101 protein-coding genes (1 of these 101 running past the window's edge) are annotated in these 115,343 nt (G+C 61.7%); 51 read left to right on the top strand and 50 right to left on the bottom strand.

What is annotated here, in order from left to right:
• Window positions 1–632, top strand: partial view of a PAS domain S-box protein gene (locus tag VH599_16655; protein ID HEY7349951.1) — the end only. It extends 2,734 nt beyond the left edge of the window; the window shows 632 of its 3,366 coding nt (coding positions 2,735–3,366); its start codon lies beyond the left edge, outside the window; its stop codon occupies window positions 630–632.
• A 14-nt stretch (window positions 633–646) separates the two neighbouring features.
• Here the strand turns inward: VH599_16655 and der are convergent, their stop codons facing one another.
• A complete protein-coding gene (gene der, locus VH599_16650) occupies window positions 647–2,029 on the bottom strand; it encodes a ribosome biogenesis GTPase Der (protein HEY7349950.1) in 1,383 nt (460 codons plus the stop codon).
• A 130-nt stretch (window positions 2,030–2,159) separates the two neighbouring features.
• Here der and VH599_16645 point away from each other — a divergent pair, with 130 nt between their 5' ends.
• Both VH599_16645 and VH599_16640 read left to right on the top strand, forming a co-directional pair.
• Window positions 2,160–2,345 carry a sigma-70 region 4 domain-containing protein gene (locus tag VH599_16645; protein HEY7349949.1) on the top strand — a complete coding sequence of 62 codons (186 nt, stop codon included), beginning with the start codon at window positions 2,160–2,162 and terminating at the stop codon, window positions 2,343–2,345.
• The gene (locus VH599_16640; GenBank protein HEY7349948.1) at window positions 2,342–3,856 is read left to right on the top strand and encodes a hypothetical protein; all 1,515 of its coding nucleotides are present in this window, start codon (window positions 2,342–2,344) and stop codon (window positions 3,854–3,856) included. Before VH599_16645 ends, VH599_16640 begins: the two co-directional genes overlap by 4 nt.
• Window positions 3,857–3,896: 40 nt before the next feature.
• On the opposite strand, the gene VH599_16635 is transcribed toward VH599_16640, so the two are convergent.
• Complete coding sequence (locus VH599_16635) at window positions 3,897–5,105, bottom strand: hypothetical protein (GenBank protein ID HEY7349947.1); 1,209 nt, start codon at window positions 5,103–5,105, stop codon at window positions 3,897–3,899.
• A gap of 184 nt (window positions 5,106–5,289) precedes the next feature.
• Here VH599_16635 and VH599_16630 point away from each other — a divergent pair, with 184 nt between their 5' ends.
• Window positions 5,290–6,429, top strand: a complete 1,140-nt coding sequence (locus VH599_16630) for a transposase (GenBank protein HEY7349946.1) — start codon at window positions 5,290–5,292, stop codon at window positions 6,427–6,429.
• Between the two features lie 40 nt (window positions 6,430–6,469).
• Here VH599_16630 and VH599_16625 read toward each other — a convergent pair whose 3' ends face one another.
• From VH599_16625 to VH599_16590, 8 genes are all read right to left on the bottom strand, one after another.
• Complete coding sequence (locus VH599_16625; protein ID HEY7349945.1) at window positions 6,470–7,525, bottom strand: FHA domain-containing protein; 1,056 nt, start codon at window positions 7,523–7,525, stop codon at window positions 6,470–6,472.
• 222 nt (window positions 7,526–7,747) lie between these two features.
• Window positions 7,748–8,776, bottom strand: coding sequence for an FHA domain-containing protein (locus VH599_16620; protein ID HEY7349944.1), 1,029 nt, complete (start codon window positions 8,774–8,776; stop codon window positions 7,748–7,750).
• Between the two features lie 44 nt (window positions 8,777–8,820).
• Complete coding sequence (locus tag VH599_16615) at window positions 8,821–9,792, bottom strand: tetratricopeptide repeat protein (protein HEY7349943.1); 972 nt, start codon at window positions 9,790–9,792, stop codon at window positions 8,821–8,823.
• A 333-nt stretch (window positions 9,793–10,125) separates the two neighbouring features.
• Entirely contained in the window at window positions 10,126–11,457 is a 1,332-nt protein-coding gene (locus VH599_16610; GenBank protein HEY7349942.1) for a S53 family peptidase, read from the bottom strand.
• A gap of 272 nt (window positions 11,458–11,729) precedes the next feature.
• Window positions 11,730–12,944: a transposase gene (locus VH599_16605; protein ID HEY7349941.1), complete on the bottom strand. Its 1,215-nt coding sequence runs from the start codon at window positions 12,942–12,944 to the stop codon at window positions 11,730–11,732.
• Between the two features lie 346 nt (window positions 12,945–13,290).
• Window positions 13,291–15,186, bottom strand: a complete 1,896-nt coding sequence (locus tag VH599_16600; GenBank protein ID HEY7349940.1) for a hypothetical protein — start codon at window positions 15,184–15,186, stop codon at window positions 13,291–13,293.
• 843 nt (window positions 15,187–16,029) lie between these two features.
• Window positions 16,030–17,157 carry a histidinol-phosphate transaminase gene (hisC, locus tag VH599_16595; GenBank protein HEY7349939.1) on the bottom strand — a complete coding sequence of 376 codons (1,128 nt, stop codon included), beginning with the start codon at window positions 17,155–17,157 and terminating at the stop codon, window positions 16,030–16,032.
• A 129-nt stretch (window positions 17,158–17,286) separates the two neighbouring features.
• Window positions 17,287–18,273, bottom strand: a complete 987-nt coding sequence (locus VH599_16590; GenBank protein ID HEY7349938.1) for a hypothetical protein — start codon at window positions 18,271–18,273, stop codon at window positions 17,287–17,289.
• A gap of 613 nt (window positions 18,274–18,886) precedes the next feature.
• On the opposite strand from VH599_16590, the gene VH599_16585 reads away from it, so the two are divergent.
• Entirely contained in the window at window positions 18,887–20,407 is a 1,521-nt protein-coding gene (locus VH599_16585; protein ID HEY7349937.1) for a hypothetical protein, read from the top strand.
• Between the two features lie 209 nt (window positions 20,408–20,616).
• Here VH599_16585 and VH599_16580 read toward each other — a convergent pair whose 3' ends face one another.
• Both VH599_16580 and VH599_16575 read right to left on the bottom strand, forming a co-directional pair.
• On the bottom strand, window positions 20,617–21,135 hold the full coding sequence (locus VH599_16580; GenBank protein HEY7349936.1) for a GtrA family protein: 519 nt from the start codon (window positions 21,133–21,135) through the stop codon (window positions 20,617–20,619).
• Between the two features lie 390 nt (window positions 21,136–21,525).
• Entirely contained in the window at window positions 21,526–21,723 is a 198-nt protein-coding gene (locus VH599_16575; protein ID HEY7349935.1) for a hypothetical protein, read from the bottom strand.
• Between VH599_16575 and VH599_16570 the strand changes: the two genes are divergently transcribed.
• The gene (locus VH599_16570) at window positions 21,722–23,197 is read left to right on the top strand and encodes a hypothetical protein (GenBank protein ID HEY7349934.1); all 1,476 of its coding nucleotides are present in this window, start codon (window positions 21,722–21,724) and stop codon (window positions 23,195–23,197) included. The genes VH599_16575 and VH599_16570 overlap by 2 nt on opposite strands.
• A gap of 37 nt (window positions 23,198–23,234) precedes the next feature.
• Here the strand turns inward: VH599_16570 and ppk1 are convergent, their stop codons facing one another.
• The 3 genes from ppk1 to VH599_16555 all read right to left on the bottom strand — a co-directional run bounded on the left by ppk1 (window position 23,235) and on the right by VH599_16555 (window position 27,871).
• Window positions 23,235–25,493: a polyphosphate kinase 1 gene (ppk1, locus tag VH599_16565; GenBank protein ID HEY7349933.1), complete on the bottom strand. Its 2,259-nt coding sequence runs from the start codon at window positions 25,491–25,493 to the stop codon at window positions 23,235–23,237.
• A 390-nt stretch (window positions 25,494–25,883) separates the two neighbouring features.
• The gene (locus VH599_16560) at window positions 25,884–27,515 is read right to left on the bottom strand and encodes a DUF5671 domain-containing protein (GenBank protein HEY7349932.1); all 1,632 of its coding nucleotides are present in this window, start codon (window positions 27,513–27,515) and stop codon (window positions 25,884–25,886) included.
• Window positions 27,516–27,658: 143 nt separating this feature from the next.
• Window positions 27,659–27,871, bottom strand: coding sequence for a hypothetical protein (locus VH599_16555; GenBank protein HEY7349931.1), 213 nt, complete (start codon window positions 27,869–27,871; stop codon window positions 27,659–27,661).
• A 72-nt stretch (window positions 27,872–27,943) separates the two neighbouring features.
• On the opposite strand from VH599_16555, the gene VH599_16550 reads away from it, so the two are divergent.
• From VH599_16550 to VH599_16540, 3 genes are all read left to right on the top strand, one after another.
• Window positions 27,944–29,311 (top strand): MFS transporter, encoded by a 1,368-nt coding sequence (locus VH599_16550; protein ID HEY7349930.1) that lies wholly within the window; start codon window positions 27,944–27,946, stop codon window positions 29,309–29,311.
• 180 nt (window positions 29,312–29,491) lie between these two features.
• Window positions 29,492–30,469: a WD40 repeat domain-containing protein gene (locus VH599_16545; protein HEY7349929.1), complete on the top strand. Its 978-nt coding sequence runs from the start codon at window positions 29,492–29,494 to the stop codon at window positions 30,467–30,469.
• Window positions 30,470–30,511: 42 nt separating this feature from the next.
• The gene (locus VH599_16540) at window positions 30,512–31,429 is read left to right on the top strand and encodes a class I SAM-dependent methyltransferase (GenBank protein HEY7349928.1); all 918 of its coding nucleotides are present in this window, start codon (window positions 30,512–30,514) and stop codon (window positions 31,427–31,429) included.
• A 66-nt stretch (window positions 31,430–31,495) separates the two neighbouring features.
• Here the strand turns inward: VH599_16540 and VH599_16535 are convergent, their stop codons facing one another.
• Window positions 31,496–32,731, bottom strand: a complete 1,236-nt coding sequence (locus tag VH599_16535) for a hypothetical protein (GenBank protein HEY7349927.1) — start codon at window positions 32,729–32,731, stop codon at window positions 31,496–31,498.
• 497 nt (window positions 32,732–33,228) lie between these two features.
• Between VH599_16535 and gap the strand changes: the two genes are divergently transcribed.
• From gap to VH599_16520, 3 genes are all read left to right on the top strand, one after another.
• Window positions 33,229–34,239, top strand: coding sequence for a type I glyceraldehyde-3-phosphate dehydrogenase (gap, locus tag VH599_16530; GenBank protein ID HEY7349926.1), 1,011 nt, complete (start codon window positions 33,229–33,231; stop codon window positions 34,237–34,239).
• Entirely contained in the window at window positions 34,239–35,435 is a 1,197-nt protein-coding gene (locus tag VH599_16525) for a phosphoglycerate kinase (GenBank protein HEY7349925.1), read from the top strand. The genes gap and VH599_16525 overlap by 1 nt, the downstream gene beginning before the upstream one ends.
• Before the next feature lie 250 nt (window positions 35,436–35,685).
• Window positions 35,686–36,837 (top strand): hypothetical protein, encoded by a 1,152-nt coding sequence (locus VH599_16520; protein ID HEY7349924.1) that lies wholly within the window; start codon window positions 35,686–35,688, stop codon window positions 36,835–36,837.
• A 117-nt stretch (window positions 36,838–36,954) separates the two neighbouring features.
• On the opposite strand, the gene VH599_16515 is transcribed toward VH599_16520, so the two are convergent.
• Together VH599_16515 and VH599_16510 are read right to left on the bottom strand one after the other, a co-directional pair.
• Window positions 36,955–38,559 (bottom strand): LCP family protein, encoded by a 1,605-nt coding sequence (locus VH599_16515; GenBank protein HEY7349923.1) that lies wholly within the window; start codon window positions 38,557–38,559, stop codon window positions 36,955–36,957.
• A 368-nt stretch (window positions 38,560–38,927) separates the two neighbouring features.
• Window positions 38,928–39,686, bottom strand: coding sequence for an alpha/beta fold hydrolase (locus tag VH599_16510; GenBank protein ID HEY7349922.1), 759 nt, complete (start codon window positions 39,684–39,686; stop codon window positions 38,928–38,930).
• Between the two features lie 684 nt (window positions 39,687–40,370).
• Here VH599_16510 and pdxT point away from each other — a divergent pair.
• The 3 genes from pdxT (at window position 40,371) to VH599_16495 (ending at window position 43,993) form a co-directional block, all read left to right on the top strand.
• Window positions 40,371–41,015 carry a pyridoxal 5'-phosphate synthase glutaminase subunit PdxT gene (pdxT, locus tag VH599_16505; protein ID HEY7349921.1) on the top strand — a complete coding sequence of 215 codons (645 nt, stop codon included), beginning with the start codon at window positions 40,371–40,373 and terminating at the stop codon, window positions 41,013–41,015.
• Window positions 41,016–41,090: 75 nt separating this feature from the next.
• Window positions 41,091–42,161 carry a hypothetical protein gene (locus VH599_16500; protein HEY7349920.1) on the top strand — a complete coding sequence of 357 codons (1,071 nt, stop codon included), beginning with the start codon at window positions 41,091–41,093 and terminating at the stop codon, window positions 42,159–42,161.
• A 32-nt stretch (window positions 42,162–42,193) separates the two neighbouring features.
• Complete coding sequence (locus VH599_16495) at window positions 42,194–43,993, top strand: R3H domain-containing nucleic acid-binding protein (protein HEY7349919.1); 1,800 nt, start codon at window positions 42,194–42,196, stop codon at window positions 43,991–43,993.
• An 86-nt stretch (window positions 43,994–44,079) separates the two neighbouring features.
• On the opposite strand, the gene VH599_16490 is transcribed toward VH599_16495, so the two are convergent.
• Window positions 44,080–44,610: a hypothetical protein gene (locus tag VH599_16490; GenBank protein ID HEY7349918.1), complete on the bottom strand. Its 531-nt coding sequence runs from the start codon at window positions 44,608–44,610 to the stop codon at window positions 44,080–44,082.
• A 134-nt stretch (window positions 44,611–44,744) separates the two neighbouring features.
• On the opposite strand from VH599_16490, the gene VH599_16485 reads away from it, so the two are divergent.
• The 5 genes from VH599_16485 (at window position 44,745) to VH599_16465 (ending at window position 47,539) form a co-directional block, all read left to right on the top strand.
• A complete protein-coding gene (locus VH599_16485; protein ID HEY7349917.1) occupies window positions 44,745–44,975 on the top strand; it encodes a hypothetical protein in 231 nt (76 codons plus the stop codon).
• A 291-nt stretch (window positions 44,976–45,266) separates the two neighbouring features.
• Window positions 45,267–45,593, top strand: a complete 327-nt coding sequence (locus VH599_16480; GenBank protein ID HEY7349916.1) for a hypothetical protein — start codon at window positions 45,267–45,269, stop codon at window positions 45,591–45,593.
• Window positions 45,594–45,622: 29 nt separating this feature from the next.
• On the top strand, window positions 45,623–46,285 hold the full coding sequence (gene tmk / locus VH599_16475) for a dTMP kinase (protein ID HEY7349915.1): 663 nt from the start codon (window positions 45,623–45,625) through the stop codon (window positions 46,283–46,285).
• 329 nt (window positions 46,286–46,614) lie between these two features.
• Window positions 46,615–47,124, top strand: a complete 510-nt coding sequence (locus tag VH599_16470; GenBank protein ID HEY7349914.1) for a pyridoxamine 5'-phosphate oxidase family protein — start codon at window positions 46,615–46,617, stop codon at window positions 47,122–47,124.
• Window positions 47,114–47,539, top strand: a complete 426-nt coding sequence (locus VH599_16465) for a hypothetical protein (GenBank protein ID HEY7349913.1) — start codon at window positions 47,114–47,116, stop codon at window positions 47,537–47,539. Before VH599_16470 ends, VH599_16465 begins: the two co-directional genes overlap by 11 nt.
• Here VH599_16465 and VH599_16460 read toward each other — a convergent pair.
• Entirely contained in the window at window positions 47,536–48,471 is a 936-nt protein-coding gene (locus VH599_16460) for a methyltransferase domain-containing protein (protein ID HEY7349912.1), read from the bottom strand. The two genes, VH599_16465 and VH599_16460, sit on opposite strands and share 4 nt — an antisense overlap.
• A gap of 754 nt (window positions 48,472–49,225) precedes the next feature.
• Here VH599_16460 and VH599_16455 point away from each other — a divergent pair.
• Complete coding sequence (locus tag VH599_16455) at window positions 49,226–50,290, top strand: alpha/beta hydrolase (GenBank protein ID HEY7349911.1); 1,065 nt, start codon at window positions 49,226–49,228, stop codon at window positions 50,288–50,290.
• Between the two features lie 163 nt (window positions 50,291–50,453).
• On the opposite strand, the gene VH599_16450 is transcribed toward VH599_16455, so the two are convergent.
• Window positions 50,454–51,776, bottom strand: coding sequence for a glycoside hydrolase family 3 N-terminal domain-containing protein (locus tag VH599_16450; protein HEY7349910.1), 1,323 nt, complete (start codon window positions 51,774–51,776; stop codon window positions 50,454–50,456).
• A 312-nt stretch (window positions 51,777–52,088) separates the two neighbouring features.
• Between VH599_16450 and VH599_16445 the strand changes: the two genes are divergently transcribed.
• The 3 genes from VH599_16445 (at window position 52,089) to VH599_16435 (ending at window position 55,545) form a co-directional block, all read left to right on the top strand.
• Complete coding sequence (locus VH599_16445; protein HEY7349909.1) at window positions 52,089–52,832, top strand: DUF4386 family protein; 744 nt, start codon at window positions 52,089–52,091, stop codon at window positions 52,830–52,832.
• A gap of 120 nt (window positions 52,833–52,952) precedes the next feature.
• On the top strand, window positions 52,953–53,681 hold the full coding sequence (locus VH599_16440; protein ID HEY7349908.1) for a response regulator transcription factor: 729 nt from the start codon (window positions 52,953–52,955) through the stop codon (window positions 53,679–53,681).
• A gap of 55 nt (window positions 53,682–53,736) precedes the next feature.
• Window positions 53,737–55,545, top strand: a complete 1,809-nt coding sequence (locus VH599_16435; protein HEY7349907.1) for an ATP-binding protein — start codon at window positions 53,737–53,739, stop codon at window positions 55,543–55,545.
• 107 nt (window positions 55,546–55,652) lie between these two features.
• Here the strand turns inward: VH599_16435 and VH599_16430 are convergent, their stop codons facing one another.
• On the bottom strand, window positions 55,653–55,892 hold the full coding sequence (locus VH599_16430) for a hypothetical protein (GenBank protein HEY7349906.1): 240 nt from the start codon (window positions 55,890–55,892) through the stop codon (window positions 55,653–55,655).
• Window positions 55,893–56,313: 421 nt separating this feature from the next.
• Between VH599_16430 and VH599_16425 the strand changes: the two genes are divergently transcribed.
• A complete protein-coding gene (locus VH599_16425) occupies window positions 56,314–56,631 on the top strand; it encodes a DUF503 domain-containing protein (GenBank protein ID HEY7349905.1) in 318 nt (105 codons plus the stop codon).
• 118 nt (window positions 56,632–56,749) lie between these two features.
• Window positions 56,750–58,246, top strand: coding sequence for a sigma-54 dependent transcriptional regulator (locus VH599_16420; protein HEY7349904.1), 1,497 nt, complete (start codon window positions 56,750–56,752; stop codon window positions 58,244–58,246).
• Window positions 58,247–58,308: 62 nt separating this feature from the next.
• Here VH599_16420 and VH599_16415 read toward each other — a convergent pair whose 3' ends face one another.
• The 4 genes from VH599_16415 to VH599_16400 all read right to left on the bottom strand — a co-directional run bounded on the left by VH599_16415 (window position 58,309) and on the right by VH599_16400 (window position 60,305).
• The gene (locus VH599_16415) at window positions 58,309–58,659 is read right to left on the bottom strand and encodes a rhodanese-like domain-containing protein (protein ID HEY7349903.1); all 351 of its coding nucleotides are present in this window, start codon (window positions 58,657–58,659) and stop codon (window positions 58,309–58,311) included.
• Between the two features lie 14 nt (window positions 58,660–58,673).
• Window positions 58,674–58,952 carry a hypothetical protein gene (locus tag VH599_16410; protein ID HEY7349902.1) on the bottom strand — a complete coding sequence of 93 codons (279 nt, stop codon included), beginning with the start codon at window positions 58,950–58,952 and terminating at the stop codon, window positions 58,674–58,676.
• A 205-nt stretch (window positions 58,953–59,157) separates the two neighbouring features.
• Entirely contained in the window at window positions 59,158–59,505 is a 348-nt protein-coding gene (locus VH599_16405) for a hypothetical protein (protein ID HEY7349901.1), read from the bottom strand.
• 92 nt (window positions 59,506–59,597) lie between these two features.
• Window positions 59,598–60,305 (bottom strand): hypothetical protein, encoded by a 708-nt coding sequence (locus VH599_16400; GenBank protein HEY7349900.1) that lies wholly within the window; start codon window positions 60,303–60,305, stop codon window positions 59,598–59,600.
• A gap of 406 nt (window positions 60,306–60,711) precedes the next feature.
• Between VH599_16400 and VH599_16395 the strand changes: the two genes are divergently transcribed.
• Window positions 60,712–62,061 carry an AAA family ATPase gene (locus VH599_16395; protein ID HEY7349899.1) on the top strand — a complete coding sequence of 450 codons (1,350 nt, stop codon included), beginning with the start codon at window positions 60,712–60,714 and terminating at the stop codon, window positions 62,059–62,061.
• Between the two features lie 19 nt (window positions 62,062–62,080).
• Here the strand turns inward: VH599_16395 and VH599_16390 are convergent, their stop codons facing one another.
• The gene (locus VH599_16390) at window positions 62,081–62,752 is read right to left on the bottom strand and encodes a Uma2 family endonuclease (GenBank protein ID HEY7349898.1); all 672 of its coding nucleotides are present in this window, start codon (window positions 62,750–62,752) and stop codon (window positions 62,081–62,083) included.
• 99 nt (window positions 62,753–62,851) lie between these two features.
• The gene (locus VH599_16385; GenBank protein HEY7349897.1) at window positions 62,852–63,790 is read right to left on the bottom strand and encodes an acetamidase/formamidase family protein; all 939 of its coding nucleotides are present in this window, start codon (window positions 63,788–63,790) and stop codon (window positions 62,852–62,854) included.
• 388 nt (window positions 63,791–64,178) lie between these two features.
• On the opposite strand from VH599_16385, the gene VH599_16380 reads away from it, so the two are divergent.
• The 3 genes from VH599_16380 to VH599_16370 are packed head-to-tail and all read left to right on the top strand — an operon-like array spanning window position 64,179 to window position 65,805.
• Window positions 64,179–65,054, top strand: a complete 876-nt coding sequence (locus VH599_16380) for a hypothetical protein (GenBank protein HEY7349896.1) — start codon at window positions 64,179–64,181, stop codon at window positions 65,052–65,054.
• A 53-nt stretch (window positions 65,055–65,107) separates the two neighbouring features.
• Window positions 65,108–65,449 carry a DUF433 domain-containing protein gene (locus VH599_16375; protein ID HEY7349895.1) on the top strand — a complete coding sequence of 114 codons (342 nt, stop codon included), beginning with the start codon at window positions 65,108–65,110 and terminating at the stop codon, window positions 65,447–65,449.
• Window positions 65,446–65,805, top strand: a complete 360-nt coding sequence (locus tag VH599_16370; protein HEY7349894.1) for a DUF5615 family PIN-like protein — start codon at window positions 65,446–65,448, stop codon at window positions 65,803–65,805. The genes VH599_16375 and VH599_16370 overlap by 4 nt, the downstream gene beginning before the upstream one ends.
• A gap of 270 nt (window positions 65,806–66,075) precedes the next feature.
• Here VH599_16370 and VH599_16365 read toward each other — a convergent pair whose 3' ends face one another.
• Both VH599_16365 and VH599_16360 read right to left on the bottom strand, forming a co-directional pair.
• Window positions 66,076–66,642, bottom strand: a complete 567-nt coding sequence (locus VH599_16365; protein HEY7349893.1) for a hypothetical protein — start codon at window positions 66,640–66,642, stop codon at window positions 66,076–66,078.
• A gap of 88 nt (window positions 66,643–66,730) precedes the next feature.
• The gene (locus tag VH599_16360; protein HEY7349892.1) at window positions 66,731–67,798 is read right to left on the bottom strand and encodes a hypothetical protein; all 1,068 of its coding nucleotides are present in this window, start codon (window positions 67,796–67,798) and stop codon (window positions 66,731–66,733) included.
• 224 nt (window positions 67,799–68,022) lie between these two features.
• On the opposite strand from VH599_16360, the gene VH599_16355 reads away from it, so the two are divergent.
• The 3 genes from VH599_16355 to VH599_16345 are packed head-to-tail and all read left to right on the top strand — an operon-like array spanning window position 68,023 to window position 69,500.
• Window positions 68,023–68,316, top strand: a complete 294-nt coding sequence (locus VH599_16355) for a hypothetical protein (protein HEY7349891.1) — start codon at window positions 68,023–68,025, stop codon at window positions 68,314–68,316.
• A gap of 12 nt (window positions 68,317–68,328) precedes the next feature.
• Window positions 68,329–68,598 carry a hypothetical protein gene (locus VH599_16350; protein HEY7349890.1) on the top strand — a complete coding sequence of 90 codons (270 nt, stop codon included), beginning with the start codon at window positions 68,329–68,331 and terminating at the stop codon, window positions 68,596–68,598.
• A gap of 20 nt (window positions 68,599–68,618) precedes the next feature.
• Entirely contained in the window at window positions 68,619–69,500 is an 882-nt protein-coding gene (locus VH599_16345) for a methionyl-tRNA formyltransferase (GenBank protein ID HEY7349889.1), read from the top strand.
• 3 nt (window positions 69,501–69,503) lie between these two features.
• Here the strand turns inward: VH599_16345 and VH599_16340 are convergent, their stop codons facing one another.
• The 5 genes from VH599_16340 to VH599_16320 all read right to left on the bottom strand — a co-directional run bounded on the left by VH599_16340 (window position 69,504) and on the right by VH599_16320 (window position 72,142).
• Window positions 69,504–70,097, bottom strand: a complete 594-nt coding sequence (locus tag VH599_16340) for a hypothetical protein (GenBank protein ID HEY7349888.1) — start codon at window positions 70,095–70,097, stop codon at window positions 69,504–69,506.
• A gap of 27 nt (window positions 70,098–70,124) precedes the next feature.
• Window positions 70,125–70,316 carry a hypothetical protein gene (locus VH599_16335; GenBank protein ID HEY7349887.1) on the bottom strand — a complete coding sequence of 64 codons (192 nt, stop codon included), beginning with the start codon at window positions 70,314–70,316 and terminating at the stop codon, window positions 70,125–70,127.
• A 105-nt stretch (window positions 70,317–70,421) separates the two neighbouring features.
• Window positions 70,422–70,946: a hypothetical protein gene (locus VH599_16330; protein ID HEY7349886.1), complete on the bottom strand. Its 525-nt coding sequence runs from the start codon at window positions 70,944–70,946 to the stop codon at window positions 70,422–70,424.
• A 45-nt stretch (window positions 70,947–70,991) separates the two neighbouring features.
• Window positions 70,992–71,771: an HAD family hydrolase gene (locus tag VH599_16325; GenBank protein HEY7349885.1), complete on the bottom strand. Its 780-nt coding sequence runs from the start codon at window positions 71,769–71,771 to the stop codon at window positions 70,992–70,994.
• A gap of 101 nt (window positions 71,772–71,872) precedes the next feature.
• Window positions 71,873–72,142, bottom strand: coding sequence for a hypothetical protein (locus tag VH599_16320; protein HEY7349884.1), 270 nt, complete (start codon window positions 72,140–72,142; stop codon window positions 71,873–71,875).
• Between the two features lie 86 nt (window positions 72,143–72,228).
• Here VH599_16320 and VH599_16315 point away from each other — a divergent pair, with 86 nt between their 5' ends.
• A complete protein-coding gene (locus VH599_16315; protein ID HEY7349883.1) occupies window positions 72,229–72,759 on the top strand; it encodes a hypothetical protein in 531 nt (176 codons plus the stop codon).
• Window positions 72,760–73,378: 619 nt separating this feature from the next.
• Here the strand turns inward: VH599_16315 and VH599_16310 are convergent.
• From VH599_16310 to VH599_16300, 3 genes are all read right to left on the bottom strand, one after another.
• Window positions 73,379–74,770 carry a Mur ligase family protein gene (locus VH599_16310; protein ID HEY7349882.1) on the bottom strand — a complete coding sequence of 464 codons (1,392 nt, stop codon included), beginning with the start codon at window positions 74,768–74,770 and terminating at the stop codon, window positions 73,379–73,381.
• A gap of 126 nt (window positions 74,771–74,896) precedes the next feature.
• Window positions 74,897–76,228: a hemolysin family protein gene (locus VH599_16305; GenBank protein HEY7349881.1), complete on the bottom strand. Its 1,332-nt coding sequence runs from the start codon at window positions 76,226–76,228 to the stop codon at window positions 74,897–74,899.
• 220 nt (window positions 76,229–76,448) lie between these two features.
• Window positions 76,449–77,096, bottom strand: coding sequence for a hypothetical protein (locus VH599_16300; GenBank protein ID HEY7349880.1), 648 nt, complete (start codon window positions 77,094–77,096; stop codon window positions 76,449–76,451).
• 235 nt (window positions 77,097–77,331) lie between these two features.
• On the opposite strand from VH599_16300, the gene VH599_16295 reads away from it, so the two are divergent.
• The gene (locus VH599_16295) at window positions 77,332–79,257 is read left to right on the top strand and encodes a DUF2795 domain-containing protein (protein HEY7349879.1); all 1,926 of its coding nucleotides are present in this window, start codon (window positions 77,332–77,334) and stop codon (window positions 79,255–79,257) included.
• Between the two features lie 155 nt (window positions 79,258–79,412).
• Entirely contained in the window at window positions 79,413–79,580 is a 168-nt protein-coding gene (locus tag VH599_16290) for a hypothetical protein (GenBank protein HEY7349878.1), read from the top strand.
• A 144-nt stretch (window positions 79,581–79,724) separates the two neighbouring features.
• Here the strand turns inward: VH599_16290 and VH599_16285 are convergent, their stop codons facing one another.
• The 5 genes from VH599_16285 to VH599_16265 all read right to left on the bottom strand — a co-directional run bounded on the left by VH599_16285 (window position 79,725) and on the right by VH599_16265 (window position 88,299).
• Entirely contained in the window at window positions 79,725–80,354 is a 630-nt protein-coding gene (locus tag VH599_16285; protein ID HEY7349877.1) for a hypothetical protein, read from the bottom strand.
• A gap of 97 nt (window positions 80,355–80,451) precedes the next feature.
• Window positions 80,452–81,702 (bottom strand): hypothetical protein, encoded by a 1,251-nt coding sequence (locus VH599_16280; protein HEY7349876.1) that lies wholly within the window; start codon window positions 81,700–81,702, stop codon window positions 80,452–80,454.
• Between the two features lie 395 nt (window positions 81,703–82,097).
• A complete protein-coding gene (locus VH599_16275; protein HEY7349875.1) occupies window positions 82,098–84,404 on the bottom strand; it encodes an ATP-binding protein in 2,307 nt (768 codons plus the stop codon).
• A gap of 829 nt (window positions 84,405–85,233) precedes the next feature.
• Window positions 85,234–86,346: an SAM-dependent methyltransferase gene (locus tag VH599_16270; GenBank protein ID HEY7349874.1), complete on the bottom strand. Its 1,113-nt coding sequence runs from the start codon at window positions 86,344–86,346 to the stop codon at window positions 85,234–85,236.
• A 318-nt stretch (window positions 86,347–86,664) separates the two neighbouring features.
• Entirely contained in the window at window positions 86,665–88,299 is a 1,635-nt protein-coding gene (locus VH599_16265) for a hypothetical protein (GenBank protein HEY7349873.1), read from the bottom strand.
• An 803-nt stretch (window positions 88,300–89,102) separates the two neighbouring features.
• Here VH599_16265 and VH599_16260 point away from each other — a divergent pair.
• A complete protein-coding gene (locus VH599_16260) occupies window positions 89,103–89,642 on the top strand; it encodes a hypothetical protein (GenBank protein HEY7349872.1) in 540 nt (179 codons plus the stop codon).
• Window positions 89,643–89,674: 32 nt separating this feature from the next.
• Here VH599_16260 and VH599_16255 read toward each other — a convergent pair whose 3' ends face one another.
• A complete protein-coding gene (locus tag VH599_16255; protein HEY7349871.1) occupies window positions 89,675–90,589 on the bottom strand; it encodes a hypothetical protein in 915 nt (304 codons plus the stop codon).
• 376 nt (window positions 90,590–90,965) lie between these two features.
• Between VH599_16255 and VH599_16250 the strand changes: the two genes are divergently transcribed.
• From VH599_16250 to murJ, 6 genes are all read left to right on the top strand, one after another.
• Entirely contained in the window at window positions 90,966–91,781 is an 816-nt protein-coding gene (locus tag VH599_16250; GenBank protein HEY7349870.1) for a WecB/TagA/CpsF family glycosyltransferase, read from the top strand.
• A gap of 68 nt (window positions 91,782–91,849) precedes the next feature.
• Window positions 91,850–92,152 (top strand): AbrB/MazE/SpoVT family DNA-binding domain-containing protein, encoded by a 303-nt coding sequence (locus tag VH599_16245; protein ID HEY7349869.1) that lies wholly within the window; start codon window positions 91,850–91,852, stop codon window positions 92,150–92,152.
• 200 nt (window positions 92,153–92,352) lie between these two features.
• Window positions 92,353–93,591: an endolytic transglycosylase MltG gene (locus VH599_16240; protein HEY7349868.1), complete on the top strand. Its 1,239-nt coding sequence runs from the start codon at window positions 92,353–92,355 to the stop codon at window positions 93,589–93,591.
• Between the two features lie 411 nt (window positions 93,592–94,002).
• Window positions 94,003–95,013, top strand: a complete 1,011-nt coding sequence (locus tag VH599_16235; GenBank protein HEY7349867.1) for a PfkB family carbohydrate kinase — start codon at window positions 94,003–94,005, stop codon at window positions 95,011–95,013.
• A gap of 4 nt (window positions 95,014–95,017) precedes the next feature.
• The gene (locus VH599_16230) at window positions 95,018–95,566 is read left to right on the top strand and encodes an adenylyltransferase/cytidyltransferase family protein (GenBank protein ID HEY7349866.1); all 549 of its coding nucleotides are present in this window, start codon (window positions 95,018–95,020) and stop codon (window positions 95,564–95,566) included.
• Between the two features lie 6 nt (window positions 95,567–95,572).
• A complete protein-coding gene (murJ, locus tag VH599_16225; GenBank protein ID HEY7349865.1) occupies window positions 95,573–97,249 on the top strand; it encodes a murein biosynthesis integral membrane protein MurJ in 1,677 nt (558 codons plus the stop codon).
• On the opposite strand, the gene VH599_16220 is transcribed toward murJ, so the two are convergent.
• The 4 genes from VH599_16220 to VH599_16205 all read right to left on the bottom strand — a co-directional run bounded on the left by VH599_16220 (window position 97,236) and on the right by VH599_16205 (window position 103,307).
• Window positions 97,236–100,253 (bottom strand): FtsX-like permease family protein, encoded by a 3,018-nt coding sequence (locus VH599_16220; GenBank protein HEY7349864.1) that lies wholly within the window; start codon window positions 100,251–100,253, stop codon window positions 97,236–97,238. The two genes, murJ and VH599_16220, sit on opposite strands and share 14 nt — an antisense overlap.
• A gap of 169 nt (window positions 100,254–100,422) precedes the next feature.
• Window positions 100,423–101,031: a TetR/AcrR family transcriptional regulator gene (locus tag VH599_16215; GenBank protein HEY7349863.1), complete on the bottom strand. Its 609-nt coding sequence runs from the start codon at window positions 101,029–101,031 to the stop codon at window positions 100,423–100,425.
• Between the two features lie 33 nt (window positions 101,032–101,064).
• Window positions 101,065–101,550: a hypothetical protein gene (locus VH599_16210; GenBank protein ID HEY7349862.1), complete on the bottom strand. Its 486-nt coding sequence runs from the start codon at window positions 101,548–101,550 to the stop codon at window positions 101,065–101,067.
• Between the two features lie 113 nt (window positions 101,551–101,663).
• Entirely contained in the window at window positions 101,664–103,307 is a 1,644-nt protein-coding gene (locus VH599_16205; GenBank protein ID HEY7349861.1) for a DHA2 family efflux MFS transporter permease subunit, read from the bottom strand.
• Between the two features lie 217 nt (window positions 103,308–103,524).
• On the opposite strand from VH599_16205, the gene VH599_16200 reads away from it, so the two are divergent.
• From VH599_16200 to VH599_16165, 8 genes are all read left to right on the top strand, one after another.
• Entirely contained in the window at window positions 103,525–103,827 is a 303-nt protein-coding gene (locus VH599_16200) for a hypothetical protein (protein ID HEY7349860.1), read from the top strand.
• A 78-nt stretch (window positions 103,828–103,905) separates the two neighbouring features.
• The gene (locus tag VH599_16195; GenBank protein ID HEY7349859.1) at window positions 103,906–104,385 is read left to right on the top strand and encodes an SRPBCC family protein; all 480 of its coding nucleotides are present in this window, start codon (window positions 103,906–103,908) and stop codon (window positions 104,383–104,385) included.
• Window positions 104,386–104,539: 154 nt separating this feature from the next.
• On the top strand, window positions 104,540–106,024 hold the full coding sequence (locus tag VH599_16190) for a hypothetical protein (GenBank protein ID HEY7349858.1): 1,485 nt from the start codon (window positions 104,540–104,542) through the stop codon (window positions 106,022–106,024).
• Window positions 106,024–107,157, top strand: coding sequence for a DUF4388 domain-containing protein (locus VH599_16185; protein HEY7349857.1), 1,134 nt, complete (start codon window positions 106,024–106,026; stop codon window positions 107,155–107,157). Before VH599_16190 ends, VH599_16185 begins: the two co-directional genes overlap by 1 nt.
• 612 nt (window positions 107,158–107,769) lie before the next feature.
• Window positions 107,770–109,029 (top strand): transcription termination factor Rho, encoded by a 1,260-nt coding sequence (rho, locus tag VH599_16180; GenBank protein HEY7349856.1) that lies wholly within the window; start codon window positions 107,770–107,772, stop codon window positions 109,027–109,029.
• Between the two features lie 158 nt (window positions 109,030–109,187).
• The gene (locus VH599_16175; protein HEY7349855.1) at window positions 109,188–110,366 is read left to right on the top strand and encodes a hypothetical protein; all 1,179 of its coding nucleotides are present in this window, start codon (window positions 109,188–109,190) and stop codon (window positions 110,364–110,366) included.
• Between the two features lie 110 nt (window positions 110,367–110,476).
• Window positions 110,477–111,388, top strand: a complete 912-nt coding sequence (locus VH599_16170) for a class I SAM-dependent methyltransferase (protein HEY7349854.1) — start codon at window positions 110,477–110,479, stop codon at window positions 111,386–111,388.
• 97 nt (window positions 111,389–111,485) lie between these two features.
• On the top strand, window positions 111,486–113,339 hold the full coding sequence (locus tag VH599_16165; protein ID HEY7349853.1) for a hypothetical protein: 1,854 nt from the start codon (window positions 111,486–111,488) through the stop codon (window positions 113,337–113,339).
• A gap of 10 nt (window positions 113,340–113,349) precedes the next feature.
• Here the strand turns inward: VH599_16165 and VH599_16160 are convergent, their stop codons facing one another.
• Together VH599_16160 and VH599_16155 are read right to left on the bottom strand one after the other, a co-directional pair.
• Window positions 113,350–114,864: a glycosyltransferase family 39 protein gene (locus VH599_16160; GenBank protein ID HEY7349852.1), complete on the bottom strand. Its 1,515-nt coding sequence runs from the start codon at window positions 114,862–114,864 to the stop codon at window positions 113,350–113,352.
• 49 nt (window positions 114,865–114,913) lie between these two features.
• A partial coding sequence (locus VH599_16155) for a hypothetical protein (protein ID HEY7349851.1) occupies window positions 114,914–115,343 on the bottom strand: 430 nt, incomplete at its 5' end.

Here is a 115,343-nt window from a genome sequence, read left to right as displayed (position 1 = left end):
TCGGAATCTCAGGGTCTGAGGGCAAGCACCAGACCGTTCTGCCCTCTCTTCAGGAACTGCTTATGCCGGTGGAGCGCCAGATTCTTCGGCTGGAGCATCTGGTTAAAGACCTGCTGGATGCCTCGCGCATCAAAGAAGGAAAACTGGACCTGCGGCTGCAACACGTCGATCTGAACGCTATCGTTCAGGAGGTGCTGGTTGAGCAGCGCAAACTGACGCCTGAGCGCGTCATCCGTATGCTTACTCCGGCTGACCAGGCGCTGTTTGTGGAGATTGATGACGACCTCATCAAACAGGCGATCATCAATTACCTGACGAACGCGCTGAAATACTCACCAGAGACAGCGCCAGTGCTGGTTGGGGTAGATTCGTCGCCTGGGCAGGCGCGCGTCTGGGTGCGCGATCAGGGGCCGGGGATACCCTCCGCAGACCAGGAGCGCATCTGGGAGCGTTTTCAGCGCGTGCCTGGCATGCGGGAACAGGGCGACACTGCCGGAGGGCTGGGGCTGGGGCTTTATATCACCAGAATGCTGATCGAACAACATCAGGGGCAGGTCGGCGTGACCAACGAGCCGGGCCAGGGCGCAACGTTCTGGTTCACGCTGCCGCTCTCTTTAGCGGGCGCGCCGTAAAGCGCGAAAGCGGCTCACATCGCTTCGTCGCGCTCTTTGCGCTCGCGCTGGCGGAAACGCAGGCGAATAGCCGTACCCTCGAAGCCAAAGGCCAGGCGCAGTTGGTTTTCCAGGTAACGCTGATAGGACCAGTGGAGTAGTTCCGGGTCGTTCACAAAGAAGATAAACGTTGGCGGGCTGACCTCGGCCTGGGTCGCGTAATAGATGCGCAGCATGCGCCCCTTGCTATGCGCGGGCGGATGGCGCAGCGTGGCGCTTTTGACCACCTCATTGAGTTTGGCGGTGGGAATGCGGCGCTTGCGCTCCTCGTCAATTTTGAGCGCCGCCCCCAGAATCGGGGCAATATGGTAGCCCGTTTTGGCGGCGGCAAAGACCATCGGCGCGTAGGGGATGAACTTCAGGTCGCGCTTGATCGCTTCCTTGAACGCCTGGGCATCGGGCGGCTCGTCTTCCAACGGCGGCGCTGTGCCTGCGCGATGCCGGGCGCGTTTCTCCTTGATAATATCCCACTTGTTGATGACCACGACCACCCCCCGGCCTGCCTCGTGAATCGCGCCCGCGATATGCGTATCCTGGGCGGTGATGCCTTCCGTCGCGTCAATCAGCAGCACAGCCACATCGCAGCGTTCGATGGCGCGCGTGGCGCGCAGCACACTGTATTTTTCGACGCCCGGACCAACGCGCCCGCGCCGCCGAATGCCCGCCGTATCCACCAGAATGAGCCGCTGTCCGTTGTGTTCCACTTCGCTATCAATGGCATCGCGCGTCGTGCCGGGGGTATCGCTGACGATCACCCGATCTGTCCCCAGCACAGCATTGACCAGGCTGGACTTGCCAACGTTCGGGCGGCCCACGATAGCCACGCGCGGAACCTCTGCCTCTTCCTCTTCCTCTGCTTCCGCCGAAGGCAGCGCGTCAGTAATGCCATCCAGCACATCGCCGGTACCCGTTCCCTGGCTGGATGAAAGCGTAATCGGCTCGCCCAGCCCCAGCGCGTAAAACTCCACCGCTTCCTGGCGGCGCGTGGCGTTGTCGGCCTTGTTCGCCCCCAGCACCACCGGCTTGCCGGAGCGCCGCAGCATATCGGCAATCTCCGTATCGGATTCGGTAATGCCCGCGCGGGCATCCACCAGAAAGACGATGACATCGGCCTCTTCAATAGCAAGCTGCACCTGCGCGCGAATGCGGCTGGTGATGTCATCGGAGACGCCCAGTTCCAACCCACCGGTATCAATCAGTGTGAAGTCGCGCCCGTTCCAATCGGTGTCACCATAGAGGCGATCACGAGTGGTGCCAGGCAGGTCTTCCACAATGGCGCGCTGCTCGCCGATCATGCGATTAAAAAAAGTTGATTTGCCCACATTGGGCCGCCCAACAATGGCAACAAGTGGTTTCATGGTCTTTATCTATCTCAGTGCTTCCAGAGCGATCAATGCGCCAGGCGCGCAAAAGCTATTGTATCACGTTGAGAACTTTGGCCGGTTTTACTCGTCTCTCTTGCTATAGAAGATAGCTACCTGGAGATACTTGCTGAACCGTCTTTCGCGCGAAGACGCCGCGTGCCTGCTCTTGCGTTTTGTAGGCGGTGAGCGTTACGCGGAGATCGCCGCCCGGCTGGGCATCAGCACAGAGGCGGCTCACAAGCGTGTTGGTCGTGGATTAGTCACGCTGCGGGCGGTTTATCGGCAGCTAGATAGGGAGGTCTCACCATGAATCACGATACAGCGCCAGCAGAGAACGGCTTGCACCGGATCGATGTGCGCCAGTCAACAGAACCGTCCTCGCTGCCCGTTCGTCCTCGTCGGATGCCGGGTGTCTTTCTTCGCCCCAGCACACGCCTGCTTATTGCAGCGGTAGTGTTGGTCTTGATTGTGGCGGATATTCTCATTTTCCGTAACGTTCTGCCACCAACGCAGCATCCAACTGGCGCTGGTGGCACACCGACAAGCTCTGCGACCATAATCTCAACCACAGCGCCGACCCCCACCGAAGGGCTGGCCCCCAATAGCCCCTGGCAGCGCCTGTGGACCCTGCCCGCCCTGCCACCACCGCCACCAGCGGCCTACGGCGCTGATCCCCCCTATATGCCGCAGATCGCCTGGTCGCCCGCGAACGCGCAACGACTCTATCTGTGCCGGGATACAACCAATTATCAGGATATGCCTGCGGTGCTGCACGATCTTTATCGCAGCAATGACCAGGGCCTGCACTGGACGGCCTACCCCTTGCCGGAAGCGACGGGGAATTGCCGTCTCGAAGTGGACCCAACCAATGCAGATGCCCTGGTCCTTCTGGACGGGTCGTATCACTCCTATGTCAGCCGGGACGGAGGCCAGCATTGGCAGCAGGCGCCAGACCCGCCCCGCTGGAATACCAACCTGGCCGTTCCTGTGATCCAGATCATGGCTGGACGGCTCTATGTCGAAGGCTACTGGACAGCGGACCTGAAGCACTGGATCCGCTGGTATCCCGTTGCGGGCGAACAGCAGCATGTCTATGTGCAAATCAATCCCCAGCGCCCGCAGACGCTCTACAGCGCCGTAGACCTCAAAGAGTTTCGCTGCGCAGGGACACCCCCAACACTCAAGCTGAACTTGCCAGGAGACCCCCTCGTTCGCCAGGCGACACTCTGCCGCTCGGACGATGGAGGCCAGAGTTGGCGCTTTATCGCGGTGGTGATGGTAAACAATTACTCCTACGAGCCATCGTTTTGCCTGGCGCTGAATCATCCAGCGACGCTCTACGCCGTCGGGTATAACAAGCAAGAAGCAGCAGCCGAAGCCACCAAAGGGTTTGGAGAAGCACTGCGCTCGACCGATGAGGGGACAAGCTGGACGCGCCTACCAGCCGTTTTTACAGGAGGGAATATAACAAACTTACCCTGCGGCGCGGACGCCTACGCCGGGCAGAGTTCGCTCAAGGTTGATTGGGACGACCCGCTCGAAGAAGATAATCTCTGGCGGAACTTTGGGACCACAGCGAACGGCGCCTTCTACCATGTGCTGGATATGGCTGGGATACGTCAGAGCGTGACCATGACCGCCGGGGTTTCGCTGCTCACTGACGCGGCCTGGAAGGTCATTGCCCCCTATCCCGAAGGGCTGACAACGCCCACCACAAACTACCGGCTCAGGATGCTGCTGATTACGCCTCTTTCCGGTTCGCCAGTGCTGCTGGGATTTACCGATCAGAACGTCTATCGCTATAAGGGGGGCAGTGTTTAAGAAGAGGGCCAACAGCGTTCGGCGCATCCATTCACTGAAACTACGCCGGGTCGTCTTTGGTGTCCGGCATCAGCCCCAGCAGAGCCGCTCGCCAGTCATCTGTCGGGTCAGCAGCGGATTCATTAACAGACTCAGCGCCAACTGTCCAGGAGGCCGGGCCTTCCCCTGGCCGACGGATGACATAACGCTGGCCGGGTACGGCGTCGTTCAACAACCAATCGAGCGCCAGGCGCGCCGCTTTGCGCACCTCGGCCACCGGGTCTTCATCCAACGCCAGCAGACGCTCTGGCGCATCCGCCACATCAGGCGCGCCCAGCCGCGCCAGGCGGCCCAGCGTTCGCGCGGCAGCGGCGCGTTCTTCGGCGGCGGGCGCGGCCAGGGCAGGCAGCATCTGCGGGGCAAGCTGCGCCAGGCCCAGATCGCTGATGAGCCGCATCAGCCGGGCGCGCCGCCCAGGGTGGCGCAAGAGCGCCAGCGCCAGCGCGCAATCGCGGGCCTGGCCGACCAGATCATCCGTCAGCCCGGCCTCAGCCACCGCGACTTCCGGGGGCAGGCTGCGCGCGCCATCCACAAATGGCTCCAGCCAGACGGGGAGCCTGGTCGTCTCTGCGGAAGCCGGGCTGCCGCTTTCGGTATGCAGTTCGATGGCCCAGGGATAATGGCGCTTGAGCCAGTCATAGAGGGCCAGCGTCATCTCCGCATCGCGCGCGGCATAGGCAAACATGGCTGGGGAAAGCGGGCGATGGCTCCAATCGCCGCGCTGCAAGCTCTTATCCAGGCGAACGCCAAAGGCGCGCTCCAGCATGGCCGCCAGGCCCGACTCGCGCTGCCCAAAAATGGAGCGGCTAGCCGCCTCCACATCGCAGGTAAAGGCCGCCGCCAGGCCGCGCCGGGCGAGCATCTGGGTATCGGCCCCGACGCCATGAAAGAGCTTGAGAATCAGCGAATCTTCGGTCACGGCGGCCAGGGGGGTCAGGTCGGCCAGGCGCAGCACATCAATAACATAGCAGACCAGCCCGGCGCCGCTCTGGGCGGCTATCTGAAGGAGCGCGAGTTGGGTGCGATGCCCCTCCGGCTCGGCGCGCGGCGTCTGCATAAACTCCGCGTCTACCGCCACCACCGATGCCGACGCCAGCCTCTCTACGGCTGCGGCCAGTTCATCAGGGCGCTCGACCCACACGCGCTCGCCGCGCGCTGGCGCCGACTCAACCGAAGGGGAAGACCCATGATACAGGTTATCATCGAGCACCTGATTCTTCATCTTTTGCAGCGCGGAAGTCAACCCTAAAGGGCTGGGGTCAGCGCCGCCTCCTTTCGATTGCTACACCTGTTCTACCAAGAAAGGGTACATGAGAGCCTGCTTGAAGGCACGAGAATGAAGCACGCCCGGCTGTTCTGTTGACACCGCTCGCTCTATGGGTTATTATTAGGGCATGAGAACGTTTGAGTATCGTCTGTACCCTAATCGCACCCAGCGCCAACAGTTGCTGGCCTGTCTGAAAGACTCGCGGAGCCTCTATAATGAGATGTTGGAGGCCACGAAGCAGTTCTATGCCCAGACTGGCAAGTTCTTGTTCAAGTATGATCTGACCATGCAGTTTAAAGGGCGAGGTGCTGATACCGTGCCTGCAACAACGGTCCAGACACTGGCTGATCGCCTGGATAAAGCGCTCAGACGGTACCTCGCGTTCAAGGAGCAAGGGGTACCTTGTGGGTTCCCTCGCTTCAAGACGCCCAACCGCTGGCATAGCATCCAACTCCGCCAGTATGCGCAGAGCCGCGATGTCTGGCTGGACAGTGACGGCAAACACTTGCATGTCCCTGCCAAACTGGGCCTCTTGCTCAAAATCAAGCTGCATCGGCCCTTGGAGGGCATCCCTAAAACAGCCCGCCTGGTACTGAGAGCAGATGGCAAGTGGTATGCTTTGCTCGTCTGCGAGCCAGTAGAAGGTCAACCATCTTACGAGGACGGCCAGCCTTGCGCCCATCCTAATATTGGCTTGGATATGGGCTTGAAGGTGTTTCTGGCGGATTCTAAAGGCCACACCATCGCCAACCCGCGCTATTATCGCACGAGTCAGAAAGCACTCAGACGAAAACAACGCGCCCTTTGCCGCCGAAAGAAAGGCAGTAAGCGCAAAAGGAAAGCTGCTCGTAACTGTGCCAAGACGCATCTGAAAATCAAGCGCCAGCGGCGTGATTTCCTCTTCAAGACAGCCAAACCATATGCAGAGAACTACGCTCGTATTTGTGTAGAGAACCTGAACATCATGGGGATGGTACAAAATCATCATCTGGCGAAAAGTATTCACGACGCCAGTTGGAGCGCGTTTCTCGACATTCTTGAGGACAAGGCTGCAAGAGCTGGTCATCAAGTCATTCGAGTGCCTGCGCGCTTTACCACACAACATTGCTTCCAGTGTGGCGAACTGGTTCCTAAGAGCCTGTCGGTTCGGACGCATATTTGCCCTCAGTGTGGCTATGTGGAAGACCGCGACGTGAACGCCGCAAAGAATATTTTACAGGCGGGGACACCGCCTTCAGGGACGGTTCTGGATTGCCAGGCCGAATGAACTGAGAAGCCCCATCCCTTTAGTTAGGGATGAGGAGTTGTCACTTCTCCTGCACGCTGAACGTGCATTTCACTTTCCCAAACTCGACCACATCGCCCTTGCGCAGCGGATAACGCTTCCCCGGCACTAACTGCTCGTTGTTGAGCATCGTCTGGTTGGCGCTGTCGAGGTCTTCAATCTCAAAGCCGCCGCCAGCGCGCGTGATGCGCGCGTGCCGCCGCGAAACGGTGGTACTCTCGGCTTCGGTGGTCATATCCACTTCCACCGGATCAGTGCCATCAGGATTGCCGCGCCCCACCACCGCCTCTTCCGTGACCATCGGCACCCGCCGACCACTGGGCAGGGAAAAGACGCCCGTTGGCCCCACCGGAACCGGCGCTTTCGAGACGCGCTCGGTTGGCAGCGCCGTCCGGCTAACACGAGTGGTCGCCGGAGCCGTCTGCTTCACCGGGGCAGGCTTTGGCGTGGGCGGCGCGGGTGGCGGCGAAACGGGAGGCGCAGATGCCGCCATCGTCGGCGCGCTGCCGGTGGCGTCGTCCAGAGCGGTCCCGCAGTGCTGGCAAAAGGTTGCGCCCGTGTTGTTTGGCTGATGGCAAGCCGGGCAGAGAAGCTGCGGCGCCACCGTCGGCGTCGGAGGATTCTGATAGACCATCTGCACCTGGGGCATCAAAAAGACCGGCACCGGCGCTGGGAACGCCAGCGGGTTCTGCTGCAAGACCAGCGTATCCAGCAGGCTCAGCACCTCCCCTGGCAGACTCGATTGGCGAACCGCACCGACGGCTGCCGGGACGAGCAGCGGCCAGAGGAAAAAGGCGGCGCCAACGACACCAATGCCCGCCACCGCTGCTTTATCGATCCAACGCTGTTGCCCAATCGTCACCAATAATCCTGTTGGATGCTGGGTGAGCATCACCGTCAGAGCCGCCTGCATCCCCAGGATTTTAGAGGCGTCGCTGCCCTTGCGCACCTGTACCATCATCTGATTGCCACTGCCAAACCACTGCGCCTGATAGGCGCGCAACTGAAGATTTGACGCAAGCTGCATCGCCAGATTGCTTACGTCAAACATGCCAGGATAATATCGCGCTTGATCCATTGCTTTTCTCTTGCTTTCCGTCCCCATTCGTCTCGTGGGGCCAGGCTCCTCATAGGCACAGTCTTCGCGCCGTCGTTTTCCCCAATTATAGCACGAGGTTGCGTTGCGCAGCCCGCTCAATCCACTCCGCTATCCACTTACTTCTACGTACAACGCGCGGCCCCAGTTGTACAGAAAAGACCACAGAAAAGACAAAGAACGCGCAAGAGAGGAACCCGCCGATCAGCCCTCCTGAATGCTGAAGGTGCAGCGCACCTTGCCAAACTCGACCACATCCCCATGCCGCAGAGGATAGCGGCGGCCAGGCGCGAGGGGCTGACTATTGAGCTTCGTTTGATTGGCGCTGCCCAGGTCTTCAACCTCAAAGGCAGTGCCCGCGCGCGTGATGCGCGCGTGCCGTCGTGAGACCGTCGCCCTTTCCGGCTCTGCTGTCAAGTCCACCTCAACCGTCTGCGAGCCATCAGGATTGCCACGCCCCACGATAGCCTCTTCGGTGAGCAGACCAACCTGCCGACCGCTCGGCAACGTGAACGCACCTGTTGGGCCTGCCGCCGGGCTGACGCGCAGCGTTGGCTCAGCCTGTGGGCTGACCCGTTCCGTCGCTTCAGCAGCCGACGCTGACATCCTGGCCGCTGGAGGAGGTGGCGGTGGCGGCGGTGGCGGCGGGGGCGGCGGAGCCATCCCCGCCGGGGCGCTGGCGCTCAAAGGCGTCGCGCAATACTGGCAAAAGGCCGCGTCATTACTATTGGGCCGCTGGCAGTTGGGGCACAGCCGCTGCTGCGGCGTGGCTGGCGCAGCGGGCGGCGGCTGATACATCTGCTGCGCCTGCGCCATCAGATACGCGGGCACCGGAGCCGGGGCCGCGCCCGCGTGCTGCTGCGCGACCAGCACATCCAGCAGGGTCAGCACCTCCGTTGGCAGGCTCGATTGCCGGAACATGCCCACTGCTGCCGGGATTATCAGCGGCCAGAGAACCAGCGCGCCAACACCCATAGCGATGGACTTATCCCCCCAGGCTTGCTGACCAAGCGTCACCAGCAAGCCCTGGGGGTGCTGGGTGAATATGAGACTCAGGGCGGCTTGCGCCCCAAACACCTTGGCGGCTTCGCTGCCCTTGCGCACCTGCACCATCACCTGGGTGTTCGCGCCAAACCATTGGGCCTGATAGCCGCGCATCTGAAGCTGTGTCGTAAGCTGCGCGGCAAGCTGGCTTACGTCAAATGTCCCGGGGTAATAGCGCATTTGGTCCATTGGTTGCCTCTCGAAAGAACCCACTCATCAACATTCTACATACGTTACAAGGCCGCCGATTCCAGCTTCAGCAGCGCCAGCAACCGTTTGCGTGGGAAACCGAGCGCAACCGCCCTACGCGCAGATTCCAGGCTTTCCGGGGCACGCTGAAGCAACGAGAGCAGATAGGCGTGCAGCCCCCAGGCGTCAGGGTAATCGGGGAGTGATTTGATTGCCTCCCGACAGTGTTCCTCAGCCTCTGTCAGTCGGCCCTGCTCCGTCAGGAGCATCGCCAGATTAAAGTGCGCTTTGCCGTTATTGGGGGTCTGGCGCAGCAAGCTTTGATAGAGCGCCATCGCCTCCTGAGTTCGCCCCTGAGCCTCCAATTCAACGGCCAGCGCCAGACGCTGACTGGCCTCTTCACTTGTCTGCATACCTACATGATCCATCGCCCTCTCCTGTTTCTCTCTCGTGGTGGTCTGTATAAAAGCAGCCCCTGTCGTGGCTGCTGGGGGAGTTGATTGCTGAGGCTGACCAGGAGCGCCTCGCTGCGCCGGGTTGGCGCTCTGAATGGCCTTGATGCGCGCGGCAGATTGCACAGGAATCTGAAGCCGAAACTCCGATCTGGCCGCCGCCAGATGGGCGCGCAATTGAGCCACAAAGGCTTGCAGCACGCGCCGCAGGAAGAGTTCATCGCCAAAAGCGGCATGGCGCGCCAGCAAGTCATAATCAACCGGCTCGTCGCTGGTAAAGCAGGCGATGAGGGTACCCATCACCTGGCGCTCACCGAAAAATCGCTCGTTCAGCACATCTTCCAACGAAGGAACTTCGGGTTTGCCTGCCAGCGATTCGGCCAGCGTCTCCAGCGCGTCATCCAGCGCCTGGGCCAGCAGCTTGCGCGCTTTGCGGTTCCCCAGCCAGCGATACAGGCGCTCACGAGCCGGAACCGTCAACCAATCTATCGGCGCCTGGCGCAGCGCCTCCACACCGATTTTCCCCACCGGCGGAAGCCGCCACTCTTTTCCTAATCCTGCCAATACAGAAATCCTCCAGCACCAGCCGCAGAGTGACGCGCCATGCGCTCACGCCTGGCAAGCGCCAGGACGCCAGCATCCTTTCGCGCTTGCTGCGAGGCTGAGCCAGCAAAGTGGCCGATAACTGCATGCAGTGTACCTGAGCGCAAGGGCGCTGTCAACGCAATAGGACCAGAGGATGCTCACCCAACGCGGGGGTCTGCCAGAGCATTCTACAGCCTAAAAGAAGCCGCCCCGGTTGGGGCGGCTTCCGAGAACGGGCAGCTTGCGTGGCAGGCGCGGCTGCCCATGCGTGTTCAACAAACCAACGGGAGAGCCTCGCTCTCAGCGGCCCTGTTAATGACAGAGCAGCGCGAGCAGGTTGGCAACGTTGGGTGAGCCTATACCAGTGACCGCATCCCATCCTTTGCCAGCATCGAAGCCTTGCACGCCATCAAAACGGTTATTCCCCGTGGTGATGTCATGGAAGTCCTTCGCATACAGGCTGGTATGGAGAATGACATAGAGCGCCGGGTTGATGAAGCCCAGCCGATGGTGCGCCTTCTGATCGGCCAGGGCCGAAATGCCTGCCCACTGTGGCGAGCCTGCGCTGGTGCCGCCAAAGATGAAGAAGGCGCCAACACCAAAGGGAACGCCCCAGGCCGTCACCACGCCACCAAAGACGCCACCATTGTAGGCAACATCAGGCACGCCGCGCCCCTTGTTATGGCCGGTTGCGCCAATTTGATAGAAGGGCCGCGCGTATTTCACGCTGAAGCCGCCGCCGCTCTGGCCGAAACCGTCGTCCCAGGCTGTCTCGCTCTGGTAGGCGCCCGTGTCCAGATCAGCGGTCAGATTCGTACCGCCCACGCTCGTCACCAGCGGGTCGCTGGCGGGGCTGGAAGCCGCAACGTGGAGGGCGCTGCCGTCGCAGGTGGGTTGGGCCGCGCCATCATCACCGGAGGAAGCATAGACGGTCATCCCCTTGAGCGCCGCCAGGGCAAAGAGCGCATGCTGCTGCTTGAGAATAGCGGGGTCCACGCAGGACTCGTCCTCGCCAAAGCTCTGCGAGATGGTATCGCCCAGGTTGTGGGTGATGGCATACTTGGTCGCGCTCAGAATGTCCGCATCGTCGTTGCTCTTGGCAAGCACCAGATCGATAGTCGCATCTGGGGCAACCGCGTGCGCCCACTCGACATCCAGGGAAATCTCACCCGACCAACCGACCATGTTGTCGTCGTTGAAATCGAACGGAGTGAGGCCGTCGGGGGCAATAATGTTGAGGGTCGGATCAGGCAGCCCAAAGACGGCATCGAAGAGCGCCAGGTCATCCTGGATGGTTGGGCTTTGGAAAGCGTCAACAATCACAATGGTGCGGCCCTTGCCCGTGATCCCGGCGTCCAGCAGCGGCTGGATGTTATAGGCTCCCCGAATCTGCTGTGGGCCATAGCAGGGGAAGGTGGTCGTGGGCAACTGGCAGCTAAAAATCGCATCCTGCGTCCCCTGCGGAGTCTTCGTTGCAAGACGGTAATGAGGATGAGCGCCGATGGCGGGGGTCATAGAACCGCTGGCCGCCGCAACAGCCACCGCCGGAACAAACGCGGCTCCGCCGACCATGTTCAGCAGCAGGAACAGCCCTGTTGCCGAGCGGGTCAGAAGACGACGGATGGACTGGGTAAATCCTGGCATTGGTAAATCCCTCGCTTTTTTTGCGATGCTTTGCATACATTTCGCAAGTACTAAGATTTCGTCAGAAAAAGACCGTATGAATGGCGGGTGGAAAAGTTGCCGGGGCCTCCTTTCTTCCTCTCTGTTGAGAGGGGGGATGTTGAAGGGGATAAGCAGACATTCTAATGTATAGCAGAGTGCTTGCGATGACGCTGTGCTGAAAAGATGGCAAACTGGTTGAAATTACGCTTAACCATTGACACTCTCCCGGTTTTAACCGGGAGATTCTTCCTTCATCCAGCCAACTTAGCAGAGCGCAGCTTCCTGCGTCCACCAGCGGTTGTCTGTCCAGAAGCGTTGCGTTCCGCCGAAACGGAACCCGTTCCCGCCTGCCCGGCGGTACGGAGGGCTGCCAGATATTCCAAGGCAGCAGCGAGAATGTTGAGGGCCGCGTTATGATCGCGATCCAGCACCAGGCCACAGGCGGGGCAGATGTGCGTCCGCATGCTGAGCGTTTTCTTCACCCGTTCGCCACAGCCAGAACAATCTTGCGTGGTGAAACGAGGCGACACCGCCACAATGGGAATGCTGTGCATCTGACCATAGTATCTGAGCCAGGAGAGGAACAACCCCCAACTGGCATCGCTGATACTCTTGGCAAGGCGATGGTTCTTGACCAGGCTCGCTATTTTCAAGTCTTCGTAGGCAATCATATCGCTAGATATGACCAACGCCCTCGCGGCTTTGCACGCGAAGTCTTTACGCTGCCTGCTGACGCTCAAATAGCCTTTCGCCAGTCGCTTGATAGCTTTCTTGCGATTCTTGGACCGCTTGACCTTCCGCGAGACGCGCCGATGCAAGCGCGAGAGCTTCGTTTCTGCCTTGCGCAGATACCGGGGATTGGCGACCTGCTGGCCGTCCGAATCGGTATAGAAGGCTTTCAAGCCCACATCAATCCCCACCTGTTTCCCGGTGGGCTGGTGGTCTATGTGCCGGTCTGCCTGGACGGCAAACTGGACATAAGAGCCATCGGCGCGTTTGAGGATGCGAACCCGCTTGATCTGCCCAATGGGAAACGTTTCAATGGAGCGTGTGCCAATGAGGCGAACGGCGCCAATGCCGTGCCCATCGGTGAAGGTGACGCGCTTTCCCGCTGGTTCCAACTTCCAGCCCGAGGTTTTGTACTCAACCGAACGATTATCCTTCTGGAAGCGTGGATAGCCTTTCTTGCCTGGCTTGCCACACTTGCAGTTCTCGTAGAAACGGCTGATACTGGCCCACGCCCGGTCTGCGGCGGCCTGGCGGGCCATCGCATTGAGACGCGCCGCAAAGGGGAAGTCTTTCGCCAACTGAGCGCAGAGGGCTTGCAGGTCATTCTTGCCAACATGCTGCCCATCCATCCAGAGCCGCAGCGCCTTGTTGCGCACAAACTGCGTGGTACGGATGGCTTCATCAATCGCGGCGCGCTGTGTTTTGTTGACCCTGAGCTTGTATTCCAGTATCAGCATGTATCCCCTGTTGGCGGGCCGCCTCACGAATCAGCATCTCTAGCGCGGCGGTACGATTCAATCCATGCCGCGCTGCGAGCGCATCCAAGAGTCGCAAAGCATCTTCAGAAAGGCGAAAGCCGGTGTGCTGTTTCATGTACCAATGGTATCACATTGGTGGAACGCTGTCAACAGCGCAGCGTTTGGGCCATTCATCCCCCGACTAAAGATTCGGGGGCTTTCTGGCTCCTTTTCTGTAAAGATTTCTTCTGAAAGCCGCCCCCTGCTGGTCATTTCCAGCAGGGGACGACTTTCGCGTGGGCGCGGCGGGCGTCCGTCACATCCGCCGCGCCAGATCAGTCAGGCATCAATGGTGGCTGAGGTTCACGCTGCCGATGAACGTACCCCAGTTCGCCAGAACGGTCCGTGTGCCACCGCAGGTTGTATCCGTGACGAATTCGTCGAGGGTACACGTCTGACCAATGTACTCAGTGGCAAACCAGATGGAGCCGCCAGGGCCTGCCACCGCCGCTGAGTAATCGCCCCAGCGCGATGTTCCATCGCCCTCGAACCCGACCACGGTGGGGGAGTCATAGCCCGTGAAGCTATCCTCTGGCCCCAGGCCAGCCCCGGCAACATGGACCTGCCCGGCGCGACCATTACTGCCGATCTCGGCATAGGCTGCGCTGGGGAAGAAGTCCGGGCCGGAGAGCGTGAAGGCGATCAACGCATCGCCGTGATCGTTCACCCCGATGGATGGGAACAGCACGCTTTCCCCAGCCACCGAGACATAGCCCTGCTTGTGAACCTGGGCCTTGAGTCGGTCATGGGCGAAGCCCGGCTGAACGATAAAGTAGGCAATGCCAACCCGCTCCTCGCCGTTGGGTACCTGCACAACGGTATTGACCCCGGCGTAGAGCAGCCCATGAGCAAAGACCACCTGATTCATCCGGTCATCGTTGCCAGCAAGCTTGCTCAACTCCTGAACGGGATCGCCGTTCGCGGCAATGAAGTCAGCGAGCGGCGTCGAGCCAGCTTTCTGGCGCGCATCGGGCGGCTGACCATAGGTTTCGCTGCCGATGACCACATGGCTCAGGGCCACGTGATCGGCGTGGGGGCCACCGATTGCGCTCGTGTTCGTCAGCGCCCATACCGCAATGCGGTTATCGAGCGTGCCGAAGAAATCGAGCGCGCTCAGGAAGTACTCAGTGCCGTGGTTCGGCTCACCATGCAACTCCGGGCTGGTCGCTGGCTGAATAGAATACCAGATGCCACCCTGATCCGGCGTTGGAAGCGCGCCGGTATCGAACTGGAGGAAAGATGGCAGCGAACCAGCGTGTTTGGCTGCGTTGATAAGCTGGAACTTGGAGATCGCGTACACCTGCGCGCCGTTGAACCCATTCGCAAAGACGGGGAACTCGTTGGTGGTGATGTAGAAGCCAAACGCATCAGCGCCGATCAGCGGCTGGTCGCCGAAGCAGGGGCAGTTCGCGTGGCTCGGCGTGCCATTGGTGCTATCGTCGGTCGTGTCAATCGAGAAGATCGACCAGGCGTTGGTGGGATTGCTGGTCTGGCTGACGGCAATGAAGGTATGGCTGGGGCCAGTGAACCCGCCAGTAGCGGGATCGACATCCAACTCCAGAATCGTCATAAACCAGTGGCCGGTCGCGGTGTCAAAGTAGCACTTGGGGTCGCTCAGGAACGGGCCAAACACCAGTGGATTGGCGCCGCGATCAATGGCGAGCGGCAGCCTAAAGAACTCGTTCAACCCGGTTGGGCCAGCAACGATCTGATGGCTGAACCGATTATAGACGGCGGTCACATCGTTGATGGTTTCCACCACGAAATTGCCGCCAACACACAGCCCCTGGTCAGGAGGCTCCAGGCTGAACTGGTTGCCACCGCTGGCTGTTCGCGTGTTAAAATGGTTGAGGCCAGCGAAGCCAGAAAAGCCTGGGTTATGAGTCGTCACCCCATTGGAGGCCGGATTGGGCGCAACCGTCGGCGGGTTCTGCTGCGATCCCCCTCCGTCGTTGTCTCCCTCATCATCCTGATCTTCAATATTAGGGGAGAATTCCGACGCAAACATGGCCGAAGCATTGCCCGCGTGGGCCGCCGTGAAGCCCCCCGTGCCTCCCCCCGCCAGAAAGCGGTCTGATCCCGCCGCCTGAGTATGCCCATAGAAGAAAAAGGCGGCAGCGAACATGGCGATAAGAGTGAGGCCGCTTAACCCGATCAACAGTGATCGTTTTGCATGTCGCATAGAAGTATAAACTCCCTCGCTCGCTAAAGACAACAAAAGTATCGCGCTGCGCGCTCAGCAAGCGCAGCACAGCACAGGCTGGAACAAGCCGGATGATCTCTCATCAACCATCCGCCTGATTCCTGATACCAGGGAGATAAGTACCCGTAGAGCCTCTGGCTGAAGTGTGTCGGTGAAGCGCCAGAAGCCGCTGACTGCACCTCCTTTCGCGTCAGAACAGTGCTGCCTGGTGGCGGGCTGCCCAAAAGGGCCGGGGGATGCTCTGCGAGGGGAGGTTCCCGGCCAGGTCGGGCGCGCTCCAGGCAACACCCTCTGTTTAGAGGGTAGAACAACAGCAAACAATGCGGGTAGCGAAGTGGTGATGATCTGGTTGAGATTCCCCCAAAATGCTGAGCAATCTGCTGGCCTACTGTCCGCCTGTCTTCTTTCTTCATGAGCAGCAAACAAGCAGTGGAGCCTCCCTTCCTGAAGATCGGGCGAGCGCGCCCCGCAGTAGAGGGTCTCAGGAGAGAACCAACCGGGGGACATGTCGGCCAGAAGTCCACAGTCCCAGAAAAAGAGAGGTTGGCAGCCCTCCACTTATATAGTACTCAACCGTGTTACGATAGCGGGCCTGTTTGTATCGGAGTAGCCAAAAATGGCTGCCACCTGTGCTACTTGTAGCGCCGCCTTCCAGGCGGCATGGGCGGGGGAGGGTGTGGCCTGTAGCGCCGCCTTCCAGGCGTCATGAGCGGGGGAGGGTGTGGCGCCTGACGTTCCCGCTGGGGAAAGCGCGCAGCGCGCATAAAATGAAGCCCGGCAGGACGACACGCAGCCGCTCCTGCCGGGCCTGGTTTGTTTCGTCTAGCTCCGCCAGGCCGGTTCGATCTTTGCCAGCGCGCGGGCCAGCGCCTCGGTATCGGCGGGCGCGCCCACACTCACGCGAAAAGCGCGAGCCAGGTCCGGCGCGCGGAAAAAGCGGACCAGAATCCCTTCAGATTCCATTGCCGCGCGCACATCGCTGATCTGCACCCGCTCATCCGACAGATAGGCCAGGATAAAGTTGGCCTCAGAGGGCAGCGCGCACAAGAAAGGCTGCGCCGCCAGCAGATCATAGACGCGCGCGCGTTCGGCGACGATCCTGGTGATGTTGTCGCGCACGTACTCCAGATCGGCCAGCGTCTCCAGCGCCGCGATATGCGCGGCCACATTGACCTCAAAGGGCAGTTGCAGCTTGAGCAGATGGGGAATCATCCAGGGAGGGAAAAGGCCATAGCCCAGGCGCAAGCCCGCCAGGCCCGCCCATTTGCTAAACGTGCGCAGCGCCACCAGATTATCGTAACGAGGCACAAGCTGGGCCGCGCTGAAGCAATCCATCGCATTGGTAAACTCGATATACGCCTCATCAACCACCACAATGCGGCCCGTATTCAGCAGCGCCTCAATATCTGCCAGCGGCATCAGGTTGCCGGTGGGATTATTTGGCGAGCATAAGATGATGATACGGGTATCCGGGCGCAGCGCCGCGCGAATAGCTTCGGGATCAACGCTGCAATCGGGGCGGCGCGGCACAGTCGCCAGCGTGCCGCTGCAAATGGAGGTCACGGTGGCATACAGGCTGAACGTAGGCGGACACAGCAGAACGCTATCGCCGGGGTTCAGAAACGCCTGCCAGAGCAGTTGAATCAGTTCGTTGCTGCCATTGCTCAGAAAAATGTATTCATTTGGGACATGCGTATACTGCTCCAGCGCGGCGCGCAGCGCGGGCGCTGCCGGATCAGGATAGAGGTTATAGCGGGTATAAGCGCCCAACGCCTCCATCACGCGCGGCGAAGGGCCATACGGGTTTTCATTACTATTCAGCTTAATCAGCCGCTCAACTGGAATACCGACACGGGCGCTAAAAGCAGCGAGCGACTCCCCAGGCTCATAGGGCGCGACACGCTCCAGCTCCGGGCGCACAGATACCGCAGCGCATTTCATAGATTGCATAACCATTGTTACTCCTTAACCGGATCGGCAGGGATCATTGATTGGCATAATGAGCTGAAATTGAGCAGATCATTGGGCAACAAGCAAGGCCGCCTCAGACCTGAGGCGGCCTTGCAAGAAAATCGAAGCCTACTCAGCGTCTACGAACATCTGCGCTGGTTTACGAATGAGCGGCGTGCGAGCAGCGGTATTGCCGCGACCGGCAGCCGGGAACATGCCACTATTCGCAAAGTTGTTGACCTGCTGCACATCTTCAGGAAGATCGAGCATAAGCAGGCTCTGGCGCAGCGTGTCGAGGTCACGCAAGAAGCATACCACTGCGGAGGCGGCTGAGCCTCGGTCACGCGCGTTCTCAAATCGGCGGCTGGTACCCTCAGCCGCCGCCTGCGCAGCGTGCGCCGCAATGGGGTCGGACGTATGCGTCGCAAAGGTCTCCACGTAAATCTCATCCCAACTGCTCCAGCGGCCCCGCAGCGGCTTCCATCCAAGCTGGCTATCGCTGATCGTGCGCCATTTCTCATCAGCGGCAGCCGACCAATCAGCCACCAGCCGCGCATACGTAGCGAGTATCTCGTGCATATGGTTCAGTTCTTCGGCGGAGCGATCATCCTGGTATTGGCTGTCATAGCTGGGGGGTTGATCGTCATACATGGATGGCCGGGCGAGCCTGGGTATCCCGCCGGTAAGGCCGCCCAGCGCGGGCAGCGCGCCCATCACGCCATTCTCGCTCAGGGCCATGCTGCCTTCCTGGCCCAGCAATTCACGAATCGGCCCGACAATAATATCTTCGGTCCCCAGCGCGTCCAGCACTCGCCAGGCCAGCTTCGGGTTGTGCAAGGCCCACCAGCCTTTGCGCAGCAGAAACGCGGCGGCAAAGGCAAAGTTGACCACCACCCAGACCACCGCCTTGACCGCCACCCAGTTGAGGAGCAGCATCAACCCTACCCGCAAGAGAGGGTCAGAGGAGCCAATTTCCTCAATGAAGGTAAGGATCAGGGCCACAGTCAGGCTTGGATCATGCAGCGGGTTGATTAATCCAAGCAAAAAACCTAGTATGCGGCGTCCGGTGCTTTGTGGCGCAGCTTGCGCTGCTCTTGATGCGCTTCGCCTGGGCATATCTGTTCCTCCACTCCCACCACATCTGTGTGGGGGCTACTGTCTATCGTGTGTGCCTGGGCGCGTGAGCGGCGTTATACCTTATAGTCTGGACGCTGCACACACCCCTATGCCTTCTCTCTTTCACTTCCTAGTAGTTGTAACAATATCATATAGGGGCGCTGCTCGCTTCATACGCAGCGGCCCTCTGAGAAGTGATTATAGCGCCAGAGGCAGGCAGGCGCAAGCCCGCCTGGCCTGTCGGCCCGCGCCGACAGCCATGACCCAGGAAACCTCTCGCTTGCAAGCGCGGAGCGTATCCACAACGACGCGCCGCCCTGCGCGCCGCTCATCCTGGGGCGGCTCATCCGTGCGCGTGACGGGTTTCTGGCGAGCATGGCCCCACTCCCTACCCTGCCACAAAAGCGGGCGCTCCAGACGCCTGGGGATACTTCCAGCATCTTAGGACCAAAGTACTACAAACGCCCAGGCAGCGGGCGCGTTTTCCCCTTGCCCGGCTCGCCACAGTATGCTATCCTTGAGGGGCATTCGTGCAGGCTTATTTCCGCCCACGGACCAATATCCAGCCGGGCCAGGGTGGATAAAGAGCGTGATATACCTCAAAGGAGGATACATGTCGGCATATCCATCTGACCGGCGCTGCCCGCGCTGTCAGTACCCTGTACCCCCCGGCGCAGCGGCGTGCGCAAATTGCGGGCTTGCCCTGACTGGCGCGCAAGGGGCGGCTCCCGGCTCCAACCCTGCTTATCCACCACCTCCTGGCTCTCATCCCGCTTATCCGCCGCCGCCTGGCTCGCCATCGTCCGGCGGCTCCTATAGCACACTCCCCTCGGCTGATCCCTATGGAAGCCCCGGCAGCCCTGGCGGAGCGGGAAACTACGGCAGCCAGCAGCCTACCGTCTATGGCGGCTCAGGAACGATGAACAGTGCGCCCACCATCCAAAGCCCGCTCTATCCCCCACCCCCCGCCTACCCTGGCAGCCAGCCACCGCAGCAGGGCTACCCACCACCCCCTACCTATCCTGGCAGCCAACCACAAGGGGGCTTCGGCTCCGCGCCCGTCTACCCCGGCAGCCAGCCGCAGAGTGGGTTTAGCCTCCCGCCTACGTTTCCTGGCAGCCAGCCGCAGAGTGGGTTTGGCCCCCCGCCTACGCTTCCTGGCAGCCAGCCGCCGGGTGGCTTGCCGGGCGGCATTTCCGCCCCGCCAGTCATGCCGCAGATGCAGCCCACTCAGCAAAAAGGCAATGGGCTGAAGATCGCGCTCATCGCGCTGGTCATCCTGATCGTGCTGGTCGGCGGCGGCACAGCAGCTTATCTGCTGACCCGCCCCAAGCCAGTCATCACCATCACCAGCAATTACAATGCCGGTTCCTCCACCCCGGCTGGCGCTGCCGACACCGCCTTCCACGTCACCGGCCAGAAGTTTTCCGGCAGTTCCAGCATCACCTTCCTGCTGGATGGACAGCAAGCGCCAGGCACACAGGCCGTTCAGAGCGATAGCAATGGGAACGTAACAACCGACCTGAAAGTCACCAAAGAATGGCCGTTGGGAGCGCATACCATTACGGCCAAAGACGCGGCGGGCTATGTAACTCAGGCCGGTTCCCCGATCCAGGTCGTCTGCCAGGGTTGCAACAAGACCCCTGGCCCGCATGGCTCGCCCACCAACAGCGCCTCCTTCAGCCTCAAAATCACTATTACAAGCCGCGCGCTGGGGACTGTCACGGAAACGCTGATTATCACCGGCAAAGATGACACCGGCGGTACGGTCTGCCAGAGCCGCGATGACAGCCAGACCACCCTCAGAGAACCGGGTACGCTCACCTTTGCCGACGGGAACAAGTTTGAGTACGTGGAGGTTTCAACCAACCAGTGTTCAGGGGCTTTTGTCGGCGGCCACCTTACCTACATCGAAACGACTGTCACCGACGAATTTGACTTCAACGGTGGGCCGAAATGCCCCATCAGCCCTCATAAAAAGCAGGCGCTGACCGGCGACTTCACGGATGCAAATACCATCAGCGGCACGTTTAGCGAGGACAGCTTCACCCTCACCACCTGCCAGGAGACGGCAGACAGCGGCCCGATCACCGTTGACGCCGACTCCGGCACTTTTACCGGCACGCTCAACTAACATCACATCCGCATGAAGCGGAGCGTTTTACTTGTAGCGCCGCCTTCCAGATGAAGCGGAGCGTTTTACCTGTAGCGCCGCCTTCCAGGTGAAGCGGAGCGTTTTACCTGTAGCGCCGCCTTCCAGGCGGTACACGCGGCCTCCGCCTGTACCGCCGCCGTCCCTGGCGGCGAACGGTGGGGGGCGGCGCTTCCGGTAATAACGCCGATTTATAGCGCAGCCTGCGCCGACGCGCGATAGGTCCAGAGCCGGTGCATCGAGAAATTGACGAACGTCACAATCAAAATAGCGACGGCCTGCGCCATAACCGGCGACAGGCGCAGCGCGTGATGGGCGACATAAGAGATCGCCAGCGTCAGCACAAACCCCAGGGCCGATGGGCCATGAAAACGCACGCAGCGCAGCCAGAAGGGGCGCTGATTATCAACCAGCCCATGAAACGTGAACCGATCATTCAGCAGAAAGTTACAAAGGAGCGCGATCTCGGTAGCAAGCACAATATACCCATCATAGGGCAGGGTCGTGTAGCGCGAAAAGACCCAGACACAGGCCAGATTTACCAGCGTCCCCAACCCACCGACAATCAAGAAGGAAGCCAGCCGCATAATCTCTGCCGCGTGGCCCCGCGAATACGCATCGAGGCGCTCGTAGCAAAAGCGATAGAACGCCTGCGTGCCATCTACTTCCTGGTCATCTACTTCTCGTAGAGGATCAATGCTTGATAGCATCTCTCAGTGTTTCCTTGTCATAGTTCCGCCGCCAGGGGTCGCCTCCATCTGCTAGTGCATGGGAAGCGCCATCAGCCCCAAAGCGTCTGAAGAAGCCTGGTGGAACAGTCGTCTCTGTTCCCGCTCTGGTAGATACGATTAATCGTTTTGCCTGGTCACAAGAGGGGCTGCGCGCCTTGCTTCTCTTCCTCTTTCCTGGCAGCAGCGCACACCAGCTATAGCCCATTTGGGTATCTTTCTGCCTGACTTGTTGTCACCACTTCCACAAACAGGTATACTGAGCCAGACCAGCATACAGATTCAGCAGATTCCCCTCGCTGCTCAAGCAGCCGAGAAGATGAGCATAACGGCAGAAAGGTGGCTTGCTACTATGGGAAACGATCAGTGGCTCTACCCTCCGAAACGTGGAAGCAACGAGCGTCCGCGACCCGGTGGGGGAAACTCTGGTCCGCTGCCAGGCCAGCGCCCTGGCGGCGTCCGGCCACCAAATGCCTCCAGCCCAATGGCGAACGGGCGCTCGATGGGCAATCCGGGTAATTCGAGCGTCGGCCAATCTCCCCTGAACAATAATCGAGAATCGCGTCCCATGCAGCGCCCTCCTTCTAGCCCCCTCAACAGCGGCGGGCGCAGATCGGGCGGGTTGGGCGGCCAGGATCAGCGCGGGCGCACAAGCGGAGGCTGGGACGAGGGATCGTCCTGGCAGGGGAACTCGCGCCCCAGCCGGAACCTGACGCCGCCAACCGGGCGACCAGGATCAGGCGGGCGCGGGCAAAGCGGCCAATGGGGCACGAATCAGCGTGGCTGGAACGATGACGACGACTGGGGCATGCGCCAGCAGCGGACGCCTTCGGGCAAACAAATGGCTGGCGGGCGCACAAACCAGGGCGGGCGCGGCCAGACACCACCGCGCAAAGGCACCACTATGCGCGGTGACTGGGTGGTGGAGACAGACCCCAAATACCGGGCGCCGGGCAGTTCCCTGCGCGTGCGCCTCTTGCTCTTACTGCTGACAGCGGTGATCGCCCTGGGGGCGGGCATCTATTTTGTACCGGGCGCAAAGACCCGCCTGCTTGGCTTTCTCCCCGGCCCCAAAAACCCTTCCACCACCACTATCGGGGGCGGCAGCGGGACTCTGACCCTTCAGGTAAACGCGCCCAGCGCCAAAGTGACGCTCGATAACAAAGACTACACCACCCAGGCTGGTCAGACGGCCTCTTTCTCCAGCATCTCCATCCCTGCCCTCGCGCCAGGCGCTCATAACGTGACGATCCATGCCGATAACTTCACCGACTTCACCGGCCAGCTTCAGATGCCCGGCGCCGACGCGACGATGACCGCCTGGCTCGCGCCCACCGCCGATCAACTGACCGCCCTGGCCGCCAAATTCAAGCCAGCAACCCAACCCACCCCAGGCGTCGCCGGGGACCACTACAACGCCACCGGCACAGCCACCGGCAAGATCACCATCAGCATCAGTTATACGCTGAGCGGGCTGACCGCAACGTCCTTCGCCAGCCTGATCGCGCAATCGGGCGACACCAAAACCGCGCCCTTCGAGCCAGCGGCGCTCACGCTGACCCCGGTCATCACCTTTAAGAACGCCGCCGGAACGCAGTTGTACCAATATAAGCCCAAGGCGTTGGCGACCAGCCAGTTCGCGCTTCAGATGCCCCTGGCCTTCGATGACAAAGGCGCGCCGCAGTTTGGCACGCCCACCGCCAGCCTGCCAGCCAACGTGAAGATAGACTTTTCCGGCCCCGCCAAAAACGATTACGCGCTGTATTACGCGCTCATGAGTATTCTGCCAAACTCCACCAACACCCTGACCTTTACCTGCGTGGGCGCGGTGAATAAAACGACCTTCAACCCGGAGGACGGGCTGCTCATCGTCGAGACCAAAGACGATGCCACCCATGCCCATTACTTCTATCGCTGGGGGCTGCTCTGGGCGACCAATGCGCCAGCTCACACCTTGACTCCCAAGGCTCCCCAGGGCGCAGCGGGTAGCAACGAGTTTAACGGCGCCAACACGGCGCGCGCGAACGGAAGCTGCGGCAGCTAGGCCACTTGTAGCGCCGCCTTCCAGGCGGCAGGCCAGTTCACTCAGCGCGAAAGAGCGGATTGGCGACAAACCACATCTGCATATCCAGCGGCGGCTGGCCCTCAGCCGGACGCCGACGGATATAAGACCCGTCGGATTGCAATTCGCGCGCGTTGCTCGTCTCTTTGAGCAGGTGCAGCAGCACCTTATCGCGCAGGGCCGCGCGCAACTGTGGCTGCTCGATGGGAAACAGCGTTTCCACGCGCCGGTCCAGGTTGCGCGGCATCAGATCGGCGCTGCCCAGATACAACTCCTCTTCGCGGCGATGGCCGTTGCCATTGGCAAAATAGAAGAGACGGCTATGCTCCAGAAAGCGCCCCACCAGGCTGATAACCCGAATATGCTCGCTGACCCCTGGCACGCCTGGCCGCAGGCAGCAGATGCCGCGCACGATCAAATCCACCTGCACGCCCACGCGCGAAGCGCCATAGAGCGCGCGAATGATTTCGGGGTCCACCAGCGCGTTCACCTTGAAGATCAACCGGCCAGGAGCGCCCGCGCGGTGACGCTGAATCACCCGCTCGATGCGCGCCAGCAACTCGCGGCGCAGCGACAGCGGCGCAACCAGCAGCTTGCGATAGTCCGGCTGGCGCGAATAGCCCGTCAGCGCGTTGAAGAGTTCGGAGGCGTCAGCGCCAAGATCGGGGTCAGCGGTGAGCAGGCAGAAATCTTCATACGTGCGGGCCGTCGTCGCGTTATAATTGCCGGTGCCAAGATGCACGTAGCGGCGTAAGCCATCGCGCTCGCGGCGCACAACCAGCGCCACCTTGGCATGCGTCTTCAGCCCAATCAGCCCATAGGTGACATGCACCCCCGCCTCTTCCAAAGCGCGCGCCCACTCGATATTGTTCTCTTCGTCAAAGCGCGCCTTCAACTCCACCAGCACCGCCACCTGCTTACCATGTTCAATCGCGTCCAGCAGCGCCCTCACCACCGGCGAATCGCTGCCGACACGATAGAGCGTCTGCTTGATCGCCAACACCTGGGGGTCACGGGCGGCGGCTTGAATAAACTCCGCCACAGAGCTAAACGAATCGTAGGGATGATGCAGCAGCAGATCGCCCTGGGCAATCGCCACGAAGGGATCATGACCGGCAGCCAATTCAGGAGCAATGCGCGGAACAAGCGGCTTGTCCTTCAGGTCCGGGCGATCCAGGCGCAGCAGTTCCATCATATCGGCCAGGCCCAGCGGGCCATCAACGACCAGCACATCCTCTTCGCTGAGTTCCAGATGCTCCAACAGCAGTTCGCGCACCTGCGGCGGCATGCTGGTATCCACACAAAGCTGCACTGGCGCGCCAAAACGTCGCTCGCGCAGCCCGTGCTGCACCTCCTCCAGCAAGTCTGCATCGTCGGAGGCTTCATCTTCCTGAATCTCAATATCGGCATCGCGCAGCACCCGAAACGGATACGCCTGCACGATCTCCATCCCGCGAAACAGCATCGAGAGATGGGCGGCAACCACCTGCTCCAGCCAGACAAACGCCCCGCGCTCCGGCTGAGGCGGGCTGGAAGGAATGGGCGGCGTCGGGCCATCAGGCAACGGCGTTGGCAGCGCCGCCAGCGAAACGCCATGCACTTCAGGGCGGGCGGCGTCGGATTCTGGCTGCGTTTCGGCGTCCGGCACACGCACGAAGCGCGGCAGCGTCGGCGGGATTTTCAGGCGGGCGAAGCGTTCGCGGCCCAGGGGAGAGCGCAAGATGACGGCCAGATTCAGGCTGAGGTTCGAGATGTGCGGGAACGGATGCCCAGGGTCTACCGCCAGCGGCGTGACGATGGGAAAGACCTCGCGGTGAAAATAAGCGGCGGCGGCGGCGCGCTGCCCTTCATCCAACTGCTCGTAGTTCAGAATCTTGATACCGGCTTCGGCCAGCGCGGGCAGCAAGACCTCACTCAAGACCTGGCGCTGTTCCGTCAGCATGGGGATCAACCGCTGGCGAATGGCGGCAAGCTGAGCGGTAGGCGTCATGCCATCGGGAGAGATATCGCTGACCACCTTGGATGTCTGCTGCTCCTTCAACCCGGAGACACGCAGCACAAAAAAGTCATCAATGGTGGACTCGAAAATGGCGAGGAACTTGATCCGCTCCAGCAGAGGATGCCGAAGGTCTTCGGCCTCTTCCAGAACACGGCGGCTAAACTCAAGCTGGCTCAGTTCGCGGTTAATATACAGTTCGGGGCGCTCCAACCCCTCGGTAAGCTGTTCTTCATCTCGGATCACATCCGATGCAGACGGCGCAATACGTTTCGCCCTCATAACGCTCCCCACTTGCTAGCAGGCGACCACTCACCACACGAGGATTTGACGAGGCTGCCAGGAGATCGCTTTAACGATAGATAGCTTCACACGGCAAGCCTGCCCACCAGCAATGACCTGACGCAAAACATGGACACTTTCATTATACTCCCTCTGGCGGAAGGTTTGCGCACACGCAGGCCGCCTGTACCGCCAGCCGCCGTCCCGGCGGCCAACCCGTAGCGCCGCCGCCCCGGCGGTCAACGCTCGCCCTGGCGCAGCGGTGAGCCGCCGAGACGGCGGCGCTACAACGGCAACCCCCGATCATTGGTGGAACCACACACCAGAAAGGGGCATCAGACCTGCTGCATCCTGGCTTGCACGTCTGATGCCCCTGATGTTCAGATGTTGCTACAGGTGAGGCAGGCGTCGAATGCGCTCCGCCGCGCCGGACGGATCAAGCGCGCCCGCATACACGCGCTGCAAAATAGCTTCGAGCGTTTCCGGCGCGCCGGTTGGCGGCTGCGCCAGTTCCACCAGCGTGGCAGGCGCGGGCGCTGGGACCGGCTGCGCCGCAGCGGCGCGCGCGTGGCTCACGCGCAGATCGGCGCGCAACTGCCACAGGTGATACAACGCCGTCGCGCCCAACACCAGCAGAACAACCGCGCTCTGGCGCGCTGACTGGGGGCTGGCCGCAGGCAGGCCCAGCACGCTTGCCACGATCTGATAGATCAGAAACACCGCAGCAATCAGCGCGCCAATAGCCGTGACAGCCAGCAGCGTCAGCACGTAGACGCGGCGCGGGATGGTTGGCCCGCCCTGGGCCGGATCGGACACGCGCCGCAGCCGCAGCCAGAGGATAGGATACAGCACCCCCGCGACCACCACGCCAACCGCTCCTGCCCAATCGTCTGCGCTCGGCGGATTGCCATCAGGAATCACGCGCTCGACCAGACCAGCCACGATCAGAATGACTCCAACCAGGAAAAAGCCCGCGCTCAATGCGGCAGGAATCGCCAGCAGCCCTTGCTGAATAGCTTCCCGAAGTTGAGGCATCCGCGCGGCCATGCGCCGTATCCACAAGGCATATGGTACCGTAATCAGCAGGCCAGTAAGCAGCGTCCCGACAAAGGCGAGCGAGCTATCGAGCGCCTCTTGCCAGGCGTTCCCATCGCCAAACAGGGACGCGATGGAGGTATAGACGCCTTGCGCGATACCATACAGGAGCCAGATCAGCCCATAACCCAGCGCCCCATACCACACGATGCGCTGCAACACCGCTCCCCGACTCCACGCCCCCAGCCACACGTACAGACCCCAGGCCGCTGTGGCAAAGAGCGCCGTCAGGATTGGCGAAAGAAGCGGCAGCGGTGGGCAGGCCACAGACGTGCCGGTGGGGCTGTCGAAGAACTGAAAGCATTCGGGCTGTGGCACGACATTGCCATTCACCAATGCCCACCGAATCACGGCGCTGATGGTGGCGAAGAAAGCGGCGCTGGCAATAATGAGCAAAATGGCCTGCACCCCATCTTCGCCAATCTGGCGGATGATTGGGGCGGCGCGACCAGCAGGATTGACCCGCCCGCGTTCCAGAAATACCAGCAAAAAGACCAGCGCAGCAACAAGCGCAAAGGCGAGCGGAGCCGCTATATCTACAAAGTTGTCGCTCTGATCTATTTCCGAGAGCACGGATACTCCTGCGGGTACGGCAATCAGCGCGGCCAGCGCCATCAGCCCATTAAGGAACACATGGCGCGTCGGACCAGCATCGGCCCCCGGATCGCTGCGCGCGTCGCGGCGAATCAGCCAGTAATGTCCCCCACCAAAAAGCACCCCCACTAAAACCACCGTGACCAGAAAGAGGACCACGCTTTGCTCGATCTGCTGACTGGTCGGTGATGGCGGGGTAAAAAACTCATCATGAGGCAGCAGGCCAGCAAAATGAAACAGATCAATCAACAGGATAATGGTCATGACTGCCGTAAAGAGCAGCGCAAACGTCGCTGCGGTATAGAGATAGACACGCTTTAGAGTCTGAACCATAATCTTCCCCTCCTCGTCTCCCGACCACCAGCGCCTCCTACATCTGGTGGCAGAGCAACACAATGTTTCCAATCGCAGCGCATCTGGTCCGCCACATTCATAGAAACGAACGACCTGCATCAGAAGCATCTTTCTTCTTTCTTCTACGTATTTTTACCGTAGCGCGCTGGCGTCACTTGTAGCGCCGCCGTCCCTGGCGGCCAGCCACTTGTAGCGCCGCCATCCTGGCGGCCACCGCTGCGCCAGCGCGAGTGTTCGCCCTCCAGGCCACCTGACCAGCAGGCTAGCATCCAGCCACTTGTAGCGCCGTCTTCCAGACGGCTACCGCTGCGCCAGCGCGAACGTGCGCCCGCCAACACCTCCTATCTGGTGGAACTTGAGATAGCCCTGGCCTGAGCGGAGCTGCCTGGATAGTGTATACTATCAATATGTCCGCTAACGTAAACGAGAATCTTTCATCCACTGAAGCGCAACCCGAAGTTCAAGCCGACCCTAATTTAGCCAGGCCAGCCACACAGCCGCGCGGCGCGCTGCGGCGGCTGAGCAATCAGGCATTTTCCCGCTTTGTCGCTGCTGGCCCCTGGGGGGCGCTGGCCTACCGTGATTTCCGCCTGCTCTGGACCGGTCTGCTCATCTCCCAGGCAGGGACACAGATGCGCGTCGTGGCCGTTGCCTGGCAGGTCTTTCTGCTCAGCGGCTCAGCCTTCCAGTTGGGCGCGCTGGGCTTATTCCAGGCCATCCCCACGATGGCCTTCTCATTGGTGAGCGGCGTGGTCGCCGATGCCTTTGATCGTCGCAAGCTGCTCATGCTCACAGAGATTACGCTGGCGCTCTGCTCCGTCACGCTGGCGCTTTTGACCATCTTCAACCTGATTACCGTCCCGATGATCTACGCCATCGCCTTTATCTCCTCGGCAGCCGGTTCGTTCGATTACCCCACGCGCCAGACGCTCATCTCCAAGATCGTCCCCAACGAGCAGCTTACCAACGCCTACTCGCTCAATATGCTTATGTTCAATCTGGCAACCATCGTCGGGCCAACGCTGGGCGGCCTCGCCATTGCCACGTTGGGTGTAGCAGGCACGTACTGGTTTGATGTCGCCTCCTATGGCTGCGTCATCGTTGCCCTGCTGCTCATGCGCGCCGATGGCCGACCCGGCAAAGACCGCGCCGCGCCGGGCCTGCAATCGCTGGTAGAGGGAATGCGGTTTCTGCGGCGGCATCCGGTCATTCTCTCCGTCATGCTGCTGGACTTCTGCGCCATGTTCTTTGGCTCCACACGCAGCCTGCTGCCCATCTACGCCGCCAACATCTATCATGTCGGGCCGCAGGGATTGGGCTTGCTGCTCGCCGCCACAGGCATTGGCGCCGTCCTGGCTGTCTTCCTCGCTGGTCCCATCGGACGCTGGCGCCGCCAGGGGCTGGGCATCTTGCTCGCCATCGCGGCCTATGGGCTTTGCATCCTCCTCTTCGGGTTATCATCCTGGTCGTTTGCATTTGGCATCTTTTTCCTGGCCGCTGCGGGCGCGGCAGATATGGTCAGCACCGTCTTGCGCAGCGCCATTGTGCAGCTTGGCACCCCCGATGATTTTCGCGGGCGGGTCAGTTCGGTCAACGCCGTGTTTGCCATCGGCGGCCCCATGCTCGGACAATTCGAGGCAGGCACGCTGGCAAACTTCTCCGCCGCGCCCATTGCTGCCGTCATCGGCGGCGCAATCGTCATAGGCAGCGCGAGCCTCTTTTCCGCGCTGGTTCCGGCGATACGCCGGTTCATACCCCCAAAAGAGCGCGCCTGATCTGTTACACAACCAGGCAAAAGCCTTGACAACCACCCGGTCCTCCTTGTTATACTTTCTCTGGTGCAGAGAAATGATGTGTTTTGGACACATCCGGTAGACCGAAGAGAGAGCGCCCGTTTCCCGTCTCGGAAAAACTCCAGGCGACGATTCAGCGGCCATTGGCAAGGAGGCGCACCCGTGCAAAACCGCCCGGTTCCTCCTCCGGAGCAAGTTCACCTTTACCTGATACGCAAACTTGGCAACCCTGGAGATCAGGTGCTTGGGGCCGCCTTTCACCCCTCCCTCTCGATAATAGCAACCACCAGCGGCAGCGGCGCGGTGCAGCTTTGGGAACTGGGAACAGGCAGCGCGCAACTCCTTGTCAAGCTGCATAACACCAGCCTTTCGGCCATCGCCTGTAGCCCCGATGGGCGGCTGCTGGCGGGTGGAGATGGCAACGGAACCCTCTGGCTGTGGGACACACGCGCCTGGAAACCGCTGCAACGGCCCAACAGCCACCGTTTTGCTATCCTCGCCGCTGCTTTCAGCCCAGATGGGCAGATGCTCGCCACCAGTTCTCTCGATGGCAGCGCCTATCTGCGGGGCATTACCATCGGCAGCCCGTCAATCGCCCTCAAAGGCCATACCGACGTGGTGGAGAGCATCGCCTTCCATCCCGCTGGTCAGATACTCGCCACCGCCTCGCAAGATGGGACGGTTCGTCTCTGGCAATCGCCAGAGGGACGCCCGCTGACAACCCTGTTTCAATCCCAGGAATGGGTCACAAGCGTGGCCTTCAGCCCAAACGGGCGCTGGCTGGCCTGCGGCCTGGAAACCGGGGAAGTCCAGATTTGGGGGATGCAGGACGGGCAACTGTATCGCCGCCTGGCCGGACCCAGGGGCGGCGTCCTCAGCCTGGCCTTTAGCCCCGACAGCCGCCTGCTGACAACCGGAAATGAAGACAGCACAGCGCGGCTCTGGGTCGTTGAAACCGGGCGCTCAGTCGCAACCGCTTCAGGCCACGAAGGGGCGGTGTCCGCTGTAGCGTTTTCGCTGCAAACGACCAGAACCTTGGGAACCCTCTCCCCACAACTCACCGACGCGAACATCCTCCTGCTGGCAACGGGAAGCCACGACGGGACAGTGCGCCTCTGGTCTGTCAGCGTTGAACCATGAGCAGCGCAAAAACCTCTCTGTGAAGAAAGGACTGGTGATCTCATGCGTCTCTTTGGTTGGTTCCGGCGCAGCCCACAGCAAGCGGAAGCCTCGGATGGCAGCGCATCGCACAGCCAGGGCTGGCTCGGCGGGCGGCGTATCCTTACAAACACACCTTATGTCATGCCGAAAGACAAAGCAGAGGGAGATCGGCTCGATCTTCAGCACCATCTCTACAAACTGCTGCTTGGTCGCAATTACTTCGCGCGGCTGCGCCAGCCGCGCGAGATCCTCGATGTCGCCTGCGGCACCGGCATCTGGTGCCGCGAAATGGCCCTGGAGTTCAAGCAGGCTCAGGTCATCGGCTTCGACATTGATCGCACGCCGATGGAAGCCTCGCTGGCGCGGCTTGGTCCTGGCGGCATGTTCCCGCCCAACTTCACATTTCTGGAAGCCGATGCCTTCCAACGCTTCCCGTTCGAGGATGAAGCGTTTGATTTTACCCACGCGCGAGCGATCTCCCCCTTCGTGCCTATGGACCGCTGGCCCGCTGTCGTCGCTGAGATGGCGCGTGTCACCCGAAGAGGCGGCTACGTGGAACTGGTGGACTTCGATATGAGCAGCGCGTCCAGCCAGAGCCAGGCGTTCAATACACTGTGGGAGGCAATGCAGCAGCTGATGGCCGCGCGCGGCTTGCATCCGGGCGCTGCCCCCTATCTCGCGCGCTACTTACACGAGGCGGGCCTGGCGCATGTTCAGGAGCGGCGCGCGCTGGCCGGAACAGGGCGGCAGGCCCAACGACAGCAGCGGCTCCTGGCGACAGACCTCTTGTCCATCCTGACCAACGTTCAACCCATCATGGCGCGGGCGCAGATTATGCCGGAAGCCAGCTACCGCCAGACTCTGGAGCGCGCGCGAAGCGAGACGCTGCGCCTGAACATCACACAGCCGGTCGTGTTTGCCTTCGGGCAGCGGCTCTAGAAATCGCGGATATTGCATTTTCTTCTCTGATTCGCGCCTGCTCATTTTATTAAGAAAAACGGTCACTCAGCAATTGACCCGAAAACTGACCGTCACCGGGCCAGAGCCTCCCGAAGAGGTAATCGTAATCGTCCCCTGGGCGGTCGTCGTCTGGGCGGTGACGCTGATCTGGGCCACCTCGCCGGGGTTGAGATGCCCCTGTTCGCTGGGTGCGCCATCCAGCAGAATGCCAGCGTCTCCCCCCGATGCGCCCGCAGCGGTCGCCTGCCAGTCGAGCGGCGCTGAGCCGGTATTTGCCAGTTGCAGCGGAGCCTCGCCCGTCCCTGGGCATGGCAGCGCCAGCAGCGGCGGATTCACGCTCAACTGAGCGGGACCGGCAGGTGTGGTGGCCGTCGGCTGAAGCGTGGGAGTGGGGGAAGGCTGCGGAGAAGGCTGGCTGGTGGCGCTTGCAGGAGGGGAAGGCTGGCTGGCTGGCGTGGCGGTGGGCGTGGACAGCGCAGTCGCAAGCGTCCGACCAGGCGATGTCTGGCCCTCAGTCTTCGGCAGGCGGCTGATCACGACATACGACAGGAAAACAATCACGACCAGCGCCAGCAAGAACGGCAGCAGCGCCTTCAGCACACCCCCCATCCCACTGAGCAAACCCGCGTTTTGCCAGGCGGGCGGCGGCGAACTGGCTGGCGGCGAAAACGCCCCTGGAGTCGAAGCCTCGCTCGTCGCGGCGTCCCAGCTCGGAAAGGGCGCGCGCTGTTCCGCAGCTCCCGCTCCCAGGCCGCTGCGGCCCCTTCGGTTGGGGGGCAGCGGCGGCAGCAGCGGCTCTGTGCGCTTACGAGCGCCCGTCCGATCCACTGCCGTCGCCAGCGAGAGATAATCCTGCCATTGGGCGCGAAAACCGTCGAGTTGAATAAACAGCGTATCGGCCTCGCTCAGCAGGCGCTGGTCTTCCAGCGACATGGTCGCCGGATCATCCTTGATCAGTCCCTGCAAGCGGGTCACAGGGCCAGGGTTTGTTGGCATACCCAGCAGCGCGCCCAGCAATTGGGAAACCTGGAACTGAGACGGGCCTTCCGGGCGGATCAACTCGCTCTCCAGCCCGGCCAGAGCGACCAGAAGCGTCTCGCTGATCTCCGCCAACTCCTGTGTTACGGCAACATCTATCCAGCGTACCTGCCAGTCATGCGAAAAGCGCAGCACGTCCCTGGTAAAGAGCCTCGCGCTTACCAGGAGAGCTTGCTGCAAAGCACTCTTCTCCTCGCTCGATTGTACCAGTATCTCGGCCATCGCCTGGGCTTCATCAGACATATGGCAACGCTTTCTGCCTGCTGTCTGGCCTCACTCAGAATACATCCGGCTGCATCCCACCCGTACCGCCGCCGTCCCGGCGGCAAGCCGCCTGTAGCGCCGCCGTCCCTGGCGGCTCACGGCGGGGCTGAGGGGCTGCATGTAGCGCCGCCTTCCAGGCGGCTAGCAAAACTTGGCAACCCTCATTCAGCAATAATCAGACCGCTCTTTGCGAACATGGCACAAGCCTTGCGGCGATGCAGTTCCACCACACATGAGGCGTTGGCAGGCGAGGCGTGTTACTTGTAGCGCCGCCTTCCAGGCGGCTAGTCGCTAGCCGCCTGGAAGGCGGCGCTACAAGTGGCAACCTCCGATAGTTAGTGAAACCCGGCGATGCCGATACCGGCCATCTTTTGCGTCTTCGTGCTAGAATGAAACAGCTTGTGGCTGCGAAATACCGTTTCAGCCTACTTTCCTGACTGACCTTCTGACCTACCTTCTAAGGAGGATTATCCCGCATGGCAATTCGTGTCGGCATCAACGGCTTTGGCCGCATTGGCCGCCAGACCCTGAAGGCGCTGTTGGAGCGCCACCCCGATATTGAGGTGGTCGCTATCAACGACATCACCGACAGCCACACCAATGCCCATTTGCTCAAATACGATTCCACCTATGGCCGTTTCCCCGGCAAGGTCAGCGTAGATGGCAAAGACCTGATCGTCAACGACCGGCACATCAAGGTCTATGCCGAACGAGACCCCGGCGCGATTCCCTGGGGGGATCACGATATTGGCATCGTCGTCGAATCGGTGGGCATCTTCACCGACGCGGAAAAGGCCAGCGCCCATCTGCGCGGCGGCGCGCGCAAGGTGATTATCTCCGCGCCCGCCAAAAACGAGGACATCACCATTGTGCTGGGCGTCAACGAGGACAAATACGACCCCGCCAGACATCACATCATCTCCAACGCTTCCTGCACCACCAACTGCCTGGCCCCCGTCGCCAAAGTCCTCAACGACACCTTTGGCATCGAAAAAGCCCTGATGACCACCGTTCATGCCTACACCAACGACCAGCGCATCCTCGATCAAGTGCATAAAGACCTGCGCCGCGCCCGCACAGCAGGCGCAAATATCATTCCCACCACCACTGGCGCGGCCAAAGCCGTCGCGCTCGTTATCCCCGAACTCAAGGGCAGATTCGATGGCATGGCGCTGCGTGTCCCCACCGTCACCGTCTCCATCATTGACCTGGCCGCGACACTCAAGAAACCTGCCAGCCGCGACGCCATCAACCAGGCGTTCAAGGACGCCGCCAACGGGCATCTCAACGGCATTCTGGATTACACCGATGAGCCGCTGGTCTCCAGCGATTTTCGGGGCGACGCCCACTCCGCCATCGTGGACGGCGACTCCACCATGATCATCGGCGACAACTTTGTCAAGGTCGTTGCCTGGTACGACAACGAGTGGGGCTACTCCAGCCGTGTCGCTGATCTGGCTGATTTCCTCGGCAAGAAGGGCTTCTGATGCAGAAAGCCACCATCCGCGACGCGGACGTACAGGGCAAGCGCGTCCTGGTGCGCGCCGATTTCAACGTGCCGCTGGACGATGCCCGCCAGATCACCGACGACACGCGCATCCGCGCAGCCTTGCCAACCATCACCTACCTGCTGGACCATCAGGCAGCAGTTATCCTCATGTCCCACCTGGGGCGGCCAGATGGGCAGCGTCTCGAAAAGCTGAGCCTCAAGCCGGTGGCTGAGCGGCTCGCGCATCTGCTGGGGCGACCCGTCAGGCTCGCCCCCGACTGTATTGGCCCGGAGACAGAGCAGATGGCCCGGGCGCTTGAGCCAGGCGAGGTCTTGCTGCTCGAAAACCTGCGCTTTCATAAGGAAGAAGAAAAGAACAACCCCGACTTTGCCCGCCAGCTTGCCAGCCTGGGCGTAGTCTATATCAACGACGCCTTTGGCGCCGCGCACCGCGCCCACGCCTCAACCGAGGGCATCGCGCATATCCTGCCTGGCTATGCCGGGTTCTTGATGGAGAAAGAACTTGGCTATCTGGGCAGCGCCCTGGAGAATCCGAAGCGCCCGCTCGTCGCTATCATCGGCGGCGCGAAGATTTCGGACAAGATCGGCGTACTGGATCGGCTGCTGAGCCTGGCCGATGCCCTGCTCATCGGGGGCGCGATGGCAAATACCTTCTTGAAGGCCCAGGGCCATCAGGTCGGCGATTCCCTGGTGGAAGACGACAAGCTGGACGAAGCGCGGCGCATCATGGCCGATGCCCGGCGGCTCGGCAAACGCTTCCTCTTGCCGGTGGATGTAGTTATCGCCGATAAGTTCGCCGCCGACGCCGCCAGCCAGACCGTCACACCCGATCAGGTGTCTGCGGGCTGGCGCATCCTTGATATTGGCCCCAGGACGGTAGAAGCCTTCCGCAGCGTTCTCTCCGATGCCCAGACGATGGTCTTCAACGGCACAATGGGTGTCGCCGAGTTTCCGGCTTTTGCCAGAGGGACCAACGCGCTCATCGCCGCTCTGGCCGATGCCACCGAGCGCGGCGCAACCACCATTATTGGCGGGGGTGATTCAGCCGCAGCCGTCGAAGCTGCTGGCGCGGCGGACAAAATGTCACACGTCTCCACCGGCGGCGGCGCGTCGCTCGAATTTCTGGAAGGGCGCGCCCTTCCAGGGGTGGTCGCGCTCCAGGATACACAATAACGCCCGTACCGCCGCCTTCCAGGCGGCGCTACACACCGCTCTCCTCTGGAGAGGTTTTGTGAGAGATTCTAAACAATCAGTCTCAAAGTGTTGCTGTTTGCCTTCTTTCTTCGTTATAAATGGATGAGATAGCCAGACTGGCTATGTACTCATCGCTGCTGGTCTTGCTCCTACCCATTGCTCACCCAAAACCCGAAGGGTTGATATTGCCTCAGTCTCTTGAGAATTGTTTGTCAGGGAGGGCATACTTATGAAACTGTACAGGATCTCGCCTCTCACCCTGGTAAATGGTTGTCAGCCAGGATGGACGGTCTGGGTGGCAAAACTTGGGCTGGCGGTGCTGGTAGCGTTGACGATGCTGGTAACAACGACCCTGGCTCTTCCAGGGCAGGCGCGCGCAGCAGAAAATGCGCCCTTTATCAAGTTTCTTTCGCCTATCTATCCTGGACAACCGGGCGGCCATGCAGAGGGGCCGGTTGGGACGCTGGTGGACGTGCAGGGAGGTAATTGGCCCTCCACATGTTGTGTGTCCATCACACTGGCGGATGAGGCTAACGATACGCCAGGCCAGCCGGGTTCAGCTTGCACAAATGGCTCCGAACAGGTGCAAGCCCCAGGAATTGACCCGCAGGCTGGAGAGTTCACGCAAACATTCCGTTGGCCTGCGTCAGCAAATAAGGTGGGACATTCCTACTGGGCATGTGGCAGCGTAAATGGATCGCCTCCTTCCCTGGGTATCAGTACATTTACAGTACTCTCGGCAAGTCCGCCATCGCTGCATGTTGATGGTCCAACCGTGGTTCAAGGTAGAAGTGTGCCAGTCACCGGACAAAACTGGTTGCCAGGTAGTCAGCAGATTACCGTCTTTGTCGGCACCTGTGTGTCTTGCCAGAACGCAAGCAAGAAGCAAGTGACTGCGAAAAATGATGGGACATTCAATATCTTGGTTCCACTGCCAGGAAATGTGGGGGCGGGCGCAACGATCTTTGTATACGCGGCGAGCCAGCCGACAGGTCCCACAGCCACACCGGCTCTCACCGCAGGCAATGATGGATCATTGTCACTCACAGTGGTTGACCAGCCGACACCAACCCCAACGACGCCTCCAACTGCGACGCCAACACCCCTTCCAACGGCAACACCCGTTGTAACGGCAACCGCTATCCCTGGCCCCAATACCCCCGATAGCTCTGGGGACAATCTGCCTATTGTGCTGCTCTCGGTACTAAGCGCCGCTTTGGCGCTGGGGGCCATTGTCACGCTCTTTCTCTTCCTCCGCATGCGGCAAACTGGCGTCAGAAGAATGGGTCTAACAAGTTTCGATGCGCCTCCACCACGCCCAGGCAGGCATAGCGGACCTCGTGCGATCCAGCCAGGCAGATGGAATGACCAAGACTGGTAGGGCAACCGCTCAGGGCCAATTAGTGGCGACTTTGACGACCAACTAACGATTGGCAACCCTCCCTGGAGCTAGGGCTGCATCACACGAGCTTGTAGTTTCCCATATTTCCCTCCTGGCTTACGATGCCCGCTGGATGGCATCGGCAATGTCTTTGCCAATGATAATCACAATATCCGCCCCTTTTGGCCCGGCTATCTTCGGAGCCAGGATCGGCACGCCAAGCATCTGTTCCAAAATGTCGGCGGTTCCCGCCGCTTTCGTGCTGTACTGCTCAAGCTGGGTTGCCAGATAGACGCGATCAGCATCCTGCGCGCCCACCACCTTAAAGCCGTCGCGCTTCAAGATCGCAGTGAGCTTGCTGGCGACTCCGCTTACGCCGCTTCCGTTTTCAATCAGAATGCGCGCGCCCTCCGTCTGGATCGTCTGGGCATCCGTCCCTGATGGCTTGCTCAGGTTCACATGAGCGACGGCATCGGGGAAGATTTGCCGAATCGTCTGGTTAATCGCCGCCCAGTTTGGCATGATCACCGATTTCGTCGAGCCGCCTGCGGTTGGAACGTCATAAAACCGGCCATACTGGGGGGCGCTCAGCACCTTCTGCACAATGGCGTTCGACGGCAAGCCTTTCGCCCAGTTCGCCAGCCAGATAATTTGCGGAATCGTCAGGCTTGTCAGCACACTGCCTTGCAGATCGCTGGCAAGCTCATCCAACTGCCCCAGGATCGCCGGGTTATCGAGCTTCCTCTTCAGCGCGACCAGCACCGATTGCTGGCGCGCCGAACGCCCAAAATCACCGGTGCCATCCGAATGGCGCGAGCGCACATACTGGAGTGCTGTCACGCCATTCAGATGCTGCGGTCCTGCCGGGATATACAGGCGCTGATAGGCATGTGGGTTGCCGTTTGGATTGAGGTCTTTAGGATAGGCGTCATCCAGAATCGGATGCAGCACATCCACATCCACGCCGCCCAGCGTATCAATCACCTTCACAAAGCCAGCCAGCCCGACCCAGGCAAAGGCATGAATAGGAATCCCGAAATCAGCTTCAATCGCCGCCGCCGTATGGGCAAAGCCATGCAGCTTCGCATTCAATGGGTCGCTCATGCCATCAGCATTGTTCGAGATTTCATCCAGCTTCAGACAGCACACGCCATAGTCCGTCTTGATATACATATCACGGGGAATAGAAACCATCGTGATCTTGTGATGGGTCAGATCGACGCGCACGACAATATCCGTCTGCGTCAGCACCGCGCCATCGCCAAACTTGGCATCGTTGTCGCTGCCCAGCAAAAGCAGATTAAACGCGGGCACATTGGAAAGATCACCGGCCAGCGCCGTCGGCTGCGGCACATTCGTAGGGACGGCGATGGTTGGCAGCGCCTTGCCGGTCACGGTCTGGGCAATGGTATAGAGGTGATAGAGCCTGGCCCCAAGAAACGCCAGGGACGAGCAGCTTGCCAGCAAAAAGACCGCCAGCGTCGTCTTCAGAATGACGCGCCGCGCGCGCCGTCGCGGTTTGCGGCTGACCCGGCCAGGCCGCCCAGGGGGCCGAAAGTCCACACCCTCGGCCAGTTCATCGCTATACGCCGGTTCATCCGCCTCCAACAGCGGCGTCTGTCGCGGGTGTTTGGCTGGCTCGTCGGGGGACAAAGGAAAAGGACGCTTAAATAAGCCGCCGCCGGGAGACGGTTCACGCCGGGGATAGTCGCCAGCATTCATTGCCAATCACCTTCCAATACCATGTCGCTCGTATCAGGCGCTACAGACCACACACCGCTTATGCGTGCGAGAGCAAATCAGACGCTCAACCCTCCAATCAACCACCAGCGAACTGCTTTTCAGCGGCCCACGCGGAAAGCCTTTTACTGCTCCATTACATAGGTCGTAATAGACAGCCAATATATGTCTCAATTCCCTCACAAATAAGACAAATGGGCTAGGGAGGGGCGAAAGAGGCCGCTTAGAGCGCCTGACAAAACCTCCGCACGAGCAGGGGCGGGGTTGCAGCGCCGTCCTTCCAGGCGGCAGGGGTGGAGCCAACCGTCGGTTTGTGAAGCATTCTTAGAACACACTCCCCAACTCAGCGGCTAGCTGGCTGGCGCGTACCGCGCGATAAAATCCAAAATAAGCTGCGTTAAAGCCGCGCCATGTTCGGTATAAAAAATGGTGACACCATGCGCCGAGCCGGAATACATCTGTATCTGCTTGGGATCGCTGGCAAGCGCGTACATAGACATGGTGGCAGAGGCATAGGTGTCATCCTGGCTGTTCACAAAGAGTTTTGCCGCAGTGATCGCCTGCACATCGCTATCGCTGACAGGGATAACGGCAAAATGCTGGGGGGCCGAAAGGGTAATCACAGCAGCGACTGACTCACTCGCTGCCACTTTGAGCGAAACCGTACCGCCCATGCTCGAACCCAGCAGCACAATCCTGGTAGCTCCCTGCTGGCGTACAAAAGCCATCGCCGCGCGCAGGTCAGCATCAAAGTTCAGGGTGCCCCCATTGGCCGAATCGCCATAGCCGCGAAAGTCGTAGGCCAGCACCATATAGCCGCGCTCGGCAAGGCGCTGCGGCATGCCACTGGCGCTCCAGATGATCTTGCTCGTGCGCGTTTCATGCGAGCAGATAATGGCCGTCTTGCCCTTCCCATAAAGCAACCCGGCAAGTTGAACATGGTCCTGGGTGAAGAAATGCACCGGGAGCGCCGGGACAGCGGGGATAGGCTCCGTTGGGGGGATGCCAGCCGTTGGTGTGGCGGTAGGCGTAGCCTGAGAAGTGCTTCCCGAACTGCACGCGGCGAGCAAGACCAGAAGGAGGAGCAGGGCTAGCTTCTGAAGTTTCACGCAGACACTCCCTTTGCTTGAAGATTCTAGGACCAACTTGTACCCATTAGAACTACGGCGCCTGATCCTCCTTGCTCACAGGCGAGAACGTTGCTTAGCGCCTGTTTCGTGCAGAGGCGTGTCACTCGTACCGCCGCCGTCCCGGCGGCCCACCGCTGGCCTGTCGTACCGCCGCCGTCTCAGCGGCAGGGGGCTGAGAGGGCGTGGTACTTGTAGCGCCGCCATCCTGGCGGCTCAACGCTGGCCTGCTGGTGCGCTGGCACGGAGGGCGAAGGCTCGCCCGTGCGAACGTTGGCCTCTGAAGCGCGGCGCTTATACTTGTAGCGCCGCCATCCTGGCGGCCAACGCTGCGCCAGCGCGCGTTTGCCCTCCACGCCACCGTACCAACGGGCCAGCCCGCTGGCGGCTGAAGGCCGCGCCGCCAAGTCCCTGAAGAGGGACTTGGCGGCGTCCGCAGACGCCTCTAGCCGCGATTTCAATCGCCAGGGCAGGGCGGGGGCGACCTGTACATAGCCTCGCCTGCTTCTCTCTGGCAGTTGCCAAATGAGCCGGGCTGTGGTAGGATGTAGAGTGAAAGGAGGCGCTTGTACTGCTATTCCCGCTTGCTTTCACTCAACCGTTCGCCTCTGTAGTCGTGATCCGACACATATCCGCTCCAATCGCTCAGAACACCGATTCAGAACCATGAAGAACCATCAGGCGCAGACAACCCGGCGTATCCGGCAGCCCATTGTCGGGGTTCTCGCCCTCCAGGGCGACTTCCGCGAGCATGCCAACATGCTCAAAGAAGCGGGCGCTGAACCAAGGGAAGTGCGGCTCCCCCAAGACCTTGAGGGGCTGGATGGCCTCATCATCCCTGGCGGCGAAAGCACCACCATTGGCAAGCTGATGATGGCCTACCACTTGCAGCAGCCGCTCCGCGAGTTGATCGCCGCTGGCACGCCTGTTTGGGGTACCTGCGCCGGCCTGATTTTGCTGGCGCGCGAAACCGACAACGCGCTGGCCGGGCAGCCGCTCCTGGCAACCATGCGCGCGCGCGTCAAGCGCAACGCCTTTGGCAGCCAGGGCGACAGCTTCGAGGCCGACCTGAACGTTCCGGTCCTTGGCGACCCACCGTTTCACGCCGTCTTCATTCGCGGGCCATCGGTAGAATCGGTCGAAGATGGTGTCGAGGCGCTGGCAGCCCTGGACGATGGCACAATTGTGGCAATTCGCCAGGATAACCTGCTGGGTACCGCCTTTCATCCAGAAATGACAGGCGACCCCCGCTTTCATGCCTATTTCTTGCGCCTGGTCAAGCGCCATCGCGCGCAAGACGAGCGCGTGTGAACCCTCTCGACTCGTAGAGGGTGGTGAATGAACCAATGAAACGCTGAGCGTACTAGATAGATCACAGGATAGAGGATGATAAGGCCGGTACTCTACGTTGACCTTCCCGGTATCATCTACGCTATCGACCGCCGGGCGAGAGCGCGCAACAGTGAGTTCGCTCACTTCATCTGCACTCCCGACGCCGAGGAAGCTCGTGCTTCGCTCACCTCGCTGCTCGCCAGCCTGTTCCCGATCAACCCGACGGCGCGCACCTGGCTCTGCGAAGACCACTGGCGCATCCTCGGCGTGGCCCAGGCGCGACAGCGGGCAGGTGGCTGCGCCTGGGACTTGAGCTATCTCGCCTCGCTGCCGAATCGTTCCGCCGAAGGCACGCCCGACGACGACATCCTCATGGAACTCTTGGAATACGTCGTCAACGCCGCCATCATGCATGGCGTCCAGCGCGTCTTTGCCAAGGTGGACGACGACACCGACGATTTAGAACTCTTCCTGCGCTGCTCGTTCCAGCGATACGCCCGCGAACTGACGTTCTGGCTGCCACAGGGCGCGCCCGCCAGCGCGCCGCCGCAGCTTCCCTTGCGCCGCTGGCACCGGCACGACCAGTGGGGCTTGCTGCGCCTCTACAGCGCCTGCGCCCCGCGCGTCGTGCAAATCGCCGAAAACGTCGGCAGCAACGAATACACCAGCCTGCGGGTTGGACAGCCGCGCCGCTGGCAGCTTCCGTTCCTGCCAACGCGCGAAGAAGGATTTGTCTATGACCTGGGCGTGCGCCTGGGTGGATGGGTACAGATACGCCGGGGACATGGCCCCCATCCCCACCAGATCGCGCTCATGGTTCATCCTGAAAATACCGATCTCGCCACTCCGCTGCTCCGCTTCGGACTCTCGCTCCTGGGGGAAGGAGGCGATGCGCGACCGGTTTACTGCCAGGTCCGTGAGTATGAGGGAGCAGTGGTGTCTGCCCTGCGTGACAGCAACTTCGAACACGTCGCCACGCGGGCGCTGCTCGTGCGCCATCTCACCCTGCGCGCGATGCAGCGGCGCCTGGTCCCGGCGTTGGAACAACGAGTGGCGTATGGCGTCAAGGGCCTGGGGACAGCCCACACGCGCTACCAGGCTGACGACTCAGGGCAATCCTCCTGAGACCGCAGCCACAAGAGGTGATGAGATTACCTATGCAACAAGTGATCACTGACGATCTGGATGCTCTGCTTGAGTCCCTGCCTCCCCGGTTTAAGGAGGCCGCCTACCAACTGGAGGACCGCACCGAGCTGTTGGAGATTGTCATGGACCTTGGCCGCCAGGCCGAGGCCCGGTTCCCAGAGAGGGAGGTGATCCTGTGCGATGAACCGGTCTCAGAAGCAGACCTGCACTATGTCGTGGATCGCATTGGAGAATTTGGCGCCGACAACCGCGCTGGCATCGAGCGCACCCTGCACCGCATCTCGGCCATCCGCAACCGCAAAGGCAAGGTCGTGGGGCTGACCCTGCGCGTCGGGCGCGCGGTCTATGGCACCATCGCGCTCATTCGGGACATCATCGAAGAGGGCAAAAGCATCCTCATTCTGGGCCGACCAGGTGTCGGCAAAACGACCATGCTCCGCGAGACCGCGCGCGTGCTGGCTGATGAACTCAGCAAGCGCGTCGTCATCGTTGACACCTCCAACGAAATCGCAGGCGATGGCGACATCCCACACCCCGGCATTGGCCGGGCGCGCCGGATGCAAGTCGCCACACCCAACGCGCAGCATGGGGTGATGATCGAAGCCGTCGAAAACCACATGCCCGAAGTCATCGTCATTGATGAAATCGGGACCGAACTGGAGGCCCAGGCGGCTCGCACCATCGCCGAGCGCGGCGTGCAGTTGGTGGGTACGGCGCATGGCAACACCCTCGACAACCTGATGATGAACCCCACGCTCTCTGATCTGCTGGGCGGCATTCAGACTGTCACGCTCGGCGACGAGGAAGCTCGCCGCCGTGGCACGCAGAAAAGCGTGCTGGAGCGCAAAGCCCCCCCGACCTTCGATGTCGTCATCGAGCAGCAGGACCGACAGCGCCTCATCATACACCGCGATGTCGCGGAAACCATTGACGATATTCTGCGCGGCTCGCCACCTGTGGCGGAAGAGCGCATACGAGATAGCGAGGGCCGCATTTCGGCGCGGCGCATCAGTGTGCAGCCGATGGAATCGCCTGCCTGGGGCGGCGGAGGCAACGCCAGCGCGCCCAATGGAGGGCCGTTCTCCCCTTTTCGCGGGGCGGGCCTTGGCCCGCGCAGCGGAATGGCGAACGGCCTGCGGAGCGGGCGCGCAAACACCGCCGGTCTGACCGCCGTGAACGGCAAAGGGAATGGCTACCCGCCTGACGGCCAGAAACCGCCGCCACGACGCGCCGCCGAACGCCTGGCCGAACTCGTCAAGAACCAGCCAGAGGAACTGGCTGGTGACGGCTCGGCGGAGCCTGCTTCGCCAGCCCTGACCACGGTGCGCATCTATCCCTTCGGGATCAGCCGCACCCGCCTGGAGCAGGCCATCCGCCAGATGGCGGTACCCGTCGTCATCAGCCGCGACCAGAACGACGCCGACGTGATTATCACGCTCAAAAACTACTACCGCAACCAGCCGGAGCGGTTGCGAGCCGCCGAAAGCGAGCGCAAGCCCATCTACATCCTGAAAAACAACACCGTCGAGCAGATGATCGAATGCCTCGCGCACCTCTTCGACATTGACCTGACGGTGGAGCGAGCGCCGGGCAGCGGCGGCGCGCTCGACCCGACCACCGAAGCTATTCAGGAGGCGGAAGACGCCATCGGCCACGTCCTCACCAACGGGGCCAACGCGGTGGAGCTTTCACCGCAAAACGCCTACATCCGCCGCCTGCAACATCAGGTGGCCGAACGCTACAACCTCGCTTCGCGCAGCCGGGGCAAGGAACCCAACCGGCGCGTGAAAATCTTCAAGGTCCAGCAATAAGGCGGGCAGGTACCCGCAGGACAAAAAAACGAGGGGACGCGACGAACTGTGTCCTCTCGTTTTTGTTATCATATTGGGTTAGCTCATTATGGGGTTTCGATTGAACGAGCTAGTGTCTTTGCTTTCCTTGCACCGTAATAGACCAGAAGCGAGCCGCCAATGCTGGCGATAAGCGCCAAAATAATTAGTTGATATTGAACCATGTAGATGTGATTATACCTATCCACAATAGCCTGAATAGATTGATCAACGGCGCTCTGGTCCGAAGGGGTGCCTGCCTTATAGTGCGCAAAAAATACACTGATACATCGATCAATAGTATCCTGCCCGGCAGCGGCATACCAGGCATTGATAGCATTCCCCCATTGGATACCTACCGCCACAACCAACAGGCCAAGCAAACATAAAGTTCCACCCAGATCAGCTAAGAGGTACAGAATGGGCTGCTCCTTGAGGAGTGGAACATAGTGGAGATTTCTGGCAAGCCAGAATCGCCACAACCACTCAAACCCCAGGAAGAGCAGAAAGGACAGCGCCAGCCCGCCTATAAGAAGATATGGATGCGCAAAGGTAACATCAAAGAACCCAGGCGGCTGAAGAGTTGATAGACAGGGCATTGGAGGAACATCCTTTCCCTCACAGCGAGATGATATACTCCTATCGTAGCAGGCAAGATGGCTCTGGTCAACAGTTGCCAGATAAACAGGGGGTCAGAGACAAGAGCCTGGAGAGGTGAGGAAAGGACAAAGCGATGACACAGACGCTCAAGCGGGTGATAGAGCAGGCAGAGCAGCTACCTCCTGAGTTGCAGCAGGTGGTAGCAGAACAGTTTCAGCAGGTGCTTGACGCGGTGATAGCCGATGCGCGCTGGGAGGCGCTGCTGAACGACCCACGCCACAAAGAGGCTGTGCGACGAATGGCGCAAGAGGCGCTGGCAGAATACGAACGTGGCGAGACTGAAGAGGGAGGATTTGGCGGCTAGTGTTTCGTTCGCATCGCACCAAACGATTTAACGCACTTCTCGCCGCCCTCCCTGCCGAGGCGCAACGTCAGGCCCGCGAAGCTTACGAGCTATTCAAAGAAAATCCCCGACACGGCAGTTTGCAGTTTAAATGCGTTGATCCCAGCGAGAAACCGCCCTGGTACAGCGTGCGCATTGGCGCGCATTATCGCGCGTTAGGCACAGTAGATGGAGATACGATTATCTGGTTTTGGATTGGCACTCACCAAGCATATGACAAGCTCGTTCCCTAGCACAGCGAGGGACAACCCCATGAGAAGCCGGGGATATTTCGGAGCAGAAGAGCGCCAGAAACAGGCAAAGCATCCCACCTGGCAGATCGGCATTGCCATCATGGTGCTGATCGCCTATCTAGGCGCATTGTTTTCGAGCTTATGGTTCTCAATAGGTTGGCTGCTCTGGGTATTGGTCGCTCTAGGGATGGGGAGCGGCATCCCAATGCTTCTCTTATTATGTATCTCGTTCACCACATGGATGCACAGGAAAGCACAGGCAAACGATCTGGAGATAGCCCCAGACATAGCCATAGAAGGCTGCCTTCAGACCTGCTTTGCAGTACTTGAGTGGTTTCTCTATTAGTCAGAAGCACAGTTCTTCTTCACCAAACCATGACAGGCTATTTCATCACACTGGAAGGCCCCGAAGGGGGCGGCAAATCCACGCAGGCGCGGCTCCTGGCCGAGCGGCTGCGCCAGGCTGGCTATGCGGTCACGCTGACCCGCGAGCCAGGCGGCACGCCCGCCGGCGAAGCCATTCGCGCCATCTGGGATGACCCGGCGCGCAGCGACCTGCTGCCCATCACCGATCTCTTCCTGCTCTGCGCGGGACGCGCCCAGCACGTCGGCGAGGTGATTCGCCCGGCCCTGGAACGCGGCGAAATCGTCATCAGCGACCGCTACGCCGATTCCACCCGCGCCTATCAGGGCTACGGCTCCGGCCTCGATTTCGCCACAATGGAAACCCTCTTGCAGATTGCCACCGGCGGCCTGACCCCCGACCTTACCTTGCTGCTGGACATCCCCGCCGCCGAAGGGCTGGCGCGCCGCCGCTCGGCCAGCCAGGCCGGAGCGAGCCAGCTAGACCGGCTCGATCAGCGCAGCCTGGACTATCACGAGCGGGTGCATGCTGGCTATCTGAAACTGGCTGCCCAGCAGCCCACACGCTGGGTCACATTCGACGCGCGCACCGCAACGCAGACCCTGGCAGATACCATCTGGCAGACCGTCCAGCAGCGGCTGACAGAGCGCCACAGTCAGAGCCTAACCTGTTAACCCGGTTACAGTGGTTAGTCTGTTATCCCACCCCGGCGGCGCCAGATATAAGTTCCACCAACTATCGGGGGACGCCACCTGTAGCGCCGCCATCTTGGCGGCCACCGCTGCGCCAGGGCGAGCGTTGCGCTCTGAAGTCCCACGTCTCGACAGGCCAGCCTTGAGCCGCCTGGAAGGCGGCGCTACAAGTGGCCCCTCATAGGTGGTGGAACCCCAGATACATCCCTTCTGGACAAGGAAGCGCCCTGATACTATACTGTCATATACCGAACGCTGAGAAAACCGCAGCGCATGCCGACGCATCGTTGCCCACAGGAGGAAGCTCTTTGATGACGCACTATACCCTGCCGCCCAGGGTTGAGGAAGTCTTCCGCGAGTTTTTAAGCTGCGAGTTTGCCACGCTGGGCAAAGATGGCGCGCCCATCGCCTGGCCGACTGCCCCCCTCTACCTGCCTGAGACAGGACGCTTCCTCATCACCACCTCGATTGGAGCGCCACAAAAAGCCTTCAACATCCGCCGCAACCCGCATGTCTCGCTGCTGTTCTCTGACCCAACCGGCAGCGGCCTTGCTCAGCCGCCAATCGTGCTGGTGCAGGGGGACGCCGACATCCCCCACGAAGTCACAACCTGGAACGAAGACCTCGCTCGCTTCTGGGCGGTCCTCGCTCGCCGCCAGCCCTCCAGCCAGGCGTACAGCAGCAGCGCGATCATGCGCGCCGTGTCGGCGTGGTACTACATGCGATTGCTCATCTACATCACGCCGCGCCGCATCAGATGGTGGCCTGACGGCAACTGCGATCACCCGGCGCAGGAAATCGAGGTCAGCCATGTGGAATGAGATCGCAAAGTACCTGCCCCAGTTCCCCAGCGCGGTGCTAACCAGCGTTGACGCCGATGGCTACCCGCTCAGCGTGCGCTGCAAGCCCCAGCTTGACGCAGCCGCACAGGTGGTGCGCCTGCGCGCTCCTGCTGACCTGGGCATCCAGCCTGGCCCGGCGGCCCTGCTCTGTCACAGCCACGACGAACACCTCTGGAGCCTCAAAGGCTTTGCTGTGCGCGGGACACTCGAACGGGAGGGCGACGACTGGATGCTTCGTCCGGCGCACTTCCTGCCCGGAACCGGCTTAGGCAGCCTGTTGCCCGCCATCCTGGGAGCGCAGCGCAAAGCCAGGCGATACCTCAAGAAGCGCAGCCTCCCTCGTCCGAGCGTCCCCTGGGACAAACTCAAGGCGCTGAAAACCCCGAAGAGCTAATAGCGGATAAATCCGCTTCTTCTGCCGCGTTCCAGCGGCTTTCTGCCAAAGGCGCAGACGATAGGGAGCCAGGCGCCCAGCGCCCGCGCCTCTTCACGCGCGCGCTCCAGCAGCGCGGTGTAATCGGCATCCGAAAGCACCCCAACCTTGACGACCAGCGGCTGAAGGTTTGCAAACGTCGCCAGAATATCAGTGATGAGCAGCCCTTGCTCGCGGCTGCCTCGCGGCCCGCCGCCCACAATCGCCCGGCGTTCACGAACCCCCTCCAAGCCTGCCTGGCGTAGATAGCCAGCCAGATACGGCGCTGAGCCTGGATGAAGGCCGCGAGCCGTCATCAAGCGCCCCATAGCCTCGCCAAGAGCCATAACCGCCTGGCTGGGGCTTTGCCCGATCTCAAAATCCACCAGTTCCACATAGCCGCCGGGGCGTGTGACGCGAATCATCTCAGCCACCACGTCAGGCCAGCGCGCCACCGGAGTAAATGAGCCGATCAGGCGCGCGTGCGTAAAATCAAACAGGCCCGGCTCGAAGGGAAAAGGCTGGAAGGCGTCAGCTTCCAGAAAGCGAAAATTGGCGGGGATCTGTCCCGTCGGCCCAAGGCGCTGCAACGCCGCGTCCACTGGCGCGCGATCAATATCGAAGTTGATAACCTGAGTCTGGGGAAACTCTCTTGCCATCTCGCGTCCCCAGATGCCGGTGCCGCAGGCCACATCCAATATCATGCGCGGCTGCCGGAGCGGCGCGCAATAATTCCCACGCAGAATGAGCCTGTAGAAGTGATGTTGCAGATCAAGCCGATCATCTTCAGTCTGATCTTTGGGCAGGATGTAGGAGCCGCTGCTGAACATACGTCTGCCCCCCAGCCGTATCCAGCGCCGCGTCGCGGGCTGATCCTTTTGAGGGGGACGGCGAAACCAGCCAAAGAGGCGCATGAGGTAGCTTCCTTTCTACGGATGCGTATATAATTGGTAACTGTGAGCGAGGCCGGACCCTCGTATCCAGGCTACCTGCTCTGAGGCGTATTCTACCAGCCAGCGCAAGAGCAAGCAAGTCCGTAGAAAGCTATCACCTAATAGTACCGCATCAGAACCAGACCACGCGCCAGAAACGCTGCCTGGCATGCGCTCACAGACAGGCGCGGGGAGGTGCTGCCCTGCTGCCGGTGAGGGAGGGCTTGACACGGCAGAGCAGCATACCCACGCAGTAGCCAGTACGCGCTCCCGTTACAGGCTGCGCAGGAAAGGCTGTCTAAAAGTCCGTCAGGGGTACGGAGGCTGGCGGCTGAAGGCCGCGCCTGAAGGGCTATCGCCCACCAAGCCTGCCTGTGCAGGCTCCCCCCACCTCTGGCAGCCGCTTCGTCTCAGGCCGCGCAGGCACGGGTGCGCGAGCGACCACCGGGAGCGAGAATGCGGGAACTGGGTTCCCGCAAGCACCCGTCGCCGCAGGCGGCCTTTGCGGCGCAGCCTTCAGCCGCGGGCGCGCGAGCGAGCGAGAGTGCCGAGGCCCAGCCGAGGCAAGCGCCCGCCGCCGCAGGCGCGGCCTTCAGCCGCCAGCGAACTTTTAGATCGCCCTGATGCGCAGGAAAGCCGACTTGACGCCGCTCCCTCTGCATGACATATACATAGCTATTGAGTTCGTTTTCAATAGCGCGCGCTCATTGCGAGCGAGAGAAGGGTTGGCTTTCGTATGGCAGACTCCGCATTCCTGCCCGGCATCTCCTCCGAGATCGTCAAGACGCCCCGGCTGGCAACGCATATCCTGACCAGTGGCCCCCAGGATGGCGAGCCAGTTGTTCTGGTGCATGGCAATGCCTCCTCCGCTGTCTTCTGGGAAGAGACGATGCTGGCGCTCCCCGCACAGTATCGCACTATCGCCCTCGATCTGCGCGGCTTCGGCGATTCAGAGACCGCGCCGGTAGATGCCACGCGCGGCGTGCGCGATTTCGCCGATGACCTGCACGCCCTGGTCGAGACGCTGAAGCTGGGGCGTTTTCACCTGATCGGCTGGTCTATGGGTGGCGGCGTGGGCATGCAATATATCACCGACCATCCGGCACAGGTGCGCTCGCTCACGCTGGTTTCGCCCATGTCGCCCTACGGCTTTGGAGGTACAAAAGACGCCAGCGGCGCGCCCTGCTGGCCCGATTTCGCCGGAAGCGGCGGCGGCACCGCCAATCCCGACTTTGTGCAGCGCCTGAAGGACGGAGATCGCAGCGCCGATTCGCCCAATTCGCCGCGCAATGTCATGAACCAGTTTTACTTCAAGCCGCCCTTCCGCGCAGCGCCAGCGCGCGAAGAAGCCTTTGTCAGCAGCCTGCTTTCCACTCAATGCGCGGAGGGCAACTATCCTGGCGACCTGACCCCTTCGGCCAACTGGCCCACCGTTGCCCCCGGCGCGCGGGGCGTCAACAACGGCATCTCGCCCCAATACTGCAACTTGAGCGCCTTTGGGCAGGTGCAGGGCGGCCCGCCGGTCCTCTGGATTCGCGGGGCCAACGACCAGATCGTCTCGGATACGTCCCTGCTAGACTTTGGCACGCTTGGGCAGCTTGGCGCGGTCCCCGGCTGGCCCGGCGCAGATGTCTTCCCGCCCCAGCCGATGTGGCAGCAATTGCGCGCGGTGCTGGACGCCTATACCGCCAGCGGCAGCTCGTATCGTGAGGTCGAGTTCTCCGACACCGGCCACTCGCCCCACATCGAGCGGCCCGACGACTTCCGGCGCGAGTGCTTCGGCTTTCTCGCGGGCCACTGATACCGCTCGTACCGCCACCGTCCCGGCGGCCACCGCTACGCCAGGGCGAGCGTGCGCCCTCCGGGCCAGCGCACCAGCAGGCCAGCGTTGAGCCGCCGGGACGGTGGCGCTACGGGCTGGCCGCCGGGACGGCGGCGCTGCAAGGAAAACGCCCCGCTCCAAATCAGGACTGGGGCAGCGTCAGGATGCCTAAACGGACTTTCAGGCTGATGATGCGCCGCAGCGATTGCAGCAGCCGCGCCTGCGAAATACGCCCGGAGGCAACCGCCCGCGTCACGGCAGTGATCACTCCCTGCGCGAGATGCGGGTCCAGGGGACACTCGATCACGTCTTCGCCCGCCAGAATCGCCCGGACGCTGGCCTCGCCAACCGCCTGCGCCGGATCGGTGTAGCCTTGCTGCCGCATGAATTGAGCCACGCTGCTCGCTTCCATCTCATCAGAAACCACCACGCCCTGATAGCCCAATTGCCCGCGCAGCACCCCATCAATCAACGTCGGCGATAAGGACGCCAGATTGTTCGGGTCGTAAGCAGGCGTCAGCACATGCGTCACCATAATCAGGTCAGGGTGATGGGAGAGCAGGGCGAGAAAGGAAGCAAAGTCAATGGTGTTAAGCTGCGTTTTGGTGTGCGTGAGTGTTGGCAGCGCGAAATCAGGATTAGCCGAAACCGCGCCAATGCCCGGCCAGTGCTTCAGCGTCCCGGCAATCCCATGCTGCTGCAAGCCATCCAGAAAAGCGCCCGCATAGCGGGCCACCTGCTCAGGCGTCGTGCCAAACATGCGGCTGGAGTCAATAGCGCCGCCCTGATCCACATCGGCCAGCGGGGCAAAATCCACGTTGATACCCACTTCGCGCAGGCGCTGCGCGTCCAGCTTCGCCTGGTTATAGGCGTTTTGCGGATTGCCGGTAGCGGTCAGGGCGGCAGGCGATGGCGAGGGGCCAAAGTACGGCGCGAGGCGATCTACGCCGCCGCCTTCTTCATCAGTGGCGACCAGGAGCGGATTGGTCGCGTGTTCCTTTAGATCGCGGATAAGCCGCTGGACACCCGCCAGCGTCGTGGGCATCAGCGGCCCCCCGTTATGGTTGGGAAAGAAGATGACGCTGCCCACCTGCGCCTGCCGCAGCGGCCCATCCAGCGCGGAGGAGTAGGCGTCGGTATAGACGGCAAGCATCAGCAGTTGCCCGACGCGCTGCTGCTGCGACAGGCGGCTGATGTAGGCGTCGAGCTGCCGGGTCGGCACAGGCGTGGGAGTTGGAGTTGGAGCTTGCGTAACAACCGTCGGGCTGAGGACCGGCGTGGCCGTCACGACCACCACCACAGCAGACGAAGCAAGCAGAATATTCCGCGCCCACACCACCAGCAGGCCCACCAATCCAACCAGGAGCAGCCCCCCGGCGATGAGCCAGCCTGGACGGCGAGGCCCGCGAGCATGAGATGCAGATGGTCGCGCCCACTGGCGCGGCCTCTCGTCAGGTTCACGCATCAATACCTCCCAGCGACTCTGTTGCGGCCAGCATAACATACCAACGCGCATCAGCGCGACTCTTCTGCTCTCTGGCAGGGCAACCTCAAAGATAAGCAAATTTGCGCATGCGCTTCCTGCATAGGCTCAGGTAATCTTTCTTCAGGGAGACCCGTTTTCGCTCAGAAGAACGATGACCGTCTCACGATAACCGTCTAAGAGCGCCTCACACAACCTCCGCACGAGCAGGGGCGGGGGTGTAGCGCCGTCCTTCCAGGCGGCAGGGGTGGGGCCACCCGTCGGTTGTGTGAGGCATTCTAAGGAGGAACGCTCATGGCGTACCCGGCTCAGGTGACGAAGAAAGAAGTATCTCCTACACTTAAAGTCGGCGGAAACTGCGCAATCGTTGTGGGAATCCTGGGGGCACTCTTCTCGCTGAATTATCTGCTCCTGCCGCCTGAACAGCGGATAGGAGCAAACCCCGCCGATCTCTTACCGTCCTTTGATCGGGATCCCACGCTGCTGCGGCTCGAAATGATCGAAATGGCGCTGGCCGGAGTGTGTGGCATGGGGCTGGCCCCCGCCGTGTCGGAGATGCTCGAAGCTCTCAAAAAAGGCGGGGCGCGCTGGACCGGCACGCTAGCCACGTTCAGCTATGGGGTGATGGCCGTCAGCAATCTGCTGATGATGCAGCGGCTGCCCGGCGTCGCCAGCGCCTACGTGCATGGGGATGCCTCCACCAAAGCGGCGCTTGCCGCCACCTGGAACGGCTCCATTGACCCGGATGGCTGGATGCAATACGGCTGCGTCGGACTCTGGATGCTGGTCGTGAATACAGCGGCCTCACAAAGCGAAGAACTCCCCAAGCCGCTCGCCTATCTGGGCATGGCCCTGGGCGTGTTGTACTGCCTCAAGCCGATCAGCGCGACGGCCCAGATGCCAGAACTCATGACTCCCATGATGGGCCTGGGGGCCATTCTTGCCCCGCTCTGGTACCTCTGGATGGGTTTCCAGATGCGCAGCAAAGCGGAGGAACGGACGGCGCCTCCCCCGCAGGGCAACTGGCCCAGGGCTTGAGAACGCCTCCAGATTAGAATCTGCTGAGAGTCTTGTACCGTCTGTCGCTGTCCCTTGTCTCTCCGGTGGGCCGCTCGTATAATGCCAGAGGAAATCGTCTCGGTGTGGGGAGGCCAGACTGTGGAGCAGCAAGCGAAAAGCCTCAGCGGGCAAACCATCCTGGTTGTTGATGATGAGCAGAGCATCATTGACTTCATCAAGCTGGGCATGACCTATGAGGGCGCGCGCGTGGAGGCCGCGATGGATGGTTTCGCGGCGCTCGACGCCGCCCGCCGCTTGCGGCCCGATCTCATCATCCTGGACATCATGCTCCCCGGCATTGATGGCCTGGAGGTCTGTCGGCGGCTGCGCGCCCAGGAATTGACCGCCGATATTCCGGTGCTGATGCTGACCGCCAGGGACGAGGTAAGTGACCGCGTGGCCGGGCTGAACACAGGCGCCGATGATTACCTGACCAAGCCCTTCAGCTTCGATGAACTGCTGGCGCGGGTCAAAGCCATCTTGCGGCGGCAGCAGCGCGGCAGTGATCCGGCCATCCCCGGAACGCGCATCCTGCGCGTGGCCGATCTGGAACTCAACGAAGCCTCCCGCGAGGTCACGCGCGGCGGGCATTTGATCGAGCCATTGACGGCAACCGAATATAACTTGCTGCATCTCTTCATGACCCACCCGCGCCAGGTGCTGGACCGCCGGACCATCCTGAGCCGGGTCTGGGGCTATGATTTTATGGGCGAAACCAATATTATCGAGGTCTACGTGCGCTATCTGCGCGAAAAGATTGAAGACGAACCCAGCCAGCCGAGATACATCCTGACGGTGCGCGGCGTGGGCTATGTCCTGAAAACCTAGCGATTGCTCATGCCTGCCCCGCGCCCGAAAAGTTGGCCGGGAAGCGGCGCTACGAATGGTACGGTCACGCATGTCGCTTGAGGCTCACCAGCCAGCATTTCAACCGCTGCCCCCAACCGTCAGCCCTCCTGGCGCGCCAGGGCAGACGGCGCCAACCAGACCGCCATCGCGCGCGCTGCGCCCGGCAGGCCCAATGCCTCAGCCCATCCAGCCGCCCACGCGCTCCCAGGTCGTGCCGCAGTTCCCACCGCGACGCCCCAGGCGTCCTGTCGGACGTCTCAGCTTCCTGCGCTCGCTGCGCTGGCGATTGGCCTTCGCCCTGGTTGGCTTCCTGGCCGTCGCTTTCTTGCTGCTGGGCGTCTTCCTCTTCCTGACCATCCGCCCCTATCTGCGCAGCGAAGCACTCGCGCGCACCCAGGTAGGCGCGGCCAAACAGTTTGCCGCCAACAAAGCGGCCTTCGAGTCGGCGGTCAGCGTTGACATCGGCAGCCCTTCCCCCGCCTTCGAGCGTACTGTTGGCGCGGCCATTGACGGGCTAACCGACGTGCAGCAGGTCTTCATGGTTGACCCGCGCACCGGCCAGGTCGTTGCAAGCTCCCCCGGCAATATGATCGGCCAGGCCGCGCCCTATTTCAACCTGGCTCAACTGACACGCCAGCCGGGCCAGGGAGCTGATTCCGCAACCTATCAGCCGCCGGGCGCTGGCGTGGGGGTTATTCTCATCGGCTTTCGCTGCGAACACTGCACGACCCTGAACGGACGCGCGCATACCGCCGTCCTTGAGGTTGTCACCAATTTTGGCAGCGTCAACGCGGTCATCGCCCGGCTGATGCTCTATATGGCCCTGGGCATGCTGGCCCTGGTCCTGGTGGCGGCGCTGCTGGGCGCGCCGCTGATAGGTCGGGCGCTGCGCCCGCTCAGCAGGATGACGGCCACTGCCGAAGCGATTGCCTCCGGCGATCTCAGCCAGCGCGTCAACCTGCCCCACAGCGGCGACGAGATTGGCGAGCTTTCGGCTTCGTTCGATGAAATGATAGATCGCATTGACATCGCTTTTGCCGCTCAACGCGCGGCCCTGGCTGCGCAGCAGGAGTCCGAAGCGCATATGCGCCAGTTTGTGGCCGACGCCTCGCACGAACTGCGCACACCGCTCACCTCTCTGCGCGGCTTCACCGATGTCCTGCTGCGTGGGGCCAAAGACGACCCCGAAACCGCGACGCACGTGCTGCAAGCCATGCAGCGCGAGTGCGAGCGGATGTCGCGGCTGGTGCATGATCTGCTGACCCTGGCGCGGCTGGACGCCGGGCGGCAACTGACCTTCAAGCAGTTTGATCTGATCAGCCTGGTTGGCGAATCGGTGGACCAGGCGCGCATCCTGGCCGGAGAGCGCACCGTTACGATGCGCACCGATAGGGGCGGCCCGCTGCTGATCCTGGGCGATCAAGATAAGATCAAGCAGGTCTTGCTGATCCTGTTGGACAACGCGCTGAAATACGGACGCCAGGGCGCCGATGGCTGGGTACAGGCGCAGGTGAGCCGTTCGCCCGACATGGCGCAAATCGTCATAGCCGATAACGGCCAGGGTATCAGGCCGGAAGACCTGCCGCATATCTTCGAGCGGTTCTATCGCGCCGACAAGACGCGCTCGCGCAGCGGCTATACGAACGAGCATCGCGCCGTCGGCCAGCCGCCCGGCAGCAGCGGCATCCTGAAAGCCATGAACGCGGGTGGCTCCGGGCTGGGGCTGCCTATTGCCCTGGCGATTATTCAGGCGCACAACGGCGCTCTTTGGGCGCAAAGCCAGATCGGCCAGGGAACCCGGTTTAGCATCCACCTGCCGCGCCAGCCCGCCGACACCCATTGAAGGGCTTTTGCAACTTGTAGCGCCGCCGTCTCGGCGGCTGGACGCTGGCCTGCTGGTACGTTAGTCTGGAGGGCGAACGCCACTTGTAGCGCCGCCTTCCAGGCGGCTCAACGCTGGCCTGCTGGTACGTTGACCTGGAGGGCGCACGCTCGCGCTGGCGCAGCGGTGGCCGCCAAGATGGCGGCGCTACAGGTACAGACGCCGCGCTGATGCGGGTGGGGGCGGCCATTCTCGCTCGGCTGAGCCTCTTCGAGCGAGAGGCTCTCGCTCCCGGTGGTCGCTCGCGCGTCCCTCCAGGCGGCTGGACGCTGGCCTGCTGGGAGGTTGACCTGGAGGGCGAACGCCACTTGTAGCGCCGCCTTCCAGTCGGCTCAACGCTGGCCTGCTGGTACGTTAGCCTGGAGGGCGCACGCTCGCTCTGGCGCAGCGGTGGCCGCCTGGAAGGCGGCGCTACAGGTACAGACGCCGCGCCGATGCGGGTGGGGGGCGTGGCGCTGGCATAAAATATGCTGGCTCAGAACGGGCTTTTGTTTCTCCGAGGGTGAGTGATATAATGCTCCTGTTGGCACACTGAAAATAGGCCGCTCCTGCTGCAAGCGGGCCATTCTACTATCTCTGGCTGATTTTTCAAGGACATCAGGATACATTCGCCGTGTCAACGCGAGCGCGTATCTCATACTGTTATTTCGCGCGTCCTCCTGTCCTTCTTTACGCCAGCTTCTGTAGTCAGGCTTTGTAGTGAAAGCGCCGCCTGCGCATCAGGCTCTGATGCCAGGATCAAATCATCATCCTATGGTCGTTGGCGCCTGCCGGGTCACGCTGCATCTCCCGGCCAGCCATTCCTTAAAAGAGAAACGGCAAGTCGTGCGTTCCCTGCTGGAGCGCCTGCGGAATCGGTTTGATCTCGCGGTGGCCGAAGTGGAGGATCAGGACCGCTGGCAGATTGCAACGCTGGGGTTCGTCTGTGTCAGCAACAGCGCCAGCATAGCTGATGAAGTGCTAACTCGCGCGCTGGACTATATTGAGAATACACGCCTGGATGCAACAGTAACAGAGGTCGCCAAAGAGATTACCCATCTGCTCTGAGGGGCGGCCACAGGCAAACATATGGAGGCAAAACTGGCGCAAAAAGTGCTGAGGCGCTCTGTAGAGCATACCGATGAGATCTGGCAGAGCGGGGTAGACTACACTGGAGGACCAAAGGATGAGCATCTCTAACCATCGGCCCGGCTCTCATAGCGAAACCGAGGAAGCCACGCTGCCAACGCATCGCCGCATTCTTGTTGCAGACGACGAGGCTGATATTCGTTCCCTGCTGCGCTCACTCTTCGAGGCCGAGGGCTATCAGGTGCAAGAAGCCGAAACGAGCGACGAAGTATTGCGCCTCCTGATGGGATCGGAAGACGACCGACCAGACCTGGCGTTAGTGGATGTGCGTATGCCTTCGCGCGATGCCGCCGACGGCCTGCGCGGGGACACGCATCAGCCGCTGGCCGAAGATGGTATTCAGATTCTTCAGCGGCTCCACGAACAAGGCGTGGAAGTCCCCATCATCATTATGACCGCCTTTGGCACCTCCAGCCTGGCAATCAAAGCCATTCAACTCGGGGCTTTTGACTACATCACCAAGCCTTTTGATGAACTGGATGATGTCCTGCTCAATGTCAACCGGGTCTTCGAGCATCAGCGGCTGGCCCAGGAAGTGCGCGAACTGCGGCGGCGGGTGGAGAGCCGCGATCCGACGGATCGGATGGTGGGCCGCAGTTCGTCCATGATTGATATTTTCAAGACGATTGGCCTGGTGGCGCGCAACCCTGCCACCGTCTTAATTACCGGTGAAACCGGCACCGGCAAAGAATTGATGGCCGAAACCATTCACCTGGCCTCGGACCGCCGGATGGGGCCGCTGGTGAAAGTCAACTGCGCCGCTCTGCCGGAAACGCTGCTGGAAAGCGAACTCTTCGGCCACGAAAAGGGCGCTTTTACCGGCGCAATTGCCCAGCACAAAGGGCGCTTCGAGGCCGCCAACAAAGGCACGATCTTTCTTGATGAAATCGGCGAGATGACGCTGGGTACGCAAAAGAAGATACTGCGCGTGCTGCAAGAGCGCGAGTTCGAGCGAGTTGGCGGGACCATGCCGGTCAAAGTGGATGTGCGCGTGGTGGCGGCCACCAACAAGACGCTGCGCGAGGAAGTGCTGGCCGGGCGTTTCCGCGAAGACCTGTTCTTCCGCCTGAATGTCATTGCCGTCCACATGCCACCGCTGCGCGAGCGCCGCGACGACATTCCGGCCCTGGTGGCCCACTTTCTAGACAAACACCGCTTCAGCCCGACGACCCCCCCAGGGCGCATCTCCGAGGATGCGATGGTCATTCTGGAACGCTATGATTGGCCGGGCAACGTGCGCGAACTGGAAAACATTATCGAGCGCGCCGTTGTCATGAGCCGGGGCGGCGTGATCACCACGCAGCATATCGTCTTCGCCAACGAACTCAATCGCTACGTGCTGGACATTGACCAGAAGGTCCGCCAGAAGACGCCGCTCGACGACATGCTGCGCGAGGTGGAGCGCGAGGCGCTGCGCACCGCGCTGCGCCAGAGCGATCAAGACACTGCGCGCGCGGCTGGCCTGCTGAACATCACTCCCGAATACCTGGGGAAGCGCATGGCCGAACTCTTGCCCCATGATAAGACCGCCTGACAGCTACTTACAGCGCGCCTTCCAGACGGCCAGCCGCCTGTACTGCCGCCAGGGTAGGGCCGCTAGCGCGCCAGCGGCAGTTTTCTCATGCGCCAGGCCCGCATGCCGCCAACCAGGTTGTAGACGCGCGTGTGGCCCGCCACCAGCGCGATCTCAGCAGCCCCCACGCTCCGCTGGCCCATTTCGCACACCAGGATCATCTCTCGATCCCTGGGGTAGTCGGCAATCGCTTTGCCAAACAGATAAATGCCATCCAGGGGAATCAATTCCGCTTCGGGGATATGCCCCTCAATCCACTCGTTTGGCTGGCGCACATCCACCACCAGCGCGCCCTGAGCAATCATCTCCTGCGCTTGCTCAGGCGTCACATTGGTGAAAGGCATACTCGTCTCGTCATCTTCTTCGTGAATCATGCTGCCCCATCCTCCTAGTCTGGCTCTGCGCCGGGCTGGTCTTCTATGGCCTGATCCTCTTTCTCTTGCTGTTCGAGAAAGAGCGTTCCGAAGACCGTCGGGCCAACGACATACTCATCACCGATGAAGCGCATCTCAATCAGCCCTTCTTCTTCCATATCCCGAAAATCATCAGTAATCAAGTGATACTGGCGCAGCATGCGACTGAGATCGCTTTCGGGCAGCTTTCCCCAATACTGAAGCTTGCGCAAGATCGCAACCTTCATCTCAGTATCATCATCTACAGCACGCATTGACTGTTTTGCCTCCATTCGTTGGCGATGTCGCGTGGGCGCGGTGGTTTCTTCTGCTACTCTAGCCGAGAGCAGCGGCAAAAGTCAAGGCAGCAGGAACAGGAGTTCCCACTGCCTTGCACAGATGCTTTCCCTGGCGCGCATCGTTCAAGCCAATGCGCTCTAGAAGCGAACTGAACACGCCGTCCTCAGCGTTGATCGCCCGCTAAAAGTCCGTTTCCCGGCTGCGATACTCCTCCGGCTGGTCAGTCTCAGGGTAGTCGCCCAAGCCGAAGCCCTGCGCCTGCCGCTGCTGGCCGCCAGGGCCACCGCCGGGCCTGCTGGCGCCTGGTCCCTGGCCCATACCTGGCTGGGCGCCATAGCTCTGGCCGCCCATCTGAGGCTGCTGCTTGCCCATACCCCCACCCTGGCTCATCGCCTGCTGGATGTTTCGGGCCGCCGTCTGCACATCAATATCCGCCGCCTGGGCCGCCGAGCGCATGTCTTTCATCGTAATGTTGCGATCATCGCCGTGATCATCGTTGACCTGACCACAGCCACAACTGACACACATCGTTCTTGCTCTCCTTTCAGAGAACTCGTCGCTTCATCCACGCGCCCGCTTTGAGGCGCGTGGAGAGATATTGCAACTTTCATTCCCCAACGTTAGAGCTTGAGCCAATCATAGGAAGCCGGCCTGGTCGGCCCATCAGCCGCAGCAGGAAGCGTGGCTTCAGCAGGCGCTTCCCCCGCGCCAGGCCGATAGGGCAGCGCCACCACCACCTCGTCACCCACCTGGACCGCATTTAACGGCAGCGCGCCATCCCAGAGGCGCTCCTGCTGCCGCTCGGTAAGGTCAGCCGCCGAGCTGTCCTCGGCTTCCGACTTGCTCCCTCCCTCAGCCTTGCTGGCAGAGTCCTTCTCCGGCGGATCGCCCTCAGCTTCATCTTCATGAGCGCCTTCGGCGGCTTCATCAGCGGGCGCGTCTTCGCTCTCCTCCTCCAGATCAAGCGCGTCATAGCGCCAATCGTCGGGCGGCGGCGTATAGATCAGCAGCTCACCCTGCGGCCCCAGGAACGGCTGCGGCGTCCGCTCAGGCGGCACGCGGTCAGAGATCGCCACGCAGCAGCGGCGCTCCACCAGAATCACGCGCAGCAATTCATAGACGGTATCGGCCCGCAGGACCACCAGGGAAGCAGGCTCGCTCGTCGCTTCAGCAGAAGCAAAAGGATCACGAATCTGGCGAGGCTTGCGCTCGCCCAGCACGGCAAAGCGCAGCCCTTCGCTCACCCCATCCTGAGCGCCCCGGTTAATCACCACCCAGCCATCTTCGTTCACATGAATCACCTGCCCGCGCAAGACCTGTGCTTCCATAACGCCGCTCACACTCCTTCTCAGCGAAAATCCACTTGCTCAGCGAAATCACCGCTTTCCACCACCTATCGGGGGGCCACTTGTAGCGCCGCCATCCTGGCGGCCCGTCGTCCGCCAGGGCGAGCGGTCGCCCTCCAATCCATCGTAGCGGCGGGCCAACGTTGAGCCGCCAGGTTGGCGGCGCTACAAGTGGCGTGCGCCCTCCAGGTCAACGTACCAGCAGGCCAGCGGTGAGCCGCCATCCTGGCGGCGCTACAAGTCAACCGCTTCCCATTGTCGCGGCCCAGTATACCACACAATAGCAGAGTTACGCATCTTATCGCTGGCCGCTTTCTGGTAGAAACCGGCCATACTCCTGTGCTACAATGATACTGGTCTCTATCGCTTTTGGTTATCGGAAACGCTTATGCAACATGCTGCGTCATCTCAAAGCGCGCCCGGCGATCCGGTAATTCGGCTCCCGCTGGGCGCGATGGTTGTCCTGGTGGGACCGGCGGGCAGCGGTAAATCCTCCTGGGCGGCGCGCCACTTTCTGCCGACACAGATCGTCTCGTCCGACGCCTGCCGGGGTATGCTGACCGACGACCAGACCGATCAAACGGCTTCGCGCGATGCCTTCCGCCTGCTCTACTTCATCCTGGGCGAGCGTCTGCGCCGGGGCTTGCTGACCGTCGTTGATTCAACGGCCCTCCAGCCCGCTATCCGCGCCGAACTCCTCAAGATTGCCGCGCAGCATAGCACCCCTCCGGTTGCCGTTGTCTTCGCGCTGCCGCAGGAAATCAACGAGCAGTGGAACGCCAGCCGGGCGTATTGCGTGCCTGCCGACGCGCTGGAGCGCCACCGCAAGAACCTGGACCTGAGTTTGCGCGCGCTGCCCACCGAAAACTTCAACACAATCTACACGCTGCATTCGCCAGAGGAACTGGCAAGCGCGCGCGTGGTAATCAGCGGCCTCGCCCCGGAGCGCAGCGCCCCGCCCTTCGACATCATCGGCGATGTTCACGGCTGCTACGACGAACTCGCCGCCCTCTTCGAGCGCCTGGGCTATCGCTGGCGCGAGGAGGAACAAGATTTCGTCCATCCTGAAGGACGCCTGCCCGTCTTTGTCGGCGATCTCGCCGACCGAGGCCCGGCCAGCCTGGCTGTCCTGACATTGGTGGAGGGCATGGCGGCGCGCGACGCGGCGCTGGTCGTGCAGGGCAACCACGATAACAAGCTGCTGCGCTGGCTGCTGGGGCGCAAGGTGCAGGTCAGATATGGGCTGTCAACCACCATCGCCGAGCTAGACGCGCAGCCCCAGGAAGAGCGCGACGCGCTGCGCCCCCGGCTCATCGCCCTGCTTCAGAACGCGCCAGGCTATCTCATCCTCGATGAAGGCCGCCTGGTGGTGACACACGCGGGCATCCGCGACGCAATGATCGGACAGTGGAGCCGGGCCATCCAGGCGTTCTGCCTGTATGGGGATGTCGCGGGGAGCGCCCCGGAAACTGGCCTGCCCATTCGCCTGGATTGGGCCGCCAATCGCCCCGACGAGCAGGCCACCAACGGCCCCCTCATCATCTATGGGCATAACGTGGTGGCTGAAGCGCGCGAGGTGCGCCGCACTATGAACATTGATACCGGCTGCGTCTTCGGCGGGCGTCTCACCGCGCTGCGCTATCCTGAAATGGATCTCGTCCAGGTTCCGGCAGCGCGAGATTACTATCACACCGGGAAAGACGAGGCGGGGGAAACGTCCCAGGAAGCCGCCTCATAAGCCTCCTGCGAATCTGGTATCACAGGTCCGGCTGCTGAAGGCGCTCCTGCAAATACCGGCCATACGCCTCACGATCAATCGTCAGCAGAGCCTGCGTGGCGTCTGGGAGCGGCTCTCTCCACAGCCACTCCACGCGCAGCCAGAACCCTGGCAGCGCCAGCGAGCGATAGATGCCGCTGGCGTCAGGAGCGATATGCTGGTAAAGGCCCGCCGCATCCAACTGGTAGAACTCGGCCTGTTCAAGCTGGGGATCAATCAGCCAGTATTCGGGGATACCGGCCTCTCGATACTCGTAAAACTTATCGCCCCGGTCACGGCCAGCACTTTCCGGCGAAACCACCTCAATGACCAGATCAGCAGGACCATCAAGATAGGTCTGCTTGAATCGGTCCAGATGGGCCTGCGCCACAAACAGCACATCCGGCTCACGCCCCGAACGCGCCAGCTTCATCTGAAATGGGCCATCAATAACTTCGCCCAGCGAATGAATCTCGCTAAAGGTCGAGAGAACCGCCACAAGGAAATTCACGATCCTCTGATGCCGAAGGCTTGCCGGACTGGTCATCACAATCGCTCCATTCACCCACTCCGCCAGGGTATCCTCATCGGCCCAATCGAGAAATTCTTCGTAAGTGATGTACAGTGGTCGGCGCTGCTCCTCGGAAGGGCGCGTCTCTGAACGTTGGGACATAGGGGCAGCCTCGCTCTAGCCTCTGCTGAGACACCTTCTCTTCTCCAGCCTATAAAGACAGTATACGCCGCTGATACGGGAGAAAGCCAGCGTCTTATCTCAGACTTTGATAGCGCCCGGCGGCAGCACCGCATGGATGCCGCAGACCCCATTCACGATCTGCGTCACGCGCAGATCGACGACCAGGCTCGCCAGCGCCAGCGCCTCCAGGCGTTCGAGCTGATAGTGCTCTCCCAGCAGATCGAGCATCGCCGCCAGCGCGATCATCGTGGCTTCGTTCAGGTCGGCATCGAAGCCAAAGGTCATCCAGCCAGCCGGAGTCCGGGCGCGCGGCGTCGTCAGATGCAGGTCTTCATGCAAGCGAAAGGTTAGATCAACGCGCTCCATCGGGCATTCAATGGCGGTGCCGGAAACCTCACCGTCGCCCTGGACCGCGTGTCCATCGCCCACCGAAAACAGCCCACCCGGCACGAGAATGGGCAGATAGAGCGCGCTGCCCGGCGTCAGTTCCTTGCAATCAATATTCCCGCCGCCGCCGCGCGGCGGCGCGGTGGAGTGCATCCCAGGCTCATCGGGCGGCATGCCCATCACGCCCATAAAGGGGCGCAGCGCGACAGTATGCCCGTACTGATCGCGCCCGATCAGCGCGTCAGGGTCAAGCGTCCAGATCAGCATGCCCTCGCGCTCGGCCACGCCCAGCCGCTCGTTCATCCGCTGGCGATGCTGCCCGCCAGCAGCGGTCCAGCCCCACGCGCCAGGGCGAATCGCGTCAATCTGCACCTCCAGCGTCATCCCCGGCTCTGCGCCACGTATGGCGACGGGTCCACAGAGCGCGTGACCTGTATCGCGTTCTTCGATGCGCGGCTCAAACTTGCGGCCCCGCGTGCCTGGGGCGGCGGGTGGCTCCAGACCCCAGCCAGCATCCAGCGTGCGAAAGCGCACCGTATCGCCAGAATCAATGGTCAGCACAGGTGGAAACTCGCGGGAAAACGTGCCATGCAGCGTTGCGCGCTCAGGCTCAATGCTATAGGTTGCCATCTGTCCTCTTTCTACTTAGACGCTCTTGTCGAATGCTCTTAGCTCTACCGCATCATACCTCTGATACTCTTTCTGCCACAAGCCCCGCGCCACCTGTAGCGCCGCCCCCTTCGGGAAGGGCCGCTTGGCCGCGCTGGGCGCGGCCATTCTCGCTCGGCTGCGCCTCGCTCGCGCGTCCCTCCTGGCGGCTCAACGCTGGCCCGCTGGCGCCGTGGCCTGGAGGGCGAACGCTCGCCCTGGCGCAGCGGTGGGCCGCCGGGACGGCGGCGGTACCCCAACAAGCCGCATGGAGAGATGGTCCATAGGCCACTCTCCCTGGCTATGATATACTCAGCACCAGGCTATGGACCACTTCACCATGCTCCAGAGGAGCAACCAGGAACCGACTATGCTGACGCTTGCCGATACGACGCTGCCATCAATTGGAGAGCAGATACTCGCCATCCTCAGCGCCATCTGGGGCGTGGCGGCGGCTGGCTGGCATGCCGTGCTGAGCGTCGTGCTGGCGGAGCCGGGCGGCTGGTGGAAAGGCGCGCTGCTGGTGGCCGCCCTGGCCTACGTTGAATGGCGGGTGCGCTACTCGCTGGGCGGCTGGGTCAACACCATCAAACGCCCCAGCGAACACGGCAGCGGCGCCTGGGTACTCCTGACCGCACCCGGCGTGGCCTGCCACGAACTGGGCCACGCCCTGATGACCCTGCTCTTTTTCCCGCTGGGCTATCGCGTGCGGCGCGTGGTGCTGTTCAATCCCGCGCTCAGCCGCGTGGCTGTGGCCGACGGGCGCTCTATGTCTGCTGTCGGCTATGTCGCTACCTCCGACCCGGCGCGTCCTGTGCCGCTTGTGCATGACGTGGTGCGAGTCCTCATCAGCCTGGCCCCGCTGCCCTTTGGTCTGGTCGCGCTGGCGCTGCTCTATAGCTGGCTCACCGGCCATACCCCCTGGCAGCCGGGCGGGCTACATCTCGGCGGGCATCCCTGGTGGCTGGACGCCCTGCTCATCTATCTGATTCTCTGCGTCATCGCCCACTGCTGGCCCAGCCGGGGCGATTTCATCAACACCAAACCGCACCTGCTGGGCCTGGGCATCACCATCATCGTCCTGGGCCTGGTTCTCTTCCTGCTGCGCGCCACACTTGCCGCGCCCTGGGCCGACATCACGGCCAGCGCCGCTCAGTTCGAGGGCAACATCGCCGCCGCCATCCTGCTCATGACCGTCATCGAGTTCGGCCTGCTGCTCCTGGTCAGCCGGGGCCGGGCCGTCTAAACCGCCGAAGCGACGGGGCGTGTGGTAGAATGTGAGAAGGAGGTAATAAAACGATGAACTACCCCCATGTGGAAGAGCGCAACGGCAATTTTTACGTACAGGGGAGCCGCGTGTCTCTTGAATCAATCATCACGGTCTGGCGCGAAGGACACAGCCCGGAAGAAATCCGCGACGCCTTTCCCACCCTGAACCTTGTGGAAGTCTATGCGGCCATTGCCTATTATCTCGATCACCAGGCAGAGATGGATAAGCTCTTCAGAGAACATGAGATCGAATACCAGGCGCAGCGCGCCGCAGCGGAAGCCGCTGACCCCGAAAGATATGCCAGGCTGCGCCAGCGCTTCGCCGAGGCACGCGAGCGCCTGCAAGCGTCTCCACAATCGTCAATACGATGAGTGAGCAAATCCGTTTTCAGGCCGACGAGGACTTCAACGACTGGATTGTCAAGGGGCTGTTGAGGCGAGAGCCACTGATCGATTTCGAGACCGTCCCTGAAGTTGACTTGAGAGGACTCCCAGACCCCGCGCTGATCGCTTTTGCCGCAGAACGGGGTCGGATTCTTGTGAGCCACGATCTCAGCACCATGCCAACCCACTTCGCTCACTTTCTTGAAGGCGGACACCATAGTCCAGGGTTGTTCTTGATTCGACAGACGCTGCCAATCTCCCAAGCGATTGAAGCCCTCTATCTGGTCTGGCAAGCCAGTACACCAGAAGAGTGGTTTGATCAGATGGAGTATCTGCCCCTATGAACCGCTCTTGTATATTGAGAGCATCACACTCTTTAACAACCTCTGGAGGGTCGCCCATGCGCGAGTTCTTGAATCCCCCCTGCCGCTCCTGCCGTATCGCTCGCATCACTATGTTGAGCGTCGGCCTGCTGGCTGTGCTGTTCCTGCTCGTCGGGTTCGTGCTGACGCGCTAGAGCCTGTTAGGGATTTCAGAGTGCATCTATTAACAATTTGCCCCTGCCGATTCGGCTGTGGATGCAAACAGAAGGTAGTCATAGACTGCTCTGGTCATCAGCCTTCTTGTTCCCATCGCTCAAGCGCCTCCCTGAGCCACTCGGGCGCCTTGTCCTTCTCCACGCCAAATCCCCCCTCTTGCGTATAGCGCCCAGCTTGCTTGAGCTGGTCTTGGAGCGCAGGGACGTGATTGGCAAGACGTTCAGCATCCGTAGTGCCTGGATCAACATCCCAGAGCCGCCAGCGTTTGCCGTCGGGCACGAACTGCGTTCCATATTTTTGCGGTTTGCCCTGATACATCAGCCAGCGATCCAGGGCAGCAGCGGCCAGCCAGCGGCTATCTTTGGAACCCATCGCTTGGGTGGCTCCCAGGTCCGCGGCCTTTCGCGCCAGTTCGTGGGCCTGCCAGATCTCTTCCAGCGTTTCTCCATGCTGGAAGACCAACGCCGCGTGAAAATAATCATCGGGTGCGCTCACCTCTCCCTGGGCCAGCAGTTCGCTCACGCGGCTCCGACGCTGCGCGTCACGTTCCCGCATCTGCCAATATTCAGGAGTATCAGGGCCGATATCACCTCGGGGTTCTGTCTGGTCGGCCACGAACAGGTCACGGAGTTCCTGGTTCATCACTCCCTCCTTTGCTCTTGCTCATGTGACCATTGTAGCACCACAGCGATATTCAGTCCCCAACAGGCGCCAGGCCCGTTCGCGCGGGTCAGGCTGTTTCGGCCTGATGTAGCAAGTCCCAGAATGCCTGATCGGCTAAGCGCACATAGTCATCGTGAGTCACCGTTCCACATCCTCCCTTGTCCGCCAGAGCCGTGAGCAGTTCGACCCCATCCTGGGAAAAGGACAGGCCATAGATGGTCCCAACAATGGCCGGACACGCCTGACCATCCGGCTGATGCGGCAGGGCATAGATGGCAGCAAATATCTTCTGCACGATGTCTTGATGCTCGATGGTCATGGCCGATGCCGTGGACGATGGATCGTTTGAGGCTGGCTCAGTTTTCATGTTCAGGGTATCGGGCCTGGCTTTCTCAGTCGGCGCGCCTGCCAGCGTCTGGTTCAGCAGGCTCCAGAATGCGTCATTGGCCTGGTGTAGTTCATACAAGGCTGATGGACCGCTGACGCAGCCGTTCTTATCAAGCACGGCTTGAAGGCGCTTTTGCCCTGCAAAGAAAAGCAGCACATGGCGCGGGCCAGTGAACTGCGGGCAGTTCGTGTTCTCCGGGAGTCTGGGCAGCGCGCGCAACGCGTCGTAGAGGTGCCTGGCCTGATCCGCTGAAGCAATCAGCGCCACCTCTGGCGGCTCCTGTGGTCCGCTAAGGCTCACCACTTCCGCTCTGTCTGGCCGAACCGGAGGAGTGGCCTCCGCAACGACCCGGTTGAGCAATTGCCAGAACGCCTCATCGGGCTGGTGAACATCCTCAGCGCCGAACGTCACGCTGGTGCAGCCGCCTCTATCGGCAACCGCCGTGACAACCACCTGCTCGCCTTCCAGAAAGGTCAGTTCATAATGCGGCCCGCCAATAGCCGGGCAAGCCTGGTTGTTGGGAGCTTTGGGCAGCGCCACCGCCTTGTTATAGACGTTCTGGACGGTAGCAGCGTTTTCTACCAGCAAGGTTTCTGGCGCGGGTTCAGTGACCTCAAAGACCTTAATCTGGAGTTTGGTAGGTCTGGCATCTGGAGACACTCCCGCGCTGCCCGCGCCAGGGCTGCATCCCACCAGCAGGAGCGCGCCTAAAAGAACCAGCAAAATCGCTGGCTTGCTCAACCTCATCTTCTTCTCCTTGTAGACCAGGATACGGAGTGCTGCTGAGAGAAAGACGCTCCTGGAGCAGCGTTTGTTCCCCATCTTGCCCCTCTTGCAGGAAGCATCTATACTAGAAGGGAAGAGACGCTTTGGGGGCCAATGTGAGTTGTCCCCTGGCTGACTCGCCGACGCGAACCAGCCGCAATCCAGTACGACTGCCTGGCATCAGCCACCATAAAGGAGTCCGAGCCATGATGTCACCTCAATGTGGTACCTGCGGCGCCTATTACACCGGCAACGAATCGTTCTGTTCGCGCTGCGGCGCGCCGCGCGTCGCCAACCCCTACCAGCAGAATCAATTTGCGCAGCCCGCGCAGCAGGCTGGCGGTGGAGGCTGGCTTCAGAACTACTACACACCCCAGCGCATCGTTCAGCGCGTGATTATTGGCCGCATCATCGGGCTGGCAGTGGCCGTTCTGATCGTTGGCGGCTGCATTGCCTGCGTCCTGCTGGGCGGCCTCGCATCCGTACTGGGTTCCCATTAAGCGAGGGCTTTGATGACGCCTGAGCCATACAGCGGACCCCGCTGTGGCAACTGCGGCGCCTATTTCAGCGCGGGCGAGGTGGTCTGCCCCGTCTGTGGGGCGCGCCGCTACGGCCCGGAAGCGCCAGTTGTAGGGCCGCTCGTTCAGCGCAGCTTCGGCCAGACCCTCCAGCGGTCGTTCTGGTGGGGCGTATCGGGCATCGGGCTGGCGCTCTGCCTGGTGTTGGGGATTGTCTTCGGCCTGCTCAATTTCGTTTTTCACCTAACCCCCATTCTGCATTAAGGAGGTTATAAGAGGTTCAGATGTCGCTGCCATCCATTCCACCGATGCGCATCATCTATTTCACCAGCCAGGGATCAGAAGCGACCAACGCCGTCGTGAGCTTGCTGGAACAGCTTGGGCAGCGCGTGCTGCTGGTAGTCACTACACCTGGCCCCGCTGCCCGGCGGACCGACGCCTATAAAGAGTTGGTCGCCAACATCCGCAGCGACCTGGATGTGCTGGTGACAAGCCATATGCGCCAGCTACCCGCGCTGCTGAAGGGGCTGGAGCCTGATCTGATCTTCGTGACCGGCTTCCCCTGGCGGCTGCCCCCGGACCTGCTGGCGCTGCCCCGCCTGGGCAGCGTGAACACGCATCCGGCGCTGCTGCCGCGCTATCGCGGCCCCAATCCGGTCTTCTGGCACTTCATGAACGGCGAAACCCAGGGCGGCCTGACCATGCACCGCATGGACGCCGAGTTCGATACCGGCCCCATTCTGGCGCAGCGGGCCTTCGAGATTACGCCGGATGATGATTTAGATAGCTTCTTTGTCAAACTCTTCACGGCGGGAGGCGAGATGATCGTGGAGGCGCTGACCAAAGTGGCCGCTAGCGACCCCGGCACGCCGCAGCCCACCGAAGGGGCGAGCTACGCGCCTCTTCCCACCGACACCGAACGCTGGCTGGATTGGAGCCGCAGCGCCGCGCAGCTTCGCAACCAGATTCGCGCCTGGGGTCAGGAGGGCGCAAAAGCGACTGTCGAAGGGCAAACGCTGGTGGCGCGGCGCGCCCGCGTGGTCAGCCTTTCGCCCGCGCTGGAACTGGCGCAGCCGGGCAAGCTGCTGGAAGAATCGCCGGAGGGCATCCTGATACGAGCCGGGCAAGATGCCCTGCTGATCGAAGACTACGAGGCGGTTAAATAGCGGTTATTTCTTTTTGTCTTTGGCGGGCAGGACGCCGCCCACCGCTTTGCGCCAGCCCTTCGCTTTGCTCAGCGCCAGAAAGAACGACCAGTCCAAGAGCGCGTACAGGCTGCGCTCGCGTTCGCCATCGCGGAACCTGATCACAAACGGCTCGCCGCCCGTCAGAATATGGCTGTGGCCGCCGCGCCCGCCAAGCGCCGCCAATCCGGCGTAATAGCGGTGATAGACGCGATCTACATGCGCCTGCACCGAAAGCATATTGGCAAAGGGGATAAATGCCAGCCCCTCGAAATCTAGCCCCTCTTCGGTCAGGCGCACGCGCCCGCTGTGGGAAAACAGCGCGCCCGGCGCAAGCTGCGCCAGAAACGCCTGCTGGATGAAGGCGGCATTGACGATCTCGTCGCTAAAGGCCGCGCTGTATTCGCTCTCAAGCTGGGGGGTGAAGATGGCCGGAAGGCCCGCCTCGCTCGCGCCGTCCTGTTCGGCCTCGCCCTCGCCTTCAGCCAGCACGATCAGCGTTCCCTCGTCTGACAGGCCCGGCTCATCGTTCTTCTGTCCGGCTTTCGCCTTGCGCTTCGCTTTCTTATCTTTCGACACGGCGCTTCTCCTCTCATAACAGAGTCGCTAGAGAAATGTTGCCCGATTTTCCAGCAGTATAGCATAGGCCCGTTGTCCCGTCGTCTCGCTCCCGTTGGTCGCTCGCGCGTCCCTTCCAGGCGGCTGGACGCTGGCCTGCTGGTACGTTGGCCCGAAGGGCGAACGCTCGCCCTGGCGAATCACTAGCCGCCTGGAAGGCGGCGCTACAAGTCTCCCCACACCCCGCAGCCCCCTGCCGCCAGGATGGCGGCGCTACAAGTCTCCCCACACCCCTCAGCCTCTGCCGCCTGGAAGGCGGCGCTACAGGCGGCTGACGCCTGCCGGTCACGGCTGCGGCGCGGCTGTGGGCGTCCTCTCGCGGAGGCTGCGCAGGCTGGCGACCAGCGTCACCACAAACCCCACGAACATCAGCCAGACGCCCACGCCCGGAAACAGCGCGGCGTCGGGGTTGGGGACATCGAAGCTCGCCAGGGCTTGAAAGAGCAGCTCGAACGCGGCCACTCCCAGGACCAGGTAGAGTAATCCAAGACCGGCGGCCCAGGGTTGCAGGACCGTCAGCCAGCGCGCTGACCTGCCGATGAGCTTCAGGAAACCACCCACCAGGATCGCCAGCGCGCTCAACAAGACCACCAGGGGCAGCAGCGTGATGATAATGAATCCAGGGGTAAAGAATATATCCTCCTGAATCGCCTGCGGCACAGCCAGGAAAAGCCGCCAGCCGCTCACCGTAAACTCTCCCTCTGGAGCGCCCGTCGCAAAGAACCAGGGGACAAAGAAGCCGATCAGCGCCAGCGCGCCCCCCACCACACTGACAATCGCCCAGGTGCGGGCAGATGATGATTGAGACATAGAAACCTCCACAGACCGCCGCTACAGGCTGGACGCTCAAAAGGGTCAGCGCCAGCCCTCCAACACAGTGGGGAGTTCGGCCAGGCGCGCGATGACCGCGTCGGGAGCAACCAGCGCCCGGGCCGGGTCTTCCTGGCGGAATTGATGCGTCAGGACGGCGCGCATGCCCAGCGCCTTTGGCCCCAGAACATCCTCGCGCAGCCGATCACCCACAAAGACCGCTGCCTCCGCTGGCACGTTCAGGCGCTCCAGCACCGTCTGATAGATGCGCGGGTGCGGCTTGCGCAGCCCCAACTCGCAGGAGAAGATGGATTCATCTACCAGTTGCAGCAGTTCCGATTCCCTGGCATGGCGGCGCACGACGCTGGGCAGCGAGCAATAGTTCGAGACCAGCCCCAGCTTCAACCCACGCGCCCGCAGCCCGGCCACGACCTCTTGCGCTTCGGGGGCGCGCTCGCGCAGCGCGTAGCCGACTTCTTCCTCCGCTAGAATGATCTCTTCCAGCAGCATATCATCAACGTTGATGCCCAGCGCCGCCAGGCTGCTGCGAAAGAGCAGGCCAGCGTCCAGTTCCTCGATGCGCTCCTCTTCATAGGAGCGGTTGAGGATTTGCCAGAAGCGTTCGCTGACGCCTTCTAGCAGGATATGCGCGGCAGGGACGCTCAGCGCGCCGTTCAGGATCGGCTTGCCTGCCTCGATCAGTTTTTCTCGAATCTGCTCATAGGCGGTCAGCAAGGCGTCCTGGACCGGGCCAAAGTGGGCCAGCGTATCACCGTAATCAAAGAGGATAGCCTGCACCGGAGGCTGGGGGGATGTATCGCTCATCTGTTCCTGATCCTGACGCTTTCTCTCTACCGCCCCACGCGCCAACATGCCCAAATGTCCTATACCGTTGACAACAAACAAAGCAATAGTGTAGTATTATCTCAGGCGTTCTTCCGATGGAGACGCCTGGCACATTTCCAGCCGATAACGGTTGACGCGCCTAGTGTAAAAAGCACTAACCGCGTCATACCCCAGTCCTGGCAGGACCAGAAGATGGGGCTGAGCTGATTGTACCATGTCTTGTTGTGGTTGCAATCTCCTGGCGGCCATTTTCTGGCAGGTTGGGTCGTTGTTTGCCGGTGGTGTGGGATGGGAGCCGTCGGGGTGAGCGCGCGCTCATCCTGGCGCTTCCCCTCTGCGCGCTGCGGCATACGGCGCGCCTGCGTGGGGATGGCCGCTTTCGTGTTTTGGCGATGTGCGCATCTGTCGTCACACGAAAAAAAGGAGTGAGAGACCCATGCGCGTATCGAAAGCCTGCTGGCTGTCGTTTGGAGACTGGCTGAAGGGGGGCGCGCCAGGCACGCTGCCCGCAACGCTGCGCCTGACCCTGGGGCCGGTCTGGCGGCTGGTCCCCCTGGCGCGCCAGAGCGGCGAGGCGGTCGGACCCTGGCTGCTGTCGTTACTGGAGGCCCGCCAGCGGGCAGGGCTGGCGCTGCCCGCCGACCGGGAACTGATCGAACACGACCTTCAGGCGCGCCCTCTGACGCTGGCCGAGGCCGGGCGCGAGCCGTCCTGGGCAGTGTGGCGGCTGCAAGCCGAACTGCTGCGGCTGGTGCGGCTGGTGGAAGCGCCCGTGAGCCTGCTTTATCGGTCAGGCTGGCCGCAGTGGGAAGTGCGCTACTGGGCGCTGGTAATTACCCTGGCGCGCATCACCCAGCTTTACGCGGTCCTGGCGCGCCAGCCGGGGGCTGATCCGGCAGAGCGGCTGCTGGCCTCAGCGGAACTGGTCTGGCAGCGGGCGCTGCAAGCCGAGCCGCTCGTCGCCTGAGCCGGGCTGGCAGATGCCACTTGCAGCGCCGTCACTTGTAGCGCCGCCTGGAAGGCGGCCAACGTTGAGCCAGAGCGAGCGTTCGCTCTCCAGGCCAGCGGACCAACAGGCCAGCGGTGAGCCGCCAAGATGGCGGCGCTACAAGTGGCGTTCGTCCTCCGGGTCAGCGGTGAGCCGCCAGGAGGGACGCGCTACAAGTGGCGTTCGCTCTCCAGGCTGCCGTACCGACAGGCTAGCGGTGAGCCGCCAGGCGCGGTTTTAACCGCCTGCGGGGTAGGGCCACTTGTAGCGCCACCTTCCAGGCGGCTAATCGTTGGGCCAGGGCGAGCGGCTCCGGCCAGCGCGAACGCTCGCTTAGGCCAGCGTTGAGCCGCCAAGATGGCGGCGCTACAAGTGGCGTTCGTCCTCCGGGTCAGCGGTGAGTCGCCAGGAGGGACGCGCGAGCGACCAACGGGAGCGAGAATGCCGAGGCATGGCAGCGGCCCGCGACCGAGCGCAGCGAGGGAGAATGCGGGAACCCAGTTCCCGCAAGGGCCGCTCCCCAAAGGGGCGGTCAAGCGGCTCTGGCGAAGCCCTTCCCGAAGGGGGGCGGCGCTCCAAGTGAGAGTGTCAATCGCTCTTATGCTTCGGCTGCCTGCGCCAGCAGCGTCTCCTCTGGAAACCAGCGCCCGCGCACCGCGCCGATCAGATACAGCGAGCCGGTGACGCAGAGGACGCCATCGGGGGGCGTTTCGGCCAGCGCCAGTTCGACGGCGCGCAGTGGGTCTGGCTCGGCCAGCACGCGGCTGGCGCTGCGGCGGGCAAGCGCGGCCAGACGCTCCGGCGCTTCAGAGTGCTTGCTGCCGGTGACGGGCGGCTTTGTGACGATGACGGATCGCGCGCCGGGGGCCAGCACATCCATCATCTCTTCGCTGGCTTTGTCTGCCAGAATGCCCAGCATCAGCACGCGAGGCATGCCAGGCGTGAGGGCGTCCAGCGACTCGCGCAGCGCCCGCGCCTTCTGCGCGTTGTGGGCGGCGTCCAGCAAGACCAGCGGATCGCGCTGGACGATCTCCAGCCGCCCCGGCAGCCAGGCTTGTCGCAGCCCGCGCTCATAGGCTTCCAGGGTGATAGGCCGCTCCAGCCGTCGCTCGCAGGCGCGCAGGGTCGCCACCGCCAGCGCCGCATTGGTAAGCTGGTGCGCGCCCAACAACCCCACCTGAAGCGTGGGCAATGCGCTCGCGCTCCCAGAGGCGTCTGTATAGTGCAAACGCCCGCCCGTCAGGTTAATGCCCTGGGAGGTGAACTGAAAATCGCGCCCCAACAGGGCCAGCGACGAGCCAGCATCCTGGGCGGCCTCGGCAATCAGCGCGGCTGGCCCTGGCTCGGTCACGCCGCTGATGGCTGGCGCGCCCTCTTTGATAATTCCCGCTTTTTCGCGGGCAATATCCTCCAGTGTCGGGCCAAGAAAGTCCATATGATCGTAGCCGACGCCGGTAATCACCGCCACCAGCGGATGCACGACATTGGTATCATCCAGCCGCCCGCCAACGCCTACCTCCACGACGGCAACATCCACGCGCGCCTGAGCAAAGGCCAGCAGCGCCAGCGCCACCAGGCTTTGCGTATAGGTGGGGGCATAGTCATGGCGCGCTGCCAGCGCGCGCGCCGCCGCCTGAATCTGTTCGACCAGTTCGACAAACGCGCCTGGATGAACCGGGCGGCCATCAATCACCACGCGCTCCAGCGGAAGCTGTACATGCGGCTTGGAATAGAGACCCACGCGCAGCCCGGCCTGGCGCAGCGTTTCGGCAATCATCGTTGCAGTGGACCCCTTGCCGCTGGTGCCGGTCACATGGACCGCGCGATAGCGGTCCTGCGGATTGCCCAGCAGGTCTATGAAGCGGCGCATCATCCCCAGCCGCTGCTCTGCCGCTTGAGGGCCATGCCCAAAGGGCGGCGCAACAGCCGCCGGATGAATCAGGGCATATAGGGACCGCACCGCTGCATCATACGGCTCTCTCCAGTTCATGCTCTTTCCTTCATAAGAATGCCTCACACAACCGACGGTTGGCCCCACCCCTGCCGCCTGGAAGGACGGCGCTACAACCCCACCCCTGCTCGTGCGGAGGGTGTGTGAGGCGCTCTAAGCAGGCGGTTAGGAATCATCCGCTGCCGGGGCGGTTTTGGGTTCCGGGCGAATCAGCAGGCGATCAACGCGCCGCCCATCCATATCAACCACCTCCACCACAAAACTTCCAACGCGCAGCGTCTCCCCCACCGTTGGGATATGTCCCAGGCGCGCCAGCACGAAGCCCGCCAGGCTGGCATACAGGCCGCGATCCTCTGCTGGGCGCGCGGGCAAGCCCACTTTCTCGCGTACCGTTTCGTAGGCGACTTTGCCATCCACCAGCCAGCTTCCATCTTCGCGCTGTACCATAGAAGACTCCTCTGGCACATCATACTCATCTTCGATCTCGCCCACCAATTCTTCCAGCACATCCTCCATCGTCAGCAAGCCGGTAATCTGTCCATATTCATCAACCACCAAGGCCAGATGCTCTCCCTTGCGCCGGAAGACCGTGAGCAGATCATCAATGTGTTGATGCTCTGGAACGAAAATGGGCGGATGGGCCAACTCGCGCAGACCAGGGGGCTGCGCCAGGGTCTGCGCCCGCAGCAAATCTTTGGCGAATACTATGCCAACCACAGCATCGAGCGTCCCCTGATAGACCGGCACGCGGGAGTAGCCAGAATCAATAAACTCCTGCACAGCGTCTTTGATCGGCACAGCGACATCGAGCGCGACAATATCCGCGCGCGGCGTCATGACGCCGCTTACCAGGCGATCAGTGAATTGAAAGACGCGGGTGATAAGCTGGGCCTCTCCTGGCTCGACTTCGCCGCTGGTCGTCGCTGCGCGGGCCAGATAGATGACATCCTCTTCCGTTACGGTCTGCTGTATGGCGCGTCCCTGGCCGAGCAGGCGAAGCACCACGTTCACGGAGACCGTCAACAGCACCACAAAAGGGCGGCCAATGCGCGCGATAGCGTTCATCACGGGGGCGGCGAACATGGCGATGCCTTCGGCATGCCGAAGCGCCAGCCGTTTCGGGGCCAGTTCGCCGATGACCAGCGTGAAATAGGTAATCAGCACCACCACAATCACCAATCCCAACGTTTGCGCGTAAGGGGCCAGCAGCGGAAACCCATTGAACCATTCGGCCAACGCCTGAGCGATCTCGGCGCCGCCAAAGGCCGAGGCAAAGGTGCCAATGAGTGTCATGCCGATCTGCACCGTCGCCAGAAAGCGATCAGGGTGTTCCGCCAGATCAAGCGCCTGCTTCGCCATCCGGCTGCCAGTATCCGCCCGCTGCTGGAGCCGACCACGCCGCGCCGAAACGATAGCGATCTCGGAGGCGGCGAAGAAGGCGTTAGCGAGCATCAAGACGAAAATGATCATGACTTCGACGCCAATAAAGCCGTTCATAGCTTTTTCACTCCTTGCTAGCGCCTCGTTTGCCGGGCGTCCCTGGGGGCGCATTTTCTTTCTCATTAAACCACAGGACCACGCGCGTGTCGCAGGGCCTGCCTTCTCGCTTCTTTCAGCGCAAAATACCCCCAGGGAAGCCAGGTGACTTCCCTGGGGGTGGATCATGGACGCCGCTCAGGCGGAGGGCCAGCCTTTTCCCGGCGTTCGCTGCACTGGCTCAGGCAATCCAAAAGTACCAGACGTTCAGAATAGCAGCGGCCTCCAACAGCACGACGAGCAGCAAGCCAAACAACCGCAGACCGCGACGCCGTTTTGGCTTCGGCTCCTCTTCTTCATCAGAGGATTTCGCTTTGGAGCGGCGGGCGCGTGGGCGGTCATCATCCGACGCATCCTCCGCCCTGGCATGCTTCGCCTTGCGCGCGTGTTTCTCGTCCGAGTCTTTGGTCATGGCCGACAGCATCATCGCTTCGGCCAGATTGGGGCCATCGTTGCCCTGCCCCATCATGGCCGCCATCAACAGCGGATTCGCATCATCGTCTTTTTTGTCGCTGTCGCCCTGCGCCAGCATGGCCGCCATCAGCAGCGCGCTGCTGCCCTTGCCCTTGTCGCCCGAATCATCGTCCCCCTCGCCAACCTGGAGCGGTCCGATTGGTCCTGGCGCCTGCCCGCGCTTCATCGCGCGCATCATCTTCATTTCCGGGTTATAGTACCCGGCCTGGCGCAGCGCGCGGCGCTTATAGTTGTTCACGGCGCGAAACGGCGCAAGCACCTTGTTGATGCCCAGCGCCTTCTTGGCGCGTTTCTTCCATTTTGTCACTCCCAGCAGTGTTTTCACGCTGGGCTTGCGATAGCGCATTTTTGCCATCACGGGCCTGCCTTTCGTCTATCGGCCTGTGTCACAATACCCTTCCCCTCCTCTATTATAGTATACGTACCGGCAATTAAAACGGGTTGCATCGGCTTTTTGGCCTGAAATGCCTCAGCAATTGTACCTAGTTTCAAGCTCTTGACTGGCAGACATCCTTCCCTGTATACTGGCGGCATGGATTCATGCCCGCTGCTCACTATTTCACTCTATTTCATCTTGAGGAGGGATGCCGATGAGTGCGCACTCCCTGTCGCTGCTGGATACGTCGTCTTCGCTGCGCGACACCCTGACATCGTTCTTTAATACCCTCTTTCAGCTTCCTGTGACCATCACGGCGCTGGTGCTGGCGCTGGTCTTCGCCATCCTGGGCTGGCTGATCGCGTATTTCATCCTGCGCCCCAAAGAAGTCTGCTCGATGGTCTGCTCTATCCACCTCTTGCTGACCATTGCGACGATTATCCTTGGGCTGGTCGGCGCGATTGGCCTGATTGACCATTACTTCCCAGGCCAGCTTATTACCGGCACAGGCATCGCTATGGTGGTCCTGACGATTCCCCTCTTGATTCTGGTGGAATCCTTCAATTATGTTGTGCTGAGCAATCAACATGCCAGAAGGCTCCGCGACCTGCGCACACCACAAGACCGCCGCCGCCGTCGGGGGGTTGTCTTCCTGACCCCGCTGGCAATCGGCGCGGTCTTGCTGGTCGTGGGGATCATCATCAGCGCCGCTGGCGTCACGCTGACGCAGATGACGCAGGTTATCATCCTGCTGCTGATCCTGTGGGCGCTGGTGCTGGCAGCCGAGTTTATTGCCCTGGCGCGAACACGTCGGCGCCGCCATCGTCTGGCCGCGACAGGCGCGGGGGCCACGCTGGACCGCGACGAAGTGGCCGCGCTGTGGGTGAGCGGCTTCAGCAGCTATCGCGTCGGGCGGGGCGAAACCGTCTTCACGTCCACACAGATGAGCGTGGAAGAGCGCGAAGCCGCCTGGGGCGCGTTCAGCGAGCGCGTCTTCATCACCGAAGAACTGCTGCTTGAAGAAGAAGGCGAACTCGATCTGGTTGAGGTGGAAGAGGCCGAAGTGCGCAGCTACGCCGCCGCAGGCGCGGGCGGCGCGGCCCTGGCGCTGCATGGGGGCCATCGCAGCCTGCGCCATCCAGCGCAGCATCGCGTTCGCAATCGCTGGGGTGGAGCCATCATCCTGCTGCTGATCGCCATCGTGGCTACTGTCTTCACCAGCCTTGCTGGCGTCACCGCTGCCGCAACGGCAGGCATCGCGCTGGCGTTCCTGGCGCCCGCTATCTTCCTGGTGATCTATCGCATCCGGCGGGATAATGAAGTGCGCTTCGTGACCGAAACGGCTCAGAAAGTCAGCACAACGCAGTTCGTTCCCGTCGCAGCCCAGGGAGGCGCTGCCGCCGCTGCTGCCGCGCCGCCCGCCGCGCCGCCATCCAGGCGGACCACCGGAACACAGCCAGCCGCTGCGCTGCACCCGGCGCGTCCGGTACCCGTGACTCCGCCAATCGCGGAGCCGCTGATTCTGCCGCGAGAAGAGCCGGAGCCGCCGACCCTGCCATCCGCCGAGGCCGCAGAGCCTGCCGGGGCCGCGCACGTCAACCCCGATATTGCCGATGATACCGTTGTTATCCGCAGCAGGGGCGGGGCCGCGCATACCAACCCCGACATCGCTGAAGATACTCTGCTGATCGCGCACCAGCCGACCAGCGAGGCGCCGGAGGCTCCGCCAGCGCCCAGGGCTTCCAGAAGCATCCGCATTACCGAGTTCCAGCATCATCTACACGGCGTCGAGTATCCGGCTACCCGCGCAGAACTGCTGGAGCAGGCGCGCAAGAACAACGCGCCGCCCAATATGATCGTGCGTCTGGAAGAGTTGGACCCAAATCATCAGTTTGTCAACGCGCGCGATGTGATGGTTGGTTATGCCAATCATCGCTTCCTCAGCGGCGTCAGCTACCCAGCTACCAGCGACCAACTGCTGGCGCATGCCCGCGCCACTAACGTCTCAAACAAGCTGGTTGCCTGGCTGGGTGGATTGAGCGAGCCGGTGACGTTCGCCAGCGTGACCGACGTGGTGCACGGCTATGAGGCGCACCACGAAGAGGATGAGGAGGACGACGAGGAAGAAGAGAAGAAGTAGGGCGGCGATAACCCAAATGGGCTATCTGCTAGACAAGGCCAGACTCCTTCTGTATAGTGGTTCCGATGGGACATCAAGTGGTGTTTCCCTCTTTCCTCGATTTTATTTCGACACCACTGTCGCTCCCAATCACAGAGTAAAAGGGGAGAAGTCACATGTTGAGAAAGATGGCTGTTAGGAGTAGGTGGGGGTCCGAGCGGGGCCAGGGATTGGTGGAATACTCGCTCATTATTGCCCTGGTGGCTATTGTGGTGATCGCTATCCTCGTTCTCATGGGTCCGCAAATTGGTCAAATCTTCAGCACCATCACCAACGGCCTCTAGCAGGTGAACTGAGCGTTCGGTAGATAGAAAGCCCGTAAGGGCAAGGAAGAACACGAGCGCAGTATGGGAGGGTCGGCTGCACGCTGGCCCTCCTATTATTCGCACCAGCGAGCGGATGAGCACAGGAAATGCGGCGCGCCCGGATCAGAAATACACGTAGGCAGCGGCGCAGCCCATGCTGAGAAGCAGCGCGGGAATGGCAGCAAGCAGCAGCCCGATGTTAGGGCCATGCCCCCCAATGCCAGAAAACCCCAGGCAGATTCCACCCACCCCAGCAAAGAGCATAATGCCCACCAGCGCGCCATAGCGATAGCGCGAGTGCCGTCGGCGCGCAGCGCGGCTTCTTCTTCGCCCAGGCCGTCTTTCCGGCGGGCGCGAGGGCCGCCGGGGGCGCATCCCTGGCTCCCAATCAGGCCCGGAGCGGGGGCCGGGCCATCCCTCACGCCCTGAACGCCCGGCATCAGGATAGCGTGGGCCACGCGGAGGGGGCATCCCTGGCTCGCGGGGGCCGCGTCGGGGGCGTCGCTCGGAGGTAGGGTCAGCATCGCCTCTCTCGCGTGGCGGACGCCTCCCAGGAAGTGACCCCTGGTCAGCAGGGCCGCGCGGAGGCCGCCTATCGGGCGCGCTCCCTGGGTCGCGTGACCAGCGTGGAGGGCGAGCGTCGAACCCCTCATCGAACTCAGGTGGCGGGCCGCCCGCATATTCACGCGGATCACGCGAAAATCCGTTCGGGTTGGAGGGCCGCCCCGGATTACGATCATATGGATTGCTCATACCATGAATGTTCCAGAAGTTTTTTTCAATAGATAAACTCAACAGCAGTGTCTGTATTATGCCACATTTGCTTGCGCGCGGCACGGTCTCTTTGCGATTATCTCTTGCGGCGCAGCAGCACTGCCCAGCAAACCGTCATGCAGGCCAGCAGCAGCGCCATGTCCAGCGGATGGCCGCCGGAGAACCCCAGGCTGTGCGTCACATCATCGGAGACGCCAATCACATAATCAATATAGACCTGTGGAAAGCGCAGGGGCGAGATCGCCACCCACGATGCCGACAATCCCTGGCGAATCAGCGCGTAATCGAAGAGGCCATACTGGGTGATTACAAACGCCAGCGCCGCGCCCACTGCCCCAAATGCTCCGATGATCCAGGGGCGTGTCTGTACGAGGGCGAACCGCGCGCCCAGCCCGGCCAGCAGCCCCACCAGGACGGCGAGATAGGGCAAATCAAGGCCGGTCACTGCCACCGCCACCACCCAGCCAGCGCCGCCCAATACCCCGCCAATCGCAGCGCCAAGGACCGCATTGGTCATCGCCGACAGACTCAGCGAGTCTGGTTCCCTCCAGCCCCAGTAAGCATTTTCATCGTCCCAGGTCGTCTCTGGACGCCACTCAGGCTGCTGGGGCGCAGGCTCGCGTTTCAAGCCGCGCAAGCTCTTGTCGCCCCTCCCCCCTTTCTGTGTGAGAGAGTCGGCGTCCGGCTGGTCAGCCATCGGCTCGTTTTCCCAGGCGGGAGGCGGGCCGCCGCGCTGGACAGCCCCGGAGGTTCTGCGAACTGGCGGCGCTCCGTAACGCGGGTCTGGCGGCTCATCCTCCCATCCCCGCTGTGGCTGGGGCTGCTGAAGAGGCCGCGATGGCGGTCTGTCTCCAGACCAGGGCTGCGGGGCGCTGCGACTATAGTCAGAGGCCGCGCGCTCATAATCAGGTGAGAGCGGTGGAAACGAACCGCTGCGCGAAGACAATGGCGCGCTGGGACCACGAAGCTGCGCGGGCGGCATAGCCGGATCATCCCATCCCGGTGGGGCAGCGTTCGGGTGGGACCGCCCGCCGGGCTGCGGGCTGCGCGGCGGATAGCTTCCGGCAGGAGGAAGCGGGCCGCTCTGGTTCCCAGCCGGGCGCATCGGCCCGCCCCGGTTCCCCATAGGCGGCAGTGGACCGCTCTGGTTTCCGGGGGGCCGCATTCCCCCTGACGGGCGCAGATCGGTCTGAGCGCCGTTGACGATAAATCCTGGCGGCGGCTGAAAAGCTCCTGGCGGCCCGGCTGGCGCTGGCGGCGGCGGTCCTCGTCTGGCTTGCTCCTGTGGCGCGCCGCAGCGTGGGCAACGCTCGGCCACATCTGGCAAACCGCAGTTCCAGCAACGTATCATTCTCCCCTGCCCCCGTTTCCCGCGATGGCGCGAATTTCTTCTTGCCTGCCTGCCTCCAACGCTTTTGGCAGGAAAACGCAGCCATTATACCAGACTCAAGAGCACCAGCGCCAGAGCGCCGCCACTTCAGGTTCAGGTTCTGCCAAAAAGCGGGGGCTACCCGTAGCGCCGCCATCTTGGCGGCCAACGATTCGCCCTGGCGAGCGTGCGCCCTCCGGTCCAACGTACCGGCAGGCCAGCGTTGAGCCGCCAGGATGGCGGCGCTACCAGTGGCGGCCCCTTCCAGCGCGAACGTACCAGCAGGCCAGCGTTGAGCCGCCAGGATGGCGGCGCTACAAGTGGCGCGCCCGATAGGTGGTGGAACCACCCCTTCAGCCTCCTGCTCGCGGGGGTTCTTCGCGGGGAAGGCGCACGACAAAGGTACTCCCTCGTCCCAGCCCTTCGCTCTCGACGCGAATGGTCCCTCCATGTGCTTCGATGATGGCGCGAGCGATATACAGACCTAACCCTAACCCCTGCACGCCCCGCACAGGGTCGGCCCGTGTGAAACGAGTAAAAATACGCTCCAGATCGCCCGAAGCAATCCCCTGGCCCTGATCGCGGATAGCTACCTCAACAAAGGGCGCGGGCGGCTGGTCTTCCAGGCCCGACACCACAATGGTCATGTCGCCACCAGCAGGGGAATATTTGATGGCATTGGCAACGAGATTACTAAATACTTGCTCCAGGCGGGTTTCGTCACCCTGCACAAAGAGGCCGGTTGCCGGAGCTTCCACCGTAATCTTATGGCGCTCCGTAGTCACTTGCTGCGCCTCGGTGACGCGCCGCAGCAGCGCGCCCAGCGGGGTTGTGCGCATCTTCAGATCGAACTTGCCGAGATCGGCGCGGGCGGCGTCGGTCAGTTCCTCGATCAGTCGCCCCAGGCGGTCTGCCTGCGCCTCAATTTTCTCGACCCACTGCATATCAGAGCGGCGCTCCACGCCATGCGGGGCTTGCTTTGTTCCCCGCCGCAGCAGTTGAGCAAACCCACGAATCGAAGTGAGCGGCCCCTTCAATTCATGCGCAGAGATCGCTAGAAACTCATCTTTTGCCCGGTCCAGCGCGCGCGCTTTGGTGACATCTACCAGCACCGCCACTGCTCCCACCACCGGAGCGCCCTCGCCGCGCGCCTTGATCGGCGACGCGCTCACATGCGCCTGCCACTCATCGCCGGTATCGGGCTGGCGCAGCGTCAACTGCACGTCATGCACCGTTTCCCCGCGCAGCGCCTGCATCAGCGGAAAGTCCTCCACCGCCAGCGGTTGCCCCGCCAGCGTTCGCACCTGGAAGTCAGTCACAAAGCGGCCCATATGATAGTGGCGCGAGAGCAGCCGCGCCCGCTCTATGCCGAGCATCCGCTTGCCAGCGAGATTCACCAGCAGCAGTATCCCTTGCTGGTTGCAGACCAGCACGCTGTCGTTCATCGCTTCCAACACCGAGCCGACATACTGGGTGCGCTGATCGGCCAGCCGCGCCATCAGCGCCAGTTCTGCGCGGGCCGCCTGCTCGCTGCTGGCCTGATGAAAGCTGAGCAGCGCGTATTCCAGTTTGCCCTGGGGATCAAGCAGCGGACGCCCACTAAAGACCAGCATCCGCTCGTGATTATCGGGGCCGCGATAGCGCACTTCGGTGTTGGTGAAACGCTCGCCGCGCAGCGCCTGAAACATGGGCCAATCCTCCAGCAGCAAGACCTCGCCCAGCGTGGTGCGCATCTCCACAGGCACGTAATCTTGCACGCGGGCCTGCCCGGCAAAAGAACCGGCGCCCGGCGGCCACCCCAACAGTTCACGCCCCCGCGCGTTCAGATGCGTGATGCGCCCAAACGGCGCAACCAGCAGCACCCCCTCGTCCAACTCTTGAATGATACGCTCGCGCTCGGCAGCGTACCCGGCCATCTCCTGGTAGCGCCTGCCTAGCTCGCGCCCCATCTCCACCTGCTCTGTCAGCCGGACATGATCAATTGCCAGGGCCAGATATTCGCCCAACTCGCTGAGCAGGAGTGTTTCGGTGGAGGTAAAGCCAGGGTCATCGCTGTGGCGACCTACCGCCAGCACCCCCAGCGAAACCCTGGGCGGCCTGGCCTGGTCGGTGTATTCACGAGCAAAGCCATCACTGCCAGGGGATCGCGCGCGCGCTGAATCAGGTGGGGCCAGGCCAAAGATAGGCACATACAGCCAGCGGCGCACCTGCTGGGCCTGCGCCCACTCTTGCAAGGCGGGCGGGTCCGCTTGCCTACTGGGTACAGCAGCCTGCTGAACCAGGGCGAGCATGGCCGGGCCATCAAGCGCCGCTGGCATACCCAGGCGGGTGTTATCCTGGCTCCACGAAGCGCCATAGAGGGCGCGGAGCGCGAGCGGCAGCCTGGCGGGCGCTTCACTGGAGTGGCTTTCTGATCTTCCCCGGCGGCGCGGCTCTGTCGCCCCATCGTGATAAGCGGGTTCGACCAGATAGAGCGCGCAGCAAGCGGCATCCAGACGACGCGCCGCGCGCTCAACCTGCTCGTGGAAGACAGAGGTTAAACGCCGGGTCGCTTCAGCCGCCAGATGTGGCGGTGCGCGGAGGCCCAAGGGATCGCCAGCCACAGCAAACACACCACCCACTGGAACTTGAGCATCGAAAGAAATGAGCATATCCGCCATACTCTGGCCCTCCTTCCAGCGCGGAAATGATTCCTCATACCAATGGGGGGAGTCCTGGCGCATCATGGCGCTCCTTTCTGATGAATCTTCTCACACCACCTCGCGGGCCATCGCTAAGAGTGGCTCCGCATCAAGCAGTGAGCAATGACAACAAGATTCCAGCAGATGTGATGCCACAAATGCAAAATAATCGACCCAGCAAATGATATAACTTACTGTCAATCAGGTCTATTTGCCCTTGACCAGAGGTCAGAGGCTATTTCGATAGGGAAATGTCTCTGGCGCGCCGCTCACAGTACGTCGCGTGGCCTGCGCGCCTCACATTCGCTCTGGATGAAGAAGCCTCTTGACAGATTAGAATATTTGTTCTATAATTTGGGCGAGGAATTGAGGCTCCTCCCCACTGGAAGGAGATGTCACCGATCCTCCGCTCTCTCGTGGCATCTCCTTCACCTTTCCTGAAGCTTCCACCGCCTGGGCAGCAGTACCGGCCAGCGACATCCCCGCATTCGCTTCGCGCCAGCAGCATAGGCTATGCAGCCCTGGAGGCGTTCTTGTTCTGCGCTCAATATCCTGGCAGCAAGGCCAGGAGCAAGTTTAGGACCAATTCCTCGCATCTTTGCCTGCAACTGGCGCAGAGCGGCCCATTTTGCACGAATTGCCGCCTGGAAGGGACACGCGAGCGAGGTGCAGCCGAGCGAGAATGGCCGCGCTGGGCGCGGCCAAGCGGCCCTTCCCGAAGGGGGGCGACGCTGCAAGGAACCTTGGCTCTCCCAACAGGACGCTGTATTTTTATTCCAGCCGCCCAGGCAGGCCAAAAGTACCCACCCTACGCGCGCGGCGCGCTTCCAGACGCAGGCGTCTTGCGCTGCATCAGCACGCGAAAGCCGCCCAGCCCGGATGGGTCCAGCAGGGCGCTGACCGCGTTACGCAGGCTATAGGCGCGCAGCAGATCGGCCTGGCCCTGGTCGGTGTGGCGAGCGGCGTCGGCTGCGCCGAAGCGGCGGGCGCGCAGCGCCTCCATCTCCTCGCGGATGCCCAGTCCCAGCAGGAATGCGCGCTGCGTGGTGAAGCGCGAGCGGCTCAGCCCGGCGCGGCGGCCCTCCTCAATCAGCGCGCTGAAGTTCACATGCGCCGTCATGTCCTGCTGGCCGGGCCGGGCCAGCGGTTCTTCGTTGATCGAATGGCGGTAATAGCACAGCAGCGTACCATGCCGCCGCGCGCGGGTATAGAGGCGGCGGGCCGTGTCGCCATAGTCAATCGTCAGCGCAAAGCCGCCGCGCGCCAGCCGCGCCGCCGTCGTTCGCATCCAGTGCAGCGCGCGCAGATTGATTTCGGCGCGCCAGCCATCGCCAAAGCGCCGCCAGGGAACAGCAAAGCGATCAAGATAGCCGGAAACGGCCTCGGAGGAGGGTTCATCCAGGCGTTCCACCAGCCGCCCTTCGCGCTCAACCACGTAGACTTCGAGCAAGCGCCCGCCGCGCGCCTCCACGCGATGCGCTGGAAAGGCGTCAATCAACTCATTGGAGAGGATGACATGCAGAGGCGAAGCAGGAGCCATCTCCGCAGGCTGCCCAATATCAGTTACCTGATAGCGCAGCGCCTCGGCCAGCAGAGGCAGGTGTTCCTGGGCAAACGCCCGTACCTGTTCGGCCAGCACGCCTTGCCCCGCGCCCTCCTCAAGCGCCACAAAGGGCGCGGGGCGCTTGAGGGTGTCCCACATCCAGGCAAGCTGGCGCGCGATGCACGCGCCAAAAAGCGGATGGAGATGGGCGCTGGTAAAAAAATCGCCGCTCCAGCCCACCTTTGGCGGGCCAGCGGTGTAGTAGCCGAACTGAGGATGATAGAGCGCCAGGTCCATATACTCGGCAAAGGTGATCGCCCCGGACGCGGCGATGCGCTCCCGAATGATCGCTTCTACAGGCGTAGATGCCTGCTGCATCCTGGCTCCCTCCCCGAATAGAAAGAATGGCTCCCTGGTTACTCGTCTTCTTTGTACTGAGGAGAAGAGAGGAGAACAGGGAGCATTACTACTATATGCTATCGAAGCAAACGATTCAAGTAGGCTTTCTTCGGTAGTTCCACCCAAGAGGAGGTGTTGGCAAGCGAGACGTGTCACTTGTAGCGCCGCCTTCCCAGGCGGCTCAACGTTGGCCTGCTGGGACGCTGGCCCCGAGGGCGAACGCGCGCCCTGGCGCAGCGGTGGCCGCCGAGACGGCGGCGCTACAAGTACAAGGCTCCGCTTCAGGCGGATGTGGTATCAGGCGCGCAGGCCCGGAACAGGCTGCGTGCTGAAGTGAATCGCGCCAGCATCTGTCGGAAGTTTGCCGCCAAAGCCCTGGAGCGCAAAGGTCACGTCTTGAATAATGCTTGAAAACTTGGCGAGCAAAAGGACTTTGGCAGCATCTGGTGTTTGCTCTACGATCTCCTCAGCCATCATGGCCTTGTCGTTGTCATCCAGTTGATACGCCCAGATACTGTTCGCATCCACCCGCAAGGTGGCTGTCTGTTGGACGGCATCCGTTGTTGCAAACACCGGAGTACTGGCGAGCATATCGCCAACCAGCCTGTATCCCACAAAATACTTGCTGCGTGTTTGCTGTTCCTGCGCGTGAACGACACCGGGGATAAAGTCGGCCTGGGCATAGAGAATCTGGTAGCAGGTAACGCTCACCTGCACCGTGACGGTCGTGGCCGCAGTGCTGATCTTATGATTAGGCCGGATGGTTGGGGTACACTCTGGTGTGGGCAGAGCCGCTTGATCATCTGGCTGCTTTTGCTGCGCGACGAGTTGGCTGAGCTGCTCCTGGGCGCTGGCTGTCAATTGGGGAATCAGTGGCTGAGCAAGTGTATCAATATCCGACTGCTGGACAATCGTTTGATCGAAGGCGTTATGTCCCCCGGTGAAGGTGCGGGGATTTTGCACGTGGGCCTGCCCAGTTGGGTTGTTACAGAGGACATCGGATTGTCGGCAGAACTGCACGGTAAAATTGATGTCATAGGCCGAGATATTTCCCCCGGAACCCGCCCGCTCTGCGTGAGCCGGGACGGTGATAGTAGCCCCTTCCCTGGCGGTGAAGCCGTCTATCACAATGTCTACTCCGCTCAGGCTGGCAACAGTACTCGCTCCAATAAGGTCTTCACTCGAACCGTTCAAGCTGATGTTCGAGATGACGACAGAACCCGTTGCCTTTGTTGCCGCGTGATGCGCTTTTCCGGTTGCCTTGCCGGTTCGCGTTTGCGCGGGCGTGGTATAGGTGATAGCCTGGCCGTGAATATCCCCATTCTGATTGGGCTGCGTGGAGACGGCCACAAACAAGGTCTGCTGGACATGGGTGCTTTTGGGAGTGACTGTGAGGGTCGCGCCAGAAGCCGGGAGGGACACATGCGCCACCCAGCCGCAGCAGGAAATGATCAACAGCGCGGCGAACACCCCAACCCAGGCGCCTTTAGGCACGCGGCTCCCCTTCTCCTTTGCGGCCCGCGCCCATCCTGGCAGCCAGGATGGGCGCGGCGGTGGCGCTCCCTGCACTGCCCGCAGAAACACGGCCTCAGCCTCGCTGGATTGGCTTTTCTGAAGCTGCTGATCGATCAGCGCAATCCGTTCCTGGCCCGCTTCCTGTTCAGGCAGAAGGATGTATGGGGTTTCCTGGTCCACGCCGCTCTCCAGGAGTGGGAACGAGGGGGCTGGTAATCGCTTGATCTGCTCGCACGCCTGCGCGAAGTCGTGCTTCTCCTTTAGCGAGCGCAGGTGAACAGCAGGCCAGACCGTCAGGAACAGTGGGGTCGCTGTGTCTTGGACGGGGTGTTCGACGAGGTAGGTCACGCTGGAAGCAAGTCGGGAAGTTTCCGCTAAGATCCGATAGGGGCCAATGAAATCGCCCGGAGCCATCATCTGGTATCCCTCCTTTTACCCCCACAAGGGGGTTATCCTTTCACCTGTGCTGTATGCTCTTCGCTATGCTCAGCAGTAGCAGAAGCATGGTAGCACAGCAGCCTTTCAGTTGCAAGCCTGCCTCTCCAGATGGGTCTAGCAAAAATGAGGTGTTGGCAAGCGAGGCATGGTACTTGTAGCGCCGCCTTCCCAGGCGGCCAACGTTGGCCTGCTGGGGCGCTGGCTCCAAGGGCGAACGCTCGCCCTGGCTCAGCGGTGGCCGCCAGGATGGCGGCGCTACAAGTGACGGTGGCCTGAAGGGCAAGCGTTCGCCCTGGCGCAGCGTTCGCCCTGGCGCAGCGGTGGCCGCCAGGATGGCGGCGCTACAAGTGACGCGCCTCGCCTGCCAACACTTCTTGTTTGGGGAAACTGGAATGCTCGCGCCTCTTGACAGCGCGGGTAAAAGACCGTATACTTGGCTCAGTATCCCACAGAGTTTGGCGCGTTGTCCGACGCGCCGCGCACCTTGACAGCATGAAACGGTACCATGTGACACGGCCAGTACTATAAACTGGCCGTGTCACTCACCCCACCCCTGAACTAGCCAGGAGATGCGGCTGGGGGCATTCTATCATCACTGGTAGAAGCCATCACTCAGCGGCCATCTCCTTTCGGCGGGGCGAACCGCTTCCCGGTTGGGCTGGAGGGAGCGTCAGCGACGCTTCCTCCCACGCCTCCGGCAAGTCTCACCCGCCCACCTTCAGGAGATGGCCGTTTCGTCTGCGGGGCGTTTTGCGCGCGATGCACAAAGGAGATGACTTATCATGAAGATTACCCCCGCCGATCTGGTCTTTTTCTGGTCTGCTGCCTGGTCCGTACCGCTGCGCTCGGCGTGCCGCTGGCTGACGCCCGACGCGCAAACCGCCGTCGCGCCCGATGCGATAGCGGCCCGCTGGCTCAAGCCGCTCTGCCTCCAGCGTTGGGTTGGTCAGGCGATTGGAGACCGCCTGGCCTGGATGCGCCAGCATCCCGAAGCCGCCGCCTATCGCTGCTGGCAGGAGTCCACCCCCTGCTGGACCGGGATGTCTGCTGTTTCTTATGACCGGCGCTGCCTGCGCGAACTGAGCGAAGCGGGTCTCCTTTCGCTCTGGGAGGTGGAGGTGGAGCGGCTGCTGCGCATTAGCGAAGCGCCGCCCGCGCTGGTGGGGGAAGACGACTGGGCGCGGGCGGCGCTGGGTGTCTGTGAGCATCTGAGTCAGTTGTACGCGGAACTCAAGCGCCGCGAGCAATCCAGGCGGGCGCGCTGGCGGCTGCGCGAGGCGCTGCGCGGCTATGTGCGCTGGGATTATCGCGCGGCGGCGTAGGCTCTGGCGGCAGGCGGGGGTTTTACCCCCGCCTACCCCGGATACTGTGGCGGCTGCTGGCCCGGATACTGCCCCGGATATTGAGGCGGCTGCTGATACGGCTGAGAACCTGGATACTGGCCCGGCTGCTGGTACGGCTGCGAGCCAGGGTACTGATATGGCTGCGAGCCAGGATACTGGCCCGGCTGCTGATAGCCGCCCATCGGCATGCCCGCCAGCGCAGGCTTCTTCAAGTAATTGAGGTAGAGGTAGATACCGCCAACAGCCAGCGTTGCCAGCACGCCCAGCCAGAAACCTGCCGACGGCCCGGCAGAGACCTTTACTGTCGTACCCGCGATGGTTTGGCTCCCCGTCTCATTTGGAAACGCGCCAAAGGCGGTGAACATAAAAATAACTTCAAGAAGCAGCGCCACGCCAGCGGCAATCAGCACAAACAACTGCACCTGCCTGGCGACCATCTTCCCCATTGCGCCCAAAATCGGCAGAACAATAAAGTCCAGGGAAGCCAGGATAACGAGCAGGATTAAAGGAAAGCTATAGGTTTCACTGGCGTTCCCAGGTTTCACGCTGCCAATGATGGCAAAGGCGTTATAGCTGTAGGTTTTATCAGTGACACTGCCGCAGAGCGAGCCATTGCACGTTGCGTTTACAGCAAACCAGGGAATAAAGAAAAAAATGAATAAGGCTACACCGCTAATCAAGCAGACCTGGCCGGTCAGCCCCAGTTTCTTCCAGAAGGCATTGAAGTCGAAGCCCGCGCCCGTCGGGGCAGGCGGCGGCCCGCTGTACTGCGAATAGGTTGGCGGCTGCGGCTGAGGATAGCCTTGTTGTGTGTAGCCCGATTGCTGCGGATATGGCTGTTGGGGATACCCTTGCTGCGTCGGATAGCCGCCCTGCGGTGGATACCCCTGCGGCGGGGGAACCTGCTGCGTCGGGTCGTAGGACATGATCGCTCTCCTTCAGAAGTAGTACACGATGAGGCCGTTGTATCTCTGGCGGCTCTTGTGTATTTGCGCAAGAAGCAGAAGATACGCCTGGTTTTCCCTGAAAGCAGGAAAACGCGCCTGGCTTGCCTGGCTTAGCGTACAGTCATTGTAACATGCGCTCTCATAGAACACAATGAGACAGCTCACATCTGGCGCGTGCTATACTGAGCTATCGCGGTTCCACCACCTATTGGGGGGGACGCCACTTGTAGCGCCGCCTTCCAGGCGGCCAGCGTTGAGCCGCCTGGAAGGCGGCGCTACAGGTACCACGCCTCGCTTGCCAACACCTCCTGTGTGGTGGAACCGGCTATCGCGCAGCGCAGGAGCAGGTTGGCCCATGTCCATCTCATCGAATCCCCCATCGTCGCCTCTTTCAGCGCCACCGGAGCGCCTGATGATCCTGGGCGTGCGCGCTGATCGGGTTGATATGGCCGGGGCGCTGGCTCGCATCGAGGCCATGATTGACCATCACCGCCAGCGCGGTGGTCCAGTCCAGCAGATCATCACCGTGAACCCCGAATTTGTCTGGGCGGCGCGCACATACCGCGCCTTCCGCGAGACGATCAATCAGGCCGCGCTCGTTCTGGCCGACGGCATGGGCGTCGTCTGGGCCTCGCGCATCCTGGGCCACCCCTGCCCGGAGCGCGTGACGGGTGTCGATCTGCTGCCCCGGCTGGCCGAACGCTGCGCCGGGCGTGGCTATCGCCTCTTTCTGCTGGGGGCTGCGCCAGGCGTGGCCGCAGAGGTCGCGCAGAATCTCCAGCGGCGCTTCCCTGATCTTCAGATCGCGGGAACCTATGCCGGATCGCCCGATCCAGCCGAGGCTGAAGAGATGTTGGGTCTGATTCGCCCCGCCCGGCCCGATGTCCTCACCGTCGCTTACGGCGCGCCCAAACAAGACCTCTGGATTCACCAGCACGCCCAGGCGCTGGGCGAGGCGGGCGTGGGCGTCGCCATCGGCGTCGGCGGCGCGTATGACTTCATCGCCGGGCGCGTGGCGCGCGCGCCCGGCTGGATGCAGCGCGCCGGACTGGAGTGGGTCTTCCGGCTGCTGCGCCAGCCCCGCCGCGCCTGGCGCATGCGCGTTCTCTTCCCAATGGGCGCGCTCGTCCTGATGCAGCGATGGCGCGGGGAAAACAGCAATAGCCCTTGACTCCCTGCTCACAGCTATGTTAGCATGTAAGAAAGTTGGAAATTCACACAAAGAAGGGTGAAATACAAGTGGCCGAAAAAGTGCAAGAGCCAAAGCTCACCCGAATCAGGGAGAAAGGTCAAATCACCCTTCCTGCTGAAATACGCCGCAAATATAATCTGAAGGAAGGTGATCTGGTTGGCTTTCAGGAAACGCCAGAGGGCATCCTTATCAGCCCAAAGGCAGTTATTGCAGCAAAGCTGCTGGACGAGATAGGGGCAAAACTCCGAGAATCCGGTATCACCCTTGAAGAGATGCTTGAATCAGGGCGCAAAATACGAGGCGAATTGCTCAAAGAGATGTATGGTATGGACTCGGCAGAAGATGCTTAAAGTGTTTGTTGATAGCAGTGTGTATCGAATAGCCCTTCTCGGCTGTTTGTCTTCCCATGAGCTGATCTATTCGTTACACTTAGAGAGGAGTACGCGCGCTGCCCTTCATCCAGGGACCGCAGGCGCGGCGCGATTGACAGACGGCGAGCGGCGCATCAGGCCATTGCCTGGTTTCTGCGCGAACATGGAGGGAATACACGTTGAGAACAAAGCAGCGGCTTGCGCTCATCCTGGCGCTGGCGCTGATGGCTTGCGGATTGGTGGGCGGCTTTAGCGCCTGGACCCTTGGCCTCACTATTATTCAGCCGGTTGGCCGACCAGGTTTGCCATCGGTCCTGTTCGTCATCCAACCGGGCGAATCTACCGCTCAGATTGGCGATGATCTCGTGGCGAAAAAGATCATCAGCAACGCTCTCGCCTTTCGCCTCTGGGCGCGCTATAAAGGGCTGGACCATCAGCTTCAGGCAGGCGCGTATCAAATCTCCGCCTCGATGACCATTCCAGAGATCGTGGCGATCTTCCTGACGAGCAAGCCGGTTGAACAGCTAGTCACAATACCGGAAGGAGACCGTATCTGGCAGATTGCCGACCACTTTGCCGCCGAGCCGATCCTCCAGAAGTTCAAGAGCGACGAGTTTATCCATATCGCGCAAACAGGCGCTTACACCGATGACACCGGCAAAAGCGTTGCGCTGGCCTCAGAATACTGGTTCTTGAATCATGGCAAGCAGGCAGGAAAAGCTCCTGATTTTGCGCTGGAGGGCTATCTCTTCGCGGATAGCTATCTGGTGGCCCAGGAGACGACGGCTGCCGATGTTGTTCACAAGATGCTGGACAACTTGAGCGAGCATCTCTGTCCCAGCCCCGAAGGCAAGCCCGACGCCTACCTGAACAATGAGCAGCAGTGCGAGGCGCACCCGGCGAAAGACCCGACCACGCACCAGAGCATTTTCGATCTGCTCAAGAAGAACTACAGCGATGCCGACGGCAAGAGCATGGCTGATAAGCTCTTTCACGCCCTGACCCTGGCCTCTATCGTGGAGCGCGAAGCCCGCACAGACGAAGACCGCCGGGGTATCGCCTCGGTCTACCATAACCGCTATCTGATCAGCAAAGGCGAACGCAAGACCAACGAGAGCGGAGTGGACCACTTGCAAGCCGACCCGACGCTGCAATACGCGCTGGGGACTCCCAAGAAACCCTGGCCGCAGTTGGATCGGGCGGGCAAGGAGTATAAACTGGGCGCGTATGATACCTACCAGAATCCAGGGCTGCCGCCGGGGCCGATCTGTAGCCCAGGAGCCGACGCGCTCACCCAGGCCATCAATCCACAAAACTCGCCCTATCTCTACTTCATCACCGGGAAAGACGGCAAGACCCACTACGCCAGCACCTTTGCCGAACACCTGCAAAACATCAATAAATACGGCATAGGGTGAATACCTTCTCTCGCGTGTCCTGGCTCGGAGCGTGCAGGCGCCTCCGGGCCATGTTGTGCTGCGTGTACCGCCGCCGTCCCTGGCGGCGAGACGCTCGAAAGCCGCAACGCTCGCCCTCCAGGCTAACATATCGGCAGGCCAGCGTTGCGCCAGCACGGAGGCTGCTCTCTGAGGCGCCGCGTCTCAATGGCCCAACGGTTCGCCGCCAGGGACGGCGGCGGTACAGGCAGAAGGTCTCTGTGCATCTCCCCTGCTAGAGTCGCTAATTAGCAGCAAAACATGATACACTCTTTTACGCGCGCTTTTACCGGCGCTTTCGTTATTGGCGCTTTGCCTCGTGCGTTCTAAATGAAGAATCTTGAGACGGAACTTTGGAAGCATCTTTCTATAAGGTTGTGGCCCTTGAACTCAATGGATATAGCTACCCTGACTCAGATCATCGCCCGCTTTGCCGACAAGAAAGTGCTGGTCGTGGGCGATATGGTGCTTGATGAATATATCATCGGCACGCCCACGCGCATCTCCCGCGAGGCTCCTGTCCTGATACTGGAGCAGCGCGAACAATTCACCGTTCCTGGCGGAGCCATCAACCCAGGCATCAACGCCCGCACGTTGGGCGCTGATGTCTATTTGAGCGGGCTGGTGGGCAACGATCTGCCCGGCGCGCGGCTGCGGGCCAAACTGGACGAGTTCAGCATTCACTGCGAGGGATTGTGCAGCGAGGCTAGCCGCCCCACCTCCACCAAAACACGCATCCTGGCCGGAAGCAGCCAGCTTGTCCAGCAGCAGATCGTGCGCGTTGATGTGTTCGATGGCTCGCGGCTGGGCGACGGCTCGCAGGCGGAGATGCTTGCCTATATCGAGCAGACCCTGCCGCAGATGGACGCCATCATTATCTCCGACTATGAAAACTGCGTGATCAGCCCGGCTATTATCGAAACCTGTGTCTCGCTGGCGCGCCAGCACGACAAGATTATTACCGTTGATTCGCACGACGACCTCTTTCGCTTCCGGGGCGTCACCAGCGTCACGCCCAACCAGCCCGAAGCCGAGGCCACCCTCAAAACTGCCATTACCGATCTCGCCAGCCTGGAGGCTGCGGGCCAGCAGTTGCTCGCGGGTATGCAGGCGCAGGGCGTCTTGATTACACGGGGCAGCGAAGGCATGAGCCTCTTTGAGCCTGGCAAGCCGCCGCTGCACCTGCCCGCCATCAATCTCACCGAGGTGCGCGATACGACCGGCGCGGGCGATACCGTCACCGCCACTTTCACTCTGGCCCTGGCGGCGGGCGCTGACATGGCCCAGGCCACCATACTTGCCAATATCGCGGCGAGTCTGGTCGTGCGTCGGCTGGGCTGCGCCAGCAATACGCCAGAAGAACTGATACGCGGGGTGGAAGACGCGCTGAGAGCGGAGAGCTAAGCCGATGGCCGCTATCTCTCATCCAGCAGCGAACATCTACGCGCGCGGCGAACTCGCCGCCCTCCTGCGCGAGCGCCAGGCGGCGGGGGCCGTCGTCGTCTTCACCAACGGCTGCTTCGACCTGCTGCACCTGGGCCATATACGCTATCTCCAGGCGGCCCACGCGCTGGGCGACCTGCTGGTCGTGGGCGTCAACAGCGACGCCTCCGCCCGCGCGCTCAAAGGGCCGGGCCGCCCGCTGACGCCGCAGCAGGAACGCGCCGAAGTGCTGGCCGCGCTGGCCTGCGTGGACTACGTGACCATCTTCGAGGAAGCGACGGCGGTGGCGCTGGTCGAGGCGCTGCGCCCGGATGTCTATGTGAAAGGCGGTGATTACGCCGCATCCGGCGCAGCAGACCAAGGCGCGGCCATCAATTACACGAAACTGCCGGAAGCCGCGCCGGTGCTGGCCTATGGCGGGCAGGTGCGCCTGCTCCCCTATCTGCCCGAACACTCAACGACGGCGCTGATCGAGCGCATCCTTCAGCGCGGCCAGCATCAGGCGGAGGGCTAAGTGGGCATGGAGCGCGACCTCATCGCTGCCAACAACGCTGAACCAGAGCAGGTGATTGAAACCACGCCAGATGGGCAGGCGGTTGCAACCGCCAGCCATCGCCGTCTGGTCACAGCAGCCACGTTGATCATGATCGGCAACCTGATCAGCAGCCTGCTGGGCATGGCGCGCTTGCAAGTCATCAGTGGCCTGTTTGGGCAGGGCCAGGAAACCGGCGCGTTCTTTGCCGCGCTCAAAATCCCGCAGCAATTTTATGACCTGCTCATCGGCGGGGCCATTAGCGGCGCGCTGATCCCCACCTTCGTTGATCACAGCGCGCCCGACCAGCGCCGCGAACTCTGGCGCATCTTCAGCACCATTATCAACCTCGTCGCCATCGTCACCGGCGTCGTCACGGCGCTGCTGATACTGCTGGCTCCGCTGTACCTGATTCCGCTGGTGAACTATCAGGGGGAAACGTTCACCCTCACCGTCAACCTGACGCGCCTGATCCTACCCAGCCTCTTTATCCTGGGACTCTTCGCCGTTGGCTCTGCGCTGCTCTACGCGCTGCGCTCGGTGGTCTTCGCCTCCTGGGCCAATGGCCTCTATCACGTCGGCATCATCCTGGGCGCGGCCATCGGCGTCGTCATCCTGGGCCAGCACTATGGCATTTATGGCGCGGCGGCGGGCGTATTGCTGGGCGCGCTGGGCGAGGTCGCGCTGATTGGCATCGGGCTGGCGCGCCAGGGCATCCGCTATCGCTTCGCGCTGGACCTCAAGCATCCAGCGGTGCGCCAGATCATGCGCTTGTACGCGCCTGTCGCGTTGGGGCTGGTCATCACCGTCCTGGGCCAGCAGATCGATCTCCGTCTGGCAACCGGAACCGGCCCACAAAACCTCAGCGCCCTCGCCTCGGCCTCCGCGCTCATCGGTTTCCCAACAGGGCTGGTGGCCGCCGCGCTCAGCTTTGCCATTCTGCCATCGCTCACCGCCCACGCTACTGAAGGCAACCACGAGGAGTTCAAGCGCACGCTGCGCCTGGGCATCAAGCTGGGCCTGCTGCTGATGATTCCGGCAATGGTCGGGCTAGATGTCCTGCGCCTGCCGATTGTCGCCATCATCCTGCGTCACGGCGCGTTTACCCTTGCCGACGTTGACCGCACCGGCCTGGCCCTGCTCAACTACTCCTATCAACTGCCCTTCCTGGTCCTCGATCAACTGCTCATCGCCGCCTTTTACGCCCGCAAGAACACGCTCACGCCCGTTCTGGTTGGCATCCTCGTCTGGGGCTTCTATCTGCTCATCGCCCTGCCGCTGGTTGGCACAATCGGCATGCCCGCGCTGGCCTTCGCGCAGTCCGTCCAGAACAGCGCGCACGCGCTCATCCTGCTTTTCCTGCTGCGCCGGGCCATCGGCCCGCTGGCGGGCGAAGGGCTGCTGGCCGCGCTCGGCAAAATCTGCCTGGCCGCGCTCATCATGGGCGCAGTCTGCTGGGGTCTGCTGAGCCTGGTCAGTCCACTCCCTCTCTTCAGTTTGCAGCATTTTTCCGGGCAGGCGCTGACCGTCGCTGTTACCGCTGGGGGCGGCGCGCTGGCCTACGGCGCACTGGCGCACTTCTTCGGCCTGGAAGAAGTGCGCCTGCTGGGCGGCATTGTGCGCCGCCGACTGGGACGAGAGCGACAGTCCGCTAATCGTCGTTGAGCCGCAGCGTCTGGCTGATTGACGGCCTGGAGGCCACGCGCGCCATCATGCCAATCGCCACCGCACAGATCACCACCAGCGCCACGAAGATGATTACCAACGAGAGCGGTATCACCATCTGCGTAGACAGCACATGCTGGATGGCAAAGAACTCCCCGCTGCTGGTGTCGCTCGTGTAATCAGGAAGACCGGTAAAGATCAGCGCGGGAACAATGGTCGCCGCCAGCAGCGCGCCAAAGAACGCCCCCAGGGCGATGGCCGTCGAATAGACAATGGTTTGCTCCCAGGTCAGCACCCTGGCGATCTGGCGCGGCGCGCTGCCCAGGGCGCGCAGCAGCGCGAAGTTAATCAGCCGCGCCCGCGCGCTCAGCCAGGAAGCAATCAGGTTGCCCACCAGCGCCAGCAGGACCGTCGTGGCCGTCCCCAGCGCCAGGACATTGATCAGGGCTATATAGAGTGGGTCTTTCTCCAGACCCGCGATCATGGCGCGGCGATCATTGATGGACTGGAGGGCTAACGGCCCCTGGCTGAGCGCCTTGCGAACCTTTGCCAGCAAGGCCGGGTCATCGCTGGTGCGCAGCCAGAGGTAATTGGGGGTGATGCCGGTCCCAGAGTCGCTTTGCAAAGCAGGGGCCATCGTCTGGTAATCGGTCAGAATCCCCCCAGGGACCGTAAAATCGCTGGACGGGCCAGAGACCAGGCTATCATTGATGGTGGGGATATGCTCGACCTCAGCAATCGCCTCAAACACGACATTCGTATTGGCAATATTCAAGACGAAAGGCGCTCCAACGCTCAGATTGAGCGTCTTCCAGGCCAGCGCATCAACAATAGCGGGAACCGGGTCCGCCTGTACCAGGGTTGTTGGCCGCCGCTTGGCGACTAGCTGATTCATCAGCGAGGACAAGGACTGGCTGGAATCCTCATCGGTCCAGATAGCCGTCTGAGCAAACGTGCTGGCGTCCACCGCGCGCACCCGGATCGGGAACGTTTGCGACGTTTGCTCCAGGGACGCATCACCCGCGTAGCCCAGGGTCGCCGAGAGCACCCCCGGAATCTTCCGATACGGGATAGCCTGTTTCCCTACCGGATCAGAGAAGTTCTGGCTCAGCACCGGCCCGCTGAAGTCGGCTCCGGTCTCATAAGCGGCTATCTTCTGGATATGCGACGACTCCGAAGCGATGAAGACCAGCGCGAAGCTGGCAAAACTGCTCGCCAGCGCCAGCAGCAGGATCATCCGCACCGCCTGGCGCGGGGCGCGAGCCATCTGCGCCATCGCCAGCATGGGCGCTGCCCCGGCGCGGCGGCTGGCGATGCGGGAGAACAGCCGCAGCAGCGTTGGGAAGAAGCGCAGGAACAGCAGAATGCCCGCAATCACCAGGAAGATCGGGGCCACCAGCGCCAGCGGCGCTGAAATCACCAGGCTGGACTCTGCATCCAGCACCCCGGAATGGGTGATGTAGAGCGAGAAGGCGAAGCCGGTCAGCGCGACAATCACCGCTGCCATATCCAGATACACCCGCTGCCAGAGGGGGCGGCGCGTCGCGCGGGCCGATTCGCGGCGCATCTCCAGCACGTCGCGGCTGGCCGACCCTCTGATGGCAAACAGCATGGCAAGCACAGCGGCGAACGCTGCTGCCAACGCGAACCAGCCCACGCGCAGCGCCACCGGCAGCGGATCCCCAGAGATGATATTGAGCGCCTGCTGGTCGGTTGGAGAGAGGGTTTGCTGAACCAGCGCGCGAGCGGCGAGGATCGCCAGCAGCGGCCCGGCGATAAAGGCGATCAGCGCCAGGCCCACGCTCTGGAAGGCAAACGAGCCAAACACCTGCCGACGTTTGGCCCCCCGGCTGCGCAGCAGCGCGATGACCTCCGCCTGGCGCTCAATCAGTAAGCCGGCCATCATGCCTACGAAGAAGAGAATCAGGCCGACCACCTGGAACAGCAGGATCGTTACCGGGACGTTGACCACCGAGATGCGCGCCTGGAAACGCTCCAGCGTACTCGAACCATGCGCGTCCGGCAGGGCAAGGCCAAAAATTTGAGGGTCTCTGAAGATGCTGGAGCTAGAAATGTTGCCGCTTCCAATTTGCCGCTGGGCCGCCTGGAGCCGACTCACCAGATCATCCAATTGAGAAATATCGATCTGCGCGGGGTTCAGATGGTAATACCAGATCAGTGCGACCGTCTCCCCTGCCTCGAAGGGGGGAGTCGTCGGCGACTTCAGCTCAACCGCAGCCTGGTGCAGCGCAGCCAGGTACGAGTCGTTGGACATGAGCGCCGAAAAGTTGGTCGGGGGAGGCCCGCCAGGGCCAGGTTCCGGCGGCTCAAAGTTCTGCCCATGCCAGAACGGATCATTGGAGATCACGGCCATGATCCCCACAATATGCATGGGGATTTCCACCTGGCTTGGGTTGACGGGGCCAAAGAAAAATTGACTTAATGTCAGCGTCGAGCCGACATCCATCTTCAGATATTTGGCAGTTGGCTCGCTGATCGCAATTTCCAGCGTGTCGCTGAGGGGGAGCGGCAGCCGTCCACGCAGTATACGCACATGTTGAGCGGCATCCTGCATGGACGCGCCGGTCAGCCCCATGCTATCTCCGTAAATGCTGGCTGGCGCGTCCAGAGGAAGCTGCTGCGTTTTGATAAAAAAATTGGTCTTTTTTTGCAGATAGACGCCTAATTGCTGCTGCATGACGCGATTCACTTCCTGATCTGCCCGCGCAACAATATCTGAGGAAAGGAAAAGGGTAGAGAACTGTAACCCGATCTCAGAGGATTGAGGGGTAGCATTGAGGACACCTCGCAGTCCGGCAGTCAGAGAGACCGCTGAGTACAGCGGTACGGTACACACCAGTACCACCGCTGCCAGGATACCCACGCCTGCCAGCAGCAGCAAGCGCCAGGTCTGACGCACACGCCAGACTGCAAGGGTAATCGTGGAGGGAACAGCGGATCGGCTCTGTTGACGTGGGGGCGAAGCGGTGGATTGGGCCATCATAGTCTCCTGGTGAAAAGTCTGATAATTGGCTGGGGGAAGAAAACCCGTAGACAATTGGGCTGGCGATAACGCTCATTAGTATATACGCCTGAAGACGCCCGCGTATCTCATAGCGCGCTTTTTGCCCGCCTCGGGAAGCCTGAAATCCCCTGCCGCGCGGCTGCGGGAGTCAGTGCGCGGCGATGCCATACAAGACGGCATCCACAAGCTTTTCGGCCAGATCGGGTGATGGCGTGGGAGTTGGCAGAATGCTGGTAAAGAGCGCCTGAAAGAAAAAAGGGCCTGCCATGAGGCTGGTGATGAGCGCGGGGTCAATATCCTGGCGCAGTTCACCGCGCGCTTTGGCACGCTCGATCATCTGATAAATTGCTTGAAAACGAGGGGTGACGTGGCGCGCCACGAAGACCTGGAAGACTTCAGGGTTGCTTTTCACCTCACCCATCGCTTTGAACAAGAGCTGTTCTACCAGTGTGGTTCTCAGTTGGAACGCGCCCCGCATCATCGCCAGCATATCGTCACGGAAGCTGCCCGTGTCAATCACGGGTACTTCGGCGTGGATGACGCTGATAGCCTCCAGCACGAGTTCTGTCTTGGAAGGCCAGCGCCGATAGATCGTCGTCTTGCCCACGCGAGCGCGGGCCGCCACCGCCTCGATGCTCAGCGCCTCGAAGCCAACCTCTGCCAGTTCTTCCAGCGTGGCCCTGAGAATAGCCTGGTTAGCCTGGGCGCTGCGAGGACGCCCAGGCTTGCGCGATATGCCATCAGAAATGCCTGGCATGAAATATTCGCCTCCTCTGCTCGTGTTTTCAGTCTAGGCGACAGATTGTTCATCTGTCAAATCCGCCTGCTTTTGCTTCCCCAGCGCCCACGCGCCATGACGATACGCGATGCGCCCCATCCAGACAGCAATCACGACCTGCGCACAGGAGATGCCCAGGCGAAACAGGTTATACCAGAGCGGGTAAGGCTCAGGAAAGACCCCCACCAGTTGCAAGGGCGCCGCCAGAATGTCCAGCACAGCCGCACCAAAGGCCACCAGGATGAGCCAGAACACCCAGCGCCAATGGCGTCGAATGCCAACGATGAGCAGAGCGATAAACACCAGCAGACCGACCAGAAACAGCACCACAGGCAGTGGGTAGGCAGAAGACACGTCAGGTTCGAGCAAGAGTACCTGGGCATAGATCGCTGGATCGGTCACATAAATTACCACTAAACTAAGGGTGGTCAGCGCGAAAAAGGTGATAAGCACCCATTCCAACCGCTGCCTGAGTGTCTGTAGCTGAGTATCGTCCATTGGTCCCCTCACCTCCTGTATTGATATTCAGACGAAAGCCAGCCATCCGCGCGGCGCTGCCTGTACCGCCAGCCTCCGTACTGGCGGTACAGATGAATGCTGCGCCACTGAATCTACACCGACGCCGGGACAGTCGGCGTCTCCTGCCCCTCAGCAGCCTGCGCCGCATCGGCCCGCCTGCGCCCCGGCAGCAGCAGTGCCAGCGCAACGAGGCTCAGCGAGCCAAAGAAGATCAGCCAGAAAATGTTCTGGATGGCCCAGGTTCCTGCCTGCACAGGAATCTGCTCCTGCATCGCCCGCAGAGCCGCCGCCACGCGTGGATCGCTCGGATTGCTCCCCGAACCCGCAAGCAGCGCCTGCGCCTGGCTGGCAAGGGCGCTTGCCTGCGAGCGCGCGCGATCTGTCAAGATCGTCGTAATGATCGCTATGCCGATAGACGAAAAAATGAGTTTGGTGGAGAGAAAGAGCGATGATGCTTTGGCGAGCGCCTCACCCTTCAAGGCTTCCAGCGCCAGCGTCTGCACCGGAACATTGATCATAGCGAAGCTCAGGCCAACCAGCAGCAGCCCCCAGCGCAGCGCATCAGGCCCGGCAACCGCCGGAACCGGCGTCCCGGCCTGCGCCGCCGCCAAAAGCTGGCTGGCCGTTGCCGTGGGCTGAATCGTTCGCGCCAGCAGCCACGCGCTCAGCACCCCCAATACCGCCGCGAGCATGATCACCCAGCGCGGCCCAACGGCGCGATAGAGCGCGGCGGAGACAACTGTCCCGACAATGGTTCCGACGCCAAAGGGTACGAGCGCCAGGCCGGTATCAAGCGCGGAAAGATGTGGCAGCCGCACCGCCTCGAAGTAGAGCGGCAGCAGCACCAGCAAGCCGAACGAGATGATCGCCGTCGCCCAGGTAAAAAGGCTGCTCACCAGGAAATCGCGCCGTCCAAGCTGCCGAAGGTCCAGCGCGGGATCGCGGCTGAGCCGCAGCGCGAAGTAAGCGAAGATGCCCAGGAGCAGCGCGCCCGCGCCCAGCAGCGCCCATACCAGCCAATAGCCCCAGCCATAGAGATCGCCGCCAGGATTCGTCGGCGTCACCGTATCGGGATTCGTCTGTGTTACCAGCTTGAGCGCGTACACGACCGCGATGATGCCCAGTGTCGAAAGCGCCAGGCCAGTGTAATCAAAGCGTTTGCCGCGCGTTTCACCTGGCTCCTCGCTCGGCAGCGCCACCAGCGCCGCCGCCACCGCCAGGACGCCAACCGGCAGATTCACAAAGAAGAGGCTGTGCCACACGAAGGCATCATTGAGCCACCCACCAAGGATGGGGCCAAAGATGGGCGCGAGCAAGATCGGCACAGCCACCACCGCGCTGGCTCTGGCGCGCTCCTCCTGCGGAAAGGCATCGAAGGCCAGCGCCGGACCAATCGGCAGCAGGATACCGCCGCCGATGCCTTGCAGCACGCGAAACGCGATCAGCCACCCGATGCCCGGCGAAATGCCGCAGAGAGCCGATCCGATGGTGAAGACGCCGATACCAAGAATAAACATCCGCTTGCGCCCGAAGCGGTTGGCGAGATAGCCGCCGACGGCAACCACAGCGGCGCTTGCCAGGAAGAAGCCAGTGATGATCCACTGCGCCGTATTCACATCGGTATGCAGATCGCTGCGAATGGGTGTGAGAGCGACGGTGACAATGGTTGTGTCCAGCACCACAGGAATCAGCCCCAGTGCGGCCACCAGGGCAATGAGATAGCGATTGTTCTTCATGGCGTACCCCTTTTCGATACGATACGTTATCGTTTCATTTACTGAGAAGAGTATACCAGAAGCGAATATAAAAACGCAATAGTTTCGTATCGAAATCAGGGTCTTTTTTACAAAAGACTTGACATTTGCTCTTTGCTTCTGTTATATTGTTATCTATGTAACAATATAACAGAAGCATCCAGATGATCTTTCTTCTTGAGAACCAGGCGAGGATGTTATGAACAACCACGAAGACTCGCCCCGCGCGGGCGAGCGAAGCCTGCCTATCGAGCGTGTGCAGATTGGGGCGCGCATGGAGAAGCGCATGGTCAAAGTCCTGAAAGGACTGGCCGAATATCTCGATCTCTCTCTCGGTGATCTGCTCGAAGGGATAGTATTGCATGCCTTTGAGAACAAATCCCCCTTTAGCGAAGAAACCCTGCGGCGCATCGAGCAATTAAAGGAGGTCTACGGCATGGACTACGGCGCGAGCGCGAGCCATCGCCTCACCGAAGCGCCCCCACACAGCGAGGGGCGCTAAGCGAAGTAAGCGCGCCTGGTGATGATCGTTGGCGAGCCGCAGAGGCTCGCCAATGCAAACACGGGAAAGGAGACCACCATGTCTTTCACCGCTCAGCGTGTAACCCGAACGCGGGTGATTCATCTTTCCGCAGCCCCCCGCCAGGTCTTTCCGCTCTTTGAGCCAGTTGGCGAAAAAGCCTGGGCGGAAGGCTGGGAGCCGACCATGCTCTTTCCCGCTGACGGCACAGCGGAGCCAGGCGCTGTCTTTACGGCTCGTCATCCAGAGGGCGAAAGCATCTGGATCATGCCTCTCTATGACCCGGCCAGTTTCCATCTCGCCTACTTCAATGTGGCGCACGGCTCGCGGGTAGGGAACATCGAGATTCAATGCCGGGAAGCGCCAGGCGGAACAACAGACGCCTCCGTGAGCTACACATTTACCGCGCTGAACGAACCAGGAAACGAGTTTATCGCCAACTTCACCGAGACGCACTACGAGGAGATGATGGCTGCCTGGGAGCGCGCCATCAATTACTATCTGGCGCATGGGCGTGCTTTGCGGCATCATCAGTACTAGATTCATTGACAGGCGCAAATCTATAGGCTAGACTGGCAGCATCTCAACAAGGAAGCAAGAAGCAAGGCCACAGATTGGGCTGCGCCTCTTCATGGGTAGAGTTGGTTGTCCACGCTAGGTTCTTCATAGCGAAGAATGAGGAGATTCAGTTCAGATGAACAGTCAGCCGCTCAACACATTTACGCAAACCGCCCTCACTGAAGAGCAGCAGCAACCATCTCTGCTTCCCCGTCAAACGCGCCCTGCTGGCTCTGGCTGGCGGCTCTGGAAAGCCTGGCTCTGGCTCACCGGCCCGCGCCCGGCAAGCTTCGACAAGTCCATCGCGGCCCAGGAGCGTCTGCGCCGCTCTCGATTGATCAGCGCCCTGCTGGTGCTGATCGTCATTGCTATCCCCACCCTGGTCCCCAGCGCGCTGGTGCAGCCGTTGATCTGGTATCCGCTCGTTGCTCTCGCCATCGGCGGGATCGTGGTGGCGCTGCTCAACCGGAGCGGTATCGTCACCACAAGCGGCTTTGCTTATATCGTCCTGGTGGACGGAGCCATCGCCGGGTTTTTATATATCAAACCAATCTTTACGTATGGGAATATCCCCAATCTTGATCTCTTTATCCTGACCATCTTGATCGCCGGTATGATCTTGCCACGCCAGCTTATCCCTGTGGTCGCGGCGCTGCACATCTGTCTGATTGTCGCCATCTTCAACCTCAAACCTCACGACATCTATCTGCAAGCGGGCATCGCTGCCTACTTTCATGGGCAGCAGTACACCGCCATCGTCAACGCGCTGCTCCTTCAGATCACGGGCGCGGGCATTTCCTGGCTTCACGCCTGGAGCGTGAACCGCGCCATCGTGCGCGCCAGCCACGCCGAAGAACTGGCTCAAGCGCACGCGCACATTGATGAGCAAGCGCGCCAGATCGCCGCGCAGAAACACCGCCTCGAGCAAGGCATCCACGCGCTGCAAGCCGTCCAGGCCCGCGTCGCCAATGGCGAATACAGCGCCCGCGTCTCCTTGCAGGGCAACGAACTCCTGCCCCTGGGCGTCAGCTTCAACATCATGGCCGAGCGCCTGAGCCGGGTCGAACGCATCGAACAGGACCATCACCGGCTGGAACAGGCGGTGCAGCAGGCCGTGGAGGTCTGCGAACGGCTGGGGCGCGGGATTGCGCCTGGGGCGCTGCGCGCCACCGGCACGCCAGTAGATCGCATCGTGCCGTTTCTGGCGCGGGTGCAGCACCTGCTAGGTCAACTCGTGCAGGGCAGTGCCCTGGCCGAAGACTTGCGGGCCGTGATGCAGCACCAGCACGACTATCTCTCGGAGTTAGAAAATCAACTCTTCACTTCGCTCTCCCTGGCAAAAGACCTCGCCATCGAAACAGCGCAGGTACCTTCGCGCCCACCAGAGGAGCGCATCAGCGGGGGACTGAGCATGTACATCGCAAGGGCTGGTGGGCCGCCCGGCGCTCAGGAGCAGGAAGAAAGCCGACGAGCGGCTTTGGAGCACATCAAAAACGTTTTTGATAAGCACATCGCCCTGCTGGAGCAGGCGAGAAAGTATTGTACCCAGGCCAGCGACCTGGGAAGGCGCTGCACGATGGGCGCGCGGCTTCTGAGCCAGCAGCTCAAAGAGGCGAGCTAATGGATACCGACCAGGAACCCGATCTGCAAGGGTGGCTCAATCGCATTCTGCTGATTGACATCCTGCAAATGCTCAGCCTTTCGGGGCAGACCGGCGCACTGGAACTGAGCCAGGGCTGGAACACGCGCAGCATCTTCTTTCAAGAAGGACGGCTGACCTATATTTCGCAAGGCGCTCGCCCGCTGAGCCTGGGCGAACTCCTGATGAAATCGGGCCAGATCACCCAGCAGCAGTACGACTTTCTCGCGCAGCGCGCCCGTCAGACCGGCAGCAGTTTCGCTCGCCTGGTGGTTGATTCCGGCCTCATAACGCCCGAAGACGTGCGCGCCTGCGCCGAGCAGCAGATCGAAGAAGCGATCTACAGCCTCTTTCTCTGGCGCGACTGTGCCTTCCGTTTTTACTGTGGCGAGCCGGAAACGCTGGACCTGGAAAACGCCCTGCCGGTGGACATCTCCAGCGAACGCCTGATTATGGAAGGCACGCGGCGCGTGGACGAGTGGAGCCGCCTCAGCCCCATCATCCCTTCGCTGCGCATGATCTTTCACCCTGCCGTACCGTTTGAGTACGCAGCGGAGGACCAGCTTGATAGATTGGAAGCGCGCGATCAGCGTATCCTCAGCCTCGTTGATGGCCGTTCCGACGTGATTGCCCTGGCAGCGCGGGCGGGCATGACGCGCTTCGATGTTATGCGCAGCCTGGCCGCCCTGGTTAACAGCGGGCTGATTGGCGCCAGCCTACCCAGCAAGCCACAGATCATCGAACTCTTCAAGCTGCTGCTGGAGACCATTTATAAGAAACTCACCCTTTTTGGCTATACCCCCGTTGCCCGCCAGTTCGAGCAAGAACTCAACACGTTCTCGCAGCAGCATGGCTTGAAAGTTCGCATGTATACCGGCGCGGTGACGTTGACCGATCTGGATACCCTCATCGGCGCGACGGCGCTCATTGACCTTTATAAACTATTTATGAATATCCAGATGAATTACTTCAGTAAAACGCTGCCGCCGGAAGTCTCGCAGGGCTTGTTGCAGGGCCTCTATCACTACGCCAGCCCCGAACTGCAAGAACTCATGCGCTTGTATGATTTCTACAGTCCTGATGGGACGGTGGCGTATCATGGTTTTATTGAATAAGCAATTCCCAACAAAACAAACAAAAAACCCTTGACACATACCCTTGCCTGTGCTATAGTGGAGACAGCTTCAGGTTTGCACCTTATTCCCACCCTGGCGCTCCTGCTTTGTGTGACACGGCTCATCCCCATCGCTCGACCAGCGCAAACGACAGGGGACCAAAAACCCGACGACACCTGACCAGCAGCACTCTATGCTCGATCTCTGTCTGAGCCGTATCACGTTGTCATTCAGCATTCAGTGCAAAGAAAGTGGTAATGTAAGGCTGTGCCAACCGGCCACTACGGATCGCGCAGCGCCCCCCTTCACATCGAGAGTACCGCCTCGATCCGCCGAGGACACCGACAAACAAACAGGCCATCTATGCAGCTTTCTAGCCCATTGACGGGCTAAGCTGCTATTCCACCAAACAGGACAGCTATGCAGCATTTTTCACGCAACACCCCCAATGGTGCGCCCTTGAGCGCCGCCCCTGGTCAGATTGACCAGCCCGATTTCGCCGATACCCCGGACAACGGGAACGGCGCCCCTTATCCGCCCAGGCGCGGCGAAGGGGGCTATGGCGCGGCAACGATTGAACGCCGCAGCGACCCGACTGGCGTCAAACACCACATCAACATCACCGAACTCGAAAACAAAACGCTGGCCGAACTGCGCGACATCGCCCGCGACCTCGATCTCTCCGGCTACACCGCCCTCAAAAAGCAAGACCTGATCTTCCGGCTGCTCCAGGCATACACCGAGCAGCAGGGCAACATCTTCAGTGTCGGGCTGCTGGAGATCGTCGAGGAAGGCTTCGGCTTCCTGCGCCCGGATCGCTTCTCGCCGGGCAGCACCGATGTCTACGTCTCACAATCGCAGATTCGTCGCTTTGGCCTGCGCACCGGCGATATGGTTTCCGGCCAGGTACGCCCGCCCAAAGACAACGAAAAGTACTATGGCCTGCTGCGCGTCGAAGCCGTCAACGGCATGGACCCGGAGGTTGCCAAGCGCCGACCCCATTTCGATAACCTCACGCCGATCTTCCCCACCGAGATGTTCAACCTGGAAACCGTTCCACAGAACCTCCCTGGTCGGCTCGTCAACCTCGTGGCGCCTATAGGGCGCGGCCAGCGCGCTCTGATCGTCTCGCCGCCCAAGGCGGGCAAGACGATCATGCTTAAATCCATCGCCAATTCGATTACCACCAACTACAACGACATTCACCTGATGATCGCTCTCATCTCCGAGCGCCCCGAAGAAGTCACCGACATGAAACGCTCGGTCAAAGCGGAAGTCTACAGCGCCACCTTCGACGAAGCGCCAGAAATGCACATTCGCGTCGCCGAAATGGTCATGGAGCGCGCCAAGCGCCTGGTGGAAGGCGGGCGCGATGTCGTCATCTTATTGGACAGCATCACCCGTCTGGCTCGCGCCTATAATCAGGTCATCCCCCAGAGCGGGCGCACCCTCTCCGGCGGCATGGACCCCAGCGCCCTCTATCCGCCCAAGCGTTTCTTTGGCGCGGCCCGCAACATCGAAGAGGGCGGCAGCCTGACGATCATCGCCACCTGCCTCGTTGACACCGGCAGCCGCATGGACGATGTGATTTACGAAGAGTTTAAGGGTACCGGCAACAGCGAAATCACGCTGGACCGCAAGCTCTCTGACCGCCGCGTCTTCCCGGCCATTGACATCACCCGTTCCAGCACGCGCCGCGAAGAGCAGTTGCTTGACGAGAAGACTCTGCGCGCCGTCGTCGTCATGCGCCGCATGTTCAGCACCCTGGCTGAGCAGCGCGGCATGGAAGCGATGGAAGCGGTTCTTACCTCGATGTCCAAAACCAAGGATAACCAGGAGTTCCTTGCCAACCTCAACCAGAGCATTAGATAGCAGGCGGTTATAACCGCCTGCCTACCCATTGCGCCTATACAACTTGACGCGCCGTTCCCCTCAAGGCTATACTCAGCCCCTGGGAGGAGCGGCGCGTTGGTGTATCTGAATGGCGATCATCCGCATGAAACAAGCGACTTGCAAAGCGAGGTGCAGGCATGGCTAGCCCTGAAGTATCTGGATTCCGCCGCCAAGGCAAGCGGCAGAGGCGCGCGAGCGAGGCGCAGCCGAGCGAGCATGGCCGCGCCCAGCAGCGGCCCGCGACCGAGCGCAGCGAGGGAGAATGCGGGAACTGGGCTGCGCGAGCGACCAACGGGAGCGAGAGTGCCGAGGCCCAGCCGAGGCAAGCAGCCCAGGCCGCAGGCCCAGTTCCCGTAAGGGCCGCTCCCCAAAGGGGCGGTCAAGCGGCTCTGGCGAAGCCCTCCCCGAAGGGGGTGGCGCTCCCCCTGGCAGGGGCGCTGCTTCTGGTGGGGCTGCTGGCGACGCTGCTCATCACTGGCGGAATCCCCACTGCGCACGCCGATGGCCCGGTCCTGACCGTTTCCAGCAGTACCACCAACCCCGGCGGGACCGTCACCGTGAGCGGCTCCGGCTGGGCGCCCGCCAAGCACTATGACCTCTACGTCTACGGGCAATCAAAGTGCAGGCCCAACCCTATCTGCGCTCCGCCAGAGGGAACGAAAAAAATCAACTCACGTCCGGTGAACATTACGAGCGGCGGCAACCTCAGCAAGTTTGATTTCACCTTCATTCCCAAAGCGGGGGCAACGACCTATGTTTTTACCGTCATCGCCGATTATCCAGCCGACACCCCCTTTAGCGCCTCGGTGCTGGTTCAGGTCGTACCCGCTGGCACGCCGCCTTCTGGCACGCCGGTCAGCAGCAGCCCAACCGCCGCGCCCACCAGCGCCCCCACTACAGCAGTCCCGGCTTCGCCAACCACCACCAATCAGAACGGGGCGACTCCCGGCAATCAATCAACCAACACCCCCACCGGCGGCAACACGCTGGCGATTGTGGTCGTCATTATCCTCCTCTTGATCGCTATTATCGTCCTGATCGGGCTATTGATCGTGCTGCCGCCCAAGCGCCGGGCTATTCGCGCCGCCTGGTATGGCGCCAGCCCTGGCGGAACCGGGGGCCGCAGATACGGCGCGTCCGGCCCGGCAGGGCCAGGCCCACGCAGGACCACCGGCGGATACCCGCCGATTGGCGAGCAAGAACCGCCAGCCTGGATGGGTGGCGTAGCCCAATGGGACGACGAGCCGCGTTCGCCGCGTGGCAGCCGCCCACTGCCTCCCCGCCCCCCCCGGCGGCCACCGGGCAGCGATTATTAGTTGAGAACCAATCAACCAGAAGTGTCAAGAGGGGCGCTGGTTTGACCAGCGCCCCTCTTGACACCCTTCTCTATAGTGAATGTATAGAGGAAAATATGAGGAGGGATCTTATGCCTTTCAGCTTCCGACGTAAGCCACAGGATGCTGATCACGCCGCAGCGGATGCGAAATCAGGCCGCCGGGCCTGGTTGGGCGGACGCCGTATGCTGACCAACACCCCCTATATCCTGCCAAAAGATCAAGCCGAAACAGACCGGCTCGACTTCCAGCATTATCTGCTGCGATTCGTGGCCGGAGGCAACTACCGCGCTCCTATCCGCCAGCCCCGGGCCATCCTCGATGTCGCCTGCGGAACTGGCATCTGGGGCCGCGAAATGGCCCAGCAATTCCCGCGCGCGCGGGTGGTTGGCTTCGATATTGATCGCGGCCCGCTGGACCGCTCCCTGAAAATCCCTGGGCCAGGCGGCCAGTTCCCCGCAAACTTTCGCTTCCAGACTGCCGATGCCCTCAAGCCGTTCCCGTTCCAAAACGAAACATTTGACTTTGCGCATGCCCGCTTCATCGCCACATTCGTTCCTATTGACCGCTGGCCGCACGTTGTCGGCGAAATGATGCGCGTCCTCAAGGGCGGCGGCGCTATCGAGATCGTTGATATGGAGCGCCCACCCACCAATTCGAGTCCGGCATATAGGCAGCTCTCCAAAATAGGAACACAGCTTATGATCGAGCGAAACCTCTACATCGGGGTGGAAGACCATCTGGTGAAACATCTCAGCCAGGCCGGGGCGCAGCACATCCAGCAGCGAAAATTCACCATCGGGACCGGGCCACAGGGCCAGCAGCAGCAGCAACTGCTGGCCGATGATCTGTTTGCCGCCATAGAGCATCTGAAAGGAATTATCACCAGACAGGGGTTGCTCAGCGTAGAGGTCTACGAGAGCCTGGTTGAGCAGGCGCGCCAGGAAGTTCCACAGATGAGCATTACGATGCCCATCGTTTTTGCATTCGGCACAAAGCTCTAAACATGCGCGGAGTTGGTGGCGATCTTGCATCGCTGGTGACGCAAAAACACCTTCTCTCGTCATATATCCCTGTGTGTAGTTACATTTGAGGAGTTGTATGGCGACGAATACCGCTGAGTCGAAGGCGCAGGAGGCATCGGGAGTTCGGCTTGCGCGCCTGGTAGGCCGAAAAATCTCCCTGTTCGGGCTGCCGGGGCGCGAGGCGCTCTTGCTCGCAGCCATTCTCGCTGGAGCCGCCGCGCTGCGCTTGACGCTGGCGGCGCGCGGCTGGCCCTATAGCAACAGCGACGAGGCCAACACCGGCTTGATGGGCATTGACATTCTCTGGCATGGCGCGCGCCCGGCCTTCACCTATGGCATTCATCACGTCGGCGCGCTCGACGCCTATCTTCAGGTTCCCTTCTTCCTGGCGTTTGGCCCAACGAATTTCGCCATGCACGTCACTACGGGCGTCCTCATGCTCCTCTTCCTCTTCGTACTCTATCTCTTCACCCGCGCGGTCTATACACCGCTGGTCGCCGGTGTGACCACGCTGCTGCTGGCTCTTGGCCCCTATCAAGAACTGTTCTATGGCCTGCGCGCCGGACACTATGCCCAGGACATGCTGCTGCTGGGCGCGCTGCTCCTGTGGCTCACGTTCCAGCGCCTGCGGCGTCCGGCGCGCGCCTGGGCGCGCTGGACGCTGGACCTGGGCATCGGCCTGGCAGCGGGTCTGGCCCTGTGGGGGACGATCCTGCTGCTCCCCTTTGTCCTGGCAGCGGGCCTGGCGCTCAGCGTAGAGGGCGCGCGCAGTTGGCGAGCCAGGGCGTCAAAACACCACACATGGCATCTTTCCGGCCAGGCGCTGGCTGTGCTGGCCGCAGCCACCATCGGCATGCTCCCGCTCATCATCAGCATAGGCGCCACACACGGGGCTATCTTTACTGAAGCCTTGCAGGCTTCCGAGGGCGCCGCGCCTGCCGGACCACTGGGCGGGCTGGCGGCGCTGGGTCAGCAAATCGCCGCCACGTTCCTGATCGGTCTGCCCCTCATGCTTGGCAGCGAGACTATCTGCCAGCATTGCGCGCTCTGGCCCTATCCGGGCAGCCCCCTCACGCTCTCCCAGGCGTTGCCAGCGGCGCTGGTTGGCGGGATGATCTCGTTACTGGTGGTCGTCTGCTGGTTCATCGCTGCTGTACCGCTGGCGCGCCGCGCCTGGCAAGCGTTCCGACCCGGCGCTCTCGCCGACCCGCTGTCCAGCCTGGATCGGGCACGCGCCTGGGGCCGGGCCATGCTGGTCATTGGCGGCGGATTGACCATCCTGCAATACCTCAGCACGCGCTCCTCCTACGCCTTCTCCGACACATCCATCCGCTACATTACCAGCATCTACCTCTGCATGCCGCTCATCGCGGAGCCGCTTTGCCAGGGGGCGCGGCGGCTCTGGCGCTGGGCCAGCGCGCGTGGGCGCGGCTATGCCCCCGCGCGCCCGCGTGTGATCGCCTGGCTGGCAGCCGGATTGCTCCTCGCGCTCTTCGCTGTGCATATCGGCGGGGCTGCGCAGGCTGTGCGAGAAAGCGCCAACACGCAGCGGTATGGCGTCCCTGCCGGGACAAGAGATACACAGCTTCTCGCCTTTCTGGAGAGCCATCACCTCACGCGCTTCTATACCTCCTGGTGGGTCTGCTATCGGCTCATGTTCGACGCGCAAGAGCAGGTCAGTTGCGCCGTCGTCAGCAACACCAACGCTTTCGCGCCAGGGTTCAACCCACTTCCAGCTTATGCAGCCGCTGTTACATCCGCGCCGCATCCCGCCTATGTCTTCGACCTGACCACCACCGAGGTAAACCCCGCTGTGCCGCGCCAACTCACCGGCCTTATCGCTTCGGGCGATCCGCGCCTGGCAGGCTACACCTCCGCCATCGTCAACGGCTACATCGTTTTCTATTACGCTAGCAGCCAATCTACATAAGCTAGCTTATTCACGTTGCCGCCGCTGGCGCAGCTTGCACATTCCAGACGGTATAGCCAGGCCCGCGCGCCCCTGGCAAGAGCAGAGCCTGCTGTGCCAGCGCAGCAACAGCGGCGCTGGCATTTGCCGGGCCATAGACAATCAGCAGGCGAGCATGCGAAGCGATCAACGCTTCAGCAAGGCTGGCCGGGGCTATGGCTGCGGCAGCGTTCAGTTCGGTGGCCTGCCCATGCCAGCCATCTTGCTGAGCATAGAAGACGAACGCATAAAAATCGGTACTGCTGCTGTCTATCACCGCCACTGGAGTGTCTGGCGCGCGCGAACCAAGCTCATTGGCGGCCAGATAGGCCGGGCGCACGAGCGCCCCATAAGCGGCCACGCGCTGCATGGCAAGCGGAAGATACCAGATGAGCAGCGCCGCCGTCGCCAGGGCAAACGCGCCAGCCATCGGTAAACGCTGGCCTACACGCATATGGCGCTGCCCAACGGCACGCCAGAGCAGCCGCGCGCCAGCCACCAGCAGACCGGACACTCCGACAATGATCACCGGAAGCGAGAGCAGCGGCAGGCGCAGATTGCCGGGCGCGAAAGGCCGCAAGAAAGCCAGCGTCAGCAGATCGCCCAGCAGAAAGGCGAGCAGCAGCCAGGCGAGTTCACGGCCTCGCCTGGCCTGCCAGCCCAGCCAGAGCAACCCGCCGAGCGCCACCATGCCGCCAACCAGACCCAGGCGAAGCTGCCAGGCAGGCCATTCCTCGCCAAGTACTGCCAGCAGGGATGCAGGGTCCAGCGTTGGGGTCAGCGTCTCGATGCCAACAGGGCTGACGTTGCGATTCACCCCAATCCAGAGCAGCGGCGCCCAGGCCAGCGCCAGCGCGCTCCCGGCGGCATAGCGCCAGGTCAGACTGTCCGCGCGCCAGCGCCGCCAGAGCAAGAGCAGCCAGATGAGCAGCGCCAGCAGCCAGCCCTCGTAGCGTGTCAGCCCGGCCAACCCCAGGACCAGCGTAAGCCAGCGAATCTTGTCCGGCGCGAGCGCCAGCCAGAGGGCCAGGAACGCCAGCGTGAGAAATAGCCCCTCTTGATAGGGAACCACGCTGAACGTCACAAAAAGCGGATCGAGCGCCAGCAAGAGCGCGCCCAGGTAGGCGACAGGCGCGCCAAAGGCGCGGCGCAGCAAGAGCCAGAAAGCCAGCGCCGCTGTTGCGCCGAAGAACGCGCTGAGCAGCCGCACCGCCAGAATCGAATCGGCCACGCGCGTCAGCAGATAGATCACCACCTGAAAGAGCGGTGTCCAGGGTGTGTTGAAGGGATGAGCGCGGTTCGTAAAGCGCCCATAGGCGTCAATGTCATAGAGCAAGGGATAGCGCAGGACCAGCGTCAGACGCAGCGCCAGCGCCACCAGAGTGACAAACACCCCGGGCCAGGCTGCGGCCCAACGCCAGCCGGTGATGATGCGCCGCGCCTGTAGCCAGCGCGGCGCACGCCATCTCAACAAAAGGTTGGTGGAAAGCGGAAGGTCTCGCTCCATAGCATCCCTCCACTCTCTATTACGTTCGCACTTTACGCGCCCATAAACGCTAGCCCACGCCTGCCAGCAGCCGCTCGAACTCGGCCAGCGCGGCAGCCTCCCCCACCTGCGCCACCAGCGCCGCGTACAGCAGCCGCAGATATGCCCCCTGCGCCACTAACAGCGTGTTGCGCGTCATCCGGCTGATACTCGCCAGCGGCGCTTCCAGCACGCGGCGCGCGACTTCCAGTTCTGTCAGGGTAAAGAACCCCAGCGTCAGCGCAGGCGTGCTGTATAGCTTCGTCGGGTCGGGTCGCTGCCGCAGGGCGCTCTGCACTGCCAGCGGCGTCTGCTCGCCGCTGAACAACGCCGGTCGCCTCCAGGCACGCAGGAGCCGCGCACGCAGCGGCGCGGGCAGCGGTCCACTCAGCAGGCGCAAGCCCGCCTCCCGGCGCAGCGGGTTGGTGTGGAGATAGCGACCAGAGGGAAACGACGGACGA

This window comes from Ktedonobacterales bacterium, from assembly GCA_036557285.1.
Classification (GTDB): domain Bacteria; phylum Chloroflexota; class Ktedonobacteria; order Ktedonobacterales; family DATBGS01; genus DATBHW01.
Note: the sequence above shows the minus strand (reverse complement) of the source record. Positions and strands in the feature narration are given on the sequence as shown.

Bases quoted from the DNA above. Each gene is read 5' to 3' on its own strand.
- der (HEY7349950.1), bottom strand. From the start codon at position 2,029: ATGAAACCACTTGTTGCCATTGTTGGGCGGCCCAATGTGGGCAAATCA.
- VH599_16640 (HEY7349948.1), top strand. From the start codon at position 2,342: ATGAATCACGATACAGCGCCAGCAGAGAACGGCTTGCACCGGATCGAT.
- VH599_16630 (HEY7349946.1), top strand. From the start codon at position 5,290: ATGAGAACGTTTGAGTATCGTCTGTACCCTAATCGCACCCAGCGCCAA.
- VH599_16625 (HEY7349945.1), bottom strand. From the start codon at position 7,525: ATGGATCAAGCGCGATATTATCCTGGCATGTTTGACGTAAGCAATCTG.
- VH599_16620 (HEY7349944.1), bottom strand. From the start codon at position 8,776: ATGGACCAAATGCGCTATTACCCCGGGACATTTGACGTAAGCCAGCTT.
- VH599_16610 (HEY7349942.1), bottom strand. From the start codon at position 11,457: ATGCCAGGATTTACCCAGTCCATCCGTCGTCTTCTGACCCGCTCGGCA.
- VH599_16605 (HEY7349941.1), bottom strand. From the start codon at position 12,944: ATGCTGATACTGGAATACAAGCTCAGGGTCAACAAAACACAGCGCGCC.
- VH599_16600 (HEY7349940.1), bottom strand. From the start codon at position 15,186: ATGCGACATGCAAAACGATCACTGTTGATCGGGTTAAGCGGCCTCACT.
- hisC (HEY7349939.1), bottom strand. From the start codon at position 17,157: ATGCAATCTATGAAATGCGCTGCGGTATCTGTGCGCCCGGAGCTGGAG.
- VH599_16590 (HEY7349938.1), bottom strand. From the start codon at position 18,273: ATGCCCAGGCGAAGCGCATCAAGAGCAGCGCAAGCTGCGCCACAAAGC.
- VH599_16585 (HEY7349937.1), top strand. From the start codon at position 18,887: ATGTCGGCATATCCATCTGACCGGCGCTGCCCGCGCTGTCAGTACCCT.
- VH599_16580 (HEY7349936.1), bottom strand. From the start codon at position 21,135: ATGCTATCAAGCATTGATCCTCTACGAGAAGTAGATGACCAGGAAGTA.
- VH599_16570 (HEY7349934.1), top strand. From the start codon at position 21,722: ATGCAGCGCCCTCCTTCTAGCCCCCTCAACAGCGGCGGGCGCAGATCG.
- VH599_16575 (HEY7349935.1), bottom strand. From the start codon at position 21,723: ATGGGACGCGATTCTCGATTATTGTTCAGGGGAGATTGGCCGACGCTC.
- ppk1 (HEY7349933.1), bottom strand. From the start codon at position 25,493: ATGAGGGCGAAACGTATTGCGCCGTCTGCATCGGATGTGATCCGAGAT.
- VH599_16560 (HEY7349932.1), bottom strand. From the start codon at position 27,515: ATGGTTCAGACTCTAAAGCGTGTCTATCTCTATACCGCAGCGACGTTT.
- VH599_16550 (HEY7349930.1), top strand. From the start codon at position 27,944: ATGTCCGCTAACGTAAACGAGAATCTTTCATCCACTGAAGCGCAACCC.
- VH599_16540 (HEY7349928.1), top strand. From the start codon at position 30,512: ATGCGTCTCTTTGGTTGGTTCCGGCGCAGCCCACAGCAAGCGGAAGCC.
- VH599_16535 (HEY7349927.1), bottom strand. From the start codon at position 32,731: ATGTCTGATGAAGCCCAGGCGATGGCCGAGATACTGGTACAATCGAGC.
- gap (HEY7349926.1), top strand. From the start codon at position 33,229: ATGGCAATTCGTGTCGGCATCAACGGCTTTGGCCGCATTGGCCGCCAG.
- VH599_16525 (HEY7349925.1), top strand. From the start codon at position 34,239: ATGCAGAAAGCCACCATCCGCGACGCGGACGTACAGGGCAAGCGCGTC.
- VH599_16520 (HEY7349924.1), top strand. From the start codon at position 35,686: ATGAAACTGTACAGGATCTCGCCTCTCACCCTGGTAAATGGTTGTCAG.
- VH599_16515 (HEY7349923.1), bottom strand. From the start codon at position 38,559: ATGAATGCTGGCGACTATCCCCGGCGTGAACCGTCTCCCGGCGGCGGC.
- pdxT (HEY7349921.1), top strand. From the start codon at position 40,371: ATGAAGAACCATCAGGCGCAGACAACCCGGCGTATCCGGCAGCCCATT.
- VH599_16500 (HEY7349920.1), top strand. From the start codon at position 41,091: ATGATAAGGCCGGTACTCTACGTTGACCTTCCCGGTATCATCTACGCT.
- VH599_16495 (HEY7349919.1), top strand. From the start codon at position 42,194: ATGCAACAAGTGATCACTGACGATCTGGATGCTCTGCTTGAGTCCCTG.
- VH599_16490 (HEY7349918.1), bottom strand. From the start codon at position 44,610: ATGCCCTGTCTATCAACTCTTCAGCCGCCTGGGTTCTTTGATGTTACC.
- VH599_16485 (HEY7349917.1), top strand. From the start codon at position 44,745: ATGACACAGACGCTCAAGCGGGTGATAGAGCAGGCAGAGCAGCTACCT.
- VH599_16480 (HEY7349916.1), top strand. From the start codon at position 45,267: ATGAGAAGCCGGGGATATTTCGGAGCAGAAGAGCGCCAGAAACAGGCA.
- tmk (HEY7349915.1), top strand. From the start codon at position 45,623: ATGACAGGCTATTTCATCACACTGGAAGGCCCCGAAGGGGGCGGCAAA.
- VH599_16470 (HEY7349914.1), top strand. From the start codon at position 46,615: ATGACGCACTATACCCTGCCGCCCAGGGTTGAGGAAGTCTTCCGCGAG.
- VH599_16465 (HEY7349913.1), top strand. From the start codon at position 47,114: ATGTGGAATGAGATCGCAAAGTACCTGCCCCAGTTCCCCAGCGCGGTG.
- VH599_16460 (HEY7349912.1), bottom strand. From the start codon at position 48,471: ATGCGCCTCTTTGGCTGGTTTCGCCGTCCCCCTCAAAAGGATCAGCCC.
- VH599_16455 (HEY7349911.1), top strand. From the start codon at position 49,226: ATGGCAGACTCCGCATTCCTGCCCGGCATCTCCTCCGAGATCGTCAAG.
- VH599_16450 (HEY7349910.1), bottom strand. From the start codon at position 51,776: ATGCGTGAACCTGACGAGAGGCCGCGCCAGTGGGCGCGACCATCTGCA.
- VH599_16445 (HEY7349909.1), top strand. From the start codon at position 52,089: ATGGCGTACCCGGCTCAGGTGACGAAGAAAGAAGTATCTCCTACACTT.
- VH599_16435 (HEY7349907.1), top strand. From the start codon at position 53,737: ATGGTACGGTCACGCATGTCGCTTGAGGCTCACCAGCCAGCATTTCAA.
- VH599_16425 (HEY7349905.1), top strand. From the start codon at position 56,314: ATGCCAGGATCAAATCATCATCCTATGGTCGTTGGCGCCTGCCGGGTC.
- VH599_16420 (HEY7349904.1), top strand. From the start codon at position 56,750: ATGAGCATCTCTAACCATCGGCCCGGCTCTCATAGCGAAACCGAGGAA.
- VH599_16415 (HEY7349903.1), bottom strand. From the start codon at position 58,659: ATGATTCACGAAGAAGATGACGAGACGAGTATGCCTTTCACCAATGTG.
- VH599_16410 (HEY7349902.1), bottom strand. From the start codon at position 58,952: ATGCGTGCTGTAGATGATGATACTGAGATGAAGGTTGCGATCTTGCGC.
- VH599_16405 (HEY7349901.1), bottom strand. From the start codon at position 59,505: ATGTGTGTCAGTTGTGGCTGTGGTCAGGTCAACGATGATCACGGCGAT.
- VH599_16400 (HEY7349900.1), bottom strand. From the start codon at position 60,305: ATGGAAGCACAGGTCTTGCGCGGGCAGGTGATTCATGTGAACGAAGAT.
- VH599_16395 (HEY7349899.1), top strand. From the start codon at position 60,712: ATGCAACATGCTGCGTCATCTCAAAGCGCGCCCGGCGATCCGGTAATT.
- VH599_16390 (HEY7349898.1), bottom strand. From the start codon at position 62,752: ATGTCCCAACGTTCAGAGACGCGCCCTTCCGAGGAGCAGCGCCGACCA.
- VH599_16385 (HEY7349897.1), bottom strand. From the start codon at position 63,790: ATGGCAACCTATAGCATTGAGCCTGAGCGCGCAACGCTGCATGGCACG.
- VH599_16380 (HEY7349896.1), top strand. From the start codon at position 64,179: ATGCTGACGCTTGCCGATACGACGCTGCCATCAATTGGAGAGCAGATA.
- VH599_16375 (HEY7349895.1), top strand. From the start codon at position 65,108: ATGAACTACCCCCATGTGGAAGAGCGCAACGGCAATTTTTACGTACAG.
- VH599_16370 (HEY7349894.1), top strand. From the start codon at position 65,446: ATGAGTGAGCAAATCCGTTTTCAGGCCGACGAGGACTTCAACGACTGG.
- VH599_16365 (HEY7349893.1), bottom strand. From the start codon at position 66,642: ATGAACCAGGAACTCCGTGACCTGTTCGTGGCCGACCAGACAGAACCC.
- VH599_16360 (HEY7349892.1), bottom strand. From the start codon at position 67,798: ATGAGGTTGAGCAAGCCAGCGATTTTGCTGGTTCTTTTAGGCGCGCTC.
- VH599_16355 (HEY7349891.1), top strand. From the start codon at position 68,023: ATGATGTCACCTCAATGTGGTACCTGCGGCGCCTATTACACCGGCAAC.
- VH599_16350 (HEY7349890.1), top strand. From the start codon at position 68,329: ATGACGCCTGAGCCATACAGCGGACCCCGCTGTGGCAACTGCGGCGCC.
- VH599_16345 (HEY7349889.1), top strand. From the start codon at position 68,619: ATGTCGCTGCCATCCATTCCACCGATGCGCATCATCTATTTCACCAGC.
- VH599_16330 (HEY7349886.1), bottom strand. From the start codon at position 70,946: ATGTCTCAATCATCATCTGCCCGCACCTGGGCGATTGTCAGTGTGGTG.
- VH599_16325 (HEY7349885.1), bottom strand. From the start codon at position 71,771: ATGAGCGATACATCCCCCCAGCCTCCGGTGCAGGCTATCCTCTTTGAT.
- VH599_16320 (HEY7349884.1), bottom strand. From the start codon at position 72,142: ATGCCGCAGCGCGCAGAGGGGAAGCGCCAGGATGAGCGCGCGCTCACC.
- VH599_16315 (HEY7349883.1), top strand. From the start codon at position 72,229: ATGCGCGTATCGAAAGCCTGCTGGCTGTCGTTTGGAGACTGGCTGAAG.
- VH599_16310 (HEY7349882.1), bottom strand. From the start codon at position 74,770: ATGAACTGGAGAGAGCCGTATGATGCAGCGGTGCGGTCCCTATATGCC.
- VH599_16305 (HEY7349881.1), bottom strand. From the start codon at position 76,228: ATGAACGGCTTTATTGGCGTCGAAGTCATGATCATTTTCGTCTTGATG.
- VH599_16300 (HEY7349880.1), bottom strand. From the start codon at position 77,096: ATGGCAAAAATGCGCTATCGCAAGCCCAGCGTGAAAACACTGCTGGGA.
- VH599_16295 (HEY7349879.1), top strand. From the start codon at position 77,332: ATGAGTGCGCACTCCCTGTCGCTGCTGGATACGTCGTCTTCGCTGCGC.
- VH599_16290 (HEY7349878.1), top strand. From the start codon at position 79,413: ATGTTGAGAAAGATGGCTGTTAGGAGTAGGTGGGGGTCCGAGCGGGGC.
- VH599_16285 (HEY7349877.1), bottom strand. From the start codon at position 80,354: ATGAGCAATCCATATGATCGTAATCCGGGGCGGCCCTCCAACCCGAAC.
- VH599_16275 (HEY7349875.1), bottom strand. From the start codon at position 84,404: ATGGCGGATATGCTCATTTCTTTCGATGCTCAAGTTCCAGTGGGTGGT.
- VH599_16270 (HEY7349874.1), bottom strand. From the start codon at position 86,346: ATGCAGCAGGCATCTACGCCTGTAGAAGCGATCATTCGGGAGCGCATC.
- VH599_16265 (HEY7349873.1), bottom strand. From the start codon at position 88,299: ATGATGGCTCCGGGCGATTTCATTGGCCCCTATCGGATCTTAGCGGAA.
- VH599_16260 (HEY7349872.1), top strand. From the start codon at position 89,103: ATGAAGATTACCCCCGCCGATCTGGTCTTTTTCTGGTCTGCTGCCTGG.
- VH599_16255 (HEY7349871.1), bottom strand. From the start codon at position 90,589: ATGTCCTACGACCCGACGCAGCAGGTTCCCCCGCCGCAGGGGTATCCA.
- VH599_16250 (HEY7349870.1), top strand. From the start codon at position 90,966: ATGTCCATCTCATCGAATCCCCCATCGTCGCCTCTTTCAGCGCCACCG.
- VH599_16235 (HEY7349867.1), top strand. From the start codon at position 94,003: ATGGATATAGCTACCCTGACTCAGATCATCGCCCGCTTTGCCGACAAG.
- VH599_16230 (HEY7349866.1), top strand. From the start codon at position 95,018: ATGGCCGCTATCTCTCATCCAGCAGCGAACATCTACGCGCGCGGCGAA.
- murJ (HEY7349865.1), top strand. From the start codon at position 95,573: ATGGAGCGCGACCTCATCGCTGCCAACAACGCTGAACCAGAGCAGGTG.
- VH599_16220 (HEY7349864.1), bottom strand. From the start codon at position 100,253: ATGATGGCCCAATCCACCGCTTCGCCCCCACGTCAACAGAGCCGATCC.
- VH599_16215 (HEY7349863.1), bottom strand. From the start codon at position 101,031: ATGCCAGGCATTTCTGATGGCATATCGCGCAAGCCTGGGCGTCCTCGC.
- VH599_16210 (HEY7349862.1), bottom strand. From the start codon at position 101,550: ATGGACGATACTCAGCTACAGACACTCAGGCAGCGGTTGGAATGGGTG.
- VH599_16205 (HEY7349861.1), bottom strand. From the start codon at position 103,307: ATGAAGAACAATCGCTATCTCATTGCCCTGGTGGCCGCACTGGGGCTG.
- VH599_16200 (HEY7349860.1), top strand. From the start codon at position 103,525: ATGAACAACCACGAAGACTCGCCCCGCGCGGGCGAGCGAAGCCTGCCT.
- VH599_16195 (HEY7349859.1), top strand. From the start codon at position 103,906: ATGTCTTTCACCGCTCAGCGTGTAACCCGAACGCGGGTGATTCATCTT.
- VH599_16190 (HEY7349858.1), top strand. From the start codon at position 104,540: ATGAACAGTCAGCCGCTCAACACATTTACGCAAACCGCCCTCACTGAA.
- VH599_16185 (HEY7349857.1), top strand. From the start codon at position 106,024: ATGGATACCGACCAGGAACCCGATCTGCAAGGGTGGCTCAATCGCATT.
- VH599_16175 (HEY7349855.1), top strand. From the start codon at position 109,188: ATGGCTAGCCCTGAAGTATCTGGATTCCGCCGCCAAGGCAAGCGGCAG.
- VH599_16170 (HEY7349854.1), top strand. From the start codon at position 110,477: ATGCCTTTCAGCTTCCGACGTAAGCCACAGGATGCTGATCACGCCGCA.
- VH599_16165 (HEY7349853.1), top strand. From the start codon at position 111,486: ATGGCGACGAATACCGCTGAGTCGAAGGCGCAGGAGGCATCGGGAGTT.
- VH599_16160 (HEY7349852.1), bottom strand. From the start codon at position 114,864: ATGGAGCGAGACCTTCCGCTTTCCACCAACCTTTTGTTGAGATGGCGT.